The sequence below is a fragment of the Curtobacterium sp. MCBA15_009 genome, from assembly GCF_001864895.1.
Classification (GTDB): domain Bacteria; phylum Actinomycetota; class Actinomycetes; order Actinomycetales; family Microbacteriaceae; genus Curtobacterium.
Window position 1 is genome coordinate 36,866 of the sequence record NZ_MJGO01000007.1, and the last position, 91,647, is coordinate 128,512.

Annotated in this window: 84 protein-coding genes and 1 tRNA gene; 48 read left to right on the forward strand and 37 right to left on the reverse strand. The window is 72.2% G+C overall.

Features of this window, described 5'->3' with window-relative positions:
* The first annotated feature begins 123 nt into the window (after positions 1–123).
* Both BIU97_RS02935 and BIU97_RS02940 read left to right on the forward strand, forming a co-directional pair.
* Positions 124–1,356, forward strand: coding sequence for a D-alanyl-D-alanine carboxypeptidase family protein (locus BIU97_RS02935; protein WP_083420800.1), 1,233 nt, complete (start codon positions 124–126; stop codon positions 1,354–1,356).
* A gap of 33 nt (positions 1,357–1,389) precedes the next feature.
* Complete coding sequence (locus tag BIU97_RS02940; protein WP_071255514.1) at positions 1,390–2,730, forward strand: serine hydrolase domain-containing protein; 1,341 nt, start codon at positions 1,390–1,392, stop codon at positions 2,728–2,730.
* Positions 2,731–2,829: 99 nt separating this feature from the next.
* On the opposite strand, the gene BIU97_RS02945 is transcribed toward BIU97_RS02940, so the two are convergent.
* A complete protein-coding gene (locus BIU97_RS02945) occupies positions 2,830–3,624 on the reverse strand; it encodes an SGNH/GDSL hydrolase family protein (protein WP_071255509.1) in 795 nt (264 codons plus the stop codon).
* Positions 3,625–3,647: 23 nt separating this feature from the next.
* Between BIU97_RS02945 and BIU97_RS02950 the strand changes: the two genes are divergently transcribed.
* From BIU97_RS02950 to BIU97_RS02975, 6 genes are all read left to right on the forward strand, one after another.
* Positions 3,648–4,811 (forward strand): acyl-CoA dehydrogenase family protein, encoded by a 1,164-nt coding sequence (locus BIU97_RS02950; RefSeq protein WP_071255505.1) that lies wholly within the window; start codon positions 3,648–3,650, stop codon positions 4,809–4,811.
* 58 nt (positions 4,812–4,869) lie between these two features.
* Complete coding sequence (dinB, locus tag BIU97_RS02955) at positions 4,870–6,114, forward strand: DNA polymerase IV (RefSeq protein WP_071255501.1); 1,245 nt, start codon at positions 4,870–4,872, stop codon at positions 6,112–6,114.
* A gap of 179 nt (positions 6,115–6,293) precedes the next feature.
* A complete protein-coding gene (locus BIU97_RS02960; protein ID WP_071256370.1) occupies positions 6,294–8,084 on the forward strand; it encodes a DEAD/DEAH box helicase in 1,791 nt (596 codons plus the stop codon).
* A gap of 7 nt (positions 8,085–8,091) precedes the next feature.
* Positions 8,092–8,289, forward strand: a complete 198-nt coding sequence (locus BIU97_RS02965; RefSeq protein WP_111040920.1) for a hypothetical protein — start codon at positions 8,092–8,094, stop codon at positions 8,287–8,289.
* A gap of 59 nt (positions 8,290–8,348) precedes the next feature.
* Complete coding sequence (locus BIU97_RS02970; protein WP_071297033.1) at positions 8,349–9,677, forward strand: NAD(P)/FAD-dependent oxidoreductase; 1,329 nt, start codon at positions 8,349–8,351, stop codon at positions 9,675–9,677.
* 161 nt (positions 9,678–9,838) lie between these two features.
* Complete coding sequence (locus BIU97_RS02975; RefSeq protein ID WP_175472397.1) at positions 9,839–11,296, forward strand: HD domain-containing protein; 1,458 nt, start codon at positions 9,839–9,841, stop codon at positions 11,294–11,296.
* Positions 11,297–11,366: 70 nt separating this feature from the next.
* On the opposite strand, the gene BIU97_RS02980 is transcribed toward BIU97_RS02975, so the two are convergent.
* Positions 11,367–11,452, reverse strand: a tRNA-Leu gene (locus tag BIU97_RS02980).
* 161 nt (positions 11,453–11,613) lie between these two features.
* On the opposite strand from BIU97_RS02980, the gene BIU97_RS02985 reads away from it, so the two are divergent.
* From BIU97_RS02985 to mshC, 3 genes are all read left to right on the forward strand, one after another.
* On the forward strand, positions 11,614–12,930 hold the full coding sequence (locus BIU97_RS02985; RefSeq protein WP_071297034.1) for a M20/M25/M40 family metallo-hydrolase: 1,317 nt from the start codon (positions 11,614–11,616) through the stop codon (positions 12,928–12,930).
* 61 nt (positions 12,931–12,991) lie between these two features.
* On the forward strand, positions 12,992–13,822 hold the full coding sequence (locus BIU97_RS02990; RefSeq protein ID WP_071297035.1) for an undecaprenyl-diphosphate phosphatase: 831 nt from the start codon (positions 12,992–12,994) through the stop codon (positions 13,820–13,822).
* Entirely contained in the window at positions 13,819–15,063 is a 1,245-nt protein-coding gene (mshC, locus tag BIU97_RS02995) for a cysteine--1-D-myo-inosityl 2-amino-2-deoxy-alpha-D-glucopyranoside ligase (protein WP_071297036.1), read from the forward strand. The genes BIU97_RS02990 and mshC overlap by 4 nt, the downstream gene beginning before the upstream one ends.
* A gap of 926 nt (positions 15,064–15,989) precedes the next feature.
* Here mshC and BIU97_RS03000 read toward each other — a convergent pair.
* Positions 15,990–16,922 (reverse strand): proteasome assembly chaperone family protein, encoded by a 933-nt coding sequence (locus BIU97_RS03000; RefSeq protein WP_071297037.1) that lies wholly within the window; start codon positions 16,920–16,922, stop codon positions 15,990–15,992.
* Between the two features lie 150 nt (positions 16,923–17,072).
* Here BIU97_RS03000 and BIU97_RS03005 point away from each other — a divergent pair, with 150 nt between their 5' ends.
* The 9 genes from BIU97_RS03005 to BIU97_RS03045 all read left to right on the forward strand — a co-directional run bounded on the left by BIU97_RS03005 (position 17,073) and on the right by BIU97_RS03045 (position 28,084).
* Positions 17,073–17,831 (forward strand): HAD family hydrolase, encoded by a 759-nt coding sequence (locus tag BIU97_RS03005; RefSeq protein WP_254782865.1) that lies wholly within the window; start codon positions 17,073–17,075, stop codon positions 17,829–17,831.
* Positions 17,828–18,979, forward strand: a complete 1,152-nt coding sequence (locus BIU97_RS03010; protein WP_083420802.1) for a tRNA (adenine-N1)-methyltransferase — start codon at positions 17,828–17,830, stop codon at positions 18,977–18,979. Before BIU97_RS03005 ends, BIU97_RS03010 begins: the two co-directional genes overlap by 4 nt.
* Before the next feature lie 42 nt (positions 18,980–19,021).
* Complete coding sequence (locus BIU97_RS03015; RefSeq protein WP_071297039.1) at positions 19,022–19,945, forward strand: hypothetical protein; 924 nt, start codon at positions 19,022–19,024, stop codon at positions 19,943–19,945.
* A gap of 71 nt (positions 19,946–20,016) precedes the next feature.
* Positions 20,017–21,057, forward strand: coding sequence for a helix-turn-helix transcriptional regulator (locus BIU97_RS03020; RefSeq protein ID WP_071297040.1), 1,041 nt, complete (start codon positions 20,017–20,019; stop codon positions 21,055–21,057).
* Positions 21,050–22,021 carry a helix-turn-helix transcriptional regulator gene (locus BIU97_RS03025; protein WP_111040910.1) on the forward strand — a complete coding sequence of 324 codons (972 nt, stop codon included), beginning with the start codon at positions 21,050–21,052 and terminating at the stop codon, positions 22,019–22,021. Before BIU97_RS03020 ends, BIU97_RS03025 begins: the two co-directional genes overlap by 8 nt.
* 790 nt (positions 22,022–22,811) lie before the next feature.
* Positions 22,812–23,564: a twin-arginine translocase subunit TatC gene (tatC, locus tag BIU97_RS03030; RefSeq protein WP_071297073.1), complete on the forward strand. Its 753-nt coding sequence runs from the start codon at positions 22,812–22,814 to the stop codon at positions 23,562–23,564.
* Entirely contained in the window at positions 23,561–26,005 is a 2,445-nt protein-coding gene (locus BIU97_RS03035) for a DEAD/DEAH box helicase (RefSeq protein WP_071297042.1), read from the forward strand. Before tatC ends, BIU97_RS03035 begins: the two co-directional genes overlap by 4 nt.
* An 11-nt stretch (positions 26,006–26,016) precedes the next feature.
* Positions 26,017–27,609 (forward strand): apolipoprotein N-acyltransferase, encoded by a 1,593-nt coding sequence (gene lnt / locus BIU97_RS03040; protein WP_254782867.1) that lies wholly within the window; start codon positions 26,017–26,019, stop codon positions 27,607–27,609.
* 124 nt (positions 27,610–27,733) lie between these two features.
* On the forward strand, positions 27,734–28,084 hold the full coding sequence (locus BIU97_RS03045; protein WP_071297044.1) for an RNA polymerase-binding protein RbpA: 351 nt from the start codon (positions 27,734–27,736) through the stop codon (positions 28,082–28,084).
* Positions 28,085–28,148: 64 nt separating this feature from the next.
* Here BIU97_RS03045 and BIU97_RS03050 read toward each other — a convergent pair whose 3' ends face one another.
* Both BIU97_RS03050 and BIU97_RS03055 read right to left on the reverse strand, forming a co-directional pair.
* The gene (locus BIU97_RS03050; protein WP_071297045.1) at positions 28,149–29,384 is read right to left on the reverse strand and encodes an SPFH domain-containing protein; all 1,236 of its coding nucleotides are present in this window, start codon (positions 29,382–29,384) and stop codon (positions 28,149–28,151) included.
* On the reverse strand, positions 29,381–29,854 hold the full coding sequence (locus BIU97_RS03055) for an NfeD family protein (protein ID WP_071297046.1): 474 nt from the start codon (positions 29,852–29,854) through the stop codon (positions 29,381–29,383). The genes BIU97_RS03050 and BIU97_RS03055 overlap by 4 nt, the downstream gene beginning before the upstream one ends.
* Before the next feature lie 153 nt (positions 29,855–30,007).
* Between BIU97_RS03055 and BIU97_RS03060 the strand changes: the two genes are divergently transcribed.
* From BIU97_RS03060 to BIU97_RS17915, 4 genes are all read left to right on the forward strand, one after another.
* Positions 30,008–30,769, forward strand: coding sequence for an SDR family oxidoreductase (locus BIU97_RS03060; protein ID WP_071297047.1), 762 nt, complete (start codon positions 30,008–30,010; stop codon positions 30,767–30,769).
* Between the two features lie 9 nt (positions 30,770–30,778).
* A complete protein-coding gene (locus tag BIU97_RS03065) occupies positions 30,779–31,234 on the forward strand; it encodes an NUDIX hydrolase (protein WP_071297048.1) in 456 nt (151 codons plus the stop codon).
* A 118-nt stretch (positions 31,235–31,352) separates the two neighbouring features.
* Complete coding sequence (locus BIU97_RS03070; RefSeq protein ID WP_071255426.1) at positions 31,353–31,619, forward strand: hypothetical protein; 267 nt, start codon at positions 31,353–31,355, stop codon at positions 31,617–31,619.
* A 146-nt stretch (positions 31,620–31,765) separates the two neighbouring features.
* Positions 31,766–31,921 (forward strand): hypothetical protein, encoded by a 156-nt coding sequence (locus BIU97_RS17915; RefSeq protein ID WP_175472112.1) that lies wholly within the window; start codon positions 31,766–31,768, stop codon positions 31,919–31,921.
* A gap of 139 nt (positions 31,922–32,060) precedes the next feature.
* Here BIU97_RS17915 and BIU97_RS03075 read toward each other — a convergent pair whose 3' ends face one another.
* Positions 32,061–32,639: a TetR/AcrR family transcriptional regulator gene (locus tag BIU97_RS03075; protein ID WP_071297049.1), complete on the reverse strand. Its 579-nt coding sequence runs from the start codon at positions 32,637–32,639 to the stop codon at positions 32,061–32,063.
* Between the two features lie 47 nt (positions 32,640–32,686).
* Here BIU97_RS03075 and BIU97_RS03080 point away from each other — a divergent pair, with 47 nt between their 5' ends.
* On the forward strand, positions 32,687–33,610 hold the full coding sequence (locus BIU97_RS03080) for an SDR family oxidoreductase (RefSeq protein ID WP_254782870.1): 924 nt from the start codon (positions 32,687–32,689) through the stop codon (positions 33,608–33,610).
* 65 nt (positions 33,611–33,675) lie between these two features.
* Here BIU97_RS03080 and dhaM read toward each other — a convergent pair whose 3' ends face one another.
* Genes dhaM through dhaK form a run of 3 tightly spaced genes read right to left on the reverse strand, consistent with a single transcriptional unit; the run spans position 33,676 to position 36,060 of the window.
* Complete coding sequence (gene dhaM / locus BIU97_RS03085; RefSeq protein WP_071297051.1) at positions 33,676–34,380, reverse strand: dihydroxyacetone kinase phosphoryl donor subunit DhaM; 705 nt, start codon at positions 34,378–34,380, stop codon at positions 33,676–33,678.
* The gene (dhaL, locus tag BIU97_RS03090; protein WP_071297052.1) at positions 34,377–35,003 is read right to left on the reverse strand and encodes a dihydroxyacetone kinase subunit DhaL; all 627 of its coding nucleotides are present in this window, start codon (positions 35,001–35,003) and stop codon (positions 34,377–34,379) included. Before dhaL ends, dhaM begins: the two co-directional genes overlap by 4 nt.
* A 55-nt stretch (positions 35,004–35,058) precedes the next feature.
* Positions 35,059–36,060, reverse strand: coding sequence for a dihydroxyacetone kinase subunit DhaK (dhaK, locus tag BIU97_RS03095; RefSeq protein WP_071297053.1), 1,002 nt, complete (start codon positions 36,058–36,060; stop codon positions 35,059–35,061).
* 305 nt (positions 36,061–36,365) lie between these two features.
* On the opposite strand from dhaK, the gene BIU97_RS03100 reads away from it, so the two are divergent.
* Both BIU97_RS03100 and glpK read left to right on the forward strand, forming a co-directional pair.
* The gene (locus BIU97_RS03100; protein WP_083420803.1) at positions 36,366–37,091 is read left to right on the forward strand and encodes an MIP/aquaporin family protein; all 726 of its coding nucleotides are present in this window, start codon (positions 36,366–36,368) and stop codon (positions 37,089–37,091) included.
* Between the two features lie 191 nt (positions 37,092–37,282).
* Entirely contained in the window at positions 37,283–38,794 is a 1,512-nt protein-coding gene (gene glpK, locus BIU97_RS03105; RefSeq protein WP_071255408.1) for a glycerol kinase GlpK, read from the forward strand.
* A gap of 198 nt (positions 38,795–38,992) precedes the next feature.
* Here glpK and trpD read toward each other — a convergent pair whose 3' ends face one another.
* Positions 38,993–40,048 (reverse strand): anthranilate phosphoribosyltransferase, encoded by a 1,056-nt coding sequence (trpD, locus tag BIU97_RS03110; RefSeq protein ID WP_071297054.1) that lies wholly within the window; start codon positions 40,046–40,048, stop codon positions 38,993–38,995.
* A gap of 70 nt (positions 40,049–40,118) precedes the next feature.
* On the opposite strand from trpD, the gene ctaE reads away from it, so the two are divergent.
* From ctaE to BIU97_RS03135, 5 genes are all read left to right on the forward strand, one after another.
* Positions 40,119–40,757: an aa3-type cytochrome oxidase subunit III gene (ctaE, locus tag BIU97_RS03115; RefSeq protein WP_071255404.1), complete on the forward strand. Its 639-nt coding sequence runs from the start codon at positions 40,119–40,121 to the stop codon at positions 40,755–40,757.
* A gap of 21 nt (positions 40,758–40,778) precedes the next feature.
* Positions 40,779–41,588, forward strand: a complete 810-nt coding sequence (gene qcrC, locus BIU97_RS03120) for a cytochrome bc1 complex diheme cytochrome c subunit (RefSeq protein ID WP_071255400.1) — start codon at positions 40,779–40,781, stop codon at positions 41,586–41,588.
* Positions 41,589–41,621: 33 nt separating this feature from the next.
* Positions 41,622–42,686, forward strand: coding sequence for a cytochrome bc1 complex Rieske iron-sulfur subunit (gene qcrA, locus BIU97_RS03125; RefSeq protein WP_071297055.1), 1,065 nt, complete (start codon positions 41,622–41,624; stop codon positions 42,684–42,686).
* Positions 42,686–44,383, forward strand: a complete 1,698-nt coding sequence (gene qcrB / locus BIU97_RS03130; protein ID WP_071297056.1) for a cytochrome bc1 complex cytochrome b subunit — start codon at positions 42,686–42,688, stop codon at positions 44,381–44,383. The genes qcrA and qcrB overlap by 1 nt, the downstream gene beginning before the upstream one ends.
* Before the next feature lie 177 nt (positions 44,384–44,560).
* The gene (locus BIU97_RS03135) at positions 44,561–45,520 is read left to right on the forward strand and encodes a phosphodiesterase (protein WP_071255387.1); all 960 of its coding nucleotides are present in this window, start codon (positions 44,561–44,563) and stop codon (positions 45,518–45,520) included.
* A 547-nt stretch (positions 45,521–46,067) separates the two neighbouring features.
* Here the strand turns inward: BIU97_RS03135 and BIU97_RS03140 are convergent.
* From BIU97_RS03140 to BIU97_RS03155, 4 genes are all read right to left on the reverse strand, one after another.
* On the reverse strand, positions 46,068–47,621 hold the full coding sequence (locus BIU97_RS03140; RefSeq protein ID WP_071255384.1) for a stealth conserved region 3 domain-containing protein: 1,554 nt from the start codon (positions 47,619–47,621) through the stop codon (positions 46,068–46,070).
* 92 nt (positions 47,622–47,713) lie between these two features.
* Positions 47,714–48,145, reverse strand: coding sequence for a DUF6804 family protein (locus BIU97_RS03145; protein WP_083420804.1), 432 nt, complete (start codon positions 48,143–48,145; stop codon positions 47,714–47,716).
* Positions 48,145–48,729, reverse strand: a complete 585-nt coding sequence (locus BIU97_RS03150) for a GDSL-type esterase/lipase family protein (protein ID WP_071297058.1) — start codon at positions 48,727–48,729, stop codon at positions 48,145–48,147. Before BIU97_RS03150 ends, BIU97_RS03145 begins: the two co-directional genes overlap by 1 nt.
* A complete protein-coding gene (locus BIU97_RS03155) occupies positions 48,726–50,258 on the reverse strand; it encodes an SDR family oxidoreductase (RefSeq protein ID WP_071255380.1) in 1,533 nt (510 codons plus the stop codon). The genes BIU97_RS03150 and BIU97_RS03155 overlap by 4 nt, the downstream gene beginning before the upstream one ends.
* Before the next feature lie 43 nt (positions 50,259–50,301).
* Here BIU97_RS03155 and deoC point away from each other — a divergent pair, with 43 nt between their 5' ends.
* The 3 genes from deoC (at position 50,302) to BIU97_RS17920 (ending at position 52,743) form a co-directional block, all read left to right on the forward strand.
* Positions 50,302–51,033, forward strand: a complete 732-nt coding sequence (gene deoC / locus BIU97_RS03160) for a deoxyribose-phosphate aldolase (RefSeq protein WP_083420805.1) — start codon at positions 50,302–50,304, stop codon at positions 51,031–51,033.
* A 121-nt stretch (positions 51,034–51,154) separates the two neighbouring features.
* Complete coding sequence (locus tag BIU97_RS03165; protein ID WP_071297059.1) at positions 51,155–52,108, forward strand: ROK family protein; 954 nt, start codon at positions 51,155–51,157, stop codon at positions 52,106–52,108.
* Between the two features lie 83 nt (positions 52,109–52,191).
* The gene (locus tag BIU97_RS17920; RefSeq protein WP_175472398.1) at positions 52,192–52,743 is read left to right on the forward strand and encodes a type IV toxin-antitoxin system AbiEi family antitoxin; all 552 of its coding nucleotides are present in this window, start codon (positions 52,192–52,194) and stop codon (positions 52,741–52,743) included.
* On the opposite strand, the gene BIU97_RS03175 is transcribed toward BIU97_RS17920, so the two are convergent.
* From BIU97_RS03175 to BIU97_RS03215, 9 genes are all read right to left on the reverse strand, one after another.
* Positions 52,730–55,054, reverse strand: coding sequence for a RelA/SpoT family protein (locus BIU97_RS03175; RefSeq protein WP_254782868.1), 2,325 nt, complete (start codon positions 55,052–55,054; stop codon positions 52,730–52,732). The genes BIU97_RS17920 and BIU97_RS03175 overlap by 14 nt on opposite strands.
* Before the next feature lie 69 nt (positions 55,055–55,123).
* Complete coding sequence (locus BIU97_RS03180; RefSeq protein ID WP_139195873.1) at positions 55,124–55,471, reverse strand: rhodanese-like domain-containing protein; 348 nt, start codon at positions 55,469–55,471, stop codon at positions 55,124–55,126.
* The gene (gene secF, locus BIU97_RS03185) at positions 55,471–56,475 is read right to left on the reverse strand and encodes a protein translocase subunit SecF (protein ID WP_071255373.1); all 1,005 of its coding nucleotides are present in this window, start codon (positions 56,473–56,475) and stop codon (positions 55,471–55,473) included. Before secF ends, BIU97_RS03180 begins: the two co-directional genes overlap by 1 nt.
* Complete coding sequence (gene secD / locus BIU97_RS03190; protein WP_071255369.1) at positions 56,475–58,226, reverse strand: protein translocase subunit SecD; 1,752 nt, start codon at positions 58,224–58,226, stop codon at positions 56,475–56,477. The genes secF and secD overlap by 1 nt, the downstream gene beginning before the upstream one ends.
* A gap of 90 nt (positions 58,227–58,316) precedes the next feature.
* Complete coding sequence (locus BIU97_RS03195) at positions 58,317–58,718, reverse strand: preprotein translocase subunit YajC (protein ID WP_071255365.1); 402 nt, start codon at positions 58,716–58,718, stop codon at positions 58,317–58,319.
* A 90-nt stretch (positions 58,719–58,808) separates the two neighbouring features.
* Entirely contained in the window at positions 58,809–59,852 is a 1,044-nt protein-coding gene (gene ruvB / locus BIU97_RS03200; RefSeq protein ID WP_071255359.1) for a Holliday junction branch migration DNA helicase RuvB, read from the reverse strand.
* On the reverse strand, positions 59,849–60,466 hold the full coding sequence (gene ruvA, locus BIU97_RS03205) for a Holliday junction branch migration protein RuvA (protein WP_071255356.1): 618 nt from the start codon (positions 60,464–60,466) through the stop codon (positions 59,849–59,851). Before ruvA ends, ruvB begins: the two co-directional genes overlap by 4 nt.
* Positions 60,463–61,110, reverse strand: coding sequence for a crossover junction endodeoxyribonuclease RuvC (gene ruvC, locus BIU97_RS03210; protein WP_071297061.1), 648 nt, complete (start codon positions 61,108–61,110; stop codon positions 60,463–60,465). The genes ruvA and ruvC overlap by 4 nt, the downstream gene beginning before the upstream one ends.
* Positions 61,111–61,112: 2 nt before the next feature.
* Positions 61,113–61,880: a YebC/PmpR family DNA-binding transcriptional regulator gene (locus BIU97_RS03215; protein WP_071255350.1), complete on the reverse strand. Its 768-nt coding sequence runs from the start codon at positions 61,878–61,880 to the stop codon at positions 61,113–61,115.
* A 166-nt stretch (positions 61,881–62,046) separates the two neighbouring features.
* On the opposite strand from BIU97_RS03215, the gene BIU97_RS03220 reads away from it, so the two are divergent.
* Positions 62,047–63,375, forward strand: coding sequence for an AAA family ATPase (locus tag BIU97_RS03220; protein WP_071255347.1), 1,329 nt, complete (start codon positions 62,047–62,049; stop codon positions 63,373–63,375).
* The gene (locus tag BIU97_RS03225; protein WP_071255345.1) at positions 63,375–64,832 is read left to right on the forward strand and encodes a tetratricopeptide repeat protein; all 1,458 of its coding nucleotides are present in this window, start codon (positions 63,375–63,377) and stop codon (positions 64,830–64,832) included. Before BIU97_RS03220 ends, BIU97_RS03225 begins: the two co-directional genes overlap by 1 nt.
* Before the next feature lie 81 nt (positions 64,833–64,913).
* Here the strand turns inward: BIU97_RS03225 and pdxT are convergent, their stop codons facing one another.
* From pdxT to ybaK, 8 genes are all read right to left on the reverse strand, one after another.
* Positions 64,914–65,510, reverse strand: coding sequence for a pyridoxal 5'-phosphate synthase glutaminase subunit PdxT (gene pdxT, locus BIU97_RS03230; protein ID WP_071255338.1), 597 nt, complete (start codon positions 65,508–65,510; stop codon positions 64,914–64,916).
* Positions 65,504–66,424 carry a pyridoxal 5'-phosphate synthase lyase subunit PdxS gene (gene pdxS, locus BIU97_RS03235; RefSeq protein ID WP_071255335.1) on the reverse strand — a complete coding sequence of 307 codons (921 nt, stop codon included), beginning with the start codon at positions 66,422–66,424 and terminating at the stop codon, positions 65,504–65,506. The genes pdxT and pdxS overlap by 7 nt, the downstream gene beginning before the upstream one ends.
* Positions 66,425–66,436: 12 nt before the next feature.
* Entirely contained in the window at positions 66,437–67,030 is a 594-nt protein-coding gene (locus tag BIU97_RS03240) for an HIT family protein (RefSeq protein ID WP_441294387.1), read from the reverse strand.
* 134 nt (positions 67,031–67,164) lie between these two features.
* The gene (gene thrS / locus BIU97_RS03245; RefSeq protein WP_111040881.1) at positions 67,165–69,186 is read right to left on the reverse strand and encodes a threonine--tRNA ligase; all 2,022 of its coding nucleotides are present in this window, start codon (positions 69,184–69,186) and stop codon (positions 67,165–67,167) included.
* A 75-nt stretch (positions 69,187–69,261) separates the two neighbouring features.
* Positions 69,262–69,804, reverse strand: a complete 543-nt coding sequence (locus BIU97_RS03250; protein ID WP_071297062.1) for an adenine phosphoribosyltransferase — start codon at positions 69,802–69,804, stop codon at positions 69,262–69,264.
* Between the two features lie 731 nt (positions 69,805–70,535).
* Positions 70,536–70,772: a hypothetical protein gene (locus tag BIU97_RS03255; RefSeq protein WP_071255327.1), complete on the reverse strand. Its 237-nt coding sequence runs from the start codon at positions 70,770–70,772 to the stop codon at positions 70,536–70,538.
* A 633-nt stretch (positions 70,773–71,405) separates the two neighbouring features.
* Positions 71,406–74,012, reverse strand: coding sequence for an ATP-dependent Clp protease ATP-binding subunit (locus BIU97_RS03260; protein ID WP_071297063.1), 2,607 nt, complete (start codon positions 74,010–74,012; stop codon positions 71,406–71,408).
* A 96-nt stretch (positions 74,013–74,108) separates the two neighbouring features.
* Positions 74,109–74,594, reverse strand: a complete 486-nt coding sequence (gene ybaK, locus BIU97_RS03265; RefSeq protein ID WP_071255320.1) for a Cys-tRNA(Pro) deacylase — start codon at positions 74,592–74,594, stop codon at positions 74,109–74,111.
* A gap of 66 nt (positions 74,595–74,660) precedes the next feature.
* On the opposite strand from ybaK, the gene BIU97_RS03270 reads away from it, so the two are divergent.
* The gene (locus tag BIU97_RS03270) at positions 74,661–74,969 is read left to right on the forward strand and encodes a hypothetical protein (protein ID WP_139195875.1); all 309 of its coding nucleotides are present in this window, start codon (positions 74,661–74,663) and stop codon (positions 74,967–74,969) included.
* 58 nt (positions 74,970–75,027) lie between these two features.
* Positions 75,028–75,771 (forward strand): YidC/Oxa1 family membrane protein insertase, encoded by a 744-nt coding sequence (locus tag BIU97_RS03275; protein ID WP_071297065.1) that lies wholly within the window; start codon positions 75,028–75,030, stop codon positions 75,769–75,771.
* 4 nt (positions 75,772–75,775) lie between these two features.
* On the opposite strand, the gene BIU97_RS03280 is transcribed toward BIU97_RS03275, so the two are convergent.
* Entirely contained in the window at positions 75,776–75,991 is a 216-nt protein-coding gene (locus BIU97_RS03280) for a hypothetical protein (RefSeq protein ID WP_071297066.1), read from the reverse strand.
* A gap of 900 nt (positions 75,992–76,891) precedes the next feature.
* On the opposite strand from BIU97_RS03280, the gene BIU97_RS03285 reads away from it, so the two are divergent.
* Complete coding sequence (locus BIU97_RS03285) at positions 76,892–77,401, forward strand: hypothetical protein (RefSeq protein WP_139195876.1); 510 nt, start codon at positions 76,892–76,894, stop codon at positions 77,399–77,401.
* A 243-nt stretch (positions 77,402–77,644) separates the two neighbouring features.
* Positions 77,645–79,018, forward strand: coding sequence for an MFS transporter (locus BIU97_RS03290; RefSeq protein ID WP_071297068.1), 1,374 nt, complete (start codon positions 77,645–77,647; stop codon positions 79,016–79,018).
* A 358-nt stretch (positions 79,019–79,376) separates the two neighbouring features.
* On the opposite strand, the gene BIU97_RS17130 is transcribed toward BIU97_RS03290, so the two are convergent.
* The 5 genes from BIU97_RS17130 to BIU97_RS03315 form a co-directional block, all read right to left on the reverse strand.
* The gene (locus BIU97_RS17130; RefSeq protein ID WP_175472110.1) at positions 79,377–81,422 is read right to left on the reverse strand and encodes an MSCRAMM family protein; all 2,046 of its coding nucleotides are present in this window, start codon (positions 81,420–81,422) and stop codon (positions 79,377–79,379) included.
* A 112-nt stretch (positions 81,423–81,534) separates the two neighbouring features.
* Positions 81,535–81,993: an NUDIX domain-containing protein gene (locus tag BIU97_RS03300; protein ID WP_071297069.1), complete on the reverse strand. Its 459-nt coding sequence runs from the start codon at positions 81,991–81,993 to the stop codon at positions 81,535–81,537.
* Positions 81,994–82,110: 117 nt separating this feature from the next.
* The gene (locus BIU97_RS03305; protein WP_071255292.1) at positions 82,111–83,148 is read right to left on the reverse strand and encodes an SGNH/GDSL hydrolase family protein; all 1,038 of its coding nucleotides are present in this window, start codon (positions 83,146–83,148) and stop codon (positions 82,111–82,113) included.
* Between the two features lie 79 nt (positions 83,149–83,227).
* The gene (locus BIU97_RS03310; RefSeq protein WP_071255290.1) at positions 83,228–83,584 is read right to left on the reverse strand and encodes a PRC-barrel domain-containing protein; all 357 of its coding nucleotides are present in this window, start codon (positions 83,582–83,584) and stop codon (positions 83,228–83,230) included.
* A gap of 49 nt (positions 83,585–83,633) precedes the next feature.
* Positions 83,634–84,626, reverse strand: a complete 993-nt coding sequence (locus BIU97_RS03315; RefSeq protein ID WP_071256337.1) for a glycosyltransferase family 9 protein — start codon at positions 84,624–84,626, stop codon at positions 83,634–83,636.
* Positions 84,627–84,727: 101 nt separating this feature from the next.
* On the opposite strand from BIU97_RS03315, the gene BIU97_RS03320 reads away from it, so the two are divergent.
* The 7 genes from BIU97_RS03320 to BIU97_RS03350 all read left to right on the forward strand — a co-directional run bounded on the left by BIU97_RS03320 (position 84,728) and on the right by BIU97_RS03350 (position 91,611).
* Entirely contained in the window at positions 84,728–85,306 is a 579-nt protein-coding gene (locus BIU97_RS03320; RefSeq protein ID WP_071255287.1) for an HAD-IIIA family hydrolase, read from the forward strand.
* Positions 85,303–86,331 (forward strand): glycosyltransferase family 9 protein, encoded by a 1,029-nt coding sequence (locus BIU97_RS03325; protein ID WP_071255285.1) that lies wholly within the window; start codon positions 85,303–85,305, stop codon positions 86,329–86,331. The genes BIU97_RS03320 and BIU97_RS03325 overlap by 4 nt, the downstream gene beginning before the upstream one ends.
* 137 nt (positions 86,332–86,468) lie before the next feature.
* Positions 86,469–87,470 (forward strand): glycosyltransferase, encoded by a 1,002-nt coding sequence (locus tag BIU97_RS03330; RefSeq protein WP_071255282.1) that lies wholly within the window; start codon positions 86,469–86,471, stop codon positions 87,468–87,470.
* Positions 87,467–88,804, forward strand: a complete 1,338-nt coding sequence (locus BIU97_RS03335) for a glycosyltransferase (protein WP_071255280.1) — start codon at positions 87,467–87,469, stop codon at positions 88,802–88,804. Before BIU97_RS03330 ends, BIU97_RS03335 begins: the two co-directional genes overlap by 4 nt.
* Positions 88,801–89,424, forward strand: a complete 624-nt coding sequence (locus BIU97_RS03340; RefSeq protein ID WP_071255278.1) for a D-sedoheptulose-7-phosphate isomerase — start codon at positions 88,801–88,803, stop codon at positions 89,422–89,424. The genes BIU97_RS03335 and BIU97_RS03340 overlap by 4 nt, the downstream gene beginning before the upstream one ends.
* Entirely contained in the window at positions 89,421–90,821 is a 1,401-nt protein-coding gene (locus BIU97_RS03345) for a PfkB family carbohydrate kinase (RefSeq protein WP_071255275.1), read from the forward strand. The genes BIU97_RS03340 and BIU97_RS03345 overlap by 4 nt, the downstream gene beginning before the upstream one ends.
* Positions 90,822–90,906: 85 nt before the next feature.
* A complete protein-coding gene (locus BIU97_RS03350; protein ID WP_071255273.1) occupies positions 90,907–91,611 on the forward strand; it encodes an SDR family oxidoreductase in 705 nt (234 codons plus the stop codon).
* The last annotated feature ends 36 nt before the right edge of the window (positions 91,612–91,647 follow it).

Consider the following 91,647-nt stretch of genomic DNA (forward strand, 5'->3'; position numbering starts at 1 on the left):
ACCCACTACCCACTACCCACCACCCGCCACCCAGCGCCCCGGTCGGGAGGCCCGTCCCGCCTTCTCCACACCGGCGGCGGTTCCCCGGGTGGCCGGTCCCGCACACCGCTACGCTCTGGTGCCGTGTCACGAGTCGTCCGCCGCCCCCGCTCCGCCGTCCGGAGGCCGGTGACGATCACGGTCCTCGCCGTCCTCGTCCTGGCGATCGGCTACCTGGTGGCCGCGGCCGTCGTGCCGTTCGCCCCGGCGAGCGCCACGACCACCACGTACTCGGCGCCGACGTCGAGCGTGCCCGCGCTGCGGTTCCCGGGCTACGGTGCGACGGCGGTGCAGGCGACGGGGTTCCCGGAGAGCCTGCGGACGAGCGGTGACGAGCAGCCGCGCTCCATCGCGAGCATCACGAAGGTGGTGACGGCGCTCGTCGTCCTCGACGAGAAGCCGCTCGAGCGCGGGCAGTCCGGTCCGGCGATCCGCTTCACGGAGCAGATGCAGGGGCTCTACGCGAAGTACCTCGCACAGAACGGCGAGGTCGCGCCGATGCCGGCCGGGCTGCGGCTGACGGAGCACCAGGTGTTCCAGGTCATGCTCATGAAGTCGGCGAACAACTACGCCGGGGCCCTCGCGCTGTGGGCGTTCGGGTCCATGGACGCCTACGAGCAGGCCGCGGACCGCTGGCTCGACGCGCACGGTCTCGACGACACGACGATCCACGAGCCGACCGGGCTCGACCCGGCGAACACGTCCACCGCGACCGACCTGGTCGAGCTCGGCCGGCTCGCCCTGGCGGACCCGGTGGTGCGGGAGATCGTCGGCACGAAGGACGTCACCATCCCGACGGTCGGGCCGATCGAGAACTCGAACAAGCTGCTGGGGCTCGACGGCATCGAGGGGATCAAGACCGGCACCCTCGACGAGGCCGGCGCCTGCCTGCTGTTCGCGGCGACGTACGAGCGCGGCGGACGCGACGTCACGGTGATCGGCGTCATGCTCGGCGGGGTCGACCACGACTCGCTCGACGCGGACGTGCAGCGCCTGCTCCGGTCGGTGGCCGACAACTTCCAGGTGGTGACGCTCACCCACGCCGGACAGACCTTCGGGACCTTCTCGACGCCGTGGCACGACGAGGCCGACGCGGTCACGGCGAAGGCGTCCGAGGTCCTGGTCTGGGGCCGCACGAAGGTCCGCGCGAAGGCGCACCTCGACGAGGTCACCCTGGGCACGGAGGGCGAGCGGGTGGGGACGGTCCGCTTCACCGTCACGGACCACGACCCGGTGACGGTCCCGCTCGTGCTCGAGCGGACCATCGACGACCCGGGTGTCTGGTGGCGGTGGACGAACCCGTTCCAGGGAGCCTGACGCCGCGGCCCGGCAGGCCGTAGGGTCGGATCCGTGACGACGACGTTCCCGCGCAGCTCCCCGTCCGCCCTCGGCATCGACGCCCGCGGTGTCGACGCCCTCGTCGACGCGCTGGAGCGCACACCCGGCGTCGAGCCGCACGGTCTCGTGCTGCTCCGCCACGGGCAGGTCGCCGCGCAGGGCTGGTGGGCGCCGTACGGCCCGGACCGCGTGCACTTGCTGTACTCGCTGAGCAAGAGCTTCACGGCAGCCGCCGTGGGGATCGCGGTCCGCGAGGGGCTCGTCGACCTCGACGCGACCGCCCTGTCGTACTTCCCGGAGTTCGACGCCGACGTCACGGACGACCGCAGCCGCCGCATCCGGGTCCGGCACCTGCTCGCGATGGCGAGCGGTCACCGCGAGGAGACGCTCGACCGGGCCCGTGCCGCCGACGCGACCAACACCGTCCGGGGCTTCCTGCTCACCCCGCCGGACGAGGAGCCCGGGTCGGTCTTCGCCTACAACCAGCCGTGCACGTACACGCTCGCAGCCATCGTCCGGCGGGTGAGCGGCGGGTCGCTCGTCGAGTACCTGCGGCCGCGGCTGCTCGACCCGCTCGGCATCGACGACCTCGCGTGGCGGCGCGACGACACCGGCGCCGAGCTCGGCTTCAGCGGCTGCTACGCCCCGACCTCCGCGATCGCGGCCCTCGGCCAGCTGTACCTGCAGCGCGGCGTGTGGGACGGCGAACGGATCCTCGACGAGGACTGGGTCGCCGCTGCCACCTCGACCCAGGTCGAGAACCCGGGCGAGGAGAACCCGGACTGGTCCCAGGGCTACGGCTTCCAGTTCTGGATGGCCCGGCATGGCTTCCGCGGCGACGGCGCCTACGGCCAGTTCTGCGTCGTCCTGCCGGAACAGGACGTCGTCCTCGCGATGACCGGGCAGAGCCTCGACATGCAGGCGGTCCTCGATGCGGTCTGGCAGCTCCTGCTGCCCGCCGTCGGCGGCACGACGGACACGGTTGCGGACGCCGCCCTGGCGGCACGACTCGCCGCCCTGGGGCTGCCGGCGGTCGTCGGCGGCCCGCTCACGGGCACCGCGGACCTCGGCCCGTTGGCGCACGACGACGCCGGGTGGCGGCTGACGCTCGACGTCGACGGCGGGACGCTGTCCGTGCCGGTCGGCGACGGGGAGTGGGCGGTCGAGGGGGCGCTGGCGGCGAGCGGCGCCGTCGCGGCGGACGGCCGGACCGTGCTCGTCGACGTGCGGTTCGTCGAGACCCCGCACCTGCTGCACGTCCGGGTGGACCGGTCGACGGGCGACACCGCGACGGCGTGGAAGACCGTGCCGCTGCACGACGGTCCGCTCACGCTGCGCCGCCCCGCGGACTGAGCGACCCCACACGCTACCGCCCCCGCACACGACGCGCCCCGGTTCCTCGGGGCGCGACGACCGTGCAGGGCGCGTCGGTCGGCACCCGTCGACCGACGCCTAGGGCGTGTCGGACCGGTGCTCGACGACGTCCTGCAGCTCGGGGCGCTTGGCGGAGACCCCGTCGCCGGAGGACGTGTGCCGGATGCGCCGGACGACCCACGGCACCAGGTACTCCCGTGCCCAGCCGAGGTCCTCGGCGCGGGCCTCGCGCCAGGGCCTCGCCTCGAGCGGTTCCGGGTTGAACGGTTCGAGTCCGTGCGCGACACCGAGGGTGTCGAGGACCGCGGCGGCGACGGTGGCGTGCCCGGTCGGGGAGTGGTGCAGTCGGTCCGGCGCCCACATCCGCGGGTCGCGGAGCACGCGGAGCGCCCACATGTCGGCGACGAGCGCCCCGTGCTTCAGGGCGATCGCGTGCAGGTTCTCGTTGTAGATCGCGGTCTTGCCGCGGACCATGCCGAGCACGGGGGTCATGCCGACGTCCGGCCCGGTGAAGAGCACGACCGTGGCCCCGTCGCTCCGCAGCCGGGCGACCATCGCGTCGACCCGCTCCGCGAGCTCGTCCGGGTCGGAGCCCGGGCGGATGATGTCGTTCCCGCCGGCGGAGACCGTCACCAGGTCCGGGCGGAGCGCGAGCGCCGGCTCCACCTGCTCGTCGACGATCTGCTGCAGCAGGCGGCCGCGGATCGCCAGGTTCGCGTAGGCGAAGTCGTCGGACCCGTGCGCCAGGACCTCGGCGACGCGGTCCGCCCAGCCCCGGTTGCCCCCGGGCACGGTCGGGTCGGGGTCGCCGATCCCCTCGGTGAACGAGTCACCGATCGCGACGTACCTGGACCACGGATGACGAGCTGACACGATCGGGACCTTAGTCTCGTGCCATGACATCGGCCACCAGGGACGCAGTCGGCTGGACCCCGCCGGAGGACCTCCTCGCCCGCATCGCGGCGCGTGCCCCCGGGTACGACGCGGCCAACGCGTTCTGCGTCGAGGACCTCGACGAACTGCGCACGGCGGGGTACCTGCGCATCGGCGTGCCCGCGGAGCAGGGCGGCTCCGACCTCGGCCTCCGGGCGACGACGGTGGTGCAGCGCACGCTCGCCCGGGCCGCGCCGGCGACGGCGCTCGGCCTGGGGATGCACCAGGTCTGGGTGCAGGCGGCCCGGGCCGTGTCCACGCGGGGTGGGGCGTTCCTCCAGTCCGTCACGGACCACGCGGCGGACGACCACCTGCTCGCCTTCGGGGTGAGCGAACCCGGCAACGACGCGGTGCTGTTCGACTCGTCGACGACGGCGGAGCCGGACGGCGACGGCGGGTACCGCTTCACCGGGACGAAGGTGTCCACCTCGCTCGCACCGGCGTGGGACGTCCTCAGCGTGTTCGGCCGCGACGACTCCGGGCCGGAGCCGCGGCTCGTGCACGGGTTCGTGCTCCGGTCCGACGAGCACGTCGAGCAGGGGGACGAGTGGGACACGCTCGGCATGCGGGCGACGCAGAGCCACGGGACCCGGCTGCTCGGGGTGCACGTGCCCGCGGAGCGGATCGTGCGGGTGCTGCCGGTCGGGCCGAACCAGGACCCGCTGGTCTTCGGCGTGTTCGCGGCGTTCGAGCTGCTCGTCGCGTCGGTGTACGTCGGGATCGCCGAGCGCGCGCTGGACCTCGCGGTGTCGGCGGTCACCCGTCGCGTGGCGGCCGACGGGTCGTCGCGCGCCCAGGACCCGGACGTGCGTCGGGCGATCGCGGACGTGCGCGGTGCGGTGGACGCCGTGTCGATGCAGGTGGACTCGCTGGCTCGCTCGGTCGACGAGGGCGACGACCTCGGCGCCCGGTGGTTCCCGCTGCTCGTCGGCACGAAGGCACGGACGGTGGACGCGGCGCAGCACGCGGTCGACGAGGCGATGCGGATCGCCGGCGGCTCGGCGTTCCGGTCGACGAGCGAACTGGCGCGGCTCGCGCGGGACGTGCGGGCGGGGCAGTACCACCCTTCCACCCGGGACTCCGCGGCCCGGACCATCGCCGCGTCGGTGCTCGGACCGCTGCCGTGACGGTCCGCCGCGCGCACGGGGCCGCTCCGGTGTCGGTGGCACCTGGCATCATCGCCACGTGAGCAAGCAGGACGGCAGCAACCGGCTCGTCTCGGACACCCCCGTCGACGACGTGTCGGCGACGGTGCTGCACGTCGACATGGACGCCTTCTTCGCCTCCGTCGAGCTCCTCGACCGTCCCGACCTGCAGGGGCTGCCGGTGATCGTCGGCCACGACTCCGACCGGTCGGTGGTCACCGCCGCCACGTACGAGGCCCGGCGCTACGGCGTGAACTCGGCGATGCCGATGGCGATCGCCAAGCGGCGCTGCCCGAACGCCGTCATCGTCGAACCGCACTTCGAGAAGTACCGCGCGAAGTCCGCCGCAGTCATGGCCGTCTTCGACCGCTTCACCCCACGGGTCGAACGACTCGGCATCGACGAGGCCTTCCTCGACGTCGCCGGCGCACTCCGCCTGTACGGCACGCCTTGGCAGATCGGGCAGGCGATCCGTCGCGCCGTCCACGCCGAGACCGGCCTGCACTGCTCCGTGGGGGCGGCGTCGACGAAGTTCGTCGCGAAGCTCGCCTCCAGCCGCGCCAAACCGGCCGGGCTGCTCGTCGTGCCGGCCGCCGACACCATCGCGTTCCTGCACCCGCAGCCGGTCTCCGCGCTCTGGGGCGTCGGTGGCAAGACGCAGGAGACCCTCGAGCGTCGGGGGATCCGCACCGTCGGCGACCTCGCCCGGACGCCGCTCGGGTCCCTGGTGTCCGCGCTCGGGCCGGCCGGCGGCCAGAAGCTGCACGACCTGTCCTGGGGTCGCGACCCGCGCGTCGTGGACACCGGCGTCAGCGAGAAGTCGATCGGGCACGAGGTCACCTTCGGACACGACCTGACCGACCGCGACGACGTCGCACGCGAACTCCTCCGCCTGGCCGACAAGGTCGCCGTCCGGCTGCGGCACGCCGACGTGCAGGCACGCACCGTTGCCCTGAAGGTCCGGTACACCGACTTCACCACGCTCACCCGGTCCCGCACCCTCGCCGAGCCCACGGACGTCGCCAAGCGGCTGCACCGCGAGGCCGTCGAGCTGTACGACGTCCTGCACCGGCCCGGCAACCGCATCCGACTCATCGGCGTCCGCGGCGAGAACCTCGTGCCGGCGGCCGCCAGCAACGCCCTGTGGGACGACGACGCGCCGTGGCGCGAGACCGAGACGACCGTCGACGCCGTGGCCGCGCGCTTCGGCGCCGGCGTGCTGCGGCCGGCATCGCTCGTCCGGGGGACCCGCGACGGGCACGCCCCGCACGCCAGGCAGGACTGAGCGTGGCGGTAGGATCAGGTCCAGTGAGCGCAGCGGAGTACGACGACCAGCAGCCCGCCACGCTGTGGGCCGAAGCCGGGGACGACCGGGCCGGCGACGGTGGTGCGGTACCGGCACACACCGACCAGACCGCGACGGCCGGGGCGACTGCAGCACGTGACGAGGCCGACGCCGCGGCGCTGGCCGAGGCGGCCGGCAACTCCGCCGTCCAGCACCTCTCCCCGGCCTTCCCCGACCGTGCCGCGTGGGGGACCGCGTCGAAGCTCCGTGCCTGGCAGGTCGAGGCGCTGACGAAGTACTTCGAGACCGAACCGCGTGACTTCCTCACCGCGGCCACGCCCGGCGCCGGCAAGACCACGTTCGCGCTGCGCCTCGCCACCGAGCTCCTGGCCCGGGGCACCGTCGACCGCATCGTGGTCGTCGCGCCGACCGAGCACCTCAAGCGCCAGTGGGCCGACTCGGCCGACCGGGTCGGCATCCGCATCGACCCGATGTTCAAGAACGGCGACGGCATGTTCGGCCGCCACTACCAGGGCGTCGCGATCACGTACGCCCAGGTCGGCATGAACCCCGAGGTGCACCAGCGGATCACCGCGAGCGGCAAGACCCTCGTGATCCTCGACGAGGTCCACCACGGCGGCGACGCACTGACCTGGGGCGACGGCATCAGAGAGGCGTTCTCCGGGGCCACCCGCCGCCTGTCGCTGTCCGGCACGCCCTTCCGCTCGGACACCGCGCCGATCCCGTTCGTGCAGTACGCCCCCGACGAGCAGGGCATCCGCACCTCGATCTCCGACTACAACTACGGCTACGGCCGCGCGCTCAAGGACGGCGTCGTCCGACCGGTGCTCTTCATGGCCTACGCCGGGCAGATGCGCTGGAAGACCCGGATGGGCGACGAGATGTCGGCCTCGCTCGGTGAGCAGGTCACGAAGGACATCACCGCGCAGGCCTGGCGCACGGCGCTCTCGCCCGAGGGCGAGTGGATGCCCGCCGTGCTCTCCGCCGCCGACAAGCGCCTGACCGAGGTCCGTCGTGGCGTGCCGGACGCGGGCGGCCTGGTCATCGCGACCGACACCACGACCGCGCGCGCCTACGCCCGGATCCTGCAGCAGATCACCGGCGAACGCCCGACCGTCGTCCTGTCCGACGAGGCCGCTGGGTCGAGCCGGATCAGCGCGTTCGCCGAGGACACCTCGCGCTGGATGGTCGCCGTCCGGATGGTGTCCGAGGGCGTCGACGTCCCGCGCCTGTGCGTCGGCGTCTACGCCACGAGCGCGAGCACGCCGCTGTTCTTCGCCCAGGTGATCGGCCGCTTCGTGCGTGCCCGCCGGCGCGGCGAGACGGCGAGCGTCTTCCTGCCGAGCGTGCCCGGGCTGATGGCACTGGCGGCGTCCCTCGAGCTCGAACGCGACCACGCGCTCGACCGCCCGAAGGACACCGACGACGGGTTGTACAACCCCGAGGACGCCATGGTCGCCGAGGCCAACAAGGAGGACCGCGCGTCCGAGAGCCTGCTCGAGGTCCAGCCGTTCGAGGCGCTCGACTCGCAGGCGTCGTTCGACCGCGTCCTCTACGACGGCGGCGAGTTCGGCACCGGGGGAGAGGTCGGCTCGCTCGAGGAACTCGACTTCATCGGCATCCCCGGGCTCCTCGAGCCCGACCAGGTGCGCGACCTGCTGCGTGCCCGGCAGGCCACCCAGGCCAAGCGCTCGAAGGGCCGGACCGTCAAGGACGGCCAGCCCAAGCCCGCCGAACCGGACCGCCCGATGTACATGACGATCAAGGAGCAGCGCACCGAGCTCGCCCGGCTCGTGTCGATCTGGTCACGCCACTCGAACGAGCCGCACGGCGCGATCCACGCCGAACTCCGGCGGATCAGCGGCGGTCCGGCCGTGGCGCAGGCGAGCATCGAGCAGATCCAGAAGCGCATCGACGTGCTGCGCTCCCGCATCGGTGGGCGACGGTGACCGCGGCGTGATCGAGCCGGTCGACGACCGCACCTGGTACGTCAAGCGCGACGCCGAGTCCTCACCCGAGGCGATCATCGACCGCTTCGGCGGCGGCTACCGGCTCCGACGGTTCTCGCTCACCGAGTCCCGGCGCACCCCGCACGGTGTGTACACCGGTGTGGAGCTCGCCGAGACCGCCTGGTGGCGGCTGAAGCGACGCTGATTCCCGCCAGAGGCGCGGCGCTGGTGACGTTGACGGCCGTCATCCGGTAGACCGGAGGAATGGCAGACTCGATCCCTCACGTCCTCGTCCTCGGCGGCGGCTCCGCTGGCTACTCCACCGTCAAGCAGCTGCAGAAGCACGCGGCCACCGTGCCGATGCGGATCACACTGGTGGACCAGAACACCTACTACACGTACCTGCCGTTCCTGCCCGAGGTCGCGGGCGGTCACATCGCCCCGAAGGACGTGACGGTCGAACTCCGTCGTGCCCTGCGCAAGACCCGGGTCATCCAGGGCAAGGTCACCGCGATCTCCTCGGCCGACAAGACCGTCTCGATCGCGACCGCCGGCGGTGACGACCGCACGCTCGGCTACGACCAGCTCGTCGTCGCCCTCGGTTCCGTCACGCGCACCTTCCCGACCCCCGGGCTCGAGGAGTACGGCGTCGGCTTCAAGAGCGTCGAGGAGGCCGCCTACGTCCGCTCCAAGCTCCTCGACAACATCGCGAAGGCCGCGGCCACCCGCGACGAGGACGAGCGTCGTCGTCTGCTCACGAGCGTCTTCGTCGGCGGTGGCTACACCGGCGTCGAGGCCATCGGCGAACTGTTCGACGTCTCGCAGGCCGCCATCGCGACCTACCCGTCGCTCGCCGGCGAGCAGCCCCGCTGGATCCTCATCGACGCGCTCGACCGCGTCGCGCCCGAGGTCGGCCCGGAGCTGTCGAAGTGGACCCTCGAGTCGCTCCGCGCCCGCGGCATCGACGTCCGGCTGAAGACCACCATGCCGAGCGCCGAGGGCGGCGTCGTCACGCTGTCCGACGGCGACGAGATCCCCACCGGGCTGCTCGTCTGGACCGCCGGCGTCAAGCCGAACCCGCTCCTCGACGCCTCCGACCTGCCGCGCGGCCCGAAGGGGCACCTCGCCGCCAACGCGAAGCTCCAGGTCGAGGCCGAGGACACCCACGAGGTCGTCGACGGCGTCTGGGGCCTCGGTGACGTGGCCCAGGTCCCCGACCTGACCGCCGACAAGCAGCCGGCGTTCTACCCGCCGAACGCGCAGAACGCCGTGCGTCAGGCCGTCGTCGCCGCCGACAACATCGTGGCGACGATCACGGGCAAGCCGCTCGAGGAGTACCGCCACCCCTCGATCGGCACCGTCGCCTCGTACGGCGTCGGCAAGGGTGCCGCGAACATCAAGGGCATCAAGATGACCAACGTGCTCGCCTGGCTCGCCCACCGCGCCTACCACGTGTACGCGATGCCGACCCTGAACCGCAAGGTCCGGATCGTCATCGGCTGGGTCACCGGCGCCGTCTCCGGACGCGACGCGACCTCCCTCATCAAGGAGACCGACCCGCGCCGCAACTTCGTCGAGGCGTCGAAGAGCTGACGCAGAGCTGACGCAGAGCGGACGCACCGACAGGGCGGACAGGAGGCGCGGTGCCGGCTGGCACCGCGCCTCCCGTCCGTCCGGTGGTCGCGCCGACGCGCCCGGTGCGGCAGACTGACTCCCTCGGTGCTGCTGCACGGAGGTCCCGGAAGAGGCCACACGTGACCACCACCTCCTGCACCCGGTGCGGCGCTGCGCGACGCACGACCGGTCTCCACCGGTGCCCCGGCCCCACCGACCCGGCACGTGCGCTGGGCGTCGGTACGGCCGTCGACGCCGTCCTCGTGGCGCTCGGCAGCGTCGGGCGCCCGTTCCTGGTCGGCGGCGTGGTCCGCGACGCCCTGTTGCGGTCGGCCGGGCGTGCGGTCCCGGAGGACGACGACCACGACGTCGACGTCGAGGTCCACGGCGCGGACACGGTCTCGGTCGTGGACGCCCTGCGTGCTGCGGGCGCGGTCGTCGTGACGACCGGCCGGCGGTTCGAGGTGCTCCGGGTCGTGCTCGACGACGTGCACGTCGACGTCGCCGTGGTCCCGGGGACCGGCGACGACGACGCCCTCGCCGACGCCGCCGCGCGTCGCGACTTCACCGTCGACGCGGTCGCGTGGGACCCGGCGACGAACGAGTACGTCGACGCGTCCGGCGGCATCGACGACGCCGCTCGGGGCGTGCTCCGGCACACGTCCGAACGGTTCGGCGACGATCCGTTGCGGGTCCTGCGCGCGGTGCAGCTCGTGGCGCGGTTCGACCTCGCCGTCCACCCGTCGACGGTCGACCTCGCGCGTTCGCTCGCGGACGCCTACCCGTCGATCGCGCCGGAGCGGGTGTGGCCGGAGATCCGGAAGGCGGCCGGGGGCGACCACCAGTCGCACGCGCTCCAGGTCCTCCACGACACCGGGTGGGAGCGGCACTTCCCGGAGCTCGCCGCCGTCCGGGACGTCCCGCAGGACCCCCGGTGGCACCCCGAGGGGCCGGTGCACGTGCACCTGGGACTCGCGGCGGACGCGGCTGCTGCCGCGTGCACGGCCGACGGGGTGACCGGGGAGGACCGCACCGTCGTGGTGCTCGGGGCCCTCCTGCACGACCTCGGCAAGGCCGGCGACGGCACGCAGACGGTCCGGGGTGACGACGGCACCGTCCGGATCCGCAGTCTCGGGCACGAGGTCTCCGGAGCACGGGCCGCCCGCGACCTGCTGCGGCGGATCGGCGCGCCCCGGACCGTGACCGACCGCATCGGCGCCGTCGTGCGCGAGCACATGGTGGTGCACTCGACGGACGGTGCGGCGCCCTCGGTGCCCGCAGCGCGCCGGCTGCTGCGCCGCCTGGGCGGATCGGTCGCGATCGCCGAGTGCTGGGCACGGGTGTGCGAGGCGGACTCGCAGGGGCGGGGTCCGGCGTCCTCGGCCTCGGCGGCTGGGGCGTGGCTCGCGGTGGTGCGCGCGGACGCCGCCGTGCGTCGCGTCCGCCTGGTGACCGGGCGGGACCTCATCGCGTCGGGACTCACCCCGGGGCCCCGGTTCCGCGAGGTCCTCGACGCCGCCGCTGCGGCACAGGACGACGGCCTGTTCGAGGACGCCGAGGGTGCACGCGCCTGGCTGTCGGAGCAGCTCGGCGACTGACCCGCCAGGAAATGCCCCCGGGCCACTGGCCTGGGGGCATTCCTTGTCTTCGTGTCGTTCGTGTTTCTTGTGTCCGAGGGGGGACTTGAACCCCCACGCCCTAATACGGGCACTAGCACCTCAAGCTAGCGCGTCTACCAATTCCGCCACCCGGACAGGGTGTCTGGTGTCTGTTTCCCGAGTGCAACCCGGCGTTCCTGCCGAGAGAAGACACTAGCACGGCTCCGAGGGCACGCTGCACACGGGCGTGCATCCCGGGCGCGTCCCGGGTCGCGGGCCCTCCTGTCGGGGTCGGTGCGGCCCGGTAGCGTGGAGCCATGACGAACCCGGAGCCGACCGTGCCCGAGCTCGAGGCCACGGCGGCGATCGCCCGCGACCTCATCCGCATCGACACCACGAACTGGGGCGAGGGCAAGTCCCGCGGCGAGACCGAGGCGGCGCACTACGTCGAGGCCGAACTGCGTCGCCTGGGGCTCGAGCCGCAGCTGTTCGAGTCCGAGCCGGACCGCGTCAGCGTCGTGGCGCGGGTACCGGGCCGCGACCGCGACAAGCCGGCCCTCGTCGTGCACGGCCATCTCGACGTCGTGCCGGCGGACCCCGCCAACTGGACGGTCGACCCGTTCGGCGGGGTCGTGCGGGACGGTTCGCTGTGGGGTCGCGGCGCCGTGGACATGAAGAACATGGACGCGATGATGCTCACGTCCCTGGCGGACGTCATCGCGGCGCAGGGGGCGCCCGAGCGCGACCTGGTCATCGCCTACTTCGCCGACGAGGAAGCCGGGGGAGTCCTCGGCTCGCACCACGTCGTCGAGCACCACCCCGAGGTCTTCGCCGGCGCGACCGCCGCGATCAGCGAGGTCGGCGGGTACTCCATCACCCTCGGCGACCGGCGGGCCTACCTGCTGCAGACCGGCGAGAAGGCGCTCATGTGGGTGAAGCTCGTCGCGCGCGGCACGGCGGCGCACGGCTCGCACGTCATCCGCGACAACGCCGTCACGAAGCTCGCCGCCGCGGTCGCCCGCATCGGCAGCGAGGAGTGGCCGGTGCGCCTCTCCGCCACGACCGACGCCATGGTCGCCGAGGTCGCCCGGTTCCTCGGCGTCGACCCGGCGGTGACCGGCCCGGACGAGGTCGCCCTGGCCACCGGGTCCGCGTCGCGGTTCATCCACGCGGCACTGCACACCACGTCCAACCCGACGGTGCTCACCGCCGGGTACAAGCACAACGTCATCCCGGACACCGCCGAGGCCCTGGTGGACATCCGCTGCCTGCCCGGCGACGAGGACGCCGTGCTCGCGCGCGTCCGCGAACTGGCCGGCGACGAGGTCGAGGTCGTGACCTCGTTCCGCGACGTCGGCCTCGAGCAGGACTTCGGCGGCCCCCTGGTCGACGCCGTCCGCGACGTCCTCGGCCGGCACGACCCCGGGGCGCCGGTGCTGCCGTACCTGCTGTCCGGCGGCACCGACAACAAGGCCCTGTCGACCCTCGGCATCGCGGGCTACGGCTTCGTCCCGCTGAAGCTGCCCGCCGGTGTCGACTTCCCGGCGATGTTCCACGGCGTCGACGAGCGGGTGCCGCTCGATGCGCTCGCGTTCGGGCGGCGCGTCCTCGGCGACCTCTTCGCCACGTACTGATATCTTGCATGGTCGCCTCCGGGCGGTGTCCTGATCCACTGCACCCCGAAAGGCCCGTGCGATGCACATCCTCGAGGCGATCTTCCTCGGCTTCGTCCAGGGGCTCACCGAGTTCCTGCCGGTCTCGTCCAGCGCCCACCTGCGCATCGTCGGGCTGTTCCTGCCCGACGCGAAGGACCCCGGGGCGGCCTTCACCGCGGTGACGCAGCTCGGCACCGAGACCGCGGTGCTCATCTACTTCTGGAAGGACATCACCCGGATCATCGGGCGGTGGTTCCGCTCGCTGTTCCGACGAGACGTGCCGAAGGGCGACCCGGACGTCCGGCTCGGCTGGCTGGTGATCATCGGCACCATCCCGATCGGCGTCGCCGGGTTGCTGCTCAAGGACTCCATCGAGACCACCTTCCGGTCGCTCTGGATCGTCGCGATCGTGCTCATCGTCTTCGGCGTCGTGCTCGGCGTGCTCGACCGCGTCGGCCGCAAGGAACGCCGCATCGAGCACATGACGTTCGGCGGGGGCGTGCTCATCGGCCTGGCGCAGGTGCTCGCGCTCGTCCCCGGCGTCTCGCGGTCCGGCGCCACCGTGTCGATGGGCCTCGCACTCGGCTACACCCGGCCGGCCGCCGCTCGGTTCGCGTTCCTGCTCGCCGTGCCCGCCGTGTTCCTGTCCGGCCTGTACGAGGCCGCGACGAGCCTCGGTGACACCGGCGCGCCGTTCGGCATCGCCGACACGCTCATCGCGACGGTGGTGGCGTTCCTCGTCGGCTTCGTCGTCATCGCGGCGTTCATGAACTACATCAGCAAGCGGAGCTTCATGCCCTTCGTGGTCTACCGGATCGCACTGGGTATCGTTCTGATCGTGTTGTTGTCGCTCGGAGTGATCCAGCCGTGAGGGCCTGGCAGGCCCCTTCCCTTCCCGACGTCGCCGGTGCGGCGCCGCGACCCGTCGTCCACGACACGGCCACCGGCAAGCCGGTCGACCCGAGCCGTGGCGAGGACCGCGCGGCGCTCTACGTGTGCGGGATCACCCCCTACGACGCGACCCACCTCGGGCACGCGGCGACCTACCTGGCGTTCGACACGCTCGGCCGCGCCTGGCGCGACGCCGGGCTCGACGTCGAGTACGCGCAGAACGTCACGGACGTCGACGACCCGCTGCTCGAGCGCGCCGCCCGCGACGGCGTCGACTGGCGCGAGCTCGCCGCCTCGCAGATCGACCTGTTCCGACGCGACATGGAGTCGCTCCGGATCCTGCCACCCGACGACTTCGTGGCCGTCACCGACCAGGTCGACCGCGTCGCCGAGGCCGTCTCGTTCCTGCAGGAGACCGGCTACGCCTACGAGGTGCCGACCGACGGCGCCGAGGGCGACGACCTGTACTTCGACGTGAACCGCCCGACCGAGTCGTGGAAGCTCGGCGACGAGAGCGGTCTCGACCGCGACACCATGCTGGCACTCGCAGCCGAGCGCGGCGGCGACCCGGAGCGCCCCGGCAAGCGGGACCCGCTCGACCCACTGCTCTGGCGCGCCGCGCGCGAGGGCGAACCGTCCTGGGACACCGAGATCGGCCCCGGACGCCCCGGCTGGCACATCGAGTGCAGCGTCATCGCCGGTGACCGCCTCGGCCTGCCGATCAGCGTGCAGGGCGGCGGCAGTGACCTCGTCTTCCCGCACCACGAGATGAGCGCCGGCCACGCCGCCGCGCTCGCGCACCAGCCCCTCGCGCATGCCTACGTGCACACCGGCATGATCGCGTACCAGGGCACGAAGATCTCGAAGTCGCTCGGCAACCTCGTCACCGTGCGCGGGCTGCTCGACGACGGTGCGGACCCCCGGGCGATCCGCCTCGCACTGCTCTCGCACAAGTACTCCGACGACTGGGAGTGGTTCGACACCGAGCTCACGAGCGCCACCACGCGGCTCGCGGGCTGGGACGCCTGGGCCTCCGGCTCGGCCGCGGGACACGCCGACGACGCCGCTGACGTGGCGGCCCGCATCCGCGCACGCGTCTCAGACGACCTCGACACCCCGGGAGCCGTCGCCGCGGTCGACACCGCGATCGCGGGCGGCACCGCGGTCACGCCCGAGCTCGTCGACCTGGTCGACGCCCTGCTCGGCATCCGCCTGGGCTGACGGTCGGACGGACGGAAGGCCCGGGACGGCTCCGCCGCGCGCGTCCCGTCCGGCAGCCGTCCGGCTCCGTCGGTCCTCCGTCCGGCTCCTTCCCGCCGAGTGGCCGCGACGCGCCGCGTGCCGGTCGCCGAGGTCGCGCAAGGTGACGCCCGCCGGCGCCGCACGCGACAGTTCGTGCGACCTCGGCGGTGGCCGGCGCGCGTGGAGGCGGCGTGCACGGAGCCGGTGCGCGCGGAGCCGGTGCGCGGAGCCGGTGCGCGCCGAGCATCGGGCGGGAGGCCCGTGTCGCCTCCCGTCGGGCGCCTCCCGCCCGCCGAGTGGTCACGACGCGCCGCCTGCGTACCGCCGAGATCGCGCAAGGTGCCGCCTGCCAGCGCCGCAGGCGACAGTTCGTGCGACCTCGGCGCATGCCGGCGCGCGTGCCCGGCGGCGGGCCTGCCTGCCGGCGTGCGATGAGCGTCGGGCGGGAGGCCCCGGTCGCCCCCGTCAAGCGCTTCCCGCCCGCGAGTGGTCCCGACGCGCCGCGTGCTGGTCGCCGAGATCGCGCAACGTGTCGCCCGCCGGCGCCGCACGCGACAGTTCGTGGGACCTCGGCGGTGGCCGGCGCGCGTGGAGGCGCTGTAGGCGACAGTTCGTGCGACCTCGGCGCCCGCCGGCGCCCGCGCGCCGAGCTTCGGGTGGGAGGCCCGGGCTACGCCCATCGGGCGCCTCCCGCCCGCCGAGTGGGCACGACGTGCCGCACGCGTGCCACCGAGGTCGCGCAAGGTGCCGCCCGCCGGCGCCGCGGGCGGCAGTTCGTGCGACCTCGGCGCCCGCCAGCGCCGGATGGCGCGCCGCCGGCACCGGTGAGATCGCAATTCGGCCCGGATCGAGCAGCCGGATGGGGGCCGAAGTGCGACCTCAGCCCCGGCCGGCTGCCCCTCGCCCTACTGCGGGGGCTGCGGCGGGCGCCAGGGGCCCTCGCCGCCGGCGGTGCCGCCGTCCTTGCCGTCCTTGCGCTCGCGCCGACGGAGGTACTGCTCGAACTCCTGCGCGATGGCGTCGCCCGAGGCCTCGGGCGAGTCGACGGTGTCCCGCGCCTGCTCGAGCTGGCCGATGTACGAGGCCATGTCCTCGTCGTCGGCGGCGAGGGCGTCGATGCCCTCCTCCCACTCCGTCGCGTCGTCGAGCAGGGACCCGCGCGGCACGGTGACGTCCGTGAGCTCCTCGATCTTGTCGAGCAGCGAGAGCGTCGCCTTGGGCGAGGGTGAGTTGTGCACGTAGTGCGGCACCGACGCCCAGAGGGACAGGGTGGTGAGCCCGGCCTTGTCCATCGCGTCGGCGAGGACGCCGAGGATGCCGGTCGGGCCCTCGTACGACGAGCGGTCGACGTCGAACGCCGCACGGACGCCGGCGTCCTCGCTCGACACGAACACCGAGATCGGACGGGTGTGCGGGACGTCGGCGAGCATCGCACCGACGAAGACCACGGCGTCGATCGAGTACACGTCGGCCAGGTCGATGATCTCGGCGCAGAATCCGCGCCAGGTGCGCGAGGGCTCCGGGCCGACGAGCACGAAGACGTCGCGGTCGGTGGGGGAGCCGGTCGCACCGATCACGGGGCGGCCCTCGGCGCCGGGGCCGTGCAGCACGATGCGCGGCCACTGGACGCCGCGGTCGCCGTTCTCGTCGGGACCGACGGTCGGCCGGTTGAACTGGTAGTCGACGTACCGCTCGCCGTCGAGTTCACGCAGCTCGTCGAGGTCGAGCGACTCGACGATGCGTCGGGCGAGTCCGCTCGCGGCCTCGCCGGCGTCGTTCCAGCCCTCGAAGGCGACGACGAGCAGTCGACCGTCGCTGAAGGGTGAGTGCTGTGGCACGGAGCGGACCTCCTGGTGGTGGCGCGGAGCGGGGCGGGGCGACGGGCGCTCCCGGCCGGACACGATTCAGGCATCCACTGTAGGCCCAGGCGTCCCGCCCGGCCGCGTGCGTCCGCGCCCAGCGGAACGCCCCCGGTAGACTCGTCGCCCGTGACCGAGCATCCTCCTGCCCCCGTCCTGCCCGCAGCCGTCCTGTGGGACATGGACGGCACGATCGTCGACACCGAGCCGATCTGGCAGCGGTCCCAGGTCGAGCTCACCGGGCGCTACGGCGTCGAGTGGACCCACGCCGAGGGCCTCGCCCTGGTCGGCAGCGGTCTCGAACGCTCCGGCGAGATCCTGCGCGACAAGGGCGTCGACATGGAGGTCGAGGAGATCGTCGAGTGGATGACCGACTACGTGATGGAGCGCCTGCGCGGCGGCGAACTGCCGTGGCGCCCGGGTGCCCGTGAGCTCGTCGAGGAGCTGCACGCCCGCGGCATCCCGACCGCCCTCGTCACGATGTCCCGTCGCAAGATGGCACTCGTCATCGCGGAGGCTCTGGGTGAGCGTGGCTTCCGGGTCGTGGTCGCCGGCGACGACGTCGACCGCCCGAAGCCCCACCCGGACGCCTACCTGTCCGCCGCCGCGCAGCTCGGCGTCGAGCCGACCGCGTGCGTCGCGATCGAGGACTCCGCCACCGGCGTCGCCTCGGCCGTCGCCTCCGGCGCCGTCACGGTCGCCGTCGAGCACATCGTCCCGCTGTCCGAGATCGGCGGCGGCGACGTGCACCTCACCTCGCTCGCCGGGGTCGACGTGGACCGTCTGGTCGAGTTGACGACGCCGGCCCTGACCGCACGGGGCGGATCGACGGGAGGCGCGGTGCCGGACCCGGCGCACGCTGCGGACACCGAGGAGGTCGCCCGATGAGCCACGCCGACGACGCACGCGACGAGGCGGACGCGAGCCGCGCCTCCCGTCCGGCCACAGAACCGACCACGGACCCGACCGCAGCGCTCCCGCACACCGCGGGCGGCGCCCCGCACACCCCGCCGCGCGGCCCGTTCCGGGCCGGCGACCGTGTGCAGCTCACCGGTCCGAAGGGCAAGCTCACGACGCTGTCGCTCGAGACCGCGGGGGAGTACCACACGCACCGCGGCGTGCTCCGGCACGATGACGTCATCGGGCAGCCCGACGGTTCCGTCATCCGGGCGAGCACCGGCGACGAGTACCTGGCGCTGCGGCCGCTGCTCAACGACTACGTCATGTCGATGCCGCGCGGCGCCGCGATCGTCTACCCGAAGGACGCGGCGCAGATCGTGGCCTTCGCGGACGTCTTCCCCGGCGCCCGCGTGGTCGAGGCCGGTGTCGGTTCCGGCGCCCTGTCGTTGTTCCTGCTCCGGGCGATCGGCCCGACCGGCCGGCTGCAGTCGTTCGAGCGCCGCGAGGAGTTCGCGGCGATCGCGAAGGGCAACGTCGGCACCTTCCTCGGTGCCGTGCCGGACAACTGGTCGGTGACCGTCGGCGACCTCGTCGAGGAGCTGCCCGACGCCGTCGAGGAGCAGAGCGTCGACCGCGTCGTGCTCGACATGCTCGCCCCGTGGGAGTGCGTCGACGCTGCGGCGGACGCCCTCGTGCCCGGCGGCCTCATCGTCTGCTACGTCGCGACCGTCACCCAGCTGTCGCGCACCGCCGAGGCCCTGCGCGACACCGGCCGCTTCACCGACCCGATGCCGAGCGAGACCCTGGTGCGCACCTGGCACGTCGAGGGCCTCGCGGTCCGGCCGGACCACCGGATGGTCGGGCACACCGGCTTCCTCGTCACGGCGCGTCGCCTGGCGGACGGCACCGTGCTGCCGAACCTGAAGCGCCGCGCGGGCAAGGCCGAGTTCTCCGACGAGGACGTCGAGGCCTGGACCCCCGGCGCGGTCGGCGAGCGGGCGACGAGCGACAAGAAGCTTCGCAAGGTCGCGCGGCAGTCGGCAGCGCAGGCCCGGAAGGTGGCGGCGGCCGAGGCTGCCTCGGGTGCGGCTCCCGCCGGTGCGGTGTCGTCCGGACCCGACGAGGACGAACGGTAGGCTGACGGCGTGCCCGTCCTGCATCGAACGGAAAGAGGGTCCGTGCGCACCATCCCCGCACTCCTGGTCACCATCGGTCTCGCGGTCTCGCTGACGGCGTGCGCCTCGAACGGCGCCGGCACCACCCCCTCGAGCTGTGCCGCTCCCGGCGACGCCTCCGCGGCCGTGACGGCGACGGGCGCGTTCGGCAAGGAGCCGAAGGTGTCGATCCCGAACGGCCTCACCACGAAGGGCACGCAGGTGTCCGTCCTCCGCCACGGCGACGGCCGCCAGGTCGACGAGGGCACCCCGGTGCAGATCGCGTACACGATCCTCGACGGCAAGAACGGCGAGGTCGCCTCGACGAGCGGCTACACGAACCAGGTGGCACCGATCACCGCGGGTGCGAGCACGTACGGCGCGCTCGGCGAGGCCGTCGAGTGCGCGCACGTCGGTGACCGGCTCGCCGTCGCGCTGCCGAAGAGCGCGGTGAACAACCCGGCGAACGGTGCCCCGGCGACGTCGACCGGCAAGGCGGAGTCCGCCGCGATCGCCGTCATCGACGTGCAGCGCGCCTTCGACGCCCGCGCGACCGGCACCCCGCAGCTCGCCGGTGACCGCATGCCGGCCGTCGTCCTCGCCCCCTCGGGCGCCCCGGGCGTGACGATCCCGTCGTGGGACGCCCCGACCTCGGACGAGGTCCACCTGCTGCGCAAGGGCTCGGGCAAGGTGCTCACCGAGAAGGACAACGCGGTGATCAAGGCCCTGGTCGTCCCGTGGACCGTCGGCGCCGACGCCACGGGCTCGAGCTGGACCGGCGGCGCGGGTGCGCAGGTCGTCTCGCTCGCCAAGGGCCAGCTCAACCCCGAGGGCGTCCGGAAGGCCCTCGTCGGCCACCGTGTCGGGGACCAGGTCCTGGCCGTCGTGCACGAGCAGGGCGCCGTCGACGTGTACGTCATCGACCTGCTCGGATCGCTGTCGAACTGACCCGTCCGCACCGTCCACCGACCGCGGCGCGGGTGCACTCCGGTGCACCCGCGCTGCCGTAGGATCGGCTCGTGCCAGCGACCCGTGTGCCCCGTGTGCCCGCCGAGGAGCGGCTGTTCAGCCTCGTGCTCGCGCTGCTCTCGACGGAGTCGGGGCTGACCAAGGGCGAGATCCTGGCGAACGTGCAGGGCTACCGGCAGCGCTTCACCGCCGGCGGCGACAACGCCTCGCTCGAGCGCCAGTTCGAGCGCGACAAGGACGACGTCCGCGAGCTCGGCATCCCGCTCGAGACGATCGAGACCCCCGGCGCGGCGGGCAACAACCAGACGCTGCGCTACCGGATCCCGAAGGGCGAGTACGACCTGCCCGTCGACGTCCGCTTCACCCCCGACGAGTCGGCTCTGTTGTCGCTCGCGGCGATGGCGTGGCGCGAGGGCGCGCTCTCCGCCGACTCGCGCCGCGGGCTGCTCAAGGTGCGGTCGGCCGGTGCCGAGGACGACGACGGCGCACTCCAGCTCGGCGTCGACGCCTACGCGCCCCGGCTCCGCGCCCGCGACGCCGCGTTCGAACCGCTGCGCTCCGCACTCGACCGCGCCGCGGCCGTCCGCTTCGACTACATCACCCCCGGCCAGCACGCCGCACGTCGGCGCGACGTCGCCCCGCTCGCCCTCGTGCAGCACGGCGGCCGCTGGATGCTCGCGGCGCACGAGTTCGCGACCGACTCGGACAAGAACTACCTGCTCTCGCGGATCGTCGGACCAGTCTCCCAGTACGCCGTCGGGCAGCACACCGCCCCGGCCGGCGCGGCGGAACGCACCCTCGCCGGGCTCGAGCGCATCTGGGCGACCCGCACGGCGCGGATCGCGGTGACCCCCGGGTCGGACGCCGAACGCCGCCTCACCCGACGACGGGACACCGAGACCGACGCGGACGGCTCGCTCGTGCTCCACCACGTCGACCCGCAGATCCTCGCCGAGGAGCTCGCCGCCTTCGGGCCCGAGGTCCGGGTGCTCGAACCCGACGACCTGCGCGCACGCGTGCTCGACCGGCTCCGCGCCCTCGTCGACGACCACGCGACCCCCGATGCCGGAGAGGAACCCGCCCGTGGCTGACGCCCAGCCCCTGCAGGCGCAGGACAAGCTCGCGTTCCTGCTGTCCCTCGTGCCGTACCTGATCGACCGCGAGCGTGTCTCCGTCGCCGAGGCCGCCCGCCACTTCGGGGTGCCCGAGTCCCGCATCCGCCGTGCGGTCGAGCTCATCGCGGTGTCCGGCGTGCCCGGCGAGACGATGCAGTACCAGCACGGCGACCTGTTCGACATCGCCTGGGACGACTTCGACCAGAACGACATGATCGTGCTGACGAACCTCGTCGCGATCGACGACTCGCCGCGGCTCTCCGCCCGCGAGGCCTCCGCCCTCATCGCCGGCCTGCAGTACCTCTCTGCCCTGCCCGAGGCCGCCGACCGCGACGCCATCCGCGCCCTCATGGCCAAGCTGTCCCGCGGTGCCGGCGGTGCCACGTCGACCGTCGCCGTCGGCCAGGACCTGCACGACGTCGCACTCGCCACCATCCGACGGGCGATGGCCGACGGCAAGGGGCTCTCGTTCGAGTACGTCGGACCGCGCTCCCGCGGCGGCACCCGCCGCGTGGACCCGCTCCGGGTCGAGTCCATCGACACCGACTGGTACCTCCGCGCGTGGGACCTCGACCGCCAGGCGCTCCGCACCTTCCGGCTCGACCGGATGTCCGCCGTGCAGGTCGACGACCGTGCGGTGGAGAAGACCGTCGACCAGGTCGTCATGCCGGACACGCTCTTCCAGCAGTCCGCCGAGGACGTCATCGTGACGGTCGAGCTCGACTCGTCCTCGCTGCCCCTGGTGGCGGACTTCCTTGCCGACACCGCGGACGCCCCCGACGCCGACGGCCGGGTCCGCATCCGCCTCGCGGCGTCGCACGGGTTCGACGGGGTGGTGCGGCTCGTGGCGGGGCTGCCCGGCCGCGCGGTGGTCCTCGACCCGCCGGCCGCCCGCGCCGCCGTGCGCGACTTCGCGGCCGCGGCGCTCGACGCGGGCTGAGGTTCTGGCTCTTCGGGACAGTTTTGCGCGTTGAAGGTCGTTCCGCGCGTGGAAAGCAGTTCCGCGCGTAGGAGGTCCCGAGTTCCTGCTCACCACGCGCGATCCCGCTTCCTACTGCGCGCGCAATGGGAAGGACCGTCGGGCCGCGCGGCACTTGTGGTGGCGAAGACAGGTGCCGCCGGGCGCGGGGCTGCTCGCCGCGGGTGGTCGTTGCGCGCGTGGGGAGCAGTTCCGCGCGTAGGAGGTCTTGAATTCCTGCTCACCACGCGCGATTCCGCTTCCCACTCCACGTGCGATGGGAAGGACCGTCGGGCTGCGCGGCACTCGTGGTCTCGAACACCGGTGCCGCCAGGCGCGGGGCTGCTCGCCGCGGAGTGGTCGTTGCTTGCGGGTGGTCGTTCCGCGCGTAGGGAGCAGTTCCGCGCATAGGAAGTTCCGAGTTCCTGCCCACTACGCGCAATCCCGCCTCCCACTCCACGTGCGATGGGAAGGAATCCCGGGCCCGGTGCCGGAGCGGCTCCTGCCCACCAGACACGAAACTTCCCTCCACGCGCGAAACAGCACACCTCGCGCAGAACAGCACACCACCGCACCACCGCACACCCGCACATCTGCACACCGGCACCACCGCACACCCGCGCACGCCCGCCCCGCCGAGGGTCCCATGTGCGTTCCCACCGAGCGCGCCGGACTGTCGGTCCCGACACCGTAAGATCGACGCATGGCTTCGACGACCGCGCGCGGGCGAGCGAAGCGGCAGGGGCGCCAGCAGACCGACGCCGAAGGCCGCATGTCGCTCGGGCAGCACCTCATCGAGCTGCGCAACCGGCTGTTCCGCGCCGTCGTCGCAGTGGTCGCCGCCGCGATCGGTGGGTGGTTCCTCACGCCGTTCGTGCTCGACGCGCTGCGCGCCCCGGTCACCCAGCTGGCCGAGGTCGGCGGGCACACGGCCGAGCTGAACTTCCCGATGATCACCGGGGCCTTCGACCTGCGGTTGCAGATCGCGATCACGATCGGTGTCGTCATCTCGAGCCCGGTGTGGCTGTACCAGATCTGGGCGTTCATCGTGCCGGCACTGGTCCGGCGCGAAAAGCAGTACGTGTGGGGCTTCCTCGGCACCGCGATCCCGCTGTTCTTCGGCGGGTGCTTCTTCGGGTGGTACATCCTGCCGCACGTGGTCACGATCCTCGGCAGCTTCGTGTCGACGCAGGACACCTCGATCGTCGACGCGAAGGCCTACTACGACTTCGTCATCAAGCTCATCGTGGCGGTCGGCATCGCGTTCGTGCTGCCGGTCTTCCTCGTCCTGCTCAACTTCGTCGGGGTACTCAGCGCGAAGGCCATCCTGAAGTCGTGGCGCATCGCGATCATCTGCATCCTGGTGTTCTGCGCGATCGTCACGCCGAGCGCCGACCTCATCTCGATGTTCCTGCTGGCGATCCCGATGACGGTGCTGTACCTCGCCGCGTGTGCCATCACGTGGATCCACGACCGTCGGCTCGCGAAGCGGCAGGCCAAGCTCGACGAGGAGTACGGCCTGTGACCGCCGCCGAGCTCAGCGCCGCCGAGCGCTTCGCTGCGGCGAAGGTGCGCAACCGGTCCCGCAACCTCGAACTGTTCCGCTCCGACCTGCGGTTCGACCTCGACCCGTTCCAGTTCGCCGCCTGCGACTCGCTCGACCAGGGCCGGAGCGTGCTGGTGGCCGCGCCGACCGGTGCGGGCAAGACCATCGTCGCCGAGTTCGCCATCTGGCTCGCGATGCGGCAGCCGACGGCGAAGGTGTTCTACACGACGCCGATGAAGGCGCTGAGCAACCAGAAGTACGCCGAGCTCGTCGAGGAGTACGGCGAGACCGAGGTCGGGCTGCTCACCGGTGACACGAACGTCAACCCGCGGGCCCGCGTCGTGGTGATGACCACCGAGGTCCTCCGCAACATGATCTACGCGGACTCCGACCTGCTCGACGACCTGGCGTGGGTGGTCCTCGACGAGGTCCACTACCTGGCCGACCGGTTCCGCGGTGCGGTGTGGGAAGAGGTGATCCTGCACCTCCCGACCGAGGTCCGGCTCGTCTCGCTCAGCGCGACGGTGTCCAACGCCGAGGAGTTCGGCGACTGGCTGCAGACCGTCCGCGGCGAGACCGACGTGATCGTGTCCGAGGACCGTCCGGTGCCGCTCGAGCAGCACGTGCTCGTGGGGTCGAAGATGGTCGACCTGTTCGACTCGAGCGGCGCCGCGGCGACGAACCGGGTGAACCCGGAGCTGCTCCGGCTGGTCGGCGGTGCCTCGCGCAGCGAGCGGCACGGCGGCGGACACCGCGGGGGCCGGGGCCGCGGCGGCTACCACGACCGCCGTGGGCCGCGGACCGAGAAGCTGCACCGCGAGCGCATCGCGCACATGCTCGACGAGCGGATGCTGCTGCCCGCGATCTTCTTCGTGTTCAGTCGCGCCGGGTGCGACCAGGGCGTCCGGAACGTCCTGCGCTCCGGGCTGTCGCTCACCACGCTGCCGGAGCGCAACGAGATCCGCGAGACCGCGGAGTACCACTGCCGCACCCTGCCCGACGAGGACCTCGCCGTCCTCGGCTACTGGGAGTTCCTCGAGGGGCTCGAGCGCGGGGTCGCCGCGCACCACGCCGGCATGCTCCCGGCGTTCAAGGAGGTCGTCGAGAACCTCTTCCAGCGCAAGCTGCTCAAGGTCGTCTTCGCGACCGAGACCCTGGCGCTCGGCGTGAACATGCCGGCTCGCACCGTCGTGCTCGAGAAGCTCGAGAAGTTCAACGGCGAGGCCCGGGTGCCGATCACGCCGGGGGAGTACACGCAGCTCACCGGTCGCGCCGGCCGCCGCGGCATCGACGTCGAAGGGCACTCGGTCATCCAGTGGACCGACGGGCTCGACCCGCAGGCCGTCGCCTCGCTCGCCAGCCGGCGGACGTACCCGCTCAACTCGTCGTTCAAGCCGACGTACAACATGGCCGTCAACCTGATCGACCAGTTCGGACGGCAGCGCACGCGCGAGGTGCTCGAGACCTCGTTCGCGCAGTTCCAGGCCGACCGGTCCGTGGTGGACCTGGCCCGCAAGGTGCGGTCGCAGCAGGAGTCGCTCGAGGGCTACCGCGAGGCGATGCAGTGCCACCTCGGCGACTTCACCGAGTACGCGGCGCTCCGTCGCGAGCTCTCCGACCTCGAGCGCTCGAACGTGCCCGGTGGGCGCGAGGCCTCGCACGGTGCGCGCCAGGAGCGGCAGGCCGCGATCACCGAGGTCCGCCGCAAGATGCAGCGGCACCCCTGCCATGCCTGCCCCGACCGCGAGGCGCACGCCCGGTGGGCCGAGCGCTGGTGGAAGCTCAAGCGCGTCAACGACAAGCTGGTCCAGCAGATCCGGTCCCGCACCGGTGCCGTGGCGACCACGTTCGACCGGGTCACCGACGTGCTCCTGCAGCTCGGGTACCTGGTCGACGCCGGCAACGGCGAGGCCACGGTCGCCGCGGGCGGCCGTCGTCTGCAGCGCATCTACGGTGACCGCGACCTGCTCGTCGCCGAGTGCCTCGAGGCGGGGGTCTGGAAGGACCTCACGCCGGCGCAGCTCGCCGCGATGGCCGCCACGATCATCTACCAGCCCCGTCGCGACGACGCCCCCGGTACTGAGCACGCCCTGCCGCGTGGTGCCTTCCGTCCGGCGCTCGACGAGACCCTGACGATCTGGTCGCGCCTCGACGACATCGAGCGCGACGCCCGCCTGGCGGGCTCGCAGCCGCCCACCCCGGCGATGGCGGTCGGCATGTTCCGCTGGGCGTCCGGCTCGGCCCTCGACGACGTCCTGCGCACCCTCGACCTGCCCGCCGGTGACTTCGTCCGCTGGTCGAAGCAGGTCATCGACCTGCTCGACCAGATCCGGAACGCCGGTGACGACGACCTCGCCCAGACCGCCCGACGTGCGACCGACGCGGTGCGCCGCGGCATCGTCGCCTACGCAGCGGTCTGACGGGAGGCACGGTGCGGGTTCCGGAGACCGGTGTGCGCGGGGTGCGTGCTCGCCTCGGCCGCGGGGCGGTCGCGGACGGTCCGTTCGCCGCGCTGCCGCTCGGTTCGGCGCTGCCGCTCGCCGTCATCGGTGGGCTGCTGTTCGCGCTGTCGTTCCCGTCGCCGGGCTGGTGGTTCCTCACCTACCCGGCGCTCGCCTGCCTGCTGCTCGCGGCGATGGGCCAGCGTGCCCGCCGGGCCGCCTGGCTCGGGTACGTCGCCGGCGCCGCGTTCTTCGTCCCCGCGATCTCGTGGGCCGGGCGGTACCTGGGGCCGGTCCCGTGGCTCGCGCTGGCGCTCTTCGAGGCGGCGTTCTTCGCCCTCGGCATCGTGGCCATCGCCCTCGCGTACCGGTGGGTCGCCCGCGTGGTGACCTCGTCCGCCGGGCGTGTGTGGGGCCTCCCGGCCGTCGTCGCCGCACTGTGGACCGGACGCGAGTGGTTCTCGGGGAGCTGGCCGTACGGCGGTTTCGCGTGGGGACGGGTCGGACTGTCGCAGTCGCAGGGTCCCTTCACGCACCTTGCTGCCTGGGTCGGGATCCTCGGGTTGAGCTTCGTCGTGGTGTACTGCGTCGCCGTCGTGGTGTCGCTCGCCCTCGTCGTGCCGCGCACGCCCGGGGCGCGGGTGCGCGTGCCGGTGCGGGTGGCCACGGCCGGGCTGCTGGTCGCGGCCGTGCTCGCCGTGCCGGCTTGGCCTGCGACGACCGACGGCACCATCCGGGTCGAGGCCGTGCAGGGGAACGGGCCGGCCGGGTACTTCGACCGAGCGGAGCCGGGCGACGTGCTGGCGTCGCAGGTCGCCGCCACGGACATCGAGGCCCGGGGCGTCGACGTCGTCGTCTGGCCGGAGGCGTCCGCCGAGTACGACCCGCGGCGCGAGCCGGTCATCGCGTCGGCGCTCGACTCGGTGGTCGACTCCGTGGGTGCGCCGATCGTCGCCGGTGCGATCACCCAGACGTCCTCGGGGGTGCTGCACAACACCTCGTTCGTGTGGACCGCGGACGGTTGGCAGTCGTCCTACGACAAGAAGCGTCCCGTGCCGTTCGGCGAGTACGTGCCGGACCGGTGGTTCTTCTCGAAGCTCGCGCCCTCGCTGATCGGGCTGCTGCAGCGTGACTACACCCCGGGGACGAAGCCGAACGTGTTGTCCGTCGCCGGTGTCCGTGCGGGCATCGCGATCTGCTTCGACGTCGTCGACGACGGGCTCGCCACGGACATGGTGCGCGGGGGAGCGCAGGTGATCTTCGCGCAGACGAACAACGCGGACTTCTCCGGGACGGACGAGAACCTGCAGCAGCTCGAGATCGCCCGCATGCGCGCGGTCGAGACCGGACGCTCGCTCGTCAACATCTCGACGGTGGGTGCCTCGCAGGTCATCGACCCGACCGGTCGCACCATCGACCGGGTGCCCGCGTACACCGCGACGTCGATGATCACGGACGTGCCCCTCGGCACCTCGACGACGCCGGCGTCGCTCGCGTCGGGTTCGATCGCGTTGCTGCTCTCACTCGGCGGGCTGCTCGTCCTGCTCGCCTGCGCCCCGTGGGGTCGTCGCCTCCGCCGCTGAACCGACCTGTGCCGGGCCGTCGCCGCGCCCACCCACTGGGAACGGACTGTGAATGCGCCGGGTCGGGAACGACCCCGCGTGGGACAGTGTTGTGGAGGGGTAGACGAGCGAGAGGAGCACACACATGGCTGATCGGAGTCTCCGCGGCATGCGGCTCGGGAGTCAGAGCCTCCAGAGCGAAGAGGGCGTCGAGCTCTCGGATCGCAAGCGCGCGGTCTACCAGACGGAATCGGGGGAGACGTTCGACATCGTCTTCTCCGCCGACGCGGACGTCCCGCAGACCTGGTCGGAGCCGCGCTCGGGTCGCGAGGGCCGGCTGCTCGGTGACGACGGCATCCCCGTCGAGGTCGCCGCAGAGGACGTCAAGGCACCTCGTACCCACTGGGACATGCTGCTCGAACGGCGTTCGCGCGAGGAACTCGAGGAGCTCCTCGAGGAGCGGTTGCAGTTCCTCCGCGCCCGACGCGGCGCCTGACCACACCACACGACGACGCCCGCTCCGGTTCGACCGGGGCGGGCGTCGTCGTTCGTGCACGGGGTCAGCGGCGACCGGACCCGTCGCTGGTGCGGTGACCGGAGGCGTCGTCGGCCGAGCTGGCCGCGGTGCCCGGGGCGTCGGCGGGCTTGTCGAGCGTGACGTCGGTCTGCTGGGCGGTTGCGTCGTCGGCGGCCGCCAGGTGCGCGTCGACGCTGCGGTTCGACTCGGCGAGCCGGGCGTCGAGGTCGGACTCGGGCACGATGTCCGCCGCGGTGGCGTCGGCCCGCGGCATGGCGGCGTCCGCGCTGGCTGCTGCCGTCGTGTTCGCCAGGCTCTCGTTCGCGAGCTTCGAGATGCGCGACAGGAAGTCGGAGCCACCCGCACCACCCGCAGCGGACCCACCACCGGTCCGACCGGTGCTGAAGCCCTTGGCGATGCCGGAGAGCGCCTCGGTGAACTCGCTCGGGATCATCCAGAGCTTGTTCGCGGTGCCCTCGGCGATCTTCGGCAGGGTCTGCAGGTACTGGTAGGACAGCAGCTTCTCGTCGGGGTCACCGGTGTGGATCGCCTCGAAGACGGTCGCGATCGCCTGGGCCTCTCCCTCGGCGCGCAGGACCTGTGCCTTCGCGTCACCCTCGGCCGCGAGGATGGCGGCCTGCCGCTGGCCCTCGGCCTCGAGGATCTGCGACTGCTTCGTGCCCTCGGCCTGCAGGATCGCGGCACGACGGCTGCGCTCGGCACGGAGCTGCTGCTCCATGGCGTCCTGGATGGACACGGGCGGCTCGATCGCCTTGAGCTCGACACGACCGACGCGGATGCCCCACTTGCCGGTCGCCTCGTCGAGGACGACGCGCAGCTGGCCGTTGATGTTGTCGCGGCTCGTCAGGGCCTCTTCGAGGTTGAGGCCACCGACGACGTTGCGGAGCGTGGTGGTCGTGAGCTGCTCGACGGCACCGAGGTAGTTCGCGATCTCGTACGTCGCGGCGCGGGCGTCGGTCACCTGGAAGTACACGACGGTGTCGATGGAGACGACCAGGTTGTCCTCGGTGATCACCGGCTGCGGCGGGAACGAGACGACCTGCTCACGCATGTCGAGCAGCGGGCGGAGCCGGTCGATGAAGGGGACCAGGAGGTTCAACCCTGGGTTGAGGGTCTTGTGGTACTTGCCGAGTCGCTCGACGATGCCCGCGGACGCCTGCGGCACGATGCGGATCGCGCGGGACAGGACGACGATCACGAAGATGACGACGACCAGGATGAGGACGAGCAGAGCGATCGTCCCGGCTGAGATGGTCACGAGGTGGCCCTTTCTCCGAGGCGGACGACGGCTGTCGACCCCTCGATCGACTCGACGACCACAGGGGTCCCGAGCGGCGGTGTGCGGTCGGTGGCGTCGGCGGCGATGCGGGCGCTCCAGGTCTCGCCGTTGGCCAGGCGGACCTGGCCGGGAGCGGACGCGGTGAAGGCCACGGCGACGGTGCCGGGGAGTCCGATGAGGCCGTCCACGTTCGTGCGGTGCGGGTCCGCACCGCGACCGAGCGCGAGCAGCAGGCGGGGGCGCACGAGCGAGAGCAGCACGAGGGCCAGCACGGCGGCGATGACGGCGGAGAGCCACCACGGGGCGCCGAGCAGTGCGGCCACGAGCCCGCCGGCGGCACCGGCCGCGAGCATGATGAAGACGAAGTCGAGCGTGAAGATCTCGACCACCCCCAGCAGCAGCACGAGTCCGATCCAGACGGTGCTCTGGATCCAATCGATCCCGTTCACGCGATCTCCCTCCCTCGGTCGCGCGCAGCGGCTCGCAGCGTCGCGACGGCCGGTACAACTCCGTTCAACATATCAGGGGCGTCTGACAGCCGTGCGGGCCGTTGGTAGGCTCGGTGCGCCCGACCGCCGGAAACCCACCAGGAGAACACGACTGTGAGCAACCCCCTCGCCCCCGGATCCCTCGCCGACACGCGCGCCGTCGTCACCGGCTCGTCGCGTGGCATCGGTGCCGACACCGTCGGCTACCTGGCCGAGGCCGGCGCCAAGGTCGTCGTGAACTACCGCAACAAGGCGAAGCGCGCCGAGCAGATCGCGGAGAAGATCGTCGCCGACGGGGGATCGGCCCTCGCCGTGGGCGCGGACCTCACCGACCACGACTCGGTGCAGGGACTCGTCGAGACGGTCGTCCGCGAGTGGGGCGGCATCGACCTGCTCGTCCTGAACGCCTCGGGCGGCATGGAGTCCGGCCTCGGCGAGGACTACGCGCTGCGCCTGAACCGCGACGCACAGGTCGACATGCTGCAGGCCGCGGTGCCGCACATGCCCGTGGGGTCCCGCGTCGTGTTCGTCACGAGCCACCAGGCGCACTTCATCGAGACCGCCGAGACGATGGACGAGTACGTCCCGGTGGCGAAGAGCAAGCGCGCCGGTGAGCTCGCCCTGCGCGAACTCATCCCGCAGCTCGAGGCCGCCGGCATCGAGTTCGTCGTCGTCTCCGGCGACATGATCGAGGGCACGATCACCGCGACGCTGCTCAACCGGCTCAACCCGGGTGCCATCGAGGGGCGCCGCGAAGAGGTCGGCAAGCTCTACAGTGTCTCCGAGTTCGCCGCCGAGATCGCCCTGGCCGCCGTCGAGCCGATCCCGGCGGACCACACGAAGCTCGTCGGTGACGTCAGCGGCTTCACCCGCTAGCGTCGGCGGATGACCGCGACGCCCGGCCTCCGCCGAACCTCACGCATCCTGCTCCTCGACCCGGCGGGCCGGGTGTTCCTGATGGACACCAACGCGCCGTCGTCGGACGGGTTCCACCGGTGGATCACGCCCGGCGGCGGCGTCGACCCGGGGGAGAGCCACCAGGACGCGGCGATCCGGGAGCTCCGCGAGGAGACCGGCATCGTCATCGACGAGCCGGGGGAGTCGGTCTGGTCGTGGGACTTCGCGGTGGACTGGGACCAGGCCGACCACGACCGGGGCCACTCCGAGTTCTACGTGGTGCACACCACGGGCTTCACGCTGTCCGACGCCGGGTGGACGGACGACGAGCGGGTCGACATCCTCGGGGCCCGGTGGTGGACCGCCGACGAGCTCGAGACGACGACGGAGCCGTTCGAGCCCGCAGAACTGCCGGAACTCGTGCGTCAGCACGGCGGGACCTGAGCCAGGGGACAGGAAACCCGTCCGAAACTGAACGTTCGCCGTGTTCGCGGTCTAGCCTGGTTGAGACGTCACCGATCGGCCGCCCGGTCGCTCCGGGCGTCCTGATCGAAGGAGTCTCATGTCCAGCAACGGCAACGCGCCCGTCCAGACGAACGCCATGGGGATCGCGTCCCTGGTGCTGGGAGTCGTCGGGGTCGCCGGCGGGTTCTTCCTCGCCATCATCGGCGTCCTCGCCGGCATCGTCGGTCTCGTGCTCGGGCTCGTCGCGCGGCGACGCTCCGGCGGCCGCGGGGTCGTCCTCGCCGGCATCATCCTGTCGGTGATCGCCATCGTCGTCGGGATCATCGGGTACGTGCTGGTGGCCGTCAACCCGCCGACGGTCTGACGTCAGCGGGCCGCACGGCGGCCGAGGACGGACGGTCGGGCCGCGCGAGCGACCCGGCCGTTCGTCGTGTTCCCGGCCGTTCGTCGTGTTCCTCGGCGTCGACGTTCCGCGGACGTCTCCAGGCGGGCGCGCGTAGCGTCCGCCGCATGAGCTACAGCCAGCCTGACCCAGCCGAAGAGACCACGCAGAGCGAGACGCCCGAGCAGCCGGACACCGACCAGGACGACCTGCACGAGCAGGACGTCGAGTCGCCGTCGCTCGAGATCAAGTCCGAGGACGTGCCGACCGAACCGGCGGACTGACCGTCCCGTTCGGAACGAGACAGCACGACGCTGGTCGAGTGGGCGTGATCCACTCGACCATCGTCTTCCACCAGCCACTTCCGGCCCGTCGGCGGAGCGCCGATAATGCATATTATGTCAACTCAGGTTCGCCCGGGCGCTACCCCAGCGCCGCCGTCGCGACCCGGAGTTCCTCCAGCGCCGCGATGACGTGGTGCTCGAGATCACCCTCGGTGCCGTCCGGGGCGTCCGTCCACGCCGTGTAGCCGCGTTCGAACGCGAGTACGCCGAGCTCCGCGGCGACCCGCGCCGTCGTCGGCGTCGTCCCCCTGGCCTCGAGCGCGTCGGACAGCGCCACGGCGAGCCCGGCGCTCTTGAGCATGCTGCGCTCCCGGAGCTCGGCGTTCGCGGCGATCGCCGCGGCGATGCTCGGACCGAGTGCGCGGTTCCACGGTTGCATCGCCGACGAGGCTCGGCGGAGCCCGGACGCCACGGCCTGCATCGGCGTCGCGGACTCCCCTGCGTCCGCCACCCCCTCGGCCAGCAGTGCGCTGAGGGTCGCCTGGCCGGCGACGAGGATCTCGCGCTTGTCCGGGAAGTGCCGGAACAGCGTGCTCTTCGTCACGCCGGCGCGTTCCGCGATCTGCGTCACGGTGGTCTCGTCGTAGCCGTGCTCGGCGAAGAGCTCAGCAGCGGCCACCACGAGACGCTCTCGTGCCCCGGGTTCCCATCGCGCCATGGATCGATCATACCGACGGGACAATGGTCCCATAGAGTGCTACCGTGATGCGACAACAGTCCCATCACATTCGAGCACTGGAGCAGGACATGCAGGTCTTCATCACCGGCGGCACCGGACTCGTCGGCACCGCCGTCGTCCGCGAACTCACGACCCACGGGCACCGCGTCACCGGGCTCGCCCGCTCCGACCGGGCCGCCGCCGTCCTCGCCGAGCACGGTGCGGAGAGCATCCGGGGCGACCTCGGCGACCTGGACGGCATCCGCCGAGCAGCATCCACCGCCGACGGGGTCGTCCATCTGGCCTTCCGGAACGACTTCGGCTCCGCCGGTGCCCTCGACGCCGCGATCGCCGAGGAGACCGCCGCGATCGAGGCGATCGGGGCGACGCTGCGCGGCACCGGCAAGCCGTTCGTCGTGGTGTCCGGCACCCCGTGGATCGCCGGTCGCGCGTCGACCGAGACGGATCCGCTGCCGGTCGACGGACCGGTCGGCGGTCGGGGCCGCACGGTGCAGGCCGCGCTCGGTCTGGCGGAGGACGGGGTCCGGGTGAGCGCCGTCCGACTCCCCCGCACCGTGCACGCGGACGGCCAGGGCGGCTTCGCCGGCCTGCTCACCGGGATGGCCCGTGACGCCGGTGTGTCCGGCTACCCCGGCGACGGCACCCAGCGGTGGCCGGCCGTCCACGCACGGGACGCCGCGGTGCTCTTCCGGCTCGCACTCGAGGCAGCGCCGGCCGGCACGGCGTGGCACGCGGTCGCGGACGAGGGCGACGCGGTCCGCGACATCGCCGCCGTCATCGGTCGTCGGCTCGGACTGCCGGTCGAGTCCGTGCCGGTCGAGCGCTTCGGCCCCATCGGCCCGGTGTTCGCCATGGACCAGCCCGCCTCGAGTGCCCGGACCCGCGCCGAGCTCGGCTGGGAGCCGTCCCACCCGTCGCTGCTGGCGGACCTGGAGCGCCTCGAACCCTGAACCGGACCGAACCCGTCCGAACTCGTCCGGACCGAACCGGTCCAGACGGCCCCGTCGGCTGCGGGCTACTCGCCGAAGCCGGACCGGACGAGCTCCGCGAGCGCGTCCACCGCGTCCTGCGCGTCCGCGCCGGAGGCGGCGATCGTGACGACGGCGCCCTTCGGCAACGCGAGCGCCATGATGCCGAGCAGGCTCTTGGCGTCCACGCCGTCGACGCGGACGTCGGCCTCGAAGCGGGCGGCCGTCTTCACGAACTCGGCCGCCGGGCGGGCGTGCAACCCGGACTCGTTGACGAGCTCGGCGGTGGTGGACGCGGCCACCCCGTCGACCGGGGCGGTCGACGCGACCGGTGCCGGGCCTCCTGGCAGGGGCGACTCCCCCGCGTCGGGAGCCGCCGTCGCCGACGCGGCGGCTGCCAGGACGGCGTCGACGTCGCCGCCGGTCTGGGCGGCCACCGCTGCGGCGACCGCACCCTCGACGAGCGGCGCCGGCGAGACGTGCACCCGTGCGCGGTCGTCGTCGTCCAGGAAGTCGAGCGCGGTGTCGGTGGTGAGGTAGGCGGAGCCGAGGTCGCAGAGCACGACGACCGCGTCGGCGGGCCGGAGCTCCTCGATGCCCGCGGTGATGGCGTCGAACGACGTGCCGATGCCACCGTCGTCGGTGCCGCCCGCGGCGACCATCGGCACGTCCGCGGCCATCTGCCGGGCGAGCTCGACGGTCCCGGTGGCGATCGCGGCGCTGTGCGAGACGACGAGCAGTCCGACGGTCACGCTGCGTCCACCGCTGCGCGCAGGAGGTACGCCGACGACTGCGCGCCCGGGTCCCGGTGGCCGATCGCGCGCTCACCCAGGTAGCTCGCACGGCCCTTGCGGGCGACGAGCGGGTCGGTCGACTCGGCACCGGTGGCGGCGGCGTCGGCGGCCGCTTCGAGCACGCGCTCGGGAGACTCCCCCGCGGTGGCCGCGGTCGCGGCGGCGTCGACGGCCGCGCTCCAGGCGTCCACCATGGTCTTGTCGCCGACCTCGGCCTTGCCGCGCGACACGATGCCGTCGCGGGCGGCGGTGAGGACGGCGACCAGCGTGTCGCTGTCGAGCTCGGACGCGTCACCGGCGGCCTGTGCGGCCTTCAGGTAGGCGGTGCCGAACAGCGGCCCCGCGGCCCCGCCGACCGTGGAGATGAGCTTCGTCGCGACGGTCTTGAAGACGGCGCCGGGGGTGTCGAAGGACCCGGCGTCGACGGCCTCGACCACGGCACGGAAGCCCCGGTCGAGGTTCTCACCGTGGTCGCCGTCGCCGATCTCGCGGTCGAGCGTGACGAGCTCCGCCCGGTGCTCGTCGATCGTCGCGGCGGTGCGGCGTACCCAGTCGATGGCCCATGCGGTGTCGAGCGCCAATGCGGTTCCCTTCGTGTGTCCGGCCCGGACGGGCTCGGTGTCGTGGTGCGGTGGGTCAGCGCCCCCAGCGCAGTGCCGGGGTGTCCACCGGGGCGTCCCAGAGGGCGATCAGGTCGTCGTCGAGCACCGTGACGGTGATCGAGAAGCCCTGCATCTCGAGGGACGTGACGTAGTCCCCGACCAGGCTACGCGCGACCTCGTACCCGCGGTCCGCCAGGACCTCGGCGGCGCGTCGGTACGCGATGTAGAGCTCGGACAGCGGCGTGCCGCCCATGCCGTTCACGAACAGCAGCAAACGCGACCCCGCCGGTGCGTCGAGGTCCGTGAGCACGGGTTCGAGCACGCGGTCGACCAGCTCGTCCGCCGGCGCGAGCGGGATCCGCTCACGGCCCGGTTCGCCGTGGATGCCGATGCCGAGCTCGACCTCGTCGTCGCCGAGCGTGAAGGACGGCTCCCCCGCGTGCGGCACGGTGCCGGGCGCGAGTGCGAGCCCCATCGAGCGGGTCACCTGGTTGACGTGGCGCGCGACCGCCACGACCGCGTCGAGGTCGTCGCCGCGCTCGGCGGCGGCACCGGCACACTTCTCCACGACGACGGTCCCCGCGACACCGCGGCGACCGGCCGTGTACAGCGAGTCCTGCACGGCGACGTCGTCGTCCACCACGACGGACTCGACGCGGATGCCCTCGACCTCGGCGAGCTCGGCGGCGGTCTCGAAGTTGAGCACGTCGCCGGTGTAGTTCTTCACGATGTGCAGGACGCCGGCACCCGCGTCGACGGCCTGGGTGGCGGCGACGATCGGGTCGGGCGTCGGGCTGGTGAACACCGGGCCGGGCACCGCGGCGTCGAGCATGCCGGGTCCGACGAACCCGGCGTGCAGTGGCTCGTGACCGCTCCCGCCACCGCTGACCAGACCGACCTTGCCCGCGATCGGTGCGTCCGTGCGGTGCAGGTGGACCGGGTCCTCGACGAGCACGACGCGGTCCGCGTGGGCGGCCGCGAAACCCCGCACCGACTCGGTGACGACGTCGTGCGGGTCGTTGATGAGCTTCTTCATGGCGGAGCCTTCCGGGTCGGCGGGACCGGGGACGCCTGCACACCGCCGACGTCGTCCGGAGTCGGCTCAGCGTACCTCGGCCGGGCGTGCCCCCAGCCTGCACGTTCGTGCACCGGGCTGCTGCCCCGGGGTGGTCGCGGGAGGGTGTGGCGCACACTGCTGATGCACGTTCGTGCAGTTCGGCCGGGATCGCGTTCGTCCGCATCGCCCCCAGCGAAAACCCAGCAGTATGCTCGCCCCAATCACTCGATGGGGAGTGCCCGAGCAGCAGCGGGGCCCCCAACCAGCACACCTGGAGGTCACCGATGGACGACATCGGCGTCAAGTTCATGTCAGAGCTCGTCGGCACCGCGATGCTCATCATCCTGGGTGGCGGTGTCGTCGCCGCCGTCTCGCTCACGAAGTCCAAGGGCTTCGGCGCCGGCTTCCTCATGGTCACGATCGGATGGGGCTTCGCGGTCTTCGCCGGTGTCACGGTCTCGTACAAGTCCGGCGGCCAGCTCAACCCGGCCGTCAGCCTGGCGCAGGCGATCCTCGGCAACATCAGCGTCGGCGAGATGTTCCTGTTCTGGCTCGCGCAGCTCATCGGTGCCGTGATCGGTGCCGTCATCGTCTGGCTCGCCTACAAGCAGCACTTCGACGAGGAGCCCGACGCCGCCGCGAAGCTCGGCGTGTTCTCGACCGGCCCGGCCATCCGCTCGTACGGCTGGAACCTCGTCACCGAGATCATCGGCACCTTCGTCCTCGTCTTCGTGGTCCTCGCCTTCACGAACGGCCAGACCCCGTCGGAGCTCGGCGCCATCCCCGTCGCCTTCCTCGTGATCGCGATCGGTGTCTCGCTCGGTGGCCCCACCGGCTACGCCATCAACCCGGCCCGTGACCTCGGCCCGCGTCTCGCGCACGCCTTCCTGCCGATCAAGGGCAAGGGCTCGAGCGACTGGGCCTACGCCTGGGTGCCGGTCGTCGGCCCCCTGCTCGGCGGTGCCATCGCGGCCGGTCTGTCGACCGTCCTGCTGCCCGTCGTCTCCTGACGCGAGCCCACCGCGACGGCCGGACCGACCACCGCACGCACACGACGCGACGGTCCGACCGGCACCAGCACGCACGACCCCGCGACGGTCGGCCCCACCGACGGGGCCGACCGCAGCACCGAACACCCCTCACGACGGCCGGTCCCACCGACGGGGCCGACCGCAGCACCGAACACCCGTAAGGAGCACCCATGGCCGACTACATCGTCGCCATCGACCAGGGCACGACCAGCACCCGAGCGATCGTCTTCGATCACGCCGGTTCGATCGTGTCGACCGGACAGAAGGAGCACGAGCAGATCTTCCCGCGTGCCGGTTGGGTCGAGCACGACCCGTCCGAGATCTGGGACAACACCCGCGAGGTCATCGGCCAGGCACTGTCCCGCGCCGACATCACGCGGCACGACGTCGCGGCGGTCGGCATCACCAACCAGCGCGAGACCGCGGTGGTTTGGGACAAGAACACCGGCAAGCCGGTCTACAACGCGATCGTGTGGCAGGACACCCGCACGCAGGCGATCGTCGACAAGCTCGCCGACGGCGACACCGACCGCTACAAGTCCATCGTCGGACTCCCCCTGGCGACGTACTTCGCCGGCACGAAGATCATGTGGATCCTCGAGAACGTCGAGGGCGCCCGCGAGAAGGCGGAGGCCGGGGACCTGCTCTTCGGCACCACCGACACCTGGGTCCTCTGGAACCTGACCGGCGGCACCGACGGCGGCGTGCACAAGACCGACGTCACGAACGCGTCCCGCACGCTGTTCATGGACCTCGAGACGCTGCAGTGGCGCGACGACATCCTCGCCGACTTCGGCGTGCCGAAGGCCATGCTCCCCGAGATCGTCAGCTCGTCCGAGGTCTACGGCCACGTCGAGTCCTCGAGCCTGCTCCGCGAGGTGCCGATCGCCGGCATCCTCGGCGACCAGCAGGCCGCGACCTTCGGCCAGGCCGCCTTCGACAAGGGCGAGTCGAAGAACACGTACGGCACCGGCAACTTCCTCATCTTCAACACCGGCACGGACATCGTGCGGTCGGAGAACGGCCTGCTCACCACCGTCGGCTACAAGCTCGGCGACCAGGAGACGCACTACGCGCTCGAGGGCTCGATCGCCGTCACGGGTTCGCTCATCCAGTGGCTGCGCGACAACCTCGGCCTCATCGGCAGCGCCCCGGAGGTCGAGGCCCTGGCCAAGACCGTCGAGGACAACGGCGGCGTGTACTTCGTGCCGGCGTTCTCCGGGCTCTTCGCGCCGTACTGGCGTCCGGACGCCCGCGGCGCCATCGTCGGCCTCACCCGCTACGTCAACAAGGGCCACATCGCACGTGCCGCCCTCGAGGCGACGGCGCTGCAGACCCGCGAGGTCCTCGACGCCGTCAACGCCGACTCGGGCGTCGACCTGACGGAGCTCAAGGTGGACGGCGGCATGACCGCCAACAACGAGCTCATGCAGTTCCAGGCCGACATCCTCGACGTGCCGGTCGTCCGCCCGGTGGTCGCCGAGACGACCGCGCTCGGCGCGGCCTACGCGGCGGGCCTCGCGGTCGGCTTCTGGGCCAACCTCGACGAGCTCCGTGCCAACTGGCAGGAGGACCAGCGCTGGGAGCCGCAGCTCGACGCCGCCGAGCGCGACCGCACGCTGCGCCTGTGGAAGAAGGCCGTCACGAAGACCTTCGACTGGGTCGACGAGGACGTCCAGTAGTCCGCTGCTGACGTGACCGCCTGGAGGCGCGGTGCGGGTCCGACGGACCCGCACCGCGCCTCCGGGCCGTTGCGGTGGGCGCGGGGCGCCCGCCCCGACCCACGCTGCCCCCGGTCCCCGGCTCGCAGGACCCTGCGGAACCTGGTTCCGACCTGCCGGAACCTGGTTCCGCCGGACCGTTGTCGCGGCGGAGCGGGGTCAGGCGGCGGGGGCGGTGCCGACCCATTCGGCGAGCTTGCGTGCGGCGGCGCCGGAGTCGACCGCCTCGGCGGCGACGAGGAGCTGCTCGCGGAACCGGTGCAGGATCGGCCGGTCGGCCTCTGCGGGGTCCTGCGCGAGACGGAACGCCACGAGGCCTGCCGCTGCGTTGAGCAGCACGATGTCGCGGACGGGGCCGGTCTCCCCCGCCAGCACCCGGTGCACGACCGCGGCGTTGTGCTCCGGCTCGCCGCCGAGCAGGTCCGACGTCTGCGCGCGGGCGATGCCGAGGTCGCGCGGATCGAGGTCGTGCTCGATGACCCGGCCGCCGGTGACCTCCCAGATGTGGCTGTGACCGGTCGTGGTGAGCTCGTCGAGGCCGTCGTCGCCGCGGAAGACGAGCGCGGTCGCACCACGGGTCTGGAACACGCCCGTGATGATCGGCACGAGGCCGAGCTGCGCCACGCCCACCGCGTTCGCCTCGCACCGCGCGGGGTTCACGAGCGGCCCGAGGAAGTTGAAGACGGTCGGCACGCCGAGCTCGCGGCGGACCGGGGCGGCGTGGGCGAACCCGGGGTGGAAGGCGTTCGCGAAGGCGAAGGTCAGACCGACACGCCGGAACGTGTCCGCGACGCGCACCGCGTCCATCGTGAGGTCGAGTCCGAGTGCGGCGAGGACGTCACTCGATCCGGACTTCGACGAGCTCGCCCGGTTGCCGTGCTTGACGACCGGGACCCCGGCGCCCGCGATGACGATCGCGGCCATCGTCGAGACGTTCACGGTGCCGACCACGTCGCCGCCGGTGCCGACGATGTCGAGCGCCATCGGGTCCACGTCCAGCGGGACGGCGGCATCGAGGATCGCGTCGCGGAAGCCGACGACCTCGTCGACGGTCTCGCCCTTCGCGCGGAGCGCCACCGCGAACGCGGCGATCTGGGCGGCGGTGGCGCGCCCGGTGACGATCTGCTCCATGGCCCATGTCGACTGCCTGATCGTCAGGTCCGTGCGGGCCATGAGCGCGCTGATGACGGTGGGCCAGGTGAGAGCGTCGAGCATGCCCCGATCGTAGTGAATTCGAGAGACCCGCCAGTGTCCTGCGAAAACACTGTCTGGGGTTTCGGCCATAATGGGTGACGTGACTAGCACCTCTCTCTCCAGAACCGCCAGCGGTCCGGCCCTGAACAGGCCGAACGCCGTTGCCGTGGGGACGATCGTGTGGCTGGGCAGCGAGGTCATGTTCTTCGCCGGCCTGTTCGCGATCTACTTCACGCTGCGCAGCACGTCCCCCGAGCTCTGGGCGACCGAGACCGCCAAGCTCGAGGTGCCGTTCGCCTCCGTGAACACGATCATCCTGGTGCTGTCGAGCTTCGCCTGCCAGTTCGCGGTCTTCGCCGCCGAGCGCTTCCAGGTGCACCGCACGAGCTGGAGCCCCTTCAAGTGGGGCATGACCGAGTGGTTCTTCGTCACCTACGCGATGGGCGCGATCTTCGTCTGCGGCCAGATCTTCGAGTACGCCAACCTCTGGCACGAGGGCGTCACGCTCTCCTCGAGCGCGTACGGCTCGGCGTTCTACATGACCACCGGCTTCCACGGCCTGCACGTCACGGGTGGCCTCATCGCCTTCCTGCTGACCCTCGGCCGCGGCTTCGCCGCCAAGAACTTCGGTCACAAGGAAGCGACCACCGCGATCGTCGTGTCGTACTACTGGCACTTCGTCGACGTGGTCTGGATCTTCCTCTTCTTCGTCATCTACCTTCTCAAGTAGGAACTGGACACCCCTCAGCACATGTTCAACAGGACCAAGTCCAAGAAGGGCCGCCGTTCACCGATGGCGACCGTGTCGCTCATCGTCGTCGGTCTCATGACCACGGGCGGCGCCTACGCGCTGTTCAGCTCCTCGGCGAACGCGGACGACAGCACGAGCACCATCGCGGCCACGAGCCAGTCGAAGGTGAACGAAGGACAGAAGCTCTTCGCCTCGAACTGCGCCACCTGCCACGGCCTGTCCGCGCAGGGCACCGGCGAGGGCCCGTCCCTCATCGGTGTCGGCGCCGCGTCGGTCGACTTCCAGGTCGGCACCGGTCGCATGCCGATGGCAGCCCAGGGCCCCCAGGCCGAGGAGAAGCCCGCGCAGTTCACGGACGAGCAGGTCGACGCCCTCGCCGAGTACGTCGCGTCGCTCGGCCCCGGCCCGGCGGTCCCCTCGACCGAGCTGACCGACGGCCAGGACGGCGACGCCGCCGAGGGCGCGGAGCTCTTCCGGATCAACTGCGCGATGTGCCACAACGTCGCCGGTGCCGGTGGCGCCCTGACCGAGGGGAAGTACGCCCCGAACCTCTCCACGGTCTCCGGCAAGCACATCTACGAGGCGATGCAGACCGGCCCGCAGAACATGCCGGTCTTCAACGACCTGAACCTGACGCCGGACCAGAAGGCCGACATCATCACGTACCTCAAGTACGTGCAGGACAACAAGTCGCCGGGCGGGTTCGCACTCGGCTCCCTCGGCCCGGTGGCAGAGGGTCTGTTCATCTGGATCTTCGGACTCGGTGCGGTCGTCGCGATGACCGTCTGGCTGACCGCGAAGTCCAACTGATCGTCCGTGTCGAACGACACTGAAGGGAACACCATGGCAGAGCACGACGACGAGACGCTGAACTCGTCCTCGGCTGTCGAGAAGCACGGCACGACCAGCTCCCCCGGGATCGCGGTGCTGCCCACCGACCCGTTCGAGAACCCGGGCGAGCCCCCGCACCGCCCCCGCCGCACCGACGTCGACCCGAAGAAGCAGCGTCTGGCCGAGCGCCAGGTCGCGACCTTCTTCTACGTCTCGATCGTCGGCAGCGTGCTGTCGATCGCCGCGTACATCGCCTTCCCGATCGACTCGAACGACTTCGGCACGGTCCGCTCCGCGAACCTCTTCCTCGGTCTCTCGATCGCCCTGGCGCTCATCGCCCTGGGCCTCGGCGCCGTCTACTGGTCGAAGTCGCTCGTCGTCGACCGCGAGATCACCGAGCTCCGGCACGGCACCCGCGGCACCGACGCGACACGCGCGAAGGCTGTCGAGGCCTTCCAGCTCGCCGACAAGGAGTCGGGCTTCAGCCGTCGCAAGCTGATCCGCAACTCGATGATCGGTGCACTGGCCGCCTTCCCGCTGCCCGGCATCGTCCTCGTCCGTGACCTCGCCCCGGCGGAGGACCCGAACGAGCTGCTCCGGCACACCTTCTGGAAGCAGGGCCTGCGCCTGACGAAGGACCCGACGGGTCTGCCGATCAAGGCCTCCGACGTCACCATCGGCTCGGTCTTCCACGTCATCCCCGACGGGATGCTCGACTCCGAGCACATGCTGGAGGAGAAGGCCAAGGCCTCCGTCCTGCTCATGCGTCTCGACCCGAAGGACCTCAACCCCGCCAAGGGCCAGGAGAACTGGGGCTACGACGGCATCGTCGCGTACTCCAAGATCTGCACCCACGTCGGCTGCCCGGTCGCGCTCTACGAGCAGCAGACGCACCACCTGCTGTGCCCGTGCCACCAGTCCACCTTCGACGTCGCGAACAACTGCGAGGTCATCTTCGGTCCGGCCGCACGCCCCCTCCCCCAACTTCCGATCGCGATCGACGACGACGGCTACCTGGTTGCCCGGAGCGACTTCCACGAGCCGGTCGGACCGTCCTTCTGGGAGCGTGAACGCTGATGACCAGCACCACCACCACCACGACCACGAACGCGCCGGGCGCGGCCACCCGGCCCGCCCCGCAGCGCGGATCCCGCATCATCGGCGGCGTGTCGAACTACATCGACGAGCGCACCAGCATCTCCGGCCTCGTCAAGGAGGTCGGCCGCAAGATCTTCCCGGACCACTGGAGCTTCATGCTCGGCGAGGTGGCGCTGTACAGCTTCGTCGTCGTGCTGCTCTCCGGGACCTTCCTGACGTTCTTCTTCCAGGCGTCCATGTCCGAGGTCGTCTACGACGGCACCTACGTGCCGCTCAAGGGCGTCGAGATGTCGACCGCTCTGCAGTCGACGCTCAACATCTCGTTCGACATCCGCGGCGGGCTCTTCGTCCGCCAGGTCCACCACTGGGCAGCCCTGCTGTTCGTGGCGTCGATCATGCTGCACATGGCCCGCGTCTTCTTCACGGGCGCGTTCCGCAAGCCCCGCGAACTCAACTGGGTCTTCGGCTTCCTGCTCTGGGTCCTCGCCATGGGTGAGGGCTTCACGGGCTACTCGCTCCCCGACGACCTGCTCTCCGGCAACGGTCTGCGCATCATCGTCGGCATGATCGAGGGCGTCCCGGTGATCGGCGTCTGGATCGCCTACCTGCTGTTCGGCGGCGAGTTCCCGGGCACCGACATCGTCGGCCGCCTGTACACGCTGCACATCCTGCTGCTGCCCGCGATCCTGGTCGCCGTGCTCGGTGTGCACCTCGTGCTCGTCGTCATCAACAAGCACACGCAGTTCGCCGGCCCGGGCAAGACGAACGAGAACGTCGTCGGTGTCCCGATCCTCCCGGCGTTCGCAGCCAAGGCCGGTGGGTTCTTCTTCATCGTCGCCGGCATCATCGCCCTCATCGCGGCCACGTTCACGATCAACCCGATCTGGAACTACGGCCCGTACGACCCCTCCCCGGTCTCCGCCGGTACCCAGCCCGACTGGTACATCGGCTTCGCCGACGGCGCGCTCCGTCTGGTGCCGCCGCACTGGGAGGTCGTGTGGTTCGGCTACACGGTGTCGTTCAACATCCTGGCGCCGATCGCGGTCCTGGTGGCGCTCATCCTGGCGATCTTGCTCTACCCCTTCATCGAGGGTTGGATCACCGGTGACAAGCGCGAGCACCACATCCTCGACCGCCCGCGCAACGCCCCGACGCGCACCGCGATCGGCGCGGCCGGCATCACGCTCTACGCGAGCCTCTGGGCCGCCGCCTCGTCGGACATCATCGCGACGCACTTCCTGGTGTCGATCGAGCACGTGATCCACGTGATCCAGGCCACGACGGTCCTCGGCCCGTTCGTCGCCTTCTGGATCACGAAGCGTGTGTGCCTCGCCCTGCAGAAGAAGGACCGCGAGATCGTCCTGCACGGGTACGAGTCCGGGCGCATCGTCCGACTCCCCCACGGCGAGTACATCGAGGTGCACGAGCAGCTCGACGAGTACGAGCGCTGGAAGCTCCTGCAGTTCAATGAGTACAAGCCGCTGATGATCCGCCCGAACGCCCAGGGCAAGATCACCGCCGTGCAGAAGGTCCGCGCGAACGTCTCGCGGTTCTTCTTCGAGGACCGCATCGAGCCGGTGTCGAAGGCGGAGCTCGAGGCAGCGCACGCCGCGCACCACGGTCCGGACCTCGAGGGCAGCCACCAGGCCCCGCAGGTCGGCCCCGGAGTGAAGTAAGACTCCTCGGCAAGCTCTCGAGCACCCCTCGTCCACTCTGTGGGCGGGGGGTGTTCCCGTTGGGTGCCACAACACGCCGCCCCCAGTTCACGGCTGGTTCACCGACACGTGCTGGACTCGTCCAGGACGGTGTGGCAACGTGTTGCACCACGCATCCGCCAACGGAATGAGACCCCATTGGACAGCCGGACGGCCGAACACCCCAGGCCGAACCACTTCCTGCTCCACCTCAGTGACACCCACCTCGTGGCCGGTGACGGCGACCTGTACGGGGACGTCGACTCCGCCGCACGACTCGGCGAGATCATCGCCGACATCGAAGCCTCGGGCACCCGGCCGGAAGCGATCGTCGTCACCGGCGACGTGGCCGACAAGGGCGAGCCCGGCGCGTACGCCCGCGTCCGCGAGATCGTCGAACCGGCCGCTCGCCGGATCGGTGCCCAGGTCATCTGGGCCATGGGCAACCACGACGAGCGCGGTGCCTTCCGCCAGGAGCTCTTCGGCCTGCAGCCCACCGACCGCCCCGTCGACTTCGTCTACGACGTCAACGGACTGCGTGTGATCACCCTCGACACGAGCGTGCCGGGGCACCACCACGGCGAGGTCTCCCCCGAGCAGCTCGACTGGCTCGCCGAGGTCCTGTCCGAGGCGGCGCCGCACGGCACCATCCTTGCGATGCACCACCCGCCGGTGCCGAGCGTGCAGGACCTGACCGTCCTCGTCGAGCTCCGCGACCAGCAGGCCCTGGCCGAGGTCGTCGAGGGCAGCGACGTATTGGCGATCATCGCCGGACACCTGCACTACTCGACGAGTGCGGTCTTCGCCGGCGTCCCGGTGTCTGTCGCGAGTGCCACGTGCTACACGCAGGACCTCACCGAGTACCAGGGCGGCACGCGCGGACGGGACGGTGCCCAGTCGTTCAACCTCGTCCACGTCTACGGCCGGAACGTCGTGCACTCGGTGGTGCCGATCGGTCACTACTCGACGGTCGGCCAGCCGGTCACCGCAGCCGAGACGGAAGCACGGCTCGCAGCCGCCGGCGTCCGCATCCCGCCCGCGGTCGAGCCGGCCCCGGTGACGTCGAGCATCCCGGTGTTCACGCTCGACACCGTTCCCGTCTCCCCCGTGCACCGGTAGGTCGCCACACTTCGTGAGCAGCAATGGTCGGGTCCGCGGTGCGGACCCGACCATTCGTGCTCACCATCCGTGGTGGGGGCATGTGGACGGGAGGCGCGTGGTGGCTCCCGTCCGTTCGCCGCGCTTCGTGAGCAGCAATGGTCGGGTCCGCGGTGCGGACCCGACCATTCGTGCTCACCATCCGTGGTGGAGGCGTGCGGACGGGAGGCGCGTGGCGGGTCCGCCACGGGCCTCCCGGGACGCCGTCATCGCGCAGATCGCGTGCCTGGGCTCAGTCGCCGGGCTCGCTGTCTCTCCCCCTAGGTCACCCAACTCCACTGAGCAGAAGACGTCGGGTCCGACATGGCGACTCGACATCTTCTGCTCACTCGGCGATGCGCGGTCGGCGGGCGACACTCGGACCCACCTCGAGTGAGCAGAAGACGTCGGGTCCGAGGTACGGACTCGACGTCTTCTGCTCACTCGACGGCCGCGCACCCTGCGGCAGGTCGGATGGGAGGCTCGAGGGGACGCTGCCACGGGCCCTCCAGCAGGACGCTGGCGCGTCCTATGCGCTGTCGCGCTCCCACGGCGCCGGGAAGGGGAAGTACCGCTCCAGGAAGTCCGTGACGCGCTGCGTCCGCTCCTCGTCGCTGACCTCGGGGAAGCTGCCGTCGTTCAGGCAGAAGAAGTCGACGTTCCGCTTCTTGAGCAGCTCGTCCAGGGTGCGGAGGCCGGACTGCATCGTCGTGTCGATGTACTTGACCGGCGCGTTCTCCTGCACGATCGCCCGACCGGTGAGCAGGGCGTAGTAGTGGTACAGCGAGTTCGTCACCGAGATGTTGTCCGCTGCGCGGAACCGCGAGGCGGCCGTCGCGCGGAATTCGTCGGCGAACTCGTGCTCCATCTCGGTCATGATCGAGGAGCGCAGGGGCGTCGGCGCGTGCTCGAGGTGCCGCGTCGTCACCGCACCGAAGCGCTGCTGCAGGAGTCGTCGGTTCACCCGGGCCGAGTTCTCGAAGCCGCTCCGTGCCGGGTGGTTCGACCCGAGCCCGATGCGAGTGTCGGCGAGGATGAACTTCGTCACGGAGCCCGGGCTGAAGAACACCGACGGGTCGACGAGCCGCCCGAAGAACATGTCGTCGTTCGAGTAGATGAAGTGCTCGCTGATGCCCGGGATGTGGTGCAGCTGCGACTCGACGGCCTGCGAGTTGTGCGTCGGCAGGACCGAGGGGTCGGCGAAGAACTCCTCGCTCCGGACGATGCGCACCTTCGGGTGGTCGGCCAGCCAGTGCGGCGCCGGCGAGTCCGTGGCGATGTAGATCTGGCGGATCCACGGCGCGAACGTGTGCACCGAGCGGAGCGCGTACTTCAGCTCGTCGATCTGCCGGAACCGGGCGGGGGCGTCGTCGCCCTCACCGAGCACCGCGGTCGACTGGGCGGCCTGCCGGGCGCGCTGGTACTCGATGGCGTTGCCGTCCACCCACGAGAAGACGATGTCGATCGGGAACCGGATGTCCGACACGTGGTCGTCGAACATGTGCTCGACGGTGCGCCAGGTGCGGCCGTAGCGCTCGATGTCGACGAGCACGAACTCGTCGATCGGCAGGCTGCGACGCATGAGGGCGTTCTCGACGGGCGCCAGGACCTCGGTGTCGGTGACGCGCCAGAACTCGAGCTGGACGCTGGTCTCCGCGCCGTAGCGCAGGCGGCCGAGCGGCTCGAGGCGGGGCCGGAAGACCCGCAGGACGGGTTCGTCGACGTGGCCGAGGCCGTCGTCGGTCACGAGCACGGCGGGCTCGCCCGGGGGCTTCGCGTAGAACGGTTCGTTGACGGCCGCGGCCATCACGGCGCTCTCGGCTCGCTGGCGGTCGCGTTCGTCGATCGCGATGACGGGCCGCTGGTCGTTGCCGCGGATGAGCAGGTGGTCGACGTCACCGGCGGTGAGTGCGTCATCGAGGAACAGCAGGTCCTCGATCATCGACTGCTGCGGCGTCAGGTGGCCGTTGAGCAACGTCAGGCGGCCCTTGCGGACCACGACGTCGGATCGGTCGAGACCGCCGGAGGACGGTCGAGGGGTCAGCAGAGGACTCTCGGTCACCGGCTCGGTCTCGTCGTTCATCCATGCCCTTCGGGTGCGGTGCCGGGTCCTGCACCCGACTGACCGATCCTACCGTCCGGCGGACCCCGATGCCGCACGCGGCCGTGCGACGGTCAGGAGGCCCGTGGTGCGTCCGCCTCGCGGGGCACCTTCACGACGAGGCCGACCACCACGAAGAGTGCGGCCGCCACGAGCTGCAGCGCCGCCCAGACCTCGTCGGGGATCGGCACGGTGATCAACGGGTTCCAGCAGACCGCGACGGCCGTCATGAGCACGGCGGCCCACCAGGTCCGCCCGCGGACGGCGAACACGAGCACGATGAGCGCGAGGACGGTCACGCCCCACCGGGCGAAGACGAAGCCCGACGAGTCGACGATCGCGACGCACGCCAGCAGCACGACGGCGGCGATCATCGACGGTGCGAGCGCAGGGCGGGTGAATCCCGGCGTCTCGCGGGCGGGCGTGGTGCGTGCCGCGGGGGCGGCCCGGGTGGGTACGCCGGTCTGGGACGACCCCACCGGGGGCCGCCCCTTCCGTGCGGCCATCAGTCCGCGTCCTCGCCGAGGTCGATCGCCTGGATCGAGCGGGACATCGGCGGCAGGCCGCGGACCCGTTCGAGCGCGGGGACGAGTTCGGCCACGTACGCGCGGTAGCCCTCCTCGGTCAGGTGCAGGCCGTCGTCGGTGAAGCGTTCGTCGAGCCGGTCGCCGTCGGCCAGCGCCGGCCACGCGTCGAGGTACTGCGCGTGGCACGTGGCGACGAACTGCCGGAGGTGGCGGTTCGCCTCCTCGATCTTCGCCGCGTGGTCCGCCTGGCGGGGCAGGATCGACACGAGCAGCAGCCGCACACCGGGCAGTTCGCGGCGCAGGGTGACGAGGATCGTCTCGACGTTGCGGACGACGTGCTCGGCGCTCGCCCGGTGGTTGCCGAAGTCGTTCGTGCCGATGAGCAGCACGATCACCTCGGGCTGTTCGGCGACGACGGCGTCGAGGCGTCCGAGCACCCCGTCGGTCGTGTCGCCGCCGATCCCCTGGTTCAGGGTGTGCTCGTCGGGGAGCCACGTGTCCCACGCGCCCTGTTCGGTGATGCTGTCCCCCAGGAAGAGGACGGGGCTGCGGTCGTCGGTCATGCTGCCTCCTCGTGCGCCGGCTCAGGGGTCCCATTGTGCTGGGTCCGGTTGCGCTGCGTCGACTCGGTGTTGTCGGACTCCCGCTCGGCGGCCGCCGTGATGCGCTCGACCATGCCCGGGAAGATGATGCCGTGGAAGGGCAGGATGCCGTACCAGTACAGGCGCCCGGCGAGCCCCTGCGGGAAGTAGATCGCCCGCTGGTGGTAGTCGCTGCCGCCGTCCGGCGTCGGGGTGACGGTCATCTCGAGCCAGGCGCGACCCGGCGACTTGAACTCGGCGCGGAGCCGCAGGTAGTGCCCGCGCTCGAGGCGTTCGACGCGCCACCAGTCGAGCGCGTCACCCTGCTCGAGCCGCTGCTGGTCGCGTCGACCACGGCTCAGGCCGACGCCGCCGGCGACCTTGTCCATCCAGCCGCGCGCCACCCAGGCGAGTGGGAACGAGTACCAGCCGTTCTCGCCGCCGATCGACTCGACGACGCGCCAGACGTCGGCCGCCGATGCGTTCGAGTGGCGCTTCCGGTCGTCGACGTAGACGGTGTGACCCGCCCAGTCGGGGTCGCTCGGCATCGGGTCGGCCGAGGCGCTCGAGAGCGTCGCGCTCCGCCAGCTCGTCTCGACCTGGCCCGACCGCATCTTGTTGAGCGCCAGGCGCACGGCCCCGCGGTACGAGGTGAGCCCGCCCTCGGGCTGCGGCACGACGTCGTCGATGTCGTGCTCGCGCTGGACGCACTCGAACTGCAGCGACTCGATGATTGGTGTCGCGAGCTTGCGCGGGATCGGTGTCACCGCGTTGAACCAGTGCGCGGCGAGGCGCGGGGTGAGCACCGGCAGCACCGTGATCGGGCGCTGCGGCAGCTTCGCCTCGACCGCGTAGCCGTTGAGCATCTGGCCGTAGCGGAGCACGTCGGGGCCGCCGATGTCGAAGGTGCGGTTGGTGTCGGCGGGGACGTCGAGTGCCGCGACCAGGTAGTACAGGACGTCGCGGACGGCGATCGGTTGGATCCGGTTGCGGACCCAGCGCGGTGCCGGCATCCAGGGCAGGACGTCGGTGAGGTGTCGGATCATCTCGAACGAGGTGCTGCCGGAGCCGATGACGACGCCGGCCTGGTACGCCACCGTCGGGACGCCGGAGCCGAGCAGGATGTCACCGACCTCCTTGCGGCTGCGCAGGTGCTTCGACAGTTCGCCGTCCGGGTGCAGCCCGCCGAGGTAGACGAAGCGGCTGACGCCGGCGGCCTTCGCCTCGTGCGCCATGGTCTCGGCGGCCTCGCGCTCGGCGGCCTCGAAGTCGCCGTCGGCGCCCATCGCGTGGGCGAGGTAGTAGACCGCCTCGACACCGTCGACGGCGGCGCGCACCGCCTCGGCGTCCTGCAGGTCGCCCTCGGCGACGTCGACGTCACCGCTCCACGGGACGTCCTGGAGCTTGCGGGGGTTGCGGACGAACACGCGCACGGCGTGTCCGGCCTCGAGGAGACGGGGGACGAGACGACCGCCGATGTAGCCGGTGGCACCGGTGACGAGGACCTGCATGGACCGCACGCTACGCGGTGTGCCTGACGGCTAGGATTGCCCGGTGGACAACGCAGCCTTCCCCGTCACGACCGACGCCGTCCGCGGCCTCATCGACCACGCGATCCTCAAGCCGGAGCTCACCCGCTCGGACGTGGACGCCCAGCTCGACGAAGCCGCCGCGTACCGGGTCTTCAGCGTGTGCGTGCGCCCGGGCGACGTCACCCACGCCGTCGCCCGGCTGCAGGGCACCGGCGTCGGCGTCGGCACCGTGATCGGCTTCCCGCACGGCACCACCTCGACCGAGGCGAAGGTCGCCGAGTCGCTGCAGGCCCTGGCCGACGGCGCCTTCGAGCTCGACATGGTGCAGGACATCGGCGCGGCGAAGTCCGGCGACTGGGAGCGCGTCGAGCGCGACGTCCGCGCGGTCGTCGACGCCGCTGGCTCCACCGTGGTCAAGGTGATCCTCGAGACCGCGTTCCTCACCGACGACGAGATCGTCGCGGCATCGCGTGCCGCGCAGTCCGCCGGCGCCGCCTTCGTGAAGACCTCGACCGGCTTCGCCGGCGGCGGCGCGACGGCCGAGCACATCGCCCTCATGCGGCGCACCGTCGGTGCCGACACCGGCGTGAAGGCCTCCGGTGGCGTCCGCGGCCTCGACACCCTGCTCGAGATGGTGCAGGCCGGTGCGGACCGCATCGGCACGAGCGCCTCCGCCCGCATCCTCGACGAGGTCGCCCACCGCGTCGAGACCGGTGCCGCGTCGTCGCTCGGCGACGACACCTCGTCGTACTGACCGGCGAACAGCACCCGACCCCGACGACCCGACCCATCCCCGCACCAGGCCGGTGACCGCCGGACGCGACGTCGCGTCCACAGGCCGCACCGGGCCTCCAGACCGCCGCATCGGAGCGCGCATGTCCAGCACCGCACCCCTGTCCACCACCCTGGCCCTCGCCGTCGACCTCGGCGGGACGAAGGTCGAGGCGGCGCTCGTCACCGACCAGGGTGTCGTGCTGCCGGCCACCCGCTTCCGCAGCCCGACGGGCCCGGAGCGGACGTCGGACGAGCTGCAGGCCGCGGTCGACGAGGTCGTGACCGCCGCCCTCGCGACCCTGCCCGCCGACGCGACGCTCGTCGGTGTCGGCATCGGGTCCGCCGGCCCGGTCGACGAGGAGCACGGGCTCGTCTCGCCGCTCAACATGCCGGTGTGGCGCGGTCACCCGCTCCGCGACCGCATCGCCGCCCTCGTGCCCGCCGGCGTCCCGGTGACGCTGCGCATGGACGGCCTCGCGATCACGCTCGCCGAGCACTGGGTCGGCGCCGCGCAGGGTTCGGACCACGTGATGGGCATGATCGTCTCGACGGGCGTCGGCGGCGGCCTGATCCTGCACGGCCGCACCGTCAGCGGTCCCACCGGGAACGCCGGGCACATCGGCCACGTCGAGTGCGGCGGGTACGACGACCCCTGCGCCTGCGGCGGCACCGGCTGCCTCGAGGCGATCGCCAGCGGACCGAAGACCGTCGCGTGGGCGCGCGGGCAGGGCTTCGCCGGCACGACCGGCGAGGAGCTCTCGGCCGCCTACGCCGCCGGCGACGAGATCGCCGTCGCGGCGGTGCGCCGGAGCGGTCGGGCCCTCGGGCAGGCGATCGCAGCCGCCACGAGCCTGGTCGACCTCGAGGTGGTCGCGATCGGCGGCGGCTTCTCGCACGTCACGCTGGACCTGTTCGAGTACGCCCGCCAGGCCGTCGCGGAGCGCGTCGAGTTCGGGTTCGTGACCAAGGTGCGGATCGTGCCGACCGCCCTGTCGCAGGACGGCCCGCTCATCGGGGCCGCCGCCCTGGTGCACCGGGCCGACGTCCTGCGCTGAGGGCCGGCGAGAGGCCCTGCGCCCGGTCGGTCTGCTCTCCACAGGGGCCGGACGCCGACGTGCTGGTCGGGCAGGATGACGGGGTGCCCCGGTCCCGTCTCGTCACCACGGACGACTGGCCGGAGGCCGAGCTCCGCGGTGCTGTCCTCGCCGGTGAGCTCGTCGCGGTCGGACCGTGCTGGGCCTCCCCCGCCACGCCGCAGGACCCGTCGCTGCGGGCCGAGGCGGCTGCCTGGGTGCTCCGCGACCCGCGGATCACCGCCGCCGGACGGACGGCGGCCTGGATCTGGGGAGCGTTGTCACGCCCGCCCGAACCGATGGACGCCAGCGTCTCCCCGCGGGTGCGGCTGACCGCCGGTCCGGCCGTCCGGCTGCGCGAGGTCACGCTGCACGACGACGACGTGGTCCGCGTGGGCGAGCAGCGCGTCCCGGTCACGACCCCGATCCGCACCGCCCTCGACCTGCTCCGGACACCGGGACCGCCGTCGGGCCCGCGGTCCGACGCCGTCGTCGGGCTGCTCGCCACCGGTGCCGTGACCGCGGAGGAGCTCCACGAGCGGTTGCGCGGCCTCGGGACGATCCCGATGGCCCGGCAGGCCGAGCGGCGCCTGCGCGACCTGCTCAGCCCGCGCTGACCCGGTAGACGTCGTAGACGGCGTCGATGCGCCGGACGGCGTTGAGCACGCGGTCCAGGTGGATCGTGTCACCCATCTCGAACACGAAGCGGCTGAGGGCCAGGCGGTCCGAGGACGTCGAGACCGTCGCGGACAGGATGTTCACGTGGTGGTCGGTCAGCACCCGGGTGACGTCGCTGAGCAGCCCGGACCGGTCGAGGGCCTCGATCTGGATCTGGACCAGGAACACCGACTTCGACGACGGCGCCCACTCGACCTCGATCATGCGGTCGGGCTCGTTCATCAGGGACTTCACGTTGGTGCAGGACGACTGGTGCACCGAGACGCCCTGACCGCGGGTGATGAACCCGACGATCTGGTCACCGGGGACCGGGGTGCAGCACTTCGCGAGCTTCACCAGGATGTCGGGGGCACCACGGACGAGGACGCCGCTGTCGCTGGTGCGGAGCTGCCGGCTCGTGACCTGCCGCGGGAACGACAGCTCGGTCTCGTCGGTCTCGGTCTCGGTCTGGACGCTGCCGAGGACCTTCTCGATCACCGACTGCGTGGACACGTGGCCCTCGCCGATCGCTGCGTACAGGGCGGAGACGTCCTCGTACCGCATCGACGACGCGATCTCGGCGATGGTGTCCTGGCTCATCAGGCGCTGGAGCGGCAGGTTCTGCTTGCGCATCGCACGGGCGATGGCGTCGCGGCCCTGCTCGATCGCCTCTTCGCGGCGCTCCTTGGTGAACCACTGCTTGATCTTGTTCCGCGCCCGGGGGCTGCGGACGAACTGCAGCCAGTCCTGGCTCGGGCCGGAGTCCGGGTTCTTCGACGTGAAGATCTCGACGACGTCGCCGCTCGACAGCTGGCTCTCGAGCGGCACGAGCCGGCCGTTCACCTTCGCGCCCATCGTGCGGTGGCCGATCTCGGTGTGCACGGCGTACGCGAAGTCGACCGGGGTGGCGCCGGACGGCAGGCCGATGACCTTGCCCTGCGGCGTGAAGACGTACGTCTCCTTCGCGCCGATCTCGTAGCGGAGCGAGTCGAGGAACTCCCCCGGGTCGCTCGTCTCGGCCTGCCAGTCCGTGATGTGGGCGAGCCACGCCATGTCCTGGTCGTCGGTCGTCGACGAGGCACCGACGTCACGACCGGCCGCACGCTGCTTGTACTTCCAGTGCGCGGCGACACCGAACTCGGCGCGCTGGTGCATCTCGTGCGTGCGGATCTGGATCTCGACGGCGCGACCCTGGGGCCCGAGCACCGAGGTGTGCAGCGACTGGTACAGGTTGAACTTCGGCGTCGCGATGTAGTCCTTGAAGCGGCCGGGCAACGGGGTCCAGCGCGCGTGCACCGACCCGAGCATCGCGTAGCAGTCGCGCACGGTCGGCACGAGCACCCGGATGCCGACGAGGTCGTAGATCTCCTCGAACTCACGCCCGCGCACGATCATCTTCTGGTAGATCGAGTAGTACTGCTTCGGTCGGCCCATGACCTCGCCGCGGATCTTCGCGGCCTTCAGGTCCTTCTTGAGCGTGCCGATGACGGTCTGCACGAACTGCTCGCGCTTCGGCTGGCGTTCCTTCACCAGGCTGTCGATCTCGACGTAGAGCTTCGGGTGCAGGACCGCGAAGGACAGGTCCTCGAGCTCGAGCTTGATCATCTGGATGCCGAGCCGGTGCGCGAGGGGCGCGTAGATCTCGAGCGTCTCCTTCGCCTTGCGCGTGGCGGAGGCGGACTCGACGAAGCCCCAGGTGCGGGCGTTGTGCAGGCGGTCGGCGAGCTTGATGACGAGCACGCGGATGTCCTTCGACATCGCGATGACCATCTTGCGGACGGTCTCGGCCTGGGCGCTGTCGCCGTACTTGACCTTGTCGAGCTTCGTGACGCCGTCGACGAGCATCGCGATCTCGTCGCCGAAGTCGATGCGCAGCTGGTCGAGCTGGTAGTCGGTGTCCTCGACCGTGTCGTGCAGCAGCGCGGCGGCGATGGTGATCGCGCCGATACCGAGGTCGGCGAGGATCTGGGCGACGGCGACGGGGTGCGTGATGTACGGCTCACCGGACTTGCGCTTCTGCCCGTCGTGGGCACGCTCGGCCACCGAGTACGCCCGCTCGATGAGCGTGACGTCGGCCTTCGGGTGGTGCGACCGGACCGTGCGGATGAGCGTGTCCACCGCGCCGGCCGGCTGCGCCCGCGAGAACAGGCGTGGCAGCAGGGAGCGGAGCGAGCCGAGGTTGCCGGTGGTGTTCGGCCCGATCGGACTCGAGGGCCGCGGGGCGGAACCGGGGCGGCTCGGCGCGGACGGCTCTTCGCGGGTGTCCGTCATGATGCGCCTCCCAGGACTCGGTCCGAGAGCTCGATCCGAGCTCGATCCGACAAGACTACGCGTGTCCGGTCAGTGCTCGTGACGGGGTTCGCCCTGGGCGTCGCGGACGACCGGCTCCCCCGACTGCTCCCAGGCGACCATCCCGCCGGCCAGGCTCACCGCGGGGACACCGGACTGCTCGAGGGCCGCCACGACACGGGCGGAACGGACGCCGGAGTGGCACACGACGACGGCCGGCTCGCCGCCGCCGTCGATCTCCTGCCACCGGTCGACCAGGGCGGACATCGGCACGAGCGTCGCCTCGGCGGCGTGCACCTCGTCCCACTCCCCCTGCTCGCGGACGTCGAAGAGCCGGGCGCCGGCGTCGAGGCGGCGACGCGCCTCGGCGACGTCGATCTCGTGCACGTCGATCGGCATCAGACGTCCGCCGTCGCCGCGTCGACCTCGCGCTGGCGCTTCTCCGCAGCGGCGGTCTTCTTCGCGTCGGCCTGCTTCACCTTCGGCTCGTTCTCGCGCAGGTGCGCGTACATCGGCGAGGCGATGAAGATCGTCGAGTAGGTGCCGACGATGATGCCGATGAACAGGGCGAGCGAGATGTCGCGCAGGGTGCCGGCGCCGAGCACGTACGACCCGATGAAGAGGATCGCCGCGACGGGCAGCAGCGCGACGACCGAGGTGTTGATCGAGCGCACCAGGGTCTGGTTGACCGCCAGGTTCACCGACTGCACGAAGGTGCGGTGGGATTCCTGGCTCGTGTTCTCGCGGACCTTGTCGAACACCACGACGGTGTCGTACAGCGAGTAGCCGAGGATCGTCAGGAAGCCGATCACCGCGGCGGGGGTGACCTCGAGGCCGACGATGCCGTAGACGCCCGCCGTGATGAGCAGGTCGTGCAGCAGCGCGACCATCGCGGAGAGCGACATCTTCCAGGTGCGGAAGTACAGCGCCATCACGACGGCGGCGAGGGCGAGGAAGATCACCAGGCCGCGGATGGCCTGGGCGAGCACGTCGGCGCCCCACGTGGCACCGATGAACGTCGCGGCGACCTGCTCGTCGGGCACGTCGTACGCCTTCGCGAGGGCGTCCCGCACCTCGGTGGTCTCACGGTCGGTCAGCTGACCGGTCTGCACGCGGAGCCCGTGCGTGCCGAGCTGCGAGACGCGCGGGATGCCCTCGGGGACGATCTCCTCGACGGTGTCCGTCGCGATGCTCTGGTCGGTGTTCCGGACGTCGGAGAGGGTGAACTCGGAGCCGCCGGTGAACTCGATGCCGAGCTGGTAGCCCCCGCGGAGCCACGGCACGGCGAGCGAGACCACGATCGCGATGACCGCGATGAGGTACCACGTCTTGCGGCGCCCGACGATGTCGTACGAGCGCTTGCCCGTGTAGAGGTCGCTGCCGAACTGGCTGAAGCTGGCCATCAGTCGTCCTTCCCGTCCGGCGTGGTGCCGTCCTGCCCGGAGGCCTGCTGGGCCTTCCGCTCCGCGATGGTCTGGCGGCGCTGGGCCTCGCCCGCGCTGCGCTGGCGCTTGCCGTCCACGACGGGCGCGCGGAACTGTGCGCGACCGCGGTAGACCGCGCCGAGGGCGGCGGGGTCGAGTCCGCTGAACCGGTGGCCCTCGCCGAAGAACCGGCTGCGGGCGATGAGCTGCATCATCGGGTGCGTGAAGAGCACGACGACGACCACGTCGATCAGGGTGGTCAGCAGCAGGGTGAACGCGAAGCCCTTCACGTCGCTGACCGCGAGCACGTAGAGCACGACCGCGGCCAGGAAGTTGATCGAGTCCGACGCCAGGATCGTGCGGAGGGCACGCTTCCATCCGGCCTCCACCGCGCTCTCCAGGCCACGTCCGTCGCGCAGTTCGTCGCGGATGCGCTCGAAGTACACGATGAACGAGTCCGCTGTGATGCCGATGGCCACGATCAGACCGGCGACCCCCGCCAGCGAGAGGCGGTAGTCGACGCGCCAGGACATGATGGCGATCACCAGGTAGGTCAGCACGGCGGCGACGCCGAGCGACAGGACGGTGACGAACGCGAGCGCCCGGTACTGGATGAGCGAGTAGATGATCACGAGGATCAGACCGATGAGGCCGGCGACGAGACCGCCGACGAGCTGCGCGGTGCCGAGGGTCGCCGAGATGTTCTCGTTCGACTGCACCTGGAAGTTGATCGGCAGCGCGCCGTACTTCAGCTGGTCGGCGAGGGTCTTCGCGGAGTCGGCGGTGAAGTTGCCGCTGATCTGCGCCTTGCCGTTCGGGATCGCGACGTTCGTGGTCGGCGCGCTGATCACCGAGCCGTCGAGCACGATCGCGAACTGGTTCTGCGGCTGCTGCAGCTTGACGAGGCGGTTCGTGACCGTCCCGAAGTCCTTCGTGCCGGTGCCGTCGAACGTCAGGTTGACGACCCACTGGCCCGTCGAGGTGCCCTGCGAGTCGGTGCCGAGGCCGGAGGTCGCGTTGCTGATGTTCGCACCGGAGACCTCGACCGGACCGAGGATGTACTTGCCGGCGCCGTCCTGGTCGCAGGTGACGAGCGGCTCGTCGTCGGGCGCCGTCGTGACGTCGTCCGGGGCCGAGCAGTCGTAGTTGGTGTACAGGTCCTGCAGCTTGGGCGTGACCCAGGCGAGGTCGCTCGCGTTCGTCGGCTTCGTGCTCGGCGTCGCGGCGAGCGAGGCGGGCGGCGAGTACGGCGTCGGCGAGGCGCTGGACGAACCGGCGTCACCGACGGACGAGTTCGTCGCGGCCTGGGTGTACAGGACCGGGCGGAACGTCAGCTTCGCCGCGGCTTCGATCCGGTCGATCGTCGCCTGGTCCGGCTTGCCCGGGATCGACACGACGATGTTGTTCGTGCCCTGCGTGTTGATCTGGGACTCGGAGACGCCGGTCGCGTTGATGCGCTGTCGGATGATCTCGACGGCCTGGTCGAGCTGCTGCCGCGTGACGGAGCCACCCTCGGTGTTCTGCGCCGCCAGGGTCAGCTGCGTGCCGCCCTGCAGGTCGAGCGCCAGCTCGGGGACCCAGCTCGCACCCTGGTACCACTTGTCGGTGTCGTCCTTCGAGGAGCCGGCGAGGACCGACGCGGCGGTGTTCAGGCCGGCGAGGATCGCCATCAGGATCACCAACCAGGTGAGCGAGCGAAGCGCCTTCTTGACGGGTGTCGATCGTGCCACCGGTCGTCTCGTCTTTCTGTCAGGACCGTCGGCACAGCGTGCGACGGCGTCGGAGGGCCGCCGGGTCAGTCGACCCGGCGGTCGAGGGCGTCAGTCGTCGGACTTGCGCTTCGTGGGGTCGGTGTCCTCGACCCGCTCGCCGTAGACCGGCTCGCCGTTCAGTTCGACCACGCCGGGCTCGGCCGGCGTCGTCGCCTCGGCCTCGGGCGTCGCGGTGGTCACGACGTCGTTCGCGGTGTCGTCGACCACGCGGGACAGCGTCTGCCGGTGCACGGTCACGACGGTGCCCGGGGCGATCTCGACGTCGGCGGTGACCTTCTCGTCGTCGACGGAGAGCAGGGTGCCGTAGAGGCCGAAGGAGAGCATGACCTTGGCACCGGGGACCATCTTGTCGGCGATCTCGGCCTGCTGCTTCTTGCGCTTGCGGCTGCTGTAGAACATGAAGGCCGCGAACGCCACGATGATGACGATGAGGATGACGGATTGGTCCATGGTGCGATGCCTTCTCTGGTATTTCGGTTTCGGGCCGTAGCAGTCTAGGGCACGGCACTGGACGCGGTGTGTCGGTCCGGTGATCCGCCGTCAGTCCGTGGCGTCCTGGTCGTCGAACAGCGCCGGGGTGGCCACGGCGCCCTGCCCGGGGGTCAGTCCGAGGTGGCGCCAGGCGAGCGGCGTGGCGATGCGACCGCGGGGGGTCCGGGTGACGAGACCGACGCGGACGAGGAAGGGCTCGACGACCGACTCGACCGTCTCGGACTCCTCGCCCACGGACACCGCGAGCGTGTTCAGCCCGACGGGCCCGCCGTCGAAGCGGGTCAGCATCGTCTCGACGACGGCGCGGTCGAGCCGGTCGAGTCCGAGCTCGTCGACGTCGTACAGGTCGAGTGCGCCCTGCACCGCGGCCATGCCGTCGGTGGTGCGGTGCACGAGGGCGTAGTCGCGGACCCGTCGGAGCAGTCGGTTCGCGATGCGCGGCGTGCCGCGGGAGCGCCCGGCGATCTCGCGCAGGGCCGTGCGGTCGATGTCGAGTTCGAGCAGGTGGGCCGCGCGGATGAGGACCTGCTCGAGTTCGTCCTTCTCGTAGAACTCGAGGTGGGCGGTGAAGCCGAAGCGGTCACGGAGCGGGTTCGGCAGCAGGCCGGCGCGGGTGGTCGCCCCGACGAGGGTGAACGGCGCGAGGTCGAGCGGGATGCTCGTCGCGCCGGCTCCCTTGCCGACCATCACGTCGATGCGGAAGTCCTCCATGGCCAGGTAGAGCATCTCCTCTGCCGAGCGGGCCATGCGGTGGATCTCGTCGATGAACAGGACCTCGCCGGGCACGAGCGAGGAGAGCACGGCGGCGAGGTCGCCGGCGTGCTGGATGGCGGGTCCGCTCGACATGCGCAGGGGCCGACCGGACTCGTGCGCGACGATCATCGCGAGCGTCGTCTTGCCGAGACCGGGCGGGCCGGCCATCAGGATGTGGTCGGGGGTGCGGTCCTGCAGCGCGGCCGCCTTGAGGAGCAGGTCGAGCTGCCCGCGGACCTTGCGCTGGCCGACGAACTCGTCGAGCGACTTCGGTCGCAGCGCGCCCTCGAACGCGAGTTCCTCCGGGGACTCGGCACCGGCGGCGGTGATGCCGCTCACCGGCCGGCACCGGCGGGCCGCAGGGCGCCCAGCGCGGCGCGCAGGAGCGCCTGGGTGCCCATCGCGGCGACGCCCGGCTCGGTCGCGACGGTGTCGTCGACGGCACGCTGGGCGGCGTCCTCGCGCCAGCCGAGACCGACCAGGGCGGCGACGACGTCGACGGCGGCGGGGTGCGCGGTGCCGGACACGGTCGCGGCGGTCGGCGCGTGCTCGAAGGCGGCGAGCTTGCCGGAGAGCGCGACGATGATGAGCTTGGCGGTCTTCGGGCCGATGCCGGAGACCTTGCGGAAGGCGCCGTCGTCCTCGGACGCGACGGCGTTCGCGACCTGTGCGGGTTCCATGTGCGCCAGGACGCCCATCGCCGACTTCGGTCCGACCCCGGAGACGCCGCGGAGCAGGTCGAACACCTGCAGCGCGTCGGTCGAGGCGAACCCGAACAGCAGGTGCTCGTCCTCGCGCACGATCATGGCCGTGCGGACGAACACCTCGGAACCGTGGCGCATCGTCAGCGCGTGTGCGGGCGTCACCGTGACGGCGTACCCGACTCCCCCGGCCTCGATCACCACGACCGAGCCGGCGATGTCGATGCAGGTGCCCCGGAGACTCGCGATCATGCTCCGAGCCTAGGGCCGCCCACCGACGACGCCGACCTGCCACGCTGCGGCCGGGCGGCCGCGGCGGCGGCCCGCGCGAGCGGGGTGTCGGCTGTGCCGGCCTGCGCATCCCGCCAGGCGCGCTGGGCGGGGGTGAGGTTCGTCGGACGCGAGCCGGCGACGTCCGGTGACCCGAGCCTCCAGGCATGGCACACGGCCAGCGCCAGCGCGTCGGCGGCGTCGGCCGGCTTCGGGGCCTCGTCGAGCCCGAGCACCCGCGCGATCATGGTCTGCACCTGCCGCTTGTCGGCGTTGCCGTAGCCGGTGACGGCGGCCTTGACCTCGGACGGGGTGTGCAGCCCGACCGGCAGGCCGCGCGCCGCTGCTGCGTGCAGCGCGAGCCCGGCCGCCTGCGCGGTGCCCATCACGGTGCGGACGTTCGCCTGCGCGAAGACCCGCTCGACGGCGACCGCGTCGGGGCGGTGCTCGTCGATCTCGGCGGCGATGCCGTCGGCGATCCGGAGCAGCCGCTGCTCGAGCGGCATGTCCGGCGGGGTGCGCACGACCGTCACGTGGACGAGTCGTGCGCGCCGGTTCGGTGCGACCTCGACGACGCCGACGCCGCACCGGGTGAGCCCGGGGTCCACCCCGAGCACACGGAGCACGGCTACTCGCCCTCGTCCTCGTCGAGCTCGGCCTGGACGTCCGCGGGGATGTCGAAGTTCGAGTAGACGTTCTGCACGTCGTCGGAGTCCTCGAGCGCGTCGATCAGGCGGAACACCTTGCGGGCGGTGTCGGCGTCGACCGGGACCTTGAGGCCGGGGACGAACTCGGCGTCCGCCGAGTCGTAGTCGATGCCGGCGTCCTGCAGGGCGGTGCGTGCGGCGACCAGGTCGCTCGCCTCGGTGATGATCTCGAAGCCGCCGCCCTGGTCGACGACGTCCTCGACGCCGGCGTCCAGCACCGCGGTCATCACGGTGTCCTCGTCGAGGCCGTCGGTCTTCGTGACCGAGATGACGCCCTTGCGCGAGAAGTTGTAGGCGACGCTGCCCGGGTCGGCCATGGTGCCGCCGTTGCGGGACATCGCGGTCCGGACCTCGGCTGCAGCACGGTTCTTGTTGTCCGTGAGGCACTCGATGAGCATCGCGACGCCGTTCGGGCCGTAGCCCTCGTACATGATCGTCGTGTACTCGATGGTCTCGCCCGTGAGACCCGCACCGCGCTTGACGGCGCGGTCGATGTTGTCGTTGGGGACCGAGGTCTTCTTGGCCTTCTGCACGGCGTCGACCAGGGTCGGGTTGCCGGACATGTCGGCACCGCCCATCTTCGCGGCGACCTCGATGTTCTTGATCAGCTTGGCGAACGACTTGGCACGGCGCTGGTCGATGACCGCCTTCTTGTGCTTGGTCGTTGCCCACTTGGAATGCCCGGACACGGTTCTCCTTGCGTATTGCGGAACGTGCCGCCCACTTTAGCGGTCCACGGGCCGTCCACCGGCCTGGAGGCACGGCGCGGCTCCGTCACGCCGGTGCGGACCCGGCGGTCGGTCGCGTCCACCGCCCTACGATGGTGCGGCAGGGAACGAACCACCAGGGGGACGCATGACCGATCCGTTGTCCGCACTCGCCGCGGCCGTCGCCGCGCTGCCCGAGGACCGCGCGCTGCGCCTGCGGTACGCCGAACTGCTCGCCGACGCCGGACGGCACGGCGAGGCGATCGAGCAGGCGGGCACCGTGCTGCAGCAGGCACCGGACGACGCGCAGGCCGCCGGGATCGTGCGGGCGTCCGCCCTGGCCGCCGCTGCGGCGCCAGCTGTCGGTGCGGACGGCCCCGGTGCGGCGGACTCCGGTTCGGAGGGCCCCGGTTCGGCCGCCGGCGGGGCCGGGAGCGGTGGGCCGACGGCGGGCCCGGCGACGTCCGCGCAGGGCGACGGCATCGACTGGTCGGCGCTCGAGCGGTCGATCGCCGACCCGACCGAGCCGCCGTTCCTCGAGCGGGCGGTGACCGAGGACGGCGAGGCGGTCGCCGCCGTGCCCGAGGACGCCGACCCCGTGGTCGAGGTCCGGCGCGAGACCGTCCGGCTCGCCGACGTCGGCGGCCTCGAGGTCGTGAAGCGCCGCATCGACGAGTCCTTCCTGCAGCCGATGGCGCACCCGGAGATCGCGGCCGCGTTCGGCAAGCAGCTCCGCGGGGGCCTGCTGCTGTACGGGCCGCCCGGGTGCGGCAAGACGTTCCTGGCCCGTGCGATCGCCGGCGAACTCGGAGCGCACTTCCTGTCCGTGACGCTGACGGACGTGCTCGACAAGTTCATCGGCGAGAGTGAGAAGAACGTGCACCGCGTCTTCCGCGAGGCACGGCGCCACGCCCCGGCGGTGCTGTTCTTCGACGAGATGGACGCGATCGGCGGCAAGCGCAGCGGCAACACCTCGTCGTCGTTCCGGAACGTCGTGAACCAGCTCCTCGTCGAGATGGACGGCGTCGACTCGCAGAACGACGGCGTCTACGTGCTCGCCGCGACGAACCACCCGTGGGACGTCGACGCCGCGCTGAAGCGCCCGGGCCGGTTCGACCGGATGGTCCTGGTGCGCCCGCCGGACGAGGACGCCCGCGAGGCGATCCTCCGCGGCCACCTGCGGAAGCGCCCGATCGAGGGCATCGACCTCGACGACCTCGTCCGACGGACCCGCGGGTTCTCCGGCGCCGACCTCGAGCACCTCGTCACGACCGCGGCCGAGAAGGCCATGACCGACTCGATCCGCTCCGGCGCCGTGCGACCGGTGCGGATGCCCGACCTGCGCGACGCCCTCAAGGAGGTCAAGCCCTCCATCGGCCCGTGGGTACAGGCCGCCCGCAACGTGGCGGAGTACTCGAACAGCAGCGGCGAGTACGACGACATGGCCGAGTGGCTGCGCGAGGAGCGCGAGCTCTGATGCCGGACGCCGTCGACGTCGTCGTCGAACGCGCGGACGCCCTGCTCGGGTTCGGGCGCCCCGACGAAGCCAGGACGGTCCTCGCGGCGGCGGTCGCCAGCGCGCCGGACGACGTGCGGCTCTGGGCGACGCTCGCCCGAGCGGAACGGGCACGGCACGACCACACGGCGAGCCGGGTCGCCGCGGAACGCGCACTGGCGATCGACCCCGAGCACGCCGGCGCGATGTGGACCCGACTCAACGCGCTCCTCAACACGAACGAGCGGCTCGAGGCGAAGCGCGCGGCCGACCGGCTGCTCGACCGCAGCCCCGACTGGGCGCAGGCGCACCTGCTCTGGGCCTTCGCGCACACCCGGTGGTCTCGGGCCAAGCGCACCATCACCGAGGAGCAGATCTGGCCGCTCGCCGACGTGCCGCGGGCCGCGGCCGCCCTCGACCGGGCACTCGAACTGGCCCCGCACGACGCCGTGCTCCTCGCCGACGCCGCCGGGTGCTACCGCGCCCTGTCCTGGACGGACGAGACCTACCGGCCGCAGGCGACGGCCGCCCTCGACCGCGCCCTCGAACTCGACCCGAACAACGAGTGGGTGATGCTCGCGGCGGGATCGGCGATGCACGCACCGGGACGGGTCGCCAACGCGGCCCAGGTGCTCGCGCAGCACCCGACGTCGTGGGAGGCCCTCCGCCGGGTGGACCACGGGGTCTGGAACCTCGTGTCCATCCCGGTGGCGATCGTCACCTGGTTGCTGCTCGCCTCGGTCCTCGGCGCCCACGTGGCGGCGGGCGGCGGCGCGAACGTGGTGACGAAGGCCCTCGGCTGGGCGGTCACCGGAGTCGTGGCTCTCTGGGTGCTGGTGGCCGAGGTGAACTCGTTCGTGACGTTCCCCCGCGGCCTCCTCCGCCGGACCGCGCGTCGCATCCCGCTCGTGCCGGTCGTCCTCGTGCTGACGGCCGTCACGTGGATCGTGGGAACCGGCATCGCGGTGGTGCTGCTCGCCGGCATCGTGCCACCGGACGGCGACCCCGTCGCCACGCTCGTCGCGGTCCTCGCCGTCGCGCTCCTGCTCGAATCGGCCGCGCGGAGCGCGATCACGATCGCCCGTCGACGGACCCAGGTGCGATCGGGGTTGTGGGCCGGAACGGTCGCCGACCGGGGACGCCGCCGCGAGGACGACAGCGACCGGAGCGGAGCGCTCCTCAGCGGCCTGGCCGCCCTCGCCGCGTGGCTCCTCGTCGCCCTGTCGGCGCCGTCCGTCGGCTCCTGGGCTGCGTGGTCGGTGCCGCTCCTGCTGGCCGCGCGGGTGTTCGTGTTCCGGTTCTCGGCGGAGCTGCTGCGCGCTGACGGCGGACGACGCCGACCGCGTGCCGTGGTGGACGCCGTGCTCGCGGGCGTGTTCGCCGCCGCGGCACTGGGCACCGTCGGCCTGCAGGTCGCGACGGCACTCGGCGTCGCCTGACCGCCGGTCGGGGCCCGTCGCCTGGTGCTCGGTGCTCGGTGCTCGGCGCTCGGCCCCGCCGTGCACGGCGGCGCTCCGCGGTCAGGCGGTGCGGACCAGGTCCAGGAAGCGCCGGTGGAAGCGGTCCTCGCCCGCGACCTCCGGGTGGAACGCACTCGCGATGACGTTGCCCTGCTGCACCGCCACCACCTGGCCGTCCGGCAGGGCACCGAGCACGTGCACGTCGTCGCCGTGCTGCTCGACCACCGGCGCGCGGATGAAGACCGCGTGCACGGGGGCCTCGCCGAGGTCCGGCATCGGGATGTCGGTCTCGAACGAGTCGTTCTGCGCGCCGAAGGCGTTGCGCCGCACCGTGGTGTCGAGCACGTCGAGCGTCTGCTGCCCAGGGATCCCGGCGGCGATCCGCGACGACAGCATGATCATGCCGGCACACGTGCCGTACGTCGGTAGTCCCCCGCGGATCGCCTCGGACAGCGGGGCGGCGACGCCGAACGCGCGGGAAAGCTTGTCCATCACGCTGGACTCGCCGCCGGGGATCACGACGCCGTCGAGTGACGCGATCTCCTCCGGTCGACGGAGCGGCACGACGTCGGCGCCGAGCTCGGTCAACGACGCGATGTGCTCACGGAAGTCGCCCTGCAGCGCGAGGACCCCGATGCGGGGCCGGGCACTCACCAGCCGCGCTCGGCGAGACGGTGCGGCGCGGGGACGTCGGCGACGTTGATGCCGACCATCGCCTCGCCGAGCCCGCGGGACACCTCGGCGATGACCTTCGGGTCGTCGTGGAAGGTGACGGCCTTGACGATCGCCGCGGCACGCTTGGCGGGGTCGCCGGACTTGAAGATGCCGGACCCGACGAACACGCCGTCGGCACCGAGCTGCATCATCATCGCGGCGTCGGCCGGGGTGGCGACACCGCCGGCGGTGAAGAGCACGACGGGCAGCTTGCCGGTGCGGGCGACCTCCTGCACGACGTCGATCGGGGCCTGGAGCTCCTTCGCGGCGACGTAGAGCTCGTCCTCCTTGAGGTTGCGCAGCGCCGCGATCTCCTTGCTGATCGTGCGGATGTGCTTCGTGGCCTCGGACACGTCACCCGTGCCGGCCTCGCCCTTGGAACGGATCATCGCCGCGCCCTCGGTGATGCGACGGAGCGCCTCGCCCAGGTTGGTGGCACCGCAGACGAAGGGGGTGGTGAACTTCCACTTGTCGATGTGGTTGACGTAGTCGGCCGGCGACAGGACCTCGGACTCGTCGATGTAGTCGACACCGAGCTCCTGCAGGACCTGGGCCTCGACGAAGTGACCGATGCGGGCCTTCGCCATGACCGGGATCGACACGGCGGCGATGATCTCCTCGATCATCGACGGGTCGGACATGCGGGCCACGCCGCCCTGGGCGCGGATGTCGGCGGGGACACGCTCGAGGGCCATGACGGCGGTCGCGCCGGCCTCTTCCGCGATGCGGGCCTGCTCGGCGTCGACGACGTCCATGATGACGCCGCCCTTGAGCATCTCCGCGAGTCCGCGCTTGACGCGGTCGGAGCCGGTGATCGAGGTGCCGGGGGTGCTCGGGGTGCTGCTGCTGTCGCTCATGATGCCGACAGTCTAGTGCTGTACGGGCCAGCCCTCGGCGACGAGTCGGCGGGTCTCGCCGAGCATCTGCGACATCGACTTCGTCCGGGCGATGATCGGGAAGAAGTTCGCGTCGGACGCCCACCGCGGCACGATGTGCTGGTGCAGGTGCGCGGCGATGCCCGCCCCGGCGACCTCGCCCTGGTTCATGCCGATGTTGAAGCCGTCGCAGTGGGACACCTGCCGGAGCACGCGCATCGCGGTCTGTGTGAGCTCCCCCATCTCGCGCAGCTCGTCCGGGGTCGCCTCGTCGTAGAGCGGGACGTGGCGGTACGGGCACACGAGCAGGTGGCCGTTGTTGTACGGGAAGAGGTTGAGCAGGACGTAGGCGTGCTCGCCGCGCGCGACGATGAGGGCGTCCTCGTCGGACTTGTGCGGGGCCTCGCAGAACGGGCAGTCGTCGCGGTGGCCGCGGCCCTCGCCCTCGCGCCCGGCGTCGATGTACGCCATCCGGTGCGGGTTCCAGAGTCGTTGGAACGCGTCCGGCACCGCGGCGCCGGTCGCGGCGTCGCGGATCACGAGCGGGTCGTCGACCCCGCCGGCACCAGCCGGACCAGCCGCCCCGATCAGGTCCGGCACACCGGTCGGCTCCGGCGCGCCGACCGGGCCCGACGCGTCGGGAGCGGCCCGCGACCCGGGACCGGCCACGTCGTCGACGCGACCGGTCCCGGGGACGGGATCCGTGCCTCCTGGGATGGTCATCAGACCTGCGCGCGCTCGCGGATGGCGGTGAGGATCCGGTCGACGGCCTCGTCGACGGGCACGGCGTTGTCCTGTCGGCCGTCGCGGAAGCGGAACGAGACCGCCCCGGCGTCACGGTCGTCGCCACCGGCGATGAGCTGGAACGGCACCTTCGCCTTGGTGTGCGTGCGGATCTTCTTCTGCATGCGGTCGTCGGAGTGGTCGACCTCGGCGCGGACGCCGTGCGACCGGAGCTTCGCGACCACCTCGTCGAGGTAGTCGCCGTACTCGGCCGCGACCGGGATGCCGACGACCTGCACCGGCGAGAGCCACGCCGGGAAGGCGCCGGCGTAGTGCTCGGTGAGCACGCCGAAGAACCGCTCGATCGACCCGAACAGCGCGCGGTGGATCATCACCGGACGCTGCCGCGAACCGTCGGCCGCGGTGTACTCGATGCCGAACCGCTCGGGCAGGTTGAAGTCGAGCTGCACGGTCGACATCTGCCAGGTGCGGCCGATGGCGTCGCGGGCCTGCACCGAGATCTTCGGGCCGTAGAACGCGGCGCCTGCCGGGTCGGGGACGAGCTCGAGCCCGGACTCCTCGGCGACCTCGCGCAGCGTGTTCGTCGCGATCTCCCAGACGTCGTCGTCACCGACGTACTTCTCCGGGTCCTTCGTGGAGAGCTCGAGGTAGAAGTCCTCGAGGCCGTAGTCGCGCAGCAGCGAGAGCACGAAGTCGAGGGTCGTGGTGAGCTCCTCCTTCATCTTCTCCGGCGTGGTGAAGATGTGCGCGTCGTCCTGGGTCAGGCCGCGGACGCGGGTGAGGCCGTGGATGACGCCGGACTTCTCGTTGCGGTAGACCGTGCCGAACTCGAACATCCGCAGGGGCAGGTCGCGGTAGGACCGTGCCTGCGACCGGTACGCCAGGATGTGCATCGGGCAGTTCATCGGCTTGAGGTAGTAGTCGGCGCCCTGGCGGGTGACGTTGCCGTCCTCGTCGCGTGCCTCGTCCATGTGCATGGCCGGGAACATGCCGTCCTTGTACCAACCGAGGTGACCGGACTGCTCGAACAGGTCGCCCTTGGTGATGTGCGGCGTGTAGACGAACGAGTAGCCCTCCTGCTCGTGCCGACGGCGCGAGTAGTCCTCCATCTCGCGGCGGATGATGCCGCCCTTCGGGTGGAAGATCGCCAGCCCGGAGCCGATCTCGTCGGGGAAGGAGAACAGGTCGAGCTCGGCACCGAGCTTGCGGTGGTCGCGCTTCGCTGCCTCTTCCAGGCGCACGAGGTAGGCCTTCAGCTGGTCCTTGTCGGGCCAGGCGGTGCCGTAGATGCGCTGCAGCTGCGGGTTCTTCTCGGAGCCGCGCCAGTAGGCCGCCGCCACGCGCATGAGCTTCGCGGCGTTGCCGATCCAGCGGGTGTGCGGGACGTGCGGGCCGCGGCAGAGGTCCTGCCAGACGACTTCGCCCGACTTCGGGTCGACGTTCTCGTAGACGGTGAGCTCGCCGGCGCCGACCTCGACGCTCTCGCCGGAGTCGCCGTCGGTCGCCGCGCCCTTGAGCCCGATGAGCTCCTGCTTGTACGGCTCCCCCGCCATCAGCTCGCGCGCCTGCTCGTCGGTGACGACCACGCGCCGGAAGCGCTGGGCCTGCTTGACGATGCGGTCCATGCCCTTCTCGATCGCCTTGAGGTCCTCGGGGGTGAAGGGCTCGGCGACGTCGAAGTCGTAGTAGAAGCCGTCGGTGACGGGCGGGCCGATGCCGAGCTTCGCGTCCGGGTTGATCTGCTGCACCGCCTGCGCCAGCACGTGCGCGGCGGAGTGCCGGAGGATGTCGAGCCCGTCCTGCTCCTGCAGGGTGACGGCCTCGGCGGTCTCGCCGGCCAGGACCTCGGCCGCGAGGTCCTTCAGCACGCCGTCGACACGGATCGCGACGACGCCGCGCTCACCGTCGAAGAGCTCGGTGCCCGTCGTGGTCGTCGTCGCGGTCCGGGGCTCGGGTGCCTGGGGAAGCTCTGCGGGCGCGGGGGCGACTGACTCGGTCACGATGATGGGACTCCTCGATCGAATTGGTGCGTCAAGACTAGTGCGCACGCGGGGCCCGCGGACGCGCCTGTGGGATCAGGCCGGGACGGCACCGAGCGTCGCGACGGGCAGGCGCGGCTCGAGCCGCTCGCGCCCGGACAGCCCGTCGAGCTCGAGCAGCGCCGCGAAGCCGATCGCCTCGTAGCCGGCGCGTTCGAGCAGCGTGATGGTGGCCGCGCCGGTCCCCCCGGTGGCGAGCACGTCGTCCACCACGAGCACGCGGGTGCCGGCGGGCAACTGCCCGGGCCGGAGCTCGAGCTCGGCCTCGCCGTACTCGAGCGCGTACTGCTCGCTGAGCACCTCGCCGGGCAGCTTGCCGGCCTTCCGCACGGTCAGCACGCCGACCTGGTGCTGGGCGGCGATGCCCCCGGCGAGGGCGAAGCCCCGGGCCTCGATGCCGGCGACGGCGTCGAACCCGGCCCCCACCGCGAACGGTGCCGCGAGTGCCTCGCACACGCGGCCGAACGCGACGGCGTCCGAGAACACCGGCGTCACGTCGCGGAACAGCACCCCCGGCTTCGGGAAGTCCGGTACGAGGGCGGTGAGGCGTTCGACGAGTGCAGCTGCGGTTTCGGTCACCCGACAACGGTACGGGAGGCCCGGGGTGCGTCCGACACGGTGGCCGCGCGAAGGCGGACGTGGGGTCGGCGCGGATGCGCTGCGCACGACCGAAGTCACCTCGAACCGTGCGGCGACGTGGTCCGAGGTGACTTTGACTGTGCGACGTTCGACGCCCGGTCCGCCGCGCGCGTTCCGTCCCATCGCGGGCGGCATGGGATGCAGAACCGCGCGTAGGGAGCAGCAACGAACGGTCGCCCATGCGCGGAACCGCCCACCATGCGCGAGACCGCCGACGGCGACGGGCTCGGGAGGCACGCCCCACCCCCTCCGCGCACGTTCTGTCCCATCGCGCGCAGCATGGGAAGCGGAATCGCGCGTAGGAGGCCGGCAGGAACGGACTGCCGAGGCGACAGCGACGGGCTCGGGAGGCGCGCCCCACCCCCGCCGCGCACGTTCCGTCCCATCGCACGCGGCATGGGAAGCGGAATCGCGCATGGGGAGTCGGAACGAACGGCCTGCCGACGCGACGGCGACGGGCTCGGGAGGCGCGCCCCACCCCCGCCACGAACGTTCCGTCCCATCGCACGCGACATGGGAAGCGGAACCGCGCGTAGGGGGCCGGAAGGAACGGCCGCCTACGCGCGGAACACCTCACCACGCGCGGAACAGCTGCCTACGCGCGAAACTGCACCCGAGCACCCGAGCACCCGAGCACCCGAGCGCCCGCGCGCCGCAGCAGCACGGCGCCGTCAGCGCCACTGGCGCAGCGGGGCGGCGGCCTGCTGCAGCCAGCGGTCCTCGCGGGCCTGCCGTTCGCGCTGCAGGCGGAGGCGCGTCGCCGGGTCGGGTCGCGGCCGGACCCGACGGGTGCGGCGGCTCCAGATGATGAGGGCCAGACCGAGGCGGAGCGCGAGTCGGTCGGCGAGGGAGACCCGGCGCGGCGCCGGGTGGAGATCGGGTGGGCGGGTGGTGGTCTTGACGGACACGATGATGCCTTTCGGGCACGACGGAACTGCCCGGCTCGCGGGCACGACGGAATCGTCCGTCGTCGGGCGACGACGGGAATGCGCAGGAATGCGCGCCGCGACCGTCAGGGAATGCCGGACGGTGCGGTACGGGAATGCACGGACCACGAGCGCCGGACTGCACCTCGACACCGTCGGACCCCGATCGTCGGCGACCGATCGACGCACGTCAGGTGTGCGACGACCGGCCGATCGGTGATCGGTGGATCCGTCGTGTCCGTTGCGCGATCGGCCTGCGATCGGCTCGGCACGGGCGGTCCGCGACGACGAGGTCAGCGGACGGAGATGTCGGGAGGGAGTCGGACGCCCCGGGTCAGCGGACGCGGAACGGGGTACCGACGCGGCCACGCGTTCCGCGGAACGGAGTGGTTGCAGGAATCATCATGGTCGGCCCCCTTTCGGTCTCGAGCTGTTCGGGTCGCTGGCTTTCGCGACGCTCGAACACTATCCGTAGGACATTCCCGAGCGCAAGCCTTTCCCACACATTCTTCCGGAATTGCATTCGCGAATGTCGGGGCGGCGGCCCGCGGACACGACGGCCCGGTACCGAACCGGTACCGGGCCGTCGTGCGGGTGCCCGTGCGGGCGGTGTCGCTACAGTGCCGCGTGCTCCGCGACGGTCGCCGTCAGGGTCTCGCCAGCGACGCCGATCCGGACGGTGTCGCCCGCGCCGGCCGCGCCCTCGACCACCAGGGTCGCGATGCGGTCGTCGACCTCGCGCTGGATGAGGCGGCGGAGCGGACGTGCGCCGTACTCCGGCTCGTAGCCGTGCTCGGCGAGCCAGTCGACCGCGGCGTCGGACACCGACAGGACCATGTCCTGCGCGACGAGCCGGAGCGCGGTGTCCTGCAGGAGCAGGGACACGATCGACGCGATCTGCGACCGGTCGAGCTTGCGGAACAGCACGACCTCGTCGATGCGGTTGATGAACTCGGGCCGCATCGCCTCGCGGAGCTTGCCCATCACGCGGGCCCGCAGGTCGTCCTCGGCGTACCCGTCGGTGGCGCCGACCGGCGCGAAGCCGAGCGCTCCCGAGCGGGAGGCCAGGAACTCCGAGCCGATGTTCGACGTCATGATGACGACGGTGTTCCGGAAGTCGACCGTCCGACCCTGTCCGTCGGTGAGCCGGCCGTCGTCGAGCACCTGCAGCAGCAGGTTGAAGACGTCCGGGTGGGCCTTCTCGACCTCGTCGAGCAGGATCACCGAGTACGGGTTGCGGCGGACCCGCTCGGTGAGCTGGCCGGCCTCGTCGTAGCCGACGTACCCGGGAGGGGCACCGACCAGGCGGGACACCGTGTGGCGCTCGCCGAACTCGCTCATGTCGAAGCGGAGGATGGCGGACTCGTCACCGAACAGCGACGACGCGAGGGCCTTCGCGAGTTCGGTCTTGCCGACGCCCGTCGGGCCGAGGAACAGGAAGCTGCCGACCGGACGACGGGGGTCGCCCATGCCGGTCCGGCTGCGCCGCACCGCGGTCGCGATCGCCCGCACGGCGTCATCCTGGCCGACGACGCGGTCGTGCAGCTCGGACTCGAGGGCGGCGAGCCGCGTCTTGTCGGCCGAACCGAGGCGGGTCACCGGGATGCCGGTGGCGCGTGACACCACGGCGGCGATGTCACCCTCCGTGATCGACGTGTCCGCGCGCTCCGGACGGGAGGCGCGGGTTGCGTCCGCCGACGAGGCGGCGGTGATCCGGGCCTCCAGTCCGACGATCTCGTCGCGCAGGTCGGACGCTTCCTCGTAGTGCTCCTCGGCGACCGCGCGGTCCTTGCGGCCCGTCAGGTCGGCGACCTGGGCACGCAGGGCGTCGACGTCGACGTCGCCCGACAGGGCGAGGCGACGGCGTGCACCGGCCTGGTCGACGAGGTCGATGGCCTTGTCGGGCAGGTGCCGGTCGGTCACGTACCGGTGCGAGAGCTCGACGGCGGCGCGGAGTGCCTCGGGCGTGTAGACGACGCCGTGGTGCTCCTCGTAGCGCGGGGCGAGGCCGGTCAGGATCGCGACGGCGTCCTCGACGGTCGGCTCCCCCACCGTGACGGGCTGGAAGCGGCGCTCGAGCGCAGCGTCCTTCTCGATCCGGCGGTACTCGTTCAGCGTCGTCGCGCCGACCAGGTGCAGGTCGCCGCGGGCGAGCCGTGGCTTGAGGATGTTGCCGGCGTCCATCGAGCCGCCCTCACCGCCGCCGCCGGCGCCGACGACGGTGTGGAGCTCGTCGACGAAGACGATGAGTTCGTCGGCGTGCGCCGCGATCTCGTCCATCGCCTTCGTGAGGCGTTCCTCGAAGTCGCCGCGGAAGCGGGTGCCGGCGAGCATGCCGGGCAGGTCGAGCGCGACGACCCGCTTGCCCTGCAGCAGGGCGGGGACGTCACCGTCGACGATGCGCTGGGCGAGGCCCTCGACGATCGCGGTCTTGCCGACACCGGGCTCGCCGATCAGCACCGGGTTGTTCTTGGTGCGGCGGAGCAGGATCTCGACGGTCTGCTCGATCTCCTCGGCGCGGCCGATCACCGGGTCGACGTGCCCGTCGCGGGCACGGGCGGTGAGGTCGGTGCCGAACTGGTCGAGCGTCGGGGTGTCGCTGTCGGTGGCCTGGTCGGTGCCGACGGCATCGGGTGTTCCGGGCACGGGGCGCCCCTCTCTCGCGGCGGCGGCAGCCTGTGCCGCGTAGTCCTGCATGACCTGCGGGGTGATGCCGGCGCTGGCGAGCAGCTGCCCGGTCACGGTCTCCTGGTCCATCACGAGCGCGAAGAAGACGTGCTCGGGGTCGGTGTAGGTGCTGCCGAAGCCGCGCGCGGCCTGCGTCGCCTCGACGAGGATGCGCTGTGCGGTGGCGGTCAGTGCCGGGCGACCGGACTGCTCGGCCAGCGGCTCGTGCGCCATAGGCAGGCGCTGCTCGATCTCGTCGGCGAGGCGCTCGGGGTCGACCCCGGCGGAGCGCACGACGGCGTCGAACGGTTCGGTGCGGACGAGCACGTGCAGGACGTGCAGTGCGTCGACCTCGCGCTGGCCCTGCGCGACCGCGTACTCGGCGGTGTGCTGGAGCAGCTCGTGGGTCCGGCGGCTGAGCAGCCGGGTGATGTCGACCGGTCGGCCGAACGCGCGGACGCGCTGCTGGTCACCGGTGCGCTGTGCCGCGAGCAGGCGGGCGAGGAACTCGTCGAACGAGTCGTTGCTGCCGGTCGGGCCGAACGTGTCTGGCAAAGGGACCTCCTGGGGAACTTGAGTGCCTTCGACTCAATGCAACGCAGGAGGGCCCGGGTCATTCCCGGGTACGGGAGAAACTTGCGGCGACCCGACTCAGGTCCGGGCGATCGGCGCCGTGACGGCGTCGGTGACGCGCGCGAGGTCCGTCGGCGCGACCTCGATGTCGAACCCGCGGCGCCCGCCGGAGACGAAGATGCTCGCGTACGACAGCGCCGACTCGTCGAGCACGGTGCGCAGCCGAGTCTTCTGGCCGACCGGGCTGATGCCGCCGACGACGTAGCCCGTGCGCTTCTCGGCGAGGGCCGGGTCCGCCAGCGTCGCCTTCTTGCCACCGACCGCGGCGGCGATCGCCTTGAGGTCGAGCCGGTTCGCCACCGGCACGATCGCCACGGCGAGGGCGCCGTCGACCGAGACGACGAGGGTCTTGAAGACCTGCTCCTCGCGCAGCCCGAGGGCGGCGGCGGCCTCTTCTCCGAAGTTGGTGGCGCTCTCGTGGTGCTCGTACACGTGCGGCGTCCAGGGGATCCCGGCCGCCTCGAGCGCGACGGTCGCTGGGGTGCTCGGCGAACCTGCGGTCATGTCGTGATCCTCCCCCGTGCGACCCGTCTGTCCGGCGCGGCACGCGGGCGCTACGCTGATCGCACCATGACCGTCCTCGCGTCGCTGCTGCGCATCCTCGCCGTGCTGGTCACCGGGTTCCCGGTGACCACGGCGTCCGGCGTGCCGGACGCCGTGCCCGTGCTGACCGTCGCCGCGCTGGGCATCGCCGCGGTCGTGACCGCCGTCGTGCTCGCTCGCGTGCTGCTCGCCGTGCTCGTGACGCTGCTCGCCGCCGGTCCGGGGGCCGTCGTCAGCAGAGCGGTCCCGGACCTCGTGACCCGCATCGCGTGGAGCCACCCGGACGCCGACGGACAGGTCCGCTCGCGGGCCCCGGGAGTCGTCGCCACGGCCTGACCACCGATCGGTGGTCGGGCCGCACACGCCTCCCGCACCCACGATCGATCGGAACGTCATGGACCTGTCCACCCTGCCCCTCGTCGGCCCGCTGCTGCACGGCGGCGCCGACCTGCTCGCCGCCCTGACCGCGGCGCTCTCCCCCGTCACGGGGTCCTTCTCGGCCGCGCTCGCGGTCGTCCTCGTCACCATCGCGATCCGGGCCGCACTCGTGCCGCTCGCCGTCCTGCAGGTCCGCGCCGAACGCGACCGTCGTCGCCTCGCGCCCCTGCTCGCCGCCCTGCGGAAACGACACGGCAAGGACACCGCGGCCCTCCAGCGCGCGGTGCAGGAGCTCTACACGAACGAGAAGGTCTCGCCGCTGGCGGGCTGCCTGCCGGTGCTGGCCCAGGCGCCGGTGCTCTCGCTCGTCTACGCCCTGTTCTCGCACGGCAGCATCGGCGGCACCGCGAACGCCCTGCTCGAGGCCACGCTCGTCGGGGTCCCGCTCGGACACTCCCTGGTCGTGACCCTGACGTCGCCGCTGTGGGTGCACGCATGGGTGGTCGTGCTGCTGCTGGCCGTGCTCGCGGTCGTCGTCGAACTGAGCCGGCGCGCGAACCTGCGGTGGAACCCGGTGCCCCCGGCGGAGCCCGGAGCGGCCGTCCCCGGGACGGCCGCCGCCGAGACCGTCGGTCGGGTCGCACCGTTCATCTCGGTGGTGTTCGCCGCGATCGCACCGCTCGCAGCGGCCCTCTACGTCGTGACCAGTGCGACGTGGACCGCCGCGGAGCGCGCCGTGCTCCGACGCGCGATCCGGTGACGCGTCAGCCGCCCTGCCCCTCCTGCTGCGGGCCCTGGTCGACGGGGTCGTACTCGGTGCCGCGACCCTGCTCCTCGTCGGCGGTCGGCACGTGGCGTTCGGTGCCGGACCCGCCGGGACTCGTCGCGACGTAGTCGGCCTCGCCGGACTGCGTGTCGTGGCTCAGCGGCTCGAGGGTCTCGGGGTCGCCATCGTGCCGGTCTGCTGGTTCGGTGCTCATGCGTCACGCCTACTCCCTCGTTCTGGGTGCGCGCACCCGCACGGACGGTGCCACGATGGACCCACGTCCGGCAGAGCGGGAGTGCGCATGGACCACGACGACGTGGATGCGGAACGGGCACGGCTCGAGGCCGTCGCCTGGGGAGCGGGTTCGACCCCGGGGGACGCGGCGCGCGCCCGGATCGCGCTGGCGGACCTCGAGCGCGGGCGCGGTCGCGGTGGCGGGCACCGGTCAGGAGGCCCGACCGCGGTCAGCGGACAGCCTGCCTCGCCGACGCGGCCGGGTCGGGCGCCGCGGTCCGGTGGCGTGGGGACCTCCGGCTGGGCACGAGCGTTCGGCGCCGGGTCGGCAGCGACCACGCCCGACGGGGCCGGGACGGACGCACGGCTCGGGGAGGCTGGCCCTGGCCCCGGCCCCGGCCCTCGCCCGGCCTCGGAGAGCGGTCTGGACGCGGCCGTGCGTCCGGACGAGTCCGCGGGTCCGGGCCCGGGTTCGGGTGCAGGTTCGAGGACTCCAGCGGGTCCGGGCCCGGGCACCGTCACCGGTGTGGTCCGGGCTTCGGACACGACCTCTGGTCCGGGTGCCGGCCCGGGCACGGCGGGACCTCCTGGCGCGACGGCGGACTCCGGGGTGCCGACGGGTCCGGCCTCGGGCCCGTGGCCTCGCCGGACTGCGGGTCGGGACCCGGCGCCACGCGCGGCCACGCCCTCCGCAGCACCCTCGGCAGCCGCGTCGGGCGACGGAGCATCCGCGTCGTGGTCGACCTCGCACGAGGCACCCGGCACGACGTCGGAGCCGAACGCCGGCGACCCGGCCGGCGACGGCGCCGGACCCGACCACGCTGCCGGGGTGGGCGGCGACGGCGGAGGTGCGCCGGGCCTCCCGACCGGACCGCAGCCGGTGCCCCGGTGGCGCACGGCGCTGTTCAGTGCGCGGCCCCGCCTGTGGATCGCGCTCGGTGCGGCCGCGGCGATCGGGGTCGTCTTCGCGGCGGGCACGCTCGTCGGGACCTCGTTGCCGGAGGTGCCGGCGGCGCCGTCGATCACGCCGACCGCCGGGACCGTGACGCTCGAGGAGCTCCTCGACATGCCGCAGACGTTCGCCGACCAGCTGCCCGGGCCGGTCGAGGCGCCGGTGAGCCTGCACACGACCCGACTCGTCTTCACCAACCGGGCGCTCGACGGCGGGTCCTTCGAGACGCCGTGGAACGTCTGGGCCGGGGTCGGGACGGACCGGTCGACGATCTGCCTCGTGGCGACGGCGGACCGGATCGAGTCGACCTCCGCCTGCTTCCCCCGCGAGGCGGCGCTGCACGGGTCGGTGTCGATGTCCGCGCAGTCGATGAGCGGGACCCTGACGATCGCGCTCCGCGGTGGCGGGGTACAGGGTCGGGTGACGAACGAGTACTGATCCGGGGCCGTGCGTGACGGACGTGTTCGCTCTTCGCTGACAAACGTTGGAGCGCTCCCAGAAATCGCCCGGAGGCCCTCGCCAGGGTCCGTCGAGCGTGCAAGACTGGATCAGCGCACTCGCCGTGGAGTCGTACCCACATCATCCACACCAGCAGCGAGCGCGCCCCGCAGACCCCCGGTCACACGCCGTCCCCGACGGCGTCGTCGCGCGTTCCGCCGTTCCCCGGAGGAGGTCAGCATCGTGTCCACCAACACCACCACCTCGGCCGTGTCGACGAACACGCGGCCGATCACCGTCACCAGCCAGTCGATCGTCGGCATCGCCGTGCTCGGCCTGGCGACGTTCTTCGCCATCACCACCGAGCTCATGCCGGTCGGGCTGCTCGGCACCATGAGCGCCGACCTCGGCGTCTCCGAGGCGACGATGGGCATCGTCGTCACCGTGTACGCCGCCGCCGTGGCGATCCTGGCGCTGCCGCTCACCGCGTTCACCGCGAAGCTGCCGCGCAAGACCGTGCTCGTCGCGACCCTCGTCGGCTACACGGTCTCGAACCTGATGATCGCGTTCGCGCCGTCGTTCGCGGTCGTCTGCGCCGGCCGCGTCGTCGGCGGCATCGCCCACGCGCTGTTCTTCTCGGTGGCCTCGGCCTACGCGACGCGCATCGTGCCGCCGCGACTGGCCGGTCGGGCGATCGCGTTCGTGTACTCCGGCAGCTCGCTGGGCTTCGTGCTCGGCGTCCCGGTCGCCACCTTCGTCGCGCAGCACATCGGCTGGCGCCCCGCCGTGTTCTCCGTCGCCGTCGCCGCCGCGGTGCTCGCCGCCGTCGCACTGCTCTTCCTGCCGGCGGTCAGCGGCGCAGCGTCGCCGCACATCGGTTCGCCGAAGGCCTGGGCCCGCACCGGACTCCTCTCCGTCGTCGTCGCCGACCTGCTGCTCTTCGCCGGCCACTACGTCGTCTACACGTACATCGGCCCGTACGCGATCGACGCCGGGCTCGACGCCTCGCTCGTCAGCGGCGCGCTGCTCGTGCTCGGCGGCACCGGCGTCATCGGGCTCTGGCTCGCCGGCATGTTCGTCGACCGGGCACCGCGGCAGACCCTCGTCGTCGCCGTCGCCACGATGGCGGTCACCTTCGCCGCCCTGCCGTTCGTGCACGGCTCGCTGGTCGGCACGATGGTCGTCGCCGGCGTCTGGATGGCCGCGAACGGCACCACCGGCACGCTCTTCATGGCAGCCGCGATCCGCTCGGGCGGGGTCTCCCCCGACATCGCCGGTGCCCTCGTCAACGGCGCGTCGAACATCGGCATCGCCGGCGGCGCCGCCATCGGCGGGCAGGCGCTCGGACTCGTCGGGCTGCAGTACCTGCCGTTCGCCGGTGCCGCAGTGCTCGTCGGCTCGCTCGGAGTCGTGCTCGCGGCCCGGCGCGGGTTCCCGGTGCACTCGCACCACCAGGAGCACCTGTCAACGTCGTCGCTCGAGGCGATCACGTCGTCGCTCGCGGTGGTCACCACGTCGGTCCCCGTCGTCAGCCGGGCGATCCAGACCGTCACCGGGTCGATCGGCATCGCGACCGGCTCGATCCGGACGCAGCGGCGGAGCTCCGAGCTGAGCTGAGGGCGGCTGGTCGGGCTCGGGCCGGGGCGTCGAGGTCGCGAAATGTGCGGCATCCCGGCGCTCGAAGCGGCACGAAGTGCGACCTCGAAGGTCCGGTCGCGGCGTGTCCTGCGACGTCGTACGCCGGACGGCCCACGGGTGCGCCCGCTGCACGGCCCGTGCGCCCGCGGCACTGAGGTCGCAGAACGTGCCGCATCCCCGCGCTTGAAGCGGCACGAAGAGCGACCTCGACGGTCCGGTCGCGGCGCGTCGTGCGAGCTCGCGCCCCTCGGTCCTGCGACCTCGCAGCACCGCCGCCCCACCGCACACGACGGAGGGCGGGCCGGCACCAGCCGACCCGCCCTTCGTTCGTGCGCGCTCAGTCCTGCAGGTGCGACCGGCGGCGGTTGCGCACCGCACGGAAGGTCAGCAGCCCAGCGCCGAGGAGCACGAGCACCCCGGCAGCGATGAGGCCCGGCGTCAGGTCGGCGCCGGTGTAGGCCAGTGGCCCTCCGTTCGCGGCGTCGGACGGGTCGTCCACGGGGATGTTCGCCGAGCCGCCCGGGACCGTCGGCGTGGCCGAGGGCACGGGCGCGGCGGTCGCGCTCGGCGACGGGTTCGTCGGCGGGGTCGTCTCGGCGGCCGGCACCACGAAGGCGAGCGGGGTCGCCGAGCCGGTGTCCGGCGTGACGATCGTCTCGGGCTCGACGCCGTCGACGTCGAGGGCGATCTCGTAGGTCGTGGTCGGTGCCAGGCCGGTGAGGTCGAACGCACCGTCGGCGTCGGTGACCACGGTGACCGGGCCACCGGCGTCGTCCTCCTCCGGGGTCGCGACGACCGTCACAGCATCGACGGGCTCGCCGTTCGTGTCCGTGACGGTGCCGGGCTGGTCGATCGTGATGACCGCCGGCTCGGCGGGCGACTCGAAGGGCAGGTCGGAGTCGACCGTGTCCCCGACGCCCGCGGTCACGCCGGTGTTCGTGGTGTCGCCGGTCGCACCGGGCACGGGGACCGTCGTGCGGACGGTGTAGGTGCCGGCGACGGTGGCGAAGGTGTAGCGGCCGTCCGCGTCCGTCGTGGTCGAACCGACGACCGCGCCCGTCGCGTCGAGGAGCTCGACGACCTGGCCGGCCTCGACCGGGGCCTCGTCGAGGGTCACGCGACCCGTGACCGTCGCGATGACCGACGGCGGGGCGGTGATCGCGTCGGTCGGCACCACCGGCACGCCGGCGTCACCGGTGTCCACCGTCGTGGGGTCGGCCTCCGAACCGACGACCGAGACGTCGACCGCCGCGTCGGCCGGCAGGTCGGAGACCACGTAGACGCCGTCGGTGTTCGTCGTGGTCATGACCGGATCGCCGTTCGGCACGTCGACGACGACGGGGACGTTCGAGGCCGGGTTGCCGGCTTCGTCCTCGACGGTGCCGATGATCGAGGTCGTGTCCGCGGGCGAGGTGAAGGCGAAGTTCCTGACCTCATCGGACCCTCCGGGAACACCATCCTTCGCCAACGACACGCCGGTCGCGACGCCGCTACCGTCCGCCCCTGGTGGCTCTGCGACCTCCACTCGGTAGTTCGCGATGACCGGCAGGAACGGGAACGCGTACTTCCCATCAGCGTCGGTAGTCGTCGTGTAGACGGTGCCGCGCGGAGCCGTTGCAGTCACGGTTGCGCCAGGGATCGGTGTTCCATCGAGCTTCACTACCCCGGAGATTGCAGCGGTCCGGCTCGCGAACCACGTTTGATAGACCGGAAAGCCGCTGCGCTGTTGGTACGCGATCGTCAGGCTGGTGAGGGACACCGTCGGGGTGAACCAACCTGTGGCGCCCGCAGTGTCGTTCGCCGCGGCGTTCCCCGTGAGCGTCCGGGTGCCTGCATCCCAAGTGGGGTTGTCCTGACCCGTTGTTCCGTCCGGATCGGGCGAGCACGACCAACCGACTTGGCCGGGGAGGGAACACGAATTGTAGGAGCCCTGGTAGCCAAGCTGGTCGGCGGTCGCCGCGGCACCGCCCTGCACCGTGGCCGAGATCGTGACCTGGTCGGCGTCGATGTCTCCGAGGACGATCGACCAGCTCTCGGCGCCGGGGGTCGGCTCAGCGAACGTGTAGACAGTCGTCGACGCGCTCTGTGCGTTCGGGCGGTCGACGTTCGGCCGCTGGTTCATGTACGTCTGGCCCCGACTTGTGCCGTAGGCCGCCCCTGCAGGCGTGTCCGCCGACTGCCACGTCGACGCCCCGCTGACCACGGTCGACTGCCGCGAGTTCGACGTGAACGTGGTCTCCGGGAACCCGGCCAGGGTCATCGTGCCGGTGTAGTCCTTGCTCGCCCCGCTCAGGGTGAACGTGCCCCAGTCCCCCGCCGGGTCGGCGGACGCCGTCGTGGCACCACCGATCGCCAGCCCCGTGCCGAGTGCGAGGGTGGTCAACCCCGCCGTGATGGTGCGCCAGCGCCGCATCGGTACTCCCCTGGTGTCCGCGACGGCCCGCCCGACGCTCGGCCAGGCTAACCACGGCGTCCGACGCTCGTCCGGTGCGTTGTCACATCGTGATGCGGTCGAGCAGCGGCACCTGCCCGGCGACGAGCAGGTCGCGGGCTGCGTCGAGCCCCACCCACCGTGCGTCGTCGACCTCCGGCACGTCGACGAACCGCCCGGATCCGCGCGGCAGCTCGAGCCGCACCGTGTTGCTCCGCACCGTCGGGACGTCGAAGCCACGAGGTGCGGGTGCCGAGAAGACCCGGACGCGCTTGCCGGACGCCTGCCGCACCTCGCCGAGGTCGGTCACGTCGTCCGCACGGACCGGAGCGCGGACGCCGAGCTCCTCGCGGAACTCGCGGAACGCGGTCGCGAGCGGCTCCTCGTCGCCCTCGACGAGTCCCTTCGGCACCGACCACGCCCGTGGCCGGTGCCGCCAGAAGGACCCGCCCATGTGCACGAGGAACACCTCGGGCCCGGTCGGTCCGGCCCGGTGCAGCAACAGTCCGGCGCTCACCACCACGTCCGCGACCCTACCGACCGGTCGGCCGGGAGGCCCGGATCACCGCCGCCGGACCGCCCGCGTCCGACGACGCGCGGCTCCGGCGTCGCGCGGGTCGGGCGTCGCGCGGGTCGGGTGTCAACCGGCGAGGGCGCCGATGACGGTCGCCAGACGGTCGGTCAGGTACGCGACCCCGCGGCCGTTCGGGTGCAGCGCGCCCGCCTCGAGGTCGATGCGGCGCAGGTCGCCGGTGCCGGTCAGGGTGACGCCGGCGACGTAGCGGTCGTCACGGGCGGCGCACGCGGAGTGCCCCGCGGTGTCCGCGAGCACGTCGACGAAGCGGACCCCGGCGGCGTCGGCCGCCGTGCGGGACACCTCGTTCAGCTGCTCCTGCACGTCGTGCAGGTAGGCGACGTCCCGGTCGGTGAAGGGGAACGTGTCCGACGGGAACGAGCCCGTCAGCGACCCGAGGTCGAGCGCCGACCGGAAGCACCCCTTCGCCGGGGTGTGCTCGGCGTCGGGGAAGATCGCGGGGTACCCGAGGAACACCACGACGGCGTTCGGCGCCGCCCGTCGCACGGCGGCCAGGGTGTCGGCGACGCCGAGCGCGACCCGGGACTGGATCGTCACACCGAGCTGGTCGACGCCGTCCCGCACCAGGCTGCTCGCGCACGACGGCGCGTCCCGGCCGGAGAACACCGGACCGTGCGCCGAGAGCGCCAGGCACGAGGCCGCGGTGCCGAACAGGTCCGCGTCGTTGCCGCCGATGGTCAGGGTGACGAGCCGGGTGCGGGTGGACAGTGCCTCGATCTGCGGCGGGACACCGGCGAACTGGTGTCCGGAGACGACGTCGGTGCTCGTGGCACCGGCGCACGTGACGTCGGTCAGGGCGAGCCCGAACCGCGCGGCCAGCCGGTGCGGGTAGTCCCGCGCCGACTGGACGCACGCGGTCGTCGGCAGACCGGTGAGCGGGCGGAGACCGTACGCGGCGGAGTAGGAGTCCCCGAGCGCGACGTACTCGCTGCCCGGCGGCAGGTCCGCGAGCGGCTCGGCCGGGTCCGACGTCACCGGGTACGGCTGCGGCACCGGCCACATCGGGGCGGCCGACGCAGCGGTGCCGACGCCCGGTGCCGCCCCGGTGACGACCAGGCCGACGACGCTGAGCGCGGACAGCACCGCGAGCAGCGTCCTGGTGGAGCGGAGCAGTTGCGGCCTCCGGGCGGGTCGGGATCGGGACGTGCGGGACGGGTCCGGGTCAGCGGCGTCCGAGACGACGCTCGCCACCGCTGCCCGTGCGGTACTCGAGGCCGTAGTGCTGGTACAGCACCGGCTCGGTCTCCGCCTCGAGCTGCCCGTCGGTCGGGATCGACGGAGCGTCCTTGACGAGCTTCTTCGGGAAGGTCACGCGCAGGTGCTTCGGCGTCACGGTCGCGCCGACGAGCGGCACGAACAGGAGCTTCTGGAAGCCGACCATGCCGGTCGTCAGCGCACCGAACGACGCCTCGGACGTCGCCGTGTCGTAGTAGATGCTCTCGAGCGTGCCGACCTTGTCGTCCGCCTCGTCGACGACCGGCAGGCCGATCCAGTCTCGGATGTCCGCAGCTTCGAACACGGGTGCTCCCTCCGAGCCCCCGGCGGGTCCGGGTGGCTCTCGGTCGACGCTACAGGCCGGTCGGCTGAGCGGTCACCCGGCTGACCCCGAGCCGGTCGACGGCGTCCAGCACGTCGGCCGCCTGCACGGCGAGGATCGCCGGGTCCGGGTCCTCGGCGAAGACGTCGCCGCGCCGGACCGACGCGTCGGTCAGGACGATGTGCGGGCCGGAGGCCGGCGGGCCCCACGCCTCGGGCGGTGCCGGGCCGAACAGCACGACCGAGGGGACGCCGTAGGCGGTCGCGAGGTGCGCCGCCCCGGTGTCCACCGTGACGACGACGCGGGCGGCGGCGACCACGCCGGCGAAGTCCTGCAGTTCCAGGGAACCTGCCAGCACCGCCTCCGGCGCCAGCCCGGCCCCGTCGGCGACGGCAGCTGCGCGTTCGACGTCAGCCGAGCCTCCCGTCAGGACGACGTCGAGGCCGCGGTCGCGGAGTCCGCGCACCACCTCGGCGAAGCGGTCCGTCGGCCAGTGCCGGGCACCGTGGAAGGCACCCACGTGCACGACGGCGCCGTCCGCGGCGGCCGGCGGGGCCGCCGGACGGTCGATCGCGACGTCGTCGGCGTCGGCGGGGATCCCGTGCCAGGTGAGCAGGTCCGCCCACCGGTCGCGCTCGTGCACGCCCTCGGGCCACTCCGGTCCGTCGTAGCCGTGCGTCGGGTCGGCGTGCCCGATGACGCGACGGGGTGCGAGCGCGGCGATCAGGTCGGACGACTCCGGGCCGGCGCCGTGCAGGTTGACGGCGACGTCGACGGTCCCGGTCGGGACGGCGATCGGGTGGTCGAGTCCGTGCTGGGCGAGGTGCACGTCCACGCCGGACACGAGCTCGACGACGGGCGCGAGCCAGGCCGTCGTCGCGAGCGTGATGCGGTGGTCCGGGAAGGCACGACGCAGCGCCCGCAGCGCGGGGACGGCGACGAGCAGGTCGCCGAGCTTGATGGCACGGAGGACGAGGAGTTCGGGGCGGCCGTCGGACGGCGGCAGGCTCTCGAGGGCGGTCACCGCCGCGATGGTAGACGGCAACGCCTGGTGCACCGCGGAGCGACCGCGTTCCCTGGCTGTTCCTGGGGCACTGCACTGGTGGTCGTCGGTACGCCGGAGTCATGCCCCTCGATCCGGACCGCACCGTGCGCGGCCTGCTCTTCGACCGCGACGACACCATCGTCGTGGACGTCCCCTACAATGCCGACCCGCACCTCGTGGTGCCCGTGCCCGGTGCCCGCCGCGCCGTCGAGCGCGCCCGTGCCGCCGGCCTGGCGGTCGGCGTCGTCACGAACCAGTCGGTCGTCGCCAAGGGCATGGCGACCCGTGACCAGGTCGACGCGACGAACGCCCGCGTCGACGAGCTCGTCGGTCCGTTCGACGTCTGGTGCGTCTGCCCGCACGACGCCGGCGACGACTGCGTGTGCCGCAAGCCGCGGCCGGGGATGGTGCTCGAGGCCGCGGAGCGTCTCGGCCTGCCGCCGGAGTCCCTCGTGGTCGTCGGCGACATCGGCGCCGACGTCGGAGCGGCCGAGGCGGCCGGTGCCCAGGGCGTCCTCGTGCCGACCCCGCGCACCCGGCAGCAGGAGGTGGACGCCGCGACCACCGTGGCCGGCGGACTCGACGAGGCCGTCGCCCTCGTGATCGCCCGCGCGGCCACCCGGCTCGCCGGTCCGGACGTCGCGGCGGCACGGGCGTGAGCCGGCCGCGCGTCCTCGTCGCCCGGCTCGACTCGTTCGGCGACGTGCTCGTCGCGGGCCCGGCCGTCCGTGCCGTCGCCGCCCGGGCCGCGCACGTCACGATGCTGTGCGGACCGCAGGGCGCGCCCGCCGGCGGTCTGCTGCCGGGCGTCGACAGCCTGCGGGTATGGGCGGCGCCGTGGGTGACCGAGACCGCACGCCCGATCGACGACGCGGTCCTCGCCGAGTTCCGCGCGCTCGTCGCCGAGGAACGCCCCGACGAGGCCGTCGTGCTGACGTCCTTCCACCAGTCCCCGCTGCCGCTCGCCGTGCTGCTGCGGCTGGCCGGTGTGCCCCGGGTGTCCGGTGCGTCCGTGGACCACCCCGGCTCGCTGCTCGACGTGCGCCTGCGCCCGGGCGAGGACCTGCCGGAGGAGATCCCCGAGCCCGAGCGCGCGCTGCGGATCGCGGACGCCGCCGGGTTCCCGCTGCCCGCGGGCGACGACGGCCGGCTCGCGGTGCTGACCGACGCGACCCTGCCCGACGCCGTCGCCGCGCTCGACCGGTACGTCGTCGTGCACCCGGGGGCCAGCGTCCCTGCACGGTCCTGGCCGGAGTCCCACCACCGGGCGCTCGTGGCCGCCTACGCCGAGCGCGGCGTCCCCGTCGTCGTGACCGGCTCACCGGGCGAACGCGCCCTCACCGCCGCCGTCGCCGGGGAGACCGGCATCGACCTCGGCGGTCGCACGAGTCCGGCGGAGCTCGCCGCCGTCCTGGCGGGCGCCGAAGTGGTCGTCGTCGGCAACACCGGGCCGGCCCACCTCGCCGCCGCGGTCGGTGCCTCGATCGTCAGCCTGTTCTCCCCCGTCGTGCCCGCGGCGAAGTGGGCGCCGTACGCACCGCACGTCGAACTGCTCGGCGACCAGGGTGCGGCGTGCCGCCTCAGCCGCGCCCGCGAGTGCCCCGTCCCCGGGCACCCGTGCCTGTCCACGGTGCGCGTCGAGGACGTCCTGGAAGCGCACGATCGGCTGCTCCTCCGCGCTTGACGGATGGACCGGAGAAGTCTGCGGGGCAGCCCAGAAGCCAGTGCGTAGCGTCCGGCGAAGGCCCGGTCCGCGTCCCGAGTCCTCCGGACGGACGCTCGCGGGCCCTCACGACCCTCTCGACCCGAACGGAAGCACGCATGCGGATCCTCGTCTGGCACGTCCACGGCGGCTGGATGGACGCCTTCGTCCGCGGACAGCACGAGTACCTCATCCCGACCACCCCGGCCCGGGACGGCTGGGGCCTCGGCCGCGGCGGCCGAGCCTGGCCCGACAACGCGATCGAGATCGACCCGGCCGACGTCGCCGACGCCGAGGTCGACGTCGTCGTCCTCCAGCGCACCGAGGAGTACGACGAGGCCCGTCGCCTGCTCGGCGGCCGCGACGTGCCGATGGTCTTCGTCGAGCACAACGCGCCCCGCGTCGACGTGCCGAACAGCCTGCACCCGTTCCGCGACCGTGACGACCTGACGATCGCGCACGTGACGCACTGGAACGCGCTCATGTGGGACTGCGGGAACACCCGCACCACCGTCGTCGAGCACGGCGTCGTCGACCCGGGCCCGCTGTACTCCGGCACGCTCGACCGACTCGGCGTCGTCATCAACGAACCCGTCCGCCGCAACCGCGTCGTCGGCACCGACCTGCTCCCCCGGTTCGCGGCCGTCGCACCGGTCGACGTCTGGGGCATGGGCGCCGAGCGCCTGCCCGAGCTCGGCTTCGGCGACCGCGTGGTCGCGCTGGGCGACGTGCCGAGCGACCCGATGCACGCCGCGCTCGCGGAGCGTCGTGCCTACGTGCACCCGAACCGGTGGACCTCGCTCGGCCTGTCGCTCATCGAGGCCATGCACATGGCGATGCCCGTGCTGGTGCTCGCCACCACGGACGCCGCCAGGACCGTGCCCCCGGAAGCCGGGGCGGTCTCGACCGACGTCGAGGACCTGGTACGCGCCGCGGCCGTGCTGCTCGACGACCCGGACGAGGCCCGACGCCGGGGCGCGGTCGCGCGCGCGGCCGCCCTCGCCCGCCACGGACTCGGTCGCTTCACCGCCGACTGGGACGACCTGCTCGACGACGCCGTCGACCGGGCGGCACGACGGAACCGCGCGACGGGAGCCGCGCTCGAAGGGAGCCTGCGATGAGGATCGCGATGGTGTCCGAGCACGCGAGTCCGCTCGCCGTGCTCGGCGGAGTGGACGCCGGCGGGCAGAACGTGCACGTCGCCGAGCTGTCCGGGGCACTCGCCGACCGTGGCCACCAGGTCACGGTGTACACGCGGCGCGACGACGCCGAGCAGCCCGTCCGGGTGCTCCTGCGTCCGGGCGTCGAGGTCGTGCACGTCGACGCCGGGCCCGCCCGACACGTGCCGAAGGACGACCTGTTCCCCTACATGGGCACGTTCGCGGCGGTGCTCGCCGCCGAGTGGTTCGTCGACCGTCCGGACGTCGTGCACACCCACTTCTGGATGTCCGGGCACGCGGCCCTCGAGGCCGTCACGCAGGTGCAGACCCGCACCGGCGGCGTCCGCATCCCGGTCGTGCACACCTTCCACGCCCTCGGCGTCGTCAAGCGGCGCCACCAGGGGTCGGCGGACACGAGCCCCGACGAGCGCGAGTGGGTCGAGCCGGCCGTCGGCCGCACCGTCGACCAGGTCATCGCGACCTGCTCCGACGAGGCCTTCGAGCTGAAGACCCTCGGCGTGCCGCTGCAGCGCATCTCCGTCGTGCCGTGCGGCGTCGACACCACCCTGTTCCGGCCGGACGGCCCCGTCGAGGCACGCGGCCGCGCCCTGCGGGTGCTCACCGCGTCGCGTCTCGTGCAGCGCAAGGGCGTCGGCACGACCATCGCCGCGATCGCCGAACTCGTCCACCAGGGCCGCGACGTCGAGCTCGTCGTCGTCGGCGGTGCCGGTGTCGCCGGTGCCGACCTGGTCGACGACCCGGAGTACCAGCGGCTCGACGCCCTGGCCCGCTCGCTCGGCATCCGCGACCACGTGTCCTTCCGCGGGCAGCTCGGCCAGCACGACATGCCCGAGGTCTACCGCAGCGCCGACGTCGTCGTGTGCGCCCCCTGGTACGAGCCGTTCGGCATCGTGCCGCTCGAGGCCATGGCCTGCGGACGCCCGGTCGTCGCCTCGAGCGTCGGCGGCCTCATCGACACCGTCGTCGAGGACCGCACCGGCCTGCACGTCCCGCCGCGCGACGAGGCCGCGGTCGCCGCCGCCGTCGGTGCGCTGCTCGACGACCCGGAGCGCCGCGAGGCCTACGGCCGCGCCGGACGGGAGCGTGCCGAGTCGCGCTACACCTGGCAGAAGGTCGCCGCCGACAGCGAGCGCGTCTACGAGCGGCTCCTCGCCGGGGCCGTCCCCGCCGCGACCGCACCCACCACGGCCGCACGCACGCGTGCGACCGGATCCCCCACCCACGCCGGCCGGGTCGCCCGTGCCGCACAGCCGACGGAGCGGAGCGCACGATGACCATCGACCAGCAGACCGGGATCGACGAGCAGACGACCACCGCGAGCGGACGCGCGGTGCTCGACCACATCGCCGCGTCGGTCCCCGTGATCGCGTCGCTCGTCGACCACCACGGCCACATCGCCGACTGGGCCGACGACATCGCCGCGCGACTCGTCGCCGGCCGTCGCCTGCTCGCCGCGGGCAACGGCGGGTCCGCCGCCGAGGCGCAGCACCTGACCTCCGAGCTCACCGGCCGCTTCGACGGTGACCGGCCAGCCTACTCGGCGATCTCCCTGCACGCCGAGACCTCAGCCGTGACCGCGATCGGCAACGACTACGGCTTCGACCAGGTGTTCGCCCGCCAGGTGTCGGCGCACGCCCGCGCCGGCGACGTCGTCGTCCTGCTCACCACGAGCGGGAAGAGCCCGAACCTGCTCCGCGCCGCCGAGGCCGCCCGCGCCGTCGGGGCCCGGACCATCGCCATGACAGGTCCCCGCCCGAACCCCCTCGCCGACGCCGTCGACGACGTCATCGCCATCGAGGGGCCGTCCGCACACGTGCAGGAGGCCCAACTCGTGCTCGTGCACGCCCTGTGCCGGGCCATGGAGCCCGCGCTGCGCCGAGGCGGCCGCCGATGAGCGCCCGGTCGGTCCAGCCGGCTCGGACGCTCCGCATCGCCGTCGTCGGCGACACGCTGCTCGACGTCGACGTCTCCGGCACGAGCGAACGGCTCAGCCCCGACGCCCCGGTGCCCGTGGTCGACGTGACGACCGACGATCGCCGCGCCGGTGGGGCCGGTCTCGTCGCGACGATGCTCGCGCGGGACGGCCACGACGTCACCCTGGTCACCGTGCTCAGCGACGACATCCGCGCGCAGGAGATCCGCGACCTGCTGCCGGACGTCACGATCGTCGAGGGTCCGTCGGGTGCACCGACGCCGGTCAAGACCCGCGTGCGCGTCGTCGACCACGCCCTCGTCCGCATCGACGAGGGCTGCGCGACCCCGCCCGTGCCGGACGTCACCGACGCGATGACCGCGGTACTCGACACCGTCGACGCCGTCGTCGTCGCCGACTACGGTCGCGGCGTCGCGTCGGCCGAGGCCATGCGCGCCGCACTGACCGCCACCGCGTCGCGCATCCCCGTCGTGTGGGACCCGCACCCGAAGGGCGCGGCACCGGTCCGCGGGGTCGCCGTCGCCACGCCGAACGCCTCGGAGGCGCGCCGGTTCACCGACCTGCCGGGTGAGGGCGTGCCCTTCGCCACCGTCGCCGCCGCGACCCTCGTCGAGCGCTGGGGCGCCGGCGCGGTCGCCGTGACGCTCGGCGACCGCGGCGCGATCGTCGCCGACGACCGGTCCGGCAGCCGCTTCGTGCCCGCACCCTCCGTCACCGCCGGCGACCCGTGCGGCGCCGGCGACCGGCTCGCCGCCGGCGTCGCCGTGGCGCTCGCCTCCGGTCTCGACGTCGCCGACGCCGTGACCGCGGGTGTCGAGGCGGCCTCGGAGTACCTGGCCGCCGGCGGCGTCACCGCGCTCTTCGCCGACGCCGGCCCGGCACCGATCGCCGTGCCCGGTGCGGACCGCGACGCCCTCCGCGTCGTGCACGACGTCCGGAGCGCCGGCGGCACCGTCGTCGCGACCGGCGGCTGCTTCGACCTGCTGCACGCCGGACACGCCCGCACGCTGTCCGCGGCGCGGGCGCTCGGCGACTGCCTCGTGGTCTGCCTGAACTCCGACGACTCGGTCCGAGCGCTGAAGGGCCCCGACCGGCCGATCATGACCCAGGACGACCGGGTCGAGCTCCTCCTCGCCCTGGACTGCGTCGACGCCGTCGTGGTGTTCGACGAGCAGACCCCGGACGAGGCCCTGCGCCGCTTCCGCCCCGACGTCTGGGCGAAGGGCGGCGACTACACCGCGGCCGAACTGCCCGAGTCGGCGACGCTCGCCGAGTGGGGCGGGCGCGTCGTCACCGTGCCGTTCCACCCGGGTCGCTCGACGACCCGGCTGGCAGCGGCCCTCGAACACGTCGGCTGACCGACACCTCCCCGCCGGTCCGCCGGCGGAACCGCACGACGTCACTGCACCACGTCCCCACGAAGTCCTGATGCAAAGGAACCACATGCCCGTCCCCACCACCCCGATCGGCCGCGTCCTCGTCACCGGCGGCGCCTCCGGACTCGGCGCCGCGGTCGTCGCGGCCGTCACCGAGGCCGGCGGCACCCCGATCGTGCTCGACCTGCGCGTCGACGCGGTCGCCGACGGCGTCGACGCCGTCGCGGTCGACGTCTCCGACACCGAGGCCGTCGAGCAGGCCGTCCGGGACGCCGCCGAGCGCCACGGCGGCCTCGACGCGGTCGTCACCGCCGCGGGCATCGACACCCCCGCACCGATCGACGCCATCTCGTCGGGCAAGTGGGAGCAGATCGTCGCGGTCAACCTCATCGGCACCGCCTCGGTCGTGCGCGCCGCACTGCCCGCGCTCGAGGCCACCCACGGCCGCGTCGTGACCGTCTCGTCGTCGCTCGCCCTGCGCGGCGTCGGCCACGGCACCGCCTACTCCGCGTCGAAGTTCGGCGTGCGCGGCTTCTCGCAGGCCCTCGCCGCCGAGACCGCGGGCCGCATCGGCGTCACGAACGTCATCCCCGCCGGCATGCGGACGAACTTCTTCGCCGACCGCACCGAGCAGTACAAGCCGGGCCCGGACGCCCAGCTCATCGAGCCGGAGTACGTCGCCAACTCGATCATCTTCGCCCTGTCGCAGCCGGCCGGCTGCGAGATCCGCGAGCTCTCGATCATGCCCGCCACGGAGCCGAGCTGGCCGTAGGCCCCTCGCCCCACGGGAACGCGACAGGACCCCGCG

Excerpts from the sequence above, each read along its gene's own strand:
- BIU97_RS02950 (WP_071255505.1), top strand. The coding sequence starts at position 3,648 with ATGACATCGGCCACCAGGGACGCAGTCGGCTGGACCCCGCCGGAGGAC.
- BIU97_RS02970 (WP_071297033.1), top strand. The coding sequence starts at position 8,349 with ATGGCAGACTCGATCCCTCACGTCCTCGTCCTCGGCGGCGGCTCCGCT.
- BIU97_RS02985 (WP_071297034.1), top strand. The coding sequence starts at position 11,614 with ATGACGAACCCGGAGCCGACCGTGCCCGAGCTCGAGGCCACGGCGGCG.
- BIU97_RS02990 (WP_071297035.1), top strand. The coding sequence starts at position 12,992 with ATGCACATCCTCGAGGCGATCTTCCTCGGCTTCGTCCAGGGGCTCACC.
- BIU97_RS03010 (WP_083420802.1), top strand. The coding sequence starts at position 17,828 with ATGAGCCACGCCGACGACGCACGCGACGAGGCGGACGCGAGCCGCGCC.
- tatC (WP_071297073.1), top strand. The coding sequence starts at position 22,812 with ATGTCGCTCGGGCAGCACCTCATCGAGCTGCGCAACCGGCTGTTCCGC.
- BIU97_RS03045 (WP_071297044.1), top strand. The coding sequence starts at position 27,734 with ATGGCTGATCGGAGTCTCCGCGGCATGCGGCTCGGGAGTCAGAGCCTC.
- BIU97_RS03065 (WP_071297048.1), top strand. The coding sequence starts at position 30,779 with ATGACCGCGACGCCCGGCCTCCGCCGAACCTCACGCATCCTGCTCCTC.
- BIU97_RS03070 (WP_071255426.1), top strand. The coding sequence starts at position 31,353 with ATGTCCAGCAACGGCAACGCGCCCGTCCAGACGAACGCCATGGGGATC.
- BIU97_RS17915 (WP_175472112.1), top strand. The coding sequence starts at position 31,766 with ATGAGCTACAGCCAGCCTGACCCAGCCGAAGAGACCACGCAGAGCGAG.
- BIU97_RS03075 (WP_071297049.1), bottom strand. The coding sequence starts at position 32,639 with ATGGCGCGATGGGAACCCGGGGCACGAGAGCGTCTCGTGGTGGCCGCT.
- BIU97_RS03080 (WP_254782870.1), top strand. The coding sequence starts at position 32,687 with ATGCGACAACAGTCCCATCACATTCGAGCACTGGAGCAGGACATGCAG.
- dhaK (WP_071297053.1), bottom strand. The coding sequence starts at position 36,060 with ATGAAGAAGCTCATCAACGACCCGCACGACGTCGTCACCGAGTCGGTG.
- BIU97_RS03100 (WP_083420803.1), top strand. The coding sequence starts at position 36,366 with ATGGACGACATCGGCGTCAAGTTCATGTCAGAGCTCGTCGGCACCGCG.
- glpK (WP_071255408.1), top strand. The coding sequence starts at position 37,283 with ATGGCCGACTACATCGTCGCCATCGACCAGGGCACGACCAGCACCCGA.
- trpD (WP_071297054.1), bottom strand. The coding sequence starts at position 40,048 with ATGCTCGACGCTCTCACCTGGCCCACCGTCATCAGCGCGCTCATGGCC.
- ctaE (WP_071255404.1), top strand. The coding sequence starts at position 40,119 with ATGGGTGACGTGACTAGCACCTCTCTCTCCAGAACCGCCAGCGGTCCG.
- qcrC (WP_071255400.1), top strand. The coding sequence starts at position 40,779 with ATGTTCAACAGGACCAAGTCCAAGAAGGGCCGCCGTTCACCGATGGCG.
- qcrA (WP_071297055.1), top strand. The coding sequence starts at position 41,622 with ATGGCAGAGCACGACGACGAGACGCTGAACTCGTCCTCGGCTGTCGAG.
- qcrB (WP_071297056.1), top strand. The coding sequence starts at position 42,686 with ATGACCAGCACCACCACCACCACGACCACGAACGCGCCGGGCGCGGCC.
- BIU97_RS03140 (WP_071255384.1), bottom strand. The coding sequence starts at position 47,621 with ATGAACGACGAGACCGAGCCGGTGACCGAGAGTCCTCTGCTGACCCCT.
- BIU97_RS03145 (WP_083420804.1), bottom strand. The coding sequence starts at position 48,145 with ATGGCCGCACGGAAGGGGCGGCCCCCGGTGGGGTCGTCCCAGACCGGC.
- BIU97_RS03150 (WP_071297058.1), bottom strand. The coding sequence starts at position 48,729 with ATGACCGACGACCGCAGCCCCGTCCTCTTCCTGGGGGACAGCATCACC.
- BIU97_RS03155 (WP_071255380.1), bottom strand. The coding sequence starts at position 50,258 with ATGCAGGTCCTCGTCACCGGTGCCACCGGCTACATCGGCGGTCGTCTC.
- BIU97_RS03165 (WP_071297059.1), top strand. The coding sequence starts at position 51,155 with ATGTCCAGCACCGCACCCCTGTCCACCACCCTGGCCCTCGCCGTCGAC.
- BIU97_RS03175 (WP_254782868.1), bottom strand. The coding sequence starts at position 55,054 with ATGACGGACACCCGCGAAGAGCCGTCCGCGCCGAGCCGCCCCGGTTCC.
- BIU97_RS03180 (WP_139195873.1), bottom strand. The coding sequence starts at position 55,471 with ATGCCGATCGACGTGCACGAGATCGACGTCGCCGAGGCGCGTCGCCGC.
- secF (WP_071255373.1), bottom strand. The coding sequence starts at position 56,475 with ATGGCCAGCTTCAGCCAGTTCGGCAGCGACCTCTACACGGGCAAGCGC.
- BIU97_RS03195 (WP_071255365.1), bottom strand. The coding sequence starts at position 58,718 with ATGGACCAATCCGTCATCCTCATCGTCATCATCGTGGCGTTCGCGGCC.
- ruvA (WP_071255356.1), bottom strand. The coding sequence starts at position 60,466 with ATGATCGCGAGTCTCCGGGGCACCTGCATCGACATCGCCGGCTCGGTC.
- BIU97_RS03220 (WP_071255347.1), top strand. The coding sequence starts at position 62,047 with ATGACCGATCCGTTGTCCGCACTCGCCGCGGCCGTCGCCGCGCTGCCC.
- BIU97_RS03225 (WP_071255345.1), top strand. The coding sequence starts at position 63,375 with ATGCCGGACGCCGTCGACGTCGTCGTCGAACGCGCGGACGCCCTGCTC.
- pdxS (WP_071255335.1), bottom strand. The coding sequence starts at position 66,424 with ATGAGCGACAGCAGCAGCACCCCGAGCACCCCCGGCACCTCGATCACC.
- ybaK (WP_071255320.1), bottom strand. The coding sequence starts at position 74,594 with ATGACCGCAGGTTCGCCGAGCACCCCAGCGACCGTCGCGCTCGAGGCG.
- BIU97_RS03270 (WP_139195875.1), top strand. The coding sequence starts at position 74,661 with ATGACCGTCCTCGCGTCGCTGCTGCGCATCCTCGCCGTGCTGGTCACC.
- BIU97_RS03275 (WP_071297065.1), top strand. The coding sequence starts at position 75,028 with ATGGACCTGTCCACCCTGCCCCTCGTCGGCCCGCTGCTGCACGGCGGC.
- BIU97_RS03280 (WP_071297066.1), bottom strand. The coding sequence starts at position 75,991 with ATGAGCACCGAACCAGCAGACCGGCACGATGGCGACCCCGAGACCCTC.
- BIU97_RS03320 (WP_071255287.1), top strand. The coding sequence starts at position 84,728 with ATGCCCCTCGATCCGGACCGCACCGTGCGCGGCCTGCTCTTCGACCGC.
- BIU97_RS03330 (WP_071255282.1), top strand. The coding sequence starts at position 86,469 with ATGCGGATCCTCGTCTGGCACGTCCACGGCGGCTGGATGGACGCCTTC.
- BIU97_RS03335 (WP_071255280.1), top strand. The coding sequence starts at position 87,467 with ATGAGGATCGCGATGGTGTCCGAGCACGCGAGTCCGCTCGCCGTGCTC.
- BIU97_RS03340 (WP_071255278.1), top strand. The coding sequence starts at position 88,801 with ATGACCATCGACCAGCAGACCGGGATCGACGAGCAGACGACCACCGCG.
- BIU97_RS03345 (WP_071255275.1), top strand. The coding sequence starts at position 89,421 with ATGAGCGCCCGGTCGGTCCAGCCGGCTCGGACGCTCCGCATCGCCGTC.
- BIU97_RS03350 (WP_071255273.1), top strand. The coding sequence starts at position 90,907 with ATGCCCGTCCCCACCACCCCGATCGGCCGCGTCCTCGTCACCGGCGGC.